At 60.0% G+C, this 113,842-nt stretch carries 105 protein-coding genes, 3 tRNA genes and 2 pseudogenes (2 of these 110 cut by a window edge); 43 read left to right on the top strand and 67 right to left on the bottom strand.

The genetic code is table 11. The features are described from left to right. The 8 genes from ABRP88_RS03435 to hemW all read right to left on the bottom strand — a co-directional run. Positions 1-143, bottom strand: the 5' end (the start) of a protein-coding gene (locus ABRP88_RS03435) for a formamidase (protein ID WP_005284191.1). It extends 877 nt beyond the left edge of the window; the window shows 143 of its 1,020 coding nt (coding positions 1-143); it begins with the start codon at positions 141-143; its stop codon lies off the left edge, out of view. 126 nt (positions 144-269) lie between these two features. Continuing rightward, complete coding sequence (pdxY, locus tag ABRP88_RS03430; RefSeq protein ID WP_349836175.1) at positions 270-1,118, bottom strand: pyridoxal kinase PdxY; 849 nt, start codon at positions 1,116-1,118, stop codon at positions 270-272. 51 nt (positions 1,119-1,169) lie between these two features. Next, a complete protein-coding gene (ybeY, locus tag ABRP88_RS03425) occupies positions 1,170-1,790 on the bottom strand; it encodes an rRNA maturation RNase YbeY (protein ID WP_349836174.1) in 621 nt (206 codons plus the stop codon). Further along, on the bottom strand, positions 1,791-2,768 hold the full coding sequence (locus ABRP88_RS03420; RefSeq protein WP_005278096.1) for a PhoH family protein: 978 nt from the start codon (positions 2,766-2,768) through the stop codon (positions 1,791-1,793). A gap of 10 nt (positions 2,769-2,778) precedes the next feature. Further along, positions 2,779-3,522 carry a 16S rRNA (uracil(1498)-N(3))-methyltransferase gene (locus ABRP88_RS03415; RefSeq protein WP_349836173.1) on the bottom strand — a complete coding sequence of 248 codons (744 nt, stop codon included), beginning with the start codon at positions 3,520-3,522 and terminating at the stop codon, positions 2,779-2,781. Continuing rightward, positions 3,522-4,679: a molecular chaperone DnaJ gene (dnaJ, locus tag ABRP88_RS03410; protein ID WP_284770269.1), complete on the bottom strand. Its 1,158-nt coding sequence runs from the start codon at positions 4,677-4,679 to the stop codon at positions 3,522-3,524. Before dnaJ ends, ABRP88_RS03415 begins: the two co-directional genes overlap by 1 nt. Before the next feature lie 80 nt (positions 4,680-4,759). Further along, positions 4,760-5,800 (bottom strand): heat-inducible transcriptional repressor HrcA, encoded by a 1,041-nt coding sequence (hrcA, locus tag ABRP88_RS03405; RefSeq protein WP_284770268.1) that lies wholly within the window; start codon positions 5,798-5,800, stop codon positions 4,760-4,762. Between the two features lie 194 nt (positions 5,801-5,994). Then, entirely contained in the window at positions 5,995-7,134 is a 1,140-nt protein-coding gene (gene hemW, locus ABRP88_RS03400) for a radical SAM family heme chaperone HemW (protein ID WP_349836172.1), read from the bottom strand. A 149-nt stretch (positions 7,135-7,283) separates the two neighbouring features. Here hemW and ABRP88_RS03395 point away from each other — a divergent pair, with 149 nt between their 5' ends. The 4 genes from ABRP88_RS03395 (at position 7,284) to ABRP88_RS03380 (ending at position 12,126) form a co-directional block, all read left to right on the top strand. Then, positions 7,284-8,672, top strand: a complete 1,389-nt coding sequence (locus ABRP88_RS03395) for a hemolysin family protein (protein ID WP_284819277.1) — start codon at positions 7,284-7,286, stop codon at positions 8,670-8,672. Next, positions 8,672-9,730, top strand: a complete 1,059-nt coding sequence (locus ABRP88_RS03390; protein ID WP_349836171.1) for a CNNM domain-containing protein — start codon at positions 8,672-8,674, stop codon at positions 9,728-9,730. Before ABRP88_RS03395 ends, ABRP88_RS03390 begins: the two co-directional genes overlap by 1 nt. A gap of 110 nt (positions 9,731-9,840) precedes the next feature. Then, positions 9,841-10,995 carry a DUF8462 domain-containing protein gene (locus tag ABRP88_RS03385; RefSeq protein ID WP_349836169.1) on the top strand — a complete coding sequence of 385 codons (1,155 nt, stop codon included), beginning with the start codon at positions 9,841-9,843 and terminating at the stop codon, positions 10,993-10,995. A 165-nt stretch (positions 10,996-11,160) separates the two neighbouring features. After that, positions 11,161-12,126 carry a hypothetical protein gene (locus ABRP88_RS03380; RefSeq protein ID WP_349836167.1) on the top strand — a complete coding sequence of 322 codons (966 nt, stop codon included), beginning with the start codon at positions 11,161-11,163 and terminating at the stop codon, positions 12,124-12,126. 128 nt (positions 12,127-12,254) lie between these two features. On the opposite strand, the gene ABRP88_RS03375 is transcribed toward ABRP88_RS03380, so the two are convergent. From ABRP88_RS03375 to ABRP88_RS03360, 4 genes are all read right to left on the bottom strand, one after another. Then, positions 12,255-12,935, bottom strand: a complete 681-nt coding sequence (locus tag ABRP88_RS03375) for a hypothetical protein (RefSeq protein ID WP_005284226.1) — start codon at positions 12,933-12,935, stop codon at positions 12,255-12,257. 225 nt (positions 12,936-13,160) lie between these two features. Next, complete coding sequence (locus ABRP88_RS03370) at positions 13,161-14,993, bottom strand: AMP-dependent synthetase/ligase (RefSeq protein ID WP_284796400.1); 1,833 nt, start codon at positions 14,991-14,993, stop codon at positions 13,161-13,163. A gap of 151 nt (positions 14,994-15,144) precedes the next feature. Beyond that, a complete protein-coding gene (locus tag ABRP88_RS03365) occupies positions 15,145-15,420 on the bottom strand; it encodes a hypothetical protein (RefSeq protein WP_284796401.1) in 276 nt (91 codons plus the stop codon). Further along, entirely contained in the window at positions 15,413-15,598 is a 186-nt protein-coding gene (locus tag ABRP88_RS03360) for a hypothetical protein (protein WP_284853564.1), read from the bottom strand. The genes ABRP88_RS03365 and ABRP88_RS03360 overlap by 8 nt, the downstream gene beginning before the upstream one ends. A 56-nt stretch (positions 15,599-15,654) precedes the next feature. Here ABRP88_RS03360 and ABRP88_RS03355 point away from each other — a divergent pair, with 56 nt between their 5' ends. Next, complete coding sequence (locus ABRP88_RS03355) at positions 15,655-16,917, top strand: carboxylesterase family protein (RefSeq protein ID WP_349836164.1); 1,263 nt, start codon at positions 15,655-15,657, stop codon at positions 16,915-16,917. A 12-nt stretch (positions 16,918-16,929) separates the two neighbouring features. Here ABRP88_RS03355 and idi read toward each other — a convergent pair whose 3' ends face one another. Both idi and ABRP88_RS03345 read right to left on the bottom strand, forming a co-directional pair. Further along, complete coding sequence (gene idi / locus ABRP88_RS03350) at positions 16,930-17,472, bottom strand: isopentenyl-diphosphate Delta-isomerase (protein ID WP_284796404.1); 543 nt, start codon at positions 17,470-17,472, stop codon at positions 16,930-16,932. Next, on the bottom strand, positions 17,469-18,017 hold the full coding sequence (locus tag ABRP88_RS03345; RefSeq protein WP_284796405.1) for a hypothetical protein: 549 nt from the start codon (positions 18,015-18,017) through the stop codon (positions 17,469-17,471). Before ABRP88_RS03345 ends, idi begins: the two co-directional genes overlap by 4 nt. A 166-nt stretch (positions 18,018-18,183) precedes the next feature. Between ABRP88_RS03345 and ABRP88_RS03340 the strand changes: the two genes are divergently transcribed. The 11 genes from ABRP88_RS03340 to ABRP88_RS03290 all read left to right on the top strand — a co-directional run bounded on the left by ABRP88_RS03340 (position 18,184) and on the right by ABRP88_RS03290 (position 33,104). Next, positions 18,184-20,070: an ABC transporter ATP-binding protein gene (locus ABRP88_RS03340; RefSeq protein ID WP_349836162.1), complete on the top strand. Its 1,887-nt coding sequence runs from the start codon at positions 18,184-18,186 to the stop codon at positions 20,068-20,070. 42 nt (positions 20,071-20,112) lie between these two features. Next, complete coding sequence (locus tag ABRP88_RS03335; RefSeq protein WP_349836160.1) at positions 20,113-21,243, top strand: MalY/PatB family protein; 1,131 nt, start codon at positions 20,113-20,115, stop codon at positions 21,241-21,243. A gap of 213 nt (positions 21,244-21,456) precedes the next feature. Next, on the top strand, positions 21,457-22,884 hold the full coding sequence (brnQ, locus tag ABRP88_RS03330; protein WP_284770255.1) for a branched-chain amino acid transport system II carrier protein: 1,428 nt from the start codon (positions 21,457-21,459) through the stop codon (positions 22,882-22,884). Between the two features lie 187 nt (positions 22,885-23,071). Continuing rightward, positions 23,072-24,091 (top strand): LLM class flavin-dependent oxidoreductase, encoded by a 1,020-nt coding sequence (locus ABRP88_RS03325; protein ID WP_284770254.1) that lies wholly within the window; start codon positions 23,072-23,074, stop codon positions 24,089-24,091. 188 nt (positions 24,092-24,279) lie between these two features. Next, on the top strand, positions 24,280-25,800 hold the full coding sequence (locus ABRP88_RS03320) for an ABC transporter substrate-binding protein (RefSeq protein WP_349836158.1): 1,521 nt from the start codon (positions 24,280-24,282) through the stop codon (positions 25,798-25,800). Next, the gene (locus ABRP88_RS03315; RefSeq protein WP_349836157.1) at positions 25,797-26,762 is read left to right on the top strand and encodes an ABC transporter permease; all 966 of its coding nucleotides are present in this window, start codon (positions 25,797-25,799) and stop codon (positions 26,760-26,762) included. Before ABRP88_RS03320 ends, ABRP88_RS03315 begins: the two co-directional genes overlap by 4 nt. After that, positions 26,759-27,580 (top strand): ABC transporter permease, encoded by an 822-nt coding sequence (locus tag ABRP88_RS03310; protein ID WP_349836155.1) that lies wholly within the window; start codon positions 26,759-26,761, stop codon positions 27,578-27,580. The genes ABRP88_RS03315 and ABRP88_RS03310 overlap by 4 nt, the downstream gene beginning before the upstream one ends. Continuing rightward, entirely contained in the window at positions 27,577-29,025 is a 1,449-nt protein-coding gene (locus tag ABRP88_RS03305) for an ATP-binding cassette domain-containing protein (protein WP_349836154.1), read from the top strand. The genes ABRP88_RS03310 and ABRP88_RS03305 overlap by 4 nt, the downstream gene beginning before the upstream one ends. A gap of 60 nt (positions 29,026-29,085) precedes the next feature. Continuing rightward, positions 29,086-30,777 carry an FUSC family protein gene (locus tag ABRP88_RS03300; RefSeq protein ID WP_284770249.1) on the top strand — a complete coding sequence of 564 codons (1,692 nt, stop codon included), beginning with the start codon at positions 29,086-29,088 and terminating at the stop codon, positions 30,775-30,777. Between the two features lie 144 nt (positions 30,778-30,921). Next, a complete protein-coding gene (locus ABRP88_RS03295) occupies positions 30,922-32,724 on the top strand; it encodes a BCCT family transporter (RefSeq protein ID WP_284770302.1) in 1,803 nt (600 codons plus the stop codon). Next, entirely contained in the window at positions 32,724-33,104 is a 381-nt protein-coding gene (locus ABRP88_RS03290) for a hypothetical protein (protein ID WP_284770248.1), read from the top strand. The genes ABRP88_RS03295 and ABRP88_RS03290 overlap by 1 nt, the downstream gene beginning before the upstream one ends. A gap of 126 nt (positions 33,105-33,230) precedes the next feature. Here ABRP88_RS03290 and ABRP88_RS03285 read toward each other — a convergent pair whose 3' ends face one another. Then, complete coding sequence (locus tag ABRP88_RS03285) at positions 33,231-34,607, bottom strand: M20 metallopeptidase family protein (protein WP_284770247.1); 1,377 nt, start codon at positions 34,605-34,607, stop codon at positions 33,231-33,233. A 156-nt stretch (positions 34,608-34,763) separates the two neighbouring features. Between ABRP88_RS03285 and ABRP88_RS03280 the strand changes: the two genes are divergently transcribed. Next, positions 34,764-35,753 carry an HNH endonuclease signature motif containing protein gene (locus ABRP88_RS03280; RefSeq protein WP_349836151.1) on the top strand — a complete coding sequence of 330 codons (990 nt, stop codon included), beginning with the start codon at positions 34,764-34,766 and terminating at the stop codon, positions 35,751-35,753. Between the two features lie 222 nt (positions 35,754-35,975). Here the strand turns inward: ABRP88_RS03280 and efeB are convergent, their stop codons facing one another. The 5 genes from efeB to lepA all read right to left on the bottom strand — a co-directional run bounded on the left by efeB (position 35,976) and on the right by lepA (position 42,333). Next, on the bottom strand, positions 35,976-37,205 hold the full coding sequence (gene efeB, locus ABRP88_RS03275; RefSeq protein ID WP_284770245.1) for an iron uptake transporter deferrochelatase/peroxidase subunit: 1,230 nt from the start codon (positions 37,203-37,205) through the stop codon (positions 35,976-35,978). Continuing rightward, positions 37,205-38,326, bottom strand: a complete 1,122-nt coding sequence (locus ABRP88_RS03270) for an EfeM/EfeO family lipoprotein (protein WP_349836150.1) — start codon at positions 38,324-38,326, stop codon at positions 37,205-37,207. Before ABRP88_RS03270 ends, efeB begins: the two co-directional genes overlap by 1 nt. A gap of 3 nt (positions 38,327-38,329) precedes the next feature. After that, positions 38,330-38,725: a hypothetical protein gene (locus ABRP88_RS03265; protein ID WP_349836148.1), complete on the bottom strand. Its 396-nt coding sequence runs from the start codon at positions 38,723-38,725 to the stop codon at positions 38,330-38,332. Next, positions 38,703-40,232 carry an alkaline phosphatase family protein gene (locus tag ABRP88_RS03260; protein ID WP_349836147.1) on the bottom strand — a complete coding sequence of 510 codons (1,530 nt, stop codon included), beginning with the start codon at positions 40,230-40,232 and terminating at the stop codon, positions 38,703-38,705. Before ABRP88_RS03260 ends, ABRP88_RS03265 begins: the two co-directional genes overlap by 23 nt. Before the next feature lie 250 nt (positions 40,233-40,482). Further along, positions 40,483-42,333, bottom strand: coding sequence for a translation elongation factor 4 (gene lepA, locus ABRP88_RS03255; protein ID WP_349836145.1), 1,851 nt, complete (start codon positions 42,331-42,333; stop codon positions 40,483-40,485). Between the two features lie 18 nt (positions 42,334-42,351). Between lepA and ABRP88_RS03250 the strand changes: the two genes are divergently transcribed. Continuing rightward, the gene (locus tag ABRP88_RS03250; RefSeq protein WP_284770241.1) at positions 42,352-42,888 is read left to right on the top strand and encodes a type II toxin-antitoxin system PemK/MazF family toxin; all 537 of its coding nucleotides are present in this window, start codon (positions 42,352-42,354) and stop codon (positions 42,886-42,888) included. 222 nt (positions 42,889-43,110) lie between these two features. Continuing rightward, the gene (gene rpsT, locus ABRP88_RS03245) at positions 43,111-43,374 is read left to right on the top strand and encodes a 30S ribosomal protein S20 (protein ID WP_023023493.1); all 264 of its coding nucleotides are present in this window, start codon (positions 43,111-43,113) and stop codon (positions 43,372-43,374) included. Positions 43,375-43,473: 99 nt separating this feature from the next. Here rpsT and ABRP88_RS03240 read toward each other — a convergent pair whose 3' ends face one another. Further along, a complete protein-coding gene (locus ABRP88_RS03240) occupies positions 43,474-44,052 on the bottom strand; it encodes a TetR/AcrR family transcriptional regulator (RefSeq protein WP_284853581.1) in 579 nt (192 codons plus the stop codon). Positions 44,053-44,393: 341 nt separating this feature from the next. Between ABRP88_RS03240 and ABRP88_RS03235 the strand changes: the two genes are divergently transcribed. Then, positions 44,394-45,236 carry a DNA adenine methylase gene (locus ABRP88_RS03235; protein WP_284853582.1) on the top strand — a complete coding sequence of 281 codons (843 nt, stop codon included), beginning with the start codon at positions 44,394-44,396 and terminating at the stop codon, positions 45,234-45,236. Beyond that, complete coding sequence (locus ABRP88_RS03230; protein WP_349836142.1) at positions 45,229-46,590, top strand: type II restriction enzyme; 1,362 nt, start codon at positions 45,229-45,231, stop codon at positions 46,588-46,590. Before ABRP88_RS03235 ends, ABRP88_RS03230 begins: the two co-directional genes overlap by 8 nt. On the opposite strand, the gene ABRP88_RS03225 is transcribed toward ABRP88_RS03230, so the two are convergent. The 11 genes from ABRP88_RS03225 to ABRP88_RS03175 all read right to left on the bottom strand — a co-directional run bounded on the left by ABRP88_RS03225 (position 46,587) and on the right by ABRP88_RS03175 (position 55,762). Then, complete coding sequence (locus tag ABRP88_RS03225; RefSeq protein WP_284770237.1) at positions 46,587-47,234, bottom strand: LysE family translocator; 648 nt, start codon at positions 47,232-47,234, stop codon at positions 46,587-46,589. The genes ABRP88_RS03230 and ABRP88_RS03225 overlap by 4 nt on opposite strands. After that, positions 47,231-47,620, bottom strand: coding sequence for an ankyrin repeat domain-containing protein (locus tag ABRP88_RS03220; RefSeq protein WP_284770236.1), 390 nt, complete (start codon positions 47,618-47,620; stop codon positions 47,231-47,233). Before ABRP88_RS03220 ends, ABRP88_RS03225 begins: the two co-directional genes overlap by 4 nt. Positions 47,621-47,630: 10 nt before the next feature. After that, positions 47,631-48,599, bottom strand: coding sequence for a DNA polymerase III subunit delta (gene holA / locus ABRP88_RS03215; RefSeq protein ID WP_349836140.1), 969 nt, complete (start codon positions 48,597-48,599; stop codon positions 47,631-47,633). 7 nt (positions 48,600-48,606) lie between these two features. Continuing rightward, positions 48,607-50,010, bottom strand: a complete 1,404-nt coding sequence (locus ABRP88_RS03210; protein ID WP_349836138.1) for a ComEC/Rec2 family competence protein — start codon at positions 50,008-50,010, stop codon at positions 48,607-48,609. A gap of 20 nt (positions 50,011-50,030) precedes the next feature. Beyond that, a complete protein-coding gene (locus tag ABRP88_RS03205; RefSeq protein WP_284864521.1) occupies positions 50,031-50,708 on the bottom strand; it encodes a ComEA family DNA-binding protein in 678 nt (225 codons plus the stop codon). A 158-nt stretch (positions 50,709-50,866) separates the two neighbouring features. Then, complete coding sequence (locus tag ABRP88_RS03200; protein WP_284864522.1) at positions 50,867-51,664, bottom strand: DegV family protein; 798 nt, start codon at positions 51,662-51,664, stop codon at positions 50,867-50,869. Further along, entirely contained in the window at positions 51,664-52,362 is a 699-nt protein-coding gene (locus ABRP88_RS03195; RefSeq protein ID WP_284852270.1) for a histidine phosphatase family protein, read from the bottom strand. The genes ABRP88_RS03200 and ABRP88_RS03195 overlap by 1 nt, the downstream gene beginning before the upstream one ends. A gap of 7 nt (positions 52,363-52,369) precedes the next feature. Further along, positions 52,370-52,813 (bottom strand): ribosome silencing factor, encoded by a 444-nt coding sequence (gene rsfS / locus ABRP88_RS03190; RefSeq protein WP_502879846.1) that lies wholly within the window; start codon positions 52,811-52,813, stop codon positions 52,370-52,372. A 117-nt stretch (positions 52,814-52,930) separates the two neighbouring features. Continuing rightward, a complete protein-coding gene (nadD, locus tag ABRP88_RS03185; RefSeq protein ID WP_349836133.1) occupies positions 52,931-53,548 on the bottom strand; it encodes a nicotinate-nucleotide adenylyltransferase in 618 nt (205 codons plus the stop codon). Beyond that, entirely contained in the window at positions 53,545-54,489 is a 945-nt protein-coding gene (locus tag ABRP88_RS03180) for a cutinase family protein (protein ID WP_349836131.1), read from the bottom strand. Before ABRP88_RS03180 ends, nadD begins: the two co-directional genes overlap by 4 nt. A gap of 4 nt (positions 54,490-54,493) precedes the next feature. Beyond that, entirely contained in the window at positions 54,494-55,762 is a 1,269-nt protein-coding gene (locus ABRP88_RS03175) for a glutamate-5-semialdehyde dehydrogenase (protein WP_239268691.1), read from the bottom strand. 224 nt (positions 55,763-55,986) lie between these two features. On the opposite strand from ABRP88_RS03175, the gene ABRP88_RS03170 reads away from it, so the two are divergent. From ABRP88_RS03170 to ABRP88_RS03155, 4 genes are read left to right on the top strand one after another with little or no spacing between them, the layout of a single operon-like run. Continuing rightward, on the top strand, positions 55,987-57,066 hold the full coding sequence (locus ABRP88_RS03170; protein ID WP_349836129.1) for a metal ABC transporter substrate-binding protein: 1,080 nt from the start codon (positions 55,987-55,989) through the stop codon (positions 57,064-57,066). After that, positions 57,063-57,761 carry a metal ABC transporter ATP-binding protein gene (locus tag ABRP88_RS03165; RefSeq protein ID WP_349836127.1) on the top strand — a complete coding sequence of 233 codons (699 nt, stop codon included), beginning with the start codon at positions 57,063-57,065 and terminating at the stop codon, positions 57,759-57,761. The genes ABRP88_RS03170 and ABRP88_RS03165 overlap by 4 nt, the downstream gene beginning before the upstream one ends. Beyond that, positions 57,758-58,582 carry a metal ABC transporter permease gene (locus ABRP88_RS03160; protein WP_349836125.1) on the top strand — a complete coding sequence of 275 codons (825 nt, stop codon included), beginning with the start codon at positions 57,758-57,760 and terminating at the stop codon, positions 58,580-58,582. Before ABRP88_RS03165 ends, ABRP88_RS03160 begins: the two co-directional genes overlap by 4 nt. Continuing rightward, entirely contained in the window at positions 58,570-59,367 is a 798-nt protein-coding gene (locus tag ABRP88_RS03155; RefSeq protein ID WP_284796425.1) for a metal ABC transporter permease, read from the top strand. The genes ABRP88_RS03160 and ABRP88_RS03155 overlap by 13 nt, the downstream gene beginning before the upstream one ends. A gap of 69 nt (positions 59,368-59,436) precedes the next feature. Here ABRP88_RS03155 and ABRP88_RS03150 read toward each other — a convergent pair whose 3' ends face one another. The 7 genes and pseudogenes from ABRP88_RS03150 to ABRP88_RS03120 form a co-directional block, all read right to left on the bottom strand. Then, positions 59,437-60,111, bottom strand: coding sequence for a metal-dependent transcriptional regulator (locus ABRP88_RS03150; protein WP_349836123.1), 675 nt, complete (start codon positions 60,109-60,111; stop codon positions 59,437-59,439). A 171-nt stretch (positions 60,112-60,282) separates the two neighbouring features. After that, positions 60,283-61,213: pseudogene (locus ABRP88_RS03145) on the bottom strand (D-isomer specific 2-hydroxyacid dehydrogenase family protein). Between the two features lie 22 nt (positions 61,214-61,235). Further along, positions 61,236-62,468, bottom strand: coding sequence for a glutamate 5-kinase (gene proB, locus ABRP88_RS03140; protein ID WP_284770221.1), 1,233 nt, complete (start codon positions 62,466-62,468; stop codon positions 61,236-61,238). 140 nt (positions 62,469-62,608) lie between these two features. Then, complete coding sequence (obgE, locus tag ABRP88_RS03135) at positions 62,609-64,141, bottom strand: GTPase ObgE (RefSeq protein WP_349836121.1); 1,533 nt, start codon at positions 64,139-64,141, stop codon at positions 62,609-62,611. Between the two features lie 172 nt (positions 64,142-64,313). After that, entirely contained in the window at positions 64,314-64,592 is a 279-nt protein-coding gene (gene rpmA / locus ABRP88_RS03130) for a 50S ribosomal protein L27 (protein ID WP_005277951.1), read from the bottom strand. 43 nt (positions 64,593-64,635) lie between these two features. Then, positions 64,636-64,941, bottom strand: a complete 306-nt coding sequence (rplU, locus tag ABRP88_RS03125) for a 50S ribosomal protein L21 (RefSeq protein ID WP_023023542.1) — start codon at positions 64,939-64,941, stop codon at positions 64,636-64,638. Between the two features lie 224 nt (positions 64,942-65,165). Further along, positions 65,166-69,059, bottom strand: coding sequence for a translation initiation factor IF-2 N-terminal domain-containing protein (locus ABRP88_RS03120; protein ID WP_349836119.1), 3,894 nt, complete (start codon positions 69,057-69,059; stop codon positions 65,166-65,168). 224 nt (positions 69,060-69,283) lie between these two features. Here ABRP88_RS03120 and ABRP88_RS03115 point away from each other — a divergent pair, with 224 nt between their 5' ends. Beyond that, on the top strand, positions 69,284-70,051 hold the full coding sequence (locus tag ABRP88_RS03115) for a hypothetical protein (RefSeq protein ID WP_349836117.1): 768 nt from the start codon (positions 69,284-69,286) through the stop codon (positions 70,049-70,051). Here the strand turns inward: ABRP88_RS03115 and arsB are convergent. Beyond that, positions 70,048-71,112 (bottom strand): ACR3 family arsenite efflux transporter, encoded by a 1,065-nt coding sequence (gene arsB / locus ABRP88_RS03110; protein WP_349836116.1) that lies wholly within the window; start codon positions 71,110-71,112, stop codon positions 70,048-70,050. The genes ABRP88_RS03115 and arsB overlap by 4 nt on opposite strands. Positions 71,113-71,222: 110 nt before the next feature. Here arsB and ABRP88_RS03105 point away from each other — a divergent pair, with 110 nt between their 5' ends. Further along, positions 71,223-71,573 carry an ArsR/SmtB family transcription factor gene (locus tag ABRP88_RS03105; protein WP_349836115.1) on the top strand — a complete coding sequence of 117 codons (351 nt, stop codon included), beginning with the start codon at positions 71,223-71,225 and terminating at the stop codon, positions 71,571-71,573. A gap of 147 nt (positions 71,574-71,720) precedes the next feature. On the opposite strand, the gene ndk is transcribed toward ABRP88_RS03105, so the two are convergent. The 5 genes from ndk to ABRP88_RS03080 form a co-directional block, all read right to left on the bottom strand. After that, positions 71,721-72,131: a nucleoside-diphosphate kinase gene (gene ndk, locus ABRP88_RS03100; RefSeq protein WP_005277934.1), complete on the bottom strand. Its 411-nt coding sequence runs from the start codon at positions 72,129-72,131 to the stop codon at positions 71,721-71,723. A gap of 75 nt (positions 72,132-72,206) precedes the next feature. Beyond that, complete coding sequence (locus ABRP88_RS03095; protein ID WP_023023552.1) at positions 72,207-72,518, bottom strand: hypothetical protein; 312 nt, start codon at positions 72,516-72,518, stop codon at positions 72,207-72,209. Between the two features lie 5 nt (positions 72,519-72,523). Continuing rightward, entirely contained in the window at positions 72,524-73,018 is a 495-nt protein-coding gene (locus tag ABRP88_RS03090) for a DUF4233 domain-containing protein (RefSeq protein ID WP_349836112.1), read from the bottom strand. Beyond that, positions 73,015-74,586, bottom strand: coding sequence for a bifunctional tetrahydrofolate synthase/dihydrofolate synthase (gene folC / locus ABRP88_RS03085; protein ID WP_502879844.1), 1,572 nt, complete (start codon positions 74,584-74,586; stop codon positions 73,015-73,017). The genes ABRP88_RS03090 and folC overlap by 4 nt, the downstream gene beginning before the upstream one ends. Further along, on the bottom strand, positions 74,586-77,318 hold the full coding sequence (locus tag ABRP88_RS03080; RefSeq protein WP_349836110.1) for a valine--tRNA ligase: 2,733 nt from the start codon (positions 77,316-77,318) through the stop codon (positions 74,586-74,588). The genes folC and ABRP88_RS03080 overlap by 1 nt, the downstream gene beginning before the upstream one ends. Before the next feature lie 57 nt (positions 77,319-77,375). Between ABRP88_RS03080 and panB the strand changes: the two genes are divergently transcribed. Further along, positions 77,376-78,197, top strand: coding sequence for a 3-methyl-2-oxobutanoate hydroxymethyltransferase (panB, locus tag ABRP88_RS03075; protein WP_005277923.1), 822 nt, complete (start codon positions 77,376-77,378; stop codon positions 78,195-78,197). Positions 78,198-78,208: 11 nt separating this feature from the next. Further along, positions 78,209-79,030, top strand: coding sequence for a pantoate--beta-alanine ligase (panC, locus tag ABRP88_RS03070; protein WP_005284412.1), 822 nt, complete (start codon positions 78,209-78,211; stop codon positions 79,028-79,030). Here the strand turns inward: panC and ABRP88_RS03065 are convergent. Beyond that, on the bottom strand, positions 79,027-79,989 hold the full coding sequence (locus tag ABRP88_RS03065; protein ID WP_349836108.1) for a malate dehydrogenase: 963 nt from the start codon (positions 79,987-79,989) through the stop codon (positions 79,027-79,029). The genes panC and ABRP88_RS03065 overlap by 4 nt on opposite strands. Before the next feature lie 409 nt (positions 79,990-80,398). Here ABRP88_RS03065 and ABRP88_RS03060 point away from each other — a divergent pair, with 409 nt between their 5' ends. Further along, positions 80,399-81,157 (top strand): TetR/AcrR family transcriptional regulator, encoded by a 759-nt coding sequence (locus ABRP88_RS03060; protein ID WP_349836107.1) that lies wholly within the window; start codon positions 80,399-80,401, stop codon positions 81,155-81,157. A gap of 57 nt (positions 81,158-81,214) precedes the next feature. Here the strand turns inward: ABRP88_RS03060 and clpX are convergent, their stop codons facing one another. Continuing rightward, positions 81,215-82,510 (bottom strand): ATP-dependent Clp protease ATP-binding subunit ClpX, encoded by a 1,296-nt coding sequence (clpX, locus tag ABRP88_RS03055; RefSeq protein ID WP_284782284.1) that lies wholly within the window; start codon positions 82,508-82,510, stop codon positions 81,215-81,217. 230 nt (positions 82,511-82,740) lie between these two features. On the opposite strand from clpX, the gene fabG reads away from it, so the two are divergent. Beyond that, positions 82,741-83,505 (top strand): 3-oxoacyl-ACP reductase FabG, encoded by a 765-nt coding sequence (fabG, locus tag ABRP88_RS03050; protein ID WP_349836104.1) that lies wholly within the window; start codon positions 82,741-82,743, stop codon positions 83,503-83,505. An 85-nt stretch (positions 83,506-83,590) separates the two neighbouring features. On the opposite strand, the gene ABRP88_RS03045 is transcribed toward fabG, so the two are convergent. From ABRP88_RS03045 to ABRP88_RS03005, 9 genes are all read right to left on the bottom strand, one after another. Further along, a complete protein-coding gene (locus ABRP88_RS03045; protein ID WP_349836102.1) occupies positions 83,591-83,845 on the bottom strand; it encodes a hypothetical protein in 255 nt (84 codons plus the stop codon). 162 nt (positions 83,846-84,007) lie between these two features. Further along, positions 84,008-84,298, bottom strand: coding sequence for a hypothetical protein (locus tag ABRP88_RS03040; RefSeq protein ID WP_349836100.1), 291 nt, complete (start codon positions 84,296-84,298; stop codon positions 84,008-84,010). A 3-nt stretch (positions 84,299-84,301) separates the two neighbouring features. After that, on the bottom strand, positions 84,302-85,606 hold the full coding sequence (locus tag ABRP88_RS03035; protein ID WP_349836099.1) for an inorganic phosphate transporter: 1,305 nt from the start codon (positions 85,604-85,606) through the stop codon (positions 84,302-84,304). Between the two features lie 322 nt (positions 85,607-85,928). After that, positions 85,929-87,431: a peptide MFS transporter gene (locus ABRP88_RS03030; RefSeq protein ID WP_349836098.1), complete on the bottom strand. Its 1,503-nt coding sequence runs from the start codon at positions 87,429-87,431 to the stop codon at positions 85,929-85,931. 273 nt (positions 87,432-87,704) lie between these two features. Continuing rightward, on the bottom strand, positions 87,705-88,331 hold the full coding sequence (locus ABRP88_RS03025; protein WP_284770299.1) for an ATP-dependent Clp protease proteolytic subunit: 627 nt from the start codon (positions 88,329-88,331) through the stop codon (positions 87,705-87,707). Between the two features lie 17 nt (positions 88,332-88,348). Beyond that, on the bottom strand, positions 88,349-88,960 hold the full coding sequence (locus tag ABRP88_RS03020) for an ATP-dependent Clp protease proteolytic subunit (RefSeq protein WP_349836097.1): 612 nt from the start codon (positions 88,958-88,960) through the stop codon (positions 88,349-88,351). Between the two features lie 190 nt (positions 88,961-89,150). Continuing rightward, complete coding sequence (tig, locus tag ABRP88_RS03015) at positions 89,151-90,506, bottom strand: trigger factor (protein ID WP_349836096.1); 1,356 nt, start codon at positions 90,504-90,506, stop codon at positions 89,151-89,153. A gap of 94 nt (positions 90,507-90,600) precedes the next feature. Next, positions 90,601-90,674, bottom strand: a tRNA-Pro gene (locus ABRP88_RS03010). Between the two features lie 133 nt (positions 90,675-90,807). After that, a complete protein-coding gene (locus tag ABRP88_RS03005) occupies positions 90,808-91,656 on the bottom strand; it encodes a DUF1542 domain-containing protein (RefSeq protein ID WP_284796440.1) in 849 nt (282 codons plus the stop codon). Positions 91,657-91,777: 121 nt separating this feature from the next. Here ABRP88_RS03005 and ABRP88_RS03000 point away from each other — a divergent pair. Both ABRP88_RS03000 and ABRP88_RS02995 read left to right on the top strand, forming a co-directional pair. Beyond that, positions 91,778-91,849 (top strand) — tRNA-Gly (locus tag ABRP88_RS03000). 152 nt (positions 91,850-92,001) lie between these two features. Further along, positions 92,002-92,835, top strand: coding sequence for an aldo/keto reductase (locus ABRP88_RS02995; protein WP_284796441.1), 834 nt, complete (start codon positions 92,002-92,004; stop codon positions 92,833-92,835). An 88-nt stretch (positions 92,836-92,923) separates the two neighbouring features. Here ABRP88_RS02995 and ABRP88_RS02990 read toward each other — a convergent pair whose 3' ends face one another. Then, the gene (locus tag ABRP88_RS02990) at positions 92,924-93,403 is read right to left on the bottom strand and encodes a ribose-5-phosphate isomerase (RefSeq protein WP_005277878.1); all 480 of its coding nucleotides are present in this window, start codon (positions 93,401-93,403) and stop codon (positions 92,924-92,926) included. 120 nt (positions 93,404-93,523) lie between these two features. Here ABRP88_RS02990 and ABRP88_RS02985 point away from each other — a divergent pair, with 120 nt between their 5' ends. Beyond that, the gene (locus tag ABRP88_RS02985; protein WP_284796444.1) at positions 93,524-93,925 is read left to right on the top strand and encodes a hypothetical protein; all 402 of its coding nucleotides are present in this window, start codon (positions 93,524-93,526) and stop codon (positions 93,923-93,925) included. Here ABRP88_RS02985 and ABRP88_RS02980 read toward each other — a convergent pair whose 3' ends face one another. Next, positions 93,926-94,549, bottom strand: a complete 624-nt coding sequence (locus ABRP88_RS02980; protein ID WP_284796446.1) for a mycothiol-dependent nitroreductase Rv2466c family protein — start codon at positions 94,547-94,549, stop codon at positions 93,926-93,928. It abuts the gene before it with no gap. A 98-nt stretch (positions 94,550-94,647) separates the two neighbouring features. Between ABRP88_RS02980 and pepN the strand changes: the two are divergent. After that, positions 94,648-97,164, top strand: a pseudogene (pepN, locus tag ABRP88_RS02975) (aminopeptidase N). Between the two features lie 4 nt (positions 97,165-97,168). On the opposite strand, the gene ABRP88_RS02970 reads toward pepN, so the two are convergent. Continuing rightward, entirely contained in the window at positions 97,169-97,858 is a 690-nt protein-coding gene (locus tag ABRP88_RS02970) for an SDR family oxidoreductase (RefSeq protein ID WP_284796448.1), read from the bottom strand. Positions 97,859-97,937: 79 nt separating this feature from the next. Here ABRP88_RS02970 and ABRP88_RS02965 point away from each other — a divergent pair, with 79 nt between their 5' ends. After that, positions 97,938-99,809, top strand: coding sequence for an FAD/NAD(P)-binding protein (locus ABRP88_RS02965; RefSeq protein ID WP_349836095.1), 1,872 nt, complete (start codon positions 97,938-97,940; stop codon positions 99,807-99,809). 20 nt (positions 99,810-99,829) lie between these two features. Here ABRP88_RS02965 and ABRP88_RS02960 read toward each other — a convergent pair whose 3' ends face one another. Continuing rightward, the gene (locus ABRP88_RS02960) at positions 99,830-100,987 is read right to left on the bottom strand and encodes a cystathionine gamma-synthase (RefSeq protein WP_284796450.1); all 1,158 of its coding nucleotides are present in this window, start codon (positions 100,985-100,987) and stop codon (positions 99,830-99,832) included. Between the two features lie 154 nt (positions 100,988-101,141). Between ABRP88_RS02960 and ABRP88_RS02955 the strand changes: the two genes are divergently transcribed. Continuing rightward, on the top strand, positions 101,142-102,146 hold the full coding sequence (locus ABRP88_RS02955; protein ID WP_284770199.1) for a mechanosensitive ion channel family protein: 1,005 nt from the start codon (positions 101,142-101,144) through the stop codon (positions 102,144-102,146). Beyond that, positions 102,147-102,530 (top strand): globin, encoded by a 384-nt coding sequence (locus ABRP88_RS02950; protein ID WP_349836092.1) that lies wholly within the window; start codon positions 102,147-102,149, stop codon positions 102,528-102,530. It abuts the gene before it with no gap. 135 nt (positions 102,531-102,665) lie between these two features. On the opposite strand, the gene ald is transcribed toward ABRP88_RS02950, so the two are convergent. The 6 genes from ald to ABRP88_RS02920 form a co-directional block, all read right to left on the bottom strand. Next, positions 102,666-103,757 (bottom strand): alanine dehydrogenase, encoded by a 1,092-nt coding sequence (gene ald / locus ABRP88_RS02945; protein ID WP_284771296.1) that lies wholly within the window; start codon positions 103,755-103,757, stop codon positions 102,666-102,668. 258 nt (positions 103,758-104,015) lie between these two features. Beyond that, the gene (locus tag ABRP88_RS02940) at positions 104,016-104,654 is read right to left on the bottom strand and encodes a DUF8185 domain-containing protein (protein ID WP_284771297.1); all 639 of its coding nucleotides are present in this window, start codon (positions 104,652-104,654) and stop codon (positions 104,016-104,018) included. A 42-nt stretch (positions 104,655-104,696) separates the two neighbouring features. Further along, a complete protein-coding gene (locus ABRP88_RS02935; RefSeq protein WP_284785836.1) occupies positions 104,697-105,110 on the bottom strand; it encodes an acyl-CoA thioesterase in 414 nt (137 codons plus the stop codon). Between the two features lie 12 nt (positions 105,111-105,122). Beyond that, on the bottom strand, positions 105,123-106,793 hold the full coding sequence (ettA, locus tag ABRP88_RS02930; RefSeq protein ID WP_284853615.1) for an energy-dependent translational throttle protein EttA: 1,671 nt from the start codon (positions 106,791-106,793) through the stop codon (positions 105,123-105,125). Between the two features lie 109 nt (positions 106,794-106,902). Next, a complete protein-coding gene (locus ABRP88_RS02925) occupies positions 106,903-107,499 on the bottom strand; it encodes a single-stranded DNA-binding protein (RefSeq protein WP_284852644.1) in 597 nt (198 codons plus the stop codon). 192 nt (positions 107,500-107,691) lie between these two features. After that, on the bottom strand, positions 107,692-109,743 hold the full coding sequence (locus ABRP88_RS02920; RefSeq protein ID WP_502879843.1) for a bifunctional copper resistance protein CopD/cytochrome c oxidase assembly protein: 2,052 nt from the start codon (positions 109,741-109,743) through the stop codon (positions 107,692-107,694). A 66-nt stretch (positions 109,744-109,809) separates the two neighbouring features. On the opposite strand from ABRP88_RS02920, the gene ABRP88_RS02915 reads away from it, so the two are divergent. The 5 genes from ABRP88_RS02915 to cmrA all read left to right on the top strand — a co-directional run bounded on the left by ABRP88_RS02915 (position 109,810) and on the right by cmrA (position 113,368). After that, complete coding sequence (locus ABRP88_RS02915) at positions 109,810-110,733, top strand: LysR family transcriptional regulator (RefSeq protein WP_349836088.1); 924 nt, start codon at positions 109,810-109,812, stop codon at positions 110,731-110,733. 40 nt (positions 110,734-110,773) lie between these two features. Further along, positions 110,774-110,847: transfer RNA gene (locus ABRP88_RS02910), tRNA-Arg, on the top strand. A gap of 531 nt (positions 110,848-111,378) precedes the next feature. Further along, complete coding sequence (locus ABRP88_RS02905; RefSeq protein WP_349836086.1) at positions 111,379-111,978, top strand: Panacea domain-containing protein; 600 nt, start codon at positions 111,379-111,381, stop codon at positions 111,976-111,978. Continuing rightward, on the top strand, positions 111,975-112,361 hold the full coding sequence (locus ABRP88_RS02900) for a type II toxin-antitoxin system PemK/MazF family toxin (protein ID WP_349836084.1): 387 nt from the start codon (positions 111,975-111,977) through the stop codon (positions 112,359-112,361). Before ABRP88_RS02905 ends, ABRP88_RS02900 begins: the two co-directional genes overlap by 4 nt. A gap of 206 nt (positions 112,362-112,567) precedes the next feature. Beyond that, positions 112,568-113,368 (top strand): mycolate reductase, encoded by an 801-nt coding sequence (gene cmrA, locus ABRP88_RS02895; protein WP_349836082.1) that lies wholly within the window; start codon positions 112,568-112,570, stop codon positions 113,366-113,368. On the opposite strand, the gene ABRP88_RS02890 is transcribed toward cmrA, so the two are convergent. Beyond that, positions 113,365-113,842: the final stretch of an alanine/glycine:cation symporter family protein gene (locus tag ABRP88_RS02890; protein WP_349836080.1), read on the bottom strand. The gene runs 1,067 nt beyond the window's last position; the window shows 478 of its 1,545 coding nt (coding positions 1,068-1,545); its start codon lies off the right edge, out of view; it ends in the stop codon at positions 113,365-113,367. The two genes, cmrA and ABRP88_RS02890, sit on opposite strands and share 4 nt — an antisense overlap.

Genomic DNA, 113,842 nt, shown 5'->3' with positions numbered 1-113,842 from the left:
GCCTTGGTCGAGGCCACCATGCGGCAGATTTCATCGACGTTTGCTTGAACGTCTTCTGGGGTATTGACTACGGGAACGGGGTATTGGATAAGGGCCATCAACAGGCCGTCGGGGGATGCGCTGATGCTTCCGGTGCTGGACAAGACGGGACTCCAATCGCGTCGTTGATTAAGTTACACCTATCACTCTATATGACGAACCTCACGTATTCACCAGAAAAGCGACGTGCTTGTCTCAAATTACAGACCGCATCCCTTCTTGGGGCAGCCTTAGAGCTCCTCCGCCTGGAATTGCAGGCTTGGGTGAGCAAAAGCATCCTGGGCCTGAATGAGCTGCAGCTCGGTGGATTCCGCTTCATACGTCGTACGCAGAAGCTCGTAGACAGAAGATGCGGTGCGGCGCAGCGCCTCTTTCACGTCATGGGTTTCAACGTAGTGGCCAGTAAACAGCGCCGCGGTCACGTCACCAGAGCCGTTGCGCTTAACCGGCAACAGCGGGGTCGAGAGCAAGAAAGCGCGCTCACCATCAACGGCCAGCATCTCGATCTGATCCGCAGGGGTTTCCGGGCGCTTTACGGAGGTAACCAATACCGTCTTCGGACCCATTTCCTGCGCCTTCTTCACCGCCGCCAAGGTCTCGTCCAAGGTGCTGACCTCGGTATCGGTCAGATAGCCCAGCTCAAATTGGTTCGGGGTGATGATATCGGCCACGGGCACCACGCGGTCACGCAGCAGTGGCGGAATGTCATCGGAAACGAAGCAGCCCGACTTCGCATTACCCATCACGGGGTCGCAAGCATAGAGCGCCTTGGGGTTGACGGCCTTGATGCGGCGGACGGTATCCACGATGGCATCGGCAATATCGGAGCCGCCTTGGTAGCCGGAAAGGATGGCGTCGATATTTTCAAAAGCACCGCGCTTTTCGATGCCATCGATGATCGACGTGACATCACTGGCCGGAATCATCGGTCCGCCCCAGTCACCGTATCCGGTGTGGTTGGAGAAGTTCACCGTGTGCACGGGCCACACCTCGTGGCCGGCGCGCTGGAGGGGAAATACGGCCGCGGAATTTCCCACGTGGCCGTAGGTGACGTGAGACTGAATGGAAAGGATAGTCATAGCTATCCATTGTGCTACTGACTGTGCACAGAGACAAAGGAAGGGGCGAAATTATTCTTGGGGTTCCTCGTCCCGTGGCTCTCCGATGGCCGGAATTCCGCCGCCGGGTACCTGTTCATCGAGGCGGGCTCGCTCGGCGGCATCCGGAAAGGCCTTCGGGCCCGAGGGCTTTGGCTGGTAGCTTTTCCCGCGAGCGGCGAGGTCATCGTACCAATCCGCCAGCAGCTCATTCTGCCGGGCAAACATTTCCTTTTCTTCCGCTGCGGTGGCGTGATCGTAGCCCAGCAAGTGCAGGCAGCCGTGCACCGTCAATAGCGCGAGCTCGTGTCCGAGCGAATGCCCGGCGGCATCGGCCTGGCGGAGGGCAAACTCGGGGCACAATACGATATCGCCAAGCATGTCAGGTCCCGGATCGGCGGCATCGGGGCGCCCGCCACCAGAAGTGGCGCCGGGGGTGAGCTCATCCATGGGAAAACTCATCACATCGGTAGGGCCTTCCAAGTCCATCCAACGGATGTGCAGATCCTCGATGGATTTCAGGTCCACGCAGGTAATGGTGCATTCCGCATCGGGGTTGATATCCATGGCGCCGAAGGTATAGGAGGCGACATCGATCAGCATCTCCTCGTTGACGCCATCAAAACCCGACTCATTGAGAAATTCGATACTCACTTATTCCCCCTCGTTTTCCGCGGCGTTTTTATTATCAAAGGAATCATAGGCATCCACGATGCGGCCCACCAGCTGGTGGCGCACCACGTCTTGGGCGCTGAGATCCGCAAAGTGGATATCGTCCACGTTATTGAGGATCCGCCGCACGATGCGCAGGCCGGAAACCTGACCGCGCGGGAGATCCACCTGAGAGATATCGCCGGTGACCACGATGGTGGAACCAAAGCCCAGGCGGGTCAAAAACATCTTCATTTGCGCCGGCGTGGTGTTTTGCGCCTCATCAAGGATGACAAATGCATCATTGAGCGTGCGCCCGCGCATATACGCCAGCGGGGCGACCTCGATGATGCCGGCATCCATAAGCTTGGGGATCATCTCTGGATCGAGCATGTCTCGCAGCGCGTCATAAAGCGGGCGTAGATACGGGTCAATCTTGTCATTGAGCGTACCCGGCAAAAAGCCCAGGTTTTCGCCCGCCTCAACCGCCGGACGGGTAAGAATAATGCGCGAGACCTGCTTATTTTGCAGGGCCTGCACGGCCTTCGCCACCGCCAGATAGGTCTTTCCTGAACCGGCCGGGCCAATGCCAAAGACCACCGTATTATTGTCGATGGCCTGCACATATTCGGATTGCCCCACCGTCTTGGGACGGATCGACTTGCCGCGGCGCTTGACGATGTCCGCCGCCATCGCCGCCGCTACCGACTGCGGCGCCTCCACGGCCACCATGTCCATGGTGTGCTTGACCGTATCGGTGGATACGGCATGGCCGCGCCTGGCGATGGCCTCGAGCTCGTCGAGGATCTTCGCCGCACGGGCTACCTCGTAATCGGGGCCGGTAACGGTGACAATATTGCCGCGGGCAAAAAGGTCCGCATCGAGGCGGTCATTGAGCACGCGGAGGTTATCGTCCGCGCTGCCCAATACGCTGCTGACATACGCGGAATCGATCTCACATTTCTTGGTGATGATAGGCACGTCTAATAGGCTACCAGCGCTCAGTCCGCATGCCGATAGCCGCCAAAGCCACCATCGCCGCACTGGCGGTGCGCAAAACCTCTGGGCCCAATTTAATGGGCACGGCCCCGGCCTCGCGCAGTGTTGTCAGCTCTTCTTCCCCTATGCCGCCCTCGGGGCCGACCAAGAGGAAGACTTCGCCGCGCAGGTCCACCTCGCGGATGGATTCGGTGGCTTCCTCGTGCAGGACTAGCACGCTCGCGGATTCTGCGCGCTCTGCCAGTTCCGCAACCAGTTGGCGGGTGGTCAGCGGACCGCGAACCTGCGGGATGCGGTCTCGCCGGGATTGCTTTGCGGCTGCTTCAGCGGCGGCCTGCCATTTGGCGACGGCCTTCGGAGCCTTCTTCCCATCCCACTTAGCCACGCAGCGATCCGCCTGCCAGGCGATGATCTCATCCGCCCCAGCTTGGGTAGCCAGGTCAACGGCCAGCTCAGCGCGCTCGGATTTGGGGATCGCCTGCACCACGGTTACCCGCGGATTCGGTTCCGGAAGCTGGGTAACGGACTCGACGGTGCCGGTCAAGTGGTCCTTGCCCGAGGTCTCGGTGACGGAGAGGGTGAGGCGGATGCCGGTGCCATCGATAAGCGCCAGCTTCTCCCCCTGCTGCATCCGCTTGACCGTCACGGCGTGGCGCGCCTCGGGCCCGGACAGCGTGATGGCGTCTCCGGCCTGGGTGGCGGAGAGATCCGGGTGGATGAAGACGGGCAGCGACATTAGCGGCGGAACTTATCGCGCAGGCGGGTAAAGAAGGAGTCTTCCTGCCCGTCGCTGGCGGTGCGCACACGGGCGCCCTCATCGCGGGTATTGCGGATCTTTTCCAGCGCCTCGCGGCTCTTGCGGTCCAAGTCCTTGGGAACGACCACGTCCACGTGGGCAAACAGGCTGCCGTAACCATCGGTGCGCAGGCGCGGCATGCCCGCGCCCTCGACCTTGATGGACTCGCCCGGCTGGGTGCCCGGCTCGATATCGATGGTGAGCTCTTCGCCATTGAGCTGATCGATGGTGAAGTTGGTGCCCAGCGCAGCATCGATCATCGGCACGTGCACGGTGACGTTCAAGTCATCCGCATTGCGCTGGAAGACCTCGTGTTCTTGGGTGTGTACCTCCACGTAAAGGTCACCCGCGGGTCCACCACCGTGGCCGACCTCGCCCTGGGAGGCCATGCGGATGCGCATGCCATCGTTGATGCCGGCCGGGATAGAGACCGTAAGATCGCGACGCTTTTTCACGCGGCCATCGCCGGCGCACTGGTTGCAGGGATCCTCAATGATTTCGCCAAAGCCCTGGCACTTCGGGCACGGGCGGCTGGTCATCACGTTGCCCAAGAAGCTGCGCTGCATCTCCTGGATTTCACCCATGCCATTGCAGTTATCGCAGGTAACGGGCTTAGACTTAGAATTCGAGCCCGTACCGCCACAGGAATCACACAGCACCGCGGTATCAACGGTAACCTTCTTCTTTAGGCCGGTATAGGCCTCTTCCAGGCTAATGCGGGTGCGCAGGAGGGCGTCGTTGCCAGGCTGCACGCGCGACTTAGGTCCCCGGGATCCGCCGCCGGCGCCACCGCCGAAGAACTCGGCGAAGATATCGCCTAAGCCTCCGCCGCCGAAGCCGCTAAATCCGCCGGCACCGGCGCCGCCACCGCCGCCTTGCTCCATGGGATCGCCGCCCATATCGACGATCTGGCGCTTTTGCGGATCCAGCAAAACTTCTTGGGCTACCGAGGCCTCACGAAATTTCTCCGCTGCTGCCTCATCATCCGGGTTCACATCCGGGTGATACTTGCGGGCCAGCTTGCGGTACGCCTTCTTAATTTCCTGGTCCGTTGCGTCCTTATCAACACCGAGGATGCCGTAATAGTCACGAGCCACTGTTAGAGATATTCCTTCTCGATCGTCTTGTTGGTATTACCTTGAAAAAATTTATGTAGCGACCGGCTAGTCTACCCGCACTACTCGCCGGCCAAAATTTCGCTTACGTATTGTGCAACAGCAGAGACCTTAGAGATTGTTCCCGAATAGTCCATAAACGTCGGGCCCACCACGCCGAGGCCGCCCAGCGTCGCCACCTGTCCCCCGGTTCCAAAGCCATAGCCGGCGGCCACGACGGAGGCATCACGCAGTTGATCCTCTTCGTTTTCGTCTCCAATCACCACGGAAACATTGCCCAGATCCGGCACCCGCGCCAACAATTTCAGCACGACGACCTGTTCTTCTAAAGCCTCGATAATTTTGGGCAGGCCTTCTGGGAATTCGCGGGCGACGCGGGTGAGGTTGGAGGTCCCCGCCATAATCAGGCGATCAGAAGGCTGTTCCACCAAGGTTTCAATGAGCGTGGTCGCCACCTTGAGCACGTGGTGGCGGATATCTAGAGGGGCGTCATCGACGAGGTGGGCGAGCTCCACGGAGGCATCAGTAAGCGTCTTGCCCACTAGCGCATTATTGACGATGTCCCGCAGGCGATACGTCTGGTCTTGGTCAATGACCTCATCCAGTTCCACGTTGCGTTGATCCACGCGGCCATTATCCGTAATCAGCACGAGCAGCACCCGCACCGGAGATAGCGTGACCACCTCGCAGTGCTTAACGCGCGAGACCTTCAAATTAGGCAGCTGCACCACGGCCGCCTGCTCGGTGACCTGGGCCAACAGCTGCACGGAGCGGCGCAGGACATCTTCGAGGTCTACCCCGCCTTCCAAGAAGTTCAGCATCGCTTTGCGCTCAGGGGTAGAAAGCGGCTTAACCTCGTGGAGAGAATCAACGAACTGCCGGTAGCCCTGCTGCGTGGGAACGCGCCCTGAGCTGGCATGCTGCTGCGAAATCAGACCCTGAGATTCCAGCACAGCCATGTCATTGCGGATGGTCGCGGAAGAAACGCCCAGCCGGTAGCGCTCTACCAGCGTTTTGGAACCGACGGGTTCTTGGGAAGCAATGTAATCCGCAACGATGGCCCGCAGGACCTCCTTGCGGCGGGCATCAGTTGAGGTGGACACTTCTCAACGCTCCTATTCTCTGCGGGTTAGTTTAAGTCGATGTACCGGCGTCTCTCTATAAATACAGCGTAAATCCAGTGCCAATCTTAAAAGTCTAACAAGAATAAGCCCGAATAAGGGGTTTTGGTGGTCCAGAGGGGAATATAAGAGGTTTTGGTGGTTCAGGGGAAAATATAAGAACTTTCTGACGGCGGCTAGGACTCTTCGGCGATGAGGAGGTCGGAGACGATGCCATCGGCAAGCAAGCGCCCGCGCTTGGTCACGCGCACGCGCTGGCCGGCGCGCTCGAGCAGGCCGCGGTCGATGAAGCCCTCCAACGCAGGGGCTGCGTGGGCATCGAGCCAGGATTCTGGGATGCCCTCGCGCAGGCGCAGGCCGAGCATCACCTTTTCCATGTGGCGATCGGCCCCCGTCAAGGTTTCACTGTCTTTGATGGGCAGCTCACCGTTTCCTATCGTTTGGATATAGCGGTTGGGGTGCTTGACGTTGTAAAAGCGCTCGTCGCCTAGGTGGGAGTGGGCACCGGGACCTGCGCCCCACCAGTTGCCGTCCACCCAATAAATGCGGTTGTGCTCGCATTCTCCGCCGGGCAGCGACCAATTGGAGACCTCGTACCACTCGAATCCGGCGTTTTCCAGAGTGGAGGAAATCATTTCGTAGCGCCGGGCCAGCACGTCTTCATCCGGAGCGGGCAACAGTCCCTTATTCACCTTGCGGGCCATACGGGTGCCGTCTTCTACGATGAGCGAGTACGCGCTGACGTGGTCGACGCCGGTCTCGAGCACGCGGTCCAAGGTCTCACGGACGTTATCGTCGGTTTCAGTCGGCGTGCCATAGATCATGTCGAGGTTGACGTGCTGGAAGCCTGCCTCCCGGGCCTCGCGCGCGGCGTCGAAGGCGCGCCCGGGGGTGTGGGCTCGCTCAAGCACCTGGAGCACGTTGTGCGAGGCGGACTGCATGCCGAGGCTGATGCGGTTAAAGCCGGCATCGGCAAGCGCGGCAAAGTACTCCGGCGAGGTGGACTCCGGGTTGGACTCGGTGGTGACCTCGGCGCCTGGGCTAAGCCCAAAGGTAGAGCGCACCGTATCCAGGATGCGGCTCAGGCCCTGCCCGCCCAGGAGCGAGGGCGTGCCGCCACCGATGAAGACGGTATCCGCGGTGCGCCCCACGCGGCCAGCCGCCATCTCCAGCTCCTTGTCTAGGGCGTCGAGGTACGGTCCGGTGAGATCGCGCGGGCTGCCCAACTCGCCGGGGGTATAGGTATTGAAATCGCAATAGCCGCAGCGGGTGGCGCAAAAGGGAACGTGGATATACAGCCCGAATGGTTCAGTCATGAATCAAACCCTAATAGGCGGGGAACAAAATGGCCGAAATAGGTGTTAAACATGTAGTATATTGCCAACTTCCCGCGTATAGAAAGGTACCTTCAGTGGAGCCTCCCAGTCGATGTCCCCGCCACCTTATAGGCGGTGGGGAGTAACTCATGTTATCGGCTATTTTGATGATCCTGGCTGGCTTTGTCGTCATCGGAATCATCATCGTCGCGAACGCTTATTTCGTGGCGCAAGAGTTTTCATTCATGTCTGTGGACCGCACCCAATTGCGGTCCATGGCCGCTGAAGGTGATAAATCCGCCCAGCGCGCGCTCGACATCACCAAGCGCACCTCTTTCATGCTTTCCGGTGCGCAGCTCGGCATTACCATTACCGGCCTGCTCATTGGTTATGTGGCAGAGCCCCTAGTGGGCCAGGGCCTTGGCGTGCTGCTCGGCGGCGTAGGCATTCCCACCGGCGTATCCGTGGCTATCGGCACCATCGCGGCGCTGTTTATTTCCACCATCGCCACGATGCTTTTCGCGGAGCTTTTCCCTAAGAACTACACCATCGCCGCGCCCATGAAAACGGCGCTGCGCTTGGCCGCGTCCACGCAGTGGTATCTGCGCATTTTCGGCTGGCTCATCCGCTTTTTCGAGTACTCTTCCAACGCGATTTTGAAGCTATTTCGCATCGAGCCGGTAGAAGACGTCGATTCTTCCGCAACAGCCGATGACCTCGAATCCATCGTCGATTCCTCGCACGAAACCGGCGTTTTGGATGAGGATACTTATATGGTCTTGGACCGTTTGCTCGACTTTCCAGAGCACGACGTCGAGCACGCCATGATCCCCCGCTCCCGCGTGGACGTGATCGACCCAGGCACCACCTTGGGTGAGGTGCGCGAATTGATGTCTGAAAACCACACGCGCTACCCCGTCATCGATGATGAGCACAATCCCATCGGCGTGGTGCATCTTTTCGATGTCTTGGGCTCCGATCTCCCCGCCGCCACTAGCGCTACTGCCATCATGCGCGAGCCCTTGGTAGTTCCGGAGCTTATGCCGCTTCCCGATGTCGTCGATGAACTGCGCGGCGAGGAACAAAAGCTGGCCTGCGTCATCGATGAGTACGGCGGATTTGTCGGCATCGTCACCATGGAGGACTTGGCCGAAGAGATCTTGGGCGATGTCACCGATGAGCACGATATCGAGGAAACCGAAGAAATCACCGAGCAGGACGAATCCCACTGGCTGGTGGATGGCGATACGCCGCTGGATGAAATCGAGCGCGCCATTGGCCACGATCTTCCGGAGGGCGATTTTGAAACCATCGCCGGCCTGCTCATCGCGCATGCCGGCGCCCTGCCAGAGGTAGGCGAGGTCCACACCATCGACCTAGAGGCCGAGCCGGACGACTGGGTGGATCAGGACGAAGCACCGACTCGCTCCATTCGCATGCGCGTGGATGACGTAGACCGCCACGTGCCATCCTCCCTGGCCATCGAACTTATTGAGGAATACGTTCATGACAGCGAAGAAGAAGAGGAGGAGGCATAATGACCGATACGTGGTGGTTCAACCTCATCGTCACGCTGCTCATTATTGCGGCTTCCGGCTTCTTCGTGGTCATCGAGTTTTCCCTCATGGGCTCGCGCCGCAACCGGCTTGAAGAAAACGCGGAATCCTCGCGCACCGCCCGCGCCGGCCTGCGCTCGCTCAATGAGCTGACCATCATGCTGGCGGGCGCGCAATTGGGCATTACCGCCGCCACCTTTGTGCTCGGTGCCGTGACCAAGCCCTGGGTTCATCACCTTTTGATGACCCCGCTGGAGGCCCTTGGCCTGCCGCTGGGCATTGCCGATGTCGCAAGCTTCATCCTCGCCCTGTTCATCGTCACCTTCCTGCACTTGGTGCTGGGTGAAATGGCGCCCAAGTCCTGGGCCATCGCGCACCCAGAATCCGCCCTGCAGGTCATTGCCATCCCCGCCCGCGGATTCGTGTGGGTCTTCCGCCCGCTGTTGAAGTGGATTAACACGATGGCCAATAAATTGGTAGCCATGACGGGTGAGGAACCGGTCGATCGCGCCGGTGCCGCCGGCTACGACGCCGAGACTCTGCGCACCTTGGTCGAGCACTCCCGCGAGACCGGCGCGCTCGACGATAATTCCGCCAATCAGATTTCCGATGTCATCGAGCTGGAGAACTCCACGGTAGGCGCCATGGCGCGCGCCCACGGCTCCGAGGTAGTGCCGCTGCCTTCCGATGCCACGGTGGAACAGCTCCAAGAGCTCGTCCTGCGCAAAAACATTATGCGCGTGCTCGTCTTCCCCAAGGATTCCCGCGTGCCCCGCGTGGTGCACGTGCGCGATACCCTCTTGGCCGATCCCGATACCCCAGTCCTCGAGTTTTCCCGCGACCCGATTTCCGTCTCTTCTGCCACCACCGTGCAAAAGACGCTCGATCACATGCGCTCCCGCAATGAGCAGCTCGTTGTCGTGGGCAAGGCGGATAAAGACAAGGCCGTGTGGATCCTTACCTGGGATGACATCATGGGCCAGCTATGGCCGCAGATTACCGAGCAGCTGGACAAGGTCACTCCTCCCCCTGCGGTATAGCGTCCTCACCGAAACCAACCAGTCCCGTTGGTTTCGGTGCCTAATAGTTTTATAAACAAAATTCAAAAGATAAACAAGCGTACACAAGCGCGGTGTTTTACACTTGGGCTATGACCCACCGGAAGAATCCGTTTACCGCCACGCTTGGAGCCACGCCTCCCTACCTAGCTGGCCGTAAAGACTCCATTGAGGAGTTCGCTTATGCCTTGGACGATGGCCCCGGATCCCATGAACGTATTTCTCTCGTCGTGGGTCCACGCGGTATCGGCAAGACGGTGTTGCTCAATGCTTTCGAAGACACCGCGTCAGATCGCGGTTGGCGCATCCTTAATGACACGGCATCTGCCGGTTTTGCAGAGCGGCTCCGAGCTGAAATTATTAATACCCTTCAACTCAACCGCACAGCGCTAAAAGGTTTCAACCTGCACCTTTTTCAATTAGGCATCGGGATGGAATGGGATCCAAGGACATTATCCGCGGAATCTTATCCCTTAAGAAGGGCTTTGAAAGACCTTCTCCATGCGCAGCGCGAACTCGACCGGATTTCCCACGGCGAGCCCACCGGGGTGCTCATTACGTTGGATGAAATGCACCACCAGCGCAGTGATGAGGTCATCGATTTTGGCGCTACCATCCAGCACCTCGTGCGAGAAGGGGAAAATATTGCTGTAGTCATGGCAGGGATCCCTTCCTCGATTAAACCGCTTTTAGCCAGCCAGGATGACTCTAATCCTGTCACTTTTCTCCGCCGTGCGAACCGTATTGAATTGGACCGAGTGGCGGATACGGACGTCCGGAAGGCACTCAAGGCTCCCGTAGAAGAAACAGAGGTTAATTGGGACAAGGACGCGCTGAATTCTGCCGTATCCGCTTGCCAGGGATACCCCTTTATGATTCAGCTCGTCGGCCTATGGGCTTTCCGCCACCGAACAGACAATACGATTTCGGTGGAAGCTGCGCAGGAAGGCATTTCCAAAGCACGACGAAAGCTAGGGCAGCTAGTCCATGAGCCCGCCCTAGCGGAGCTTTCCCCCATCGATCGGACATTCCTGCTCCATATGGCGCAAGACAATGGCCCCTCATCCATGAGTGATATCACGGCCCGCCTAGGAAAAAGCTCGCAATATGCATCCAATTACCGCCGCCGCTTGCTTGACTCGGAATTAATCGAGATACCAGCCAGTGGCCAAGTAGACTTTGCCCTGCCCTACCTTCGAGATTATTTGCGCGAGCATGCCGCTAGCTTGGTAATCGATTCGTACTAATCGAGCTCAGTCGCGCAACCCACCCATAGCGCGGGTGTGGATAACTTAAGCTCGTGGCGCCACTCGAGCACCACGGTTCACACTTAGTGAAGATTCAACGAGAACTCCACAGCCTCGCGCGCATTCGGGTAGCAGGCATCGTGCGCCTCATATGTGCTCGGGGTCATGAGCAAAGCACTAACTAATATTCCTTCCATCCGGCACAACCATCCCACCTTCGGCCGCGACCTCGATAACGGCACCTACCTCAAGCTCGCACCCCGCATCGCGGTACACCGCGACCATTACCACGGTTTGAGCCTATCCTCCCAGCTGCGCCTGCGCGCCATCGCCGCCGCCCGCAGCGCTTATACCGCGGTGCTCATCTCTAAGTCCGCCGCCCGCGTCCACGGGCTATGGGTGCTTGCCTCCGCGGAAGAAAAGGTGGAAATGGCCCTTCCCCATAACTCTTTGCCAAATAAGGACCGGCGCCATCCAGAACGCTTTTACCGCAAAACGAAATTACCCGAACCGATGCTGGTGCATGGCGCCCGCACCGTTTCGCCAGCCCGGGCCGTGATCGATATCGCCCGATTCCACGGTTTTCGCGAAGGCCTCATTGCCGCCGACTCTGCCTTGCGGGCAGGGATAACGAAGAAGAAACTCAGGCAGGAGTTCGCGCGGATGGGCAGGGTGCGCAATAGCGCGGTCGTCCGGGACGTGATCCACCACAGCTGCGCCACCTCCCCGTCTCCTTTTGCCTCCTATGCCCGGGCCCTGCTCATCCAGGCGGATTTTCCGTGGCCCATGTTTTTCGAGGTCCAGTACACCGCCCTTCCCGGCATCACCGCGGAGCTATGCATCAATAAGACCTACATCATCGACTTCACCGATCCGGATGATGACCATACGGCCGGGGCCTCTTCCACAGCCGTTGGGCGACCAGACGACGCCGCGGCCACCACGATGCCAACGAAGCCGCGGGACCAAACCAGCCAATCCCGCGAAAAGCGCCTGCACGATGCGGGTTTTACCGTCATACGGATTTCCCCGCGCCAGTTAGTACAGCACCCGGGACGCTTCATCTCTGAGGTCACGGCCACTATCTCTGCGCGCCAGAACGCGGTACGCGCCCAGCGGTCCCGACGCTGAGCTTTCACAGGCGGCGAAGCTGTCGGCAAAATCGCGGGGTGGTCATATACAAATGCGACGGCCACCGAGAGAGGGAATCTCGGTGGCCGCTAAAATCCCCTTGCTTTAAGCAAGGAAGTCTAATAAATCTATGCAGTTGTGGCCCTGCGGGCTGCCTCGCGCTTGGCGCGGACCTTTTCCACGACCGCGGCAATGCGGGCGCGTTCTTCCAGAAATTGCGGCGGGTTATGCCCGCGCATGGAGCGCACGTACGCCGGGTGTGTATCGAGCACGGTATGCTTCCATGCCTGCACAGCGATGAGCGCGGATTCCCCTGTGCACTTATAAAGGTGCGGCAGGGACACCATGTCGAGGTTGCGGGCGACGGCATCAGTTTGCGCCAGCACGTATTCCACGACCTCGCGGAGGTAATCTGCTACCGCCTGCGTGCGCTGGCGCAGCGCTTCTGCCAGTTCGTGCACGACGATAGGCTTGGCAATGGGATAGCGCTCATCCAATAGGCGCGGGGTGAGCTGCTCCGGCTCCTCCGCATCATTCGCGCCGGAGGGAGCGGCAGAAATGGTTCCCGAACGCACGCCGGACACTAGCGCTTGGCGAAGCCCAATTAGCTCACCCACGCAGCGCCCCGAGTCCACGCGGGCATCGTCGACGATATCGCCGAGTTCTGCCAGGCAATCCATGGACAGTTCCTCATCCCAATCCTCGATTGCTTCAATAAGGTGCTCGAGGTATTCCGCGACTTCGTCGCCGATATTATAAATCTCCTGGGTGAGCTCGCGGTGACGCAGCTCGGCGGCGATCTTCTGCATAGGCTTCGAGCCACTCCTTCCGCGGTTTTCTTTTTCTAACCTCTAGTAGAGGTTGAGGTTTTCGGCGACGACTCATGACTCTATGCCAGATCGCCCACCGCGAGAGCGCGACACTCCGAAGCGTTTCACAGGTTTATGGCAGGTTCGCGCTTGCGTCCTTTTTGACCTGCAAGAAGGAAAACACCCGAGGAATAAAATCCCCGGGTGTACCCGTTTGGGCTCTTTCTAGCGCTTGTAAATGTGCTCAATAGCGCTGGCGTAGCGTTGGGCCACCACGTTGCGCTTAACCTTCATCGTTGGGGTGAGCTCATTTTCATCCTCAGTAAGGTCGCTTTCTAGGATGTAGAACTTCTTGATGCCCTCCGCGTGGGAGACCGTGGAGTTCACCTTGTTGACGGCGTCTTGCACCTCGGCGCGCAGGGTGGCATCGGTAGCGATATCGCTCATGGAGCGGTTTTCTGGGATATTGTGGTCCAATTTCCACCGCTTGAGAATATCCGGGTCCAAGGTGATTAGTGCTCCCACGAACGGCTTGCCATCGCCTACGACCATGGCCTGCGAAATCAGGGGGTGGCCGCGCAGAATATCCTCCATCGGGCCAGGCGATACATTCTTGCCGCCCGCGGTGACAATCAAGTCCTTCTTGCGGCCGGTGATGGTGAGCTTGCCATCATCGTCGATTTCCCCCAAGTCACCGGTGTTGTACCAGCCATCCTCGAAGGCTTCCTCCGTGGCCTCGGGGTTATTCCAATACCCTTGGAAGACCATGCCACCCTTGATACAGACTTCGCCGTCATCGTTAATACGCATGGTCACCCCGCCCAGCGGCGGTCCGACGGTACCAATGGATTGGTCCAAGTAGTCCACGGCCGCGGCCGCAGCGGTCTCGGTCAAGCCATAGCCTTCATAAACGGGAACTCCGATGCCGCGGAACCAGTGCAATAAATCGTGGCCCATCGCGGAGCCACCGGTAATGCAGTACCGAACATTGCCGCCCACGCCCTGGCGGATGGTGGAATAGACCAGCTTGTCAAAGAGCTTGTGCTTAATTTTCAGCAGGCGGTCTGGGCCTTCCGGCGTATCGAGCGCCTTGGAGTACTCGATGGCAATCTTTTCGGACTGCTCAAAAAGGAAGCTCTTGATGCCAGAATCCGCTGCCTTAGAGGCCGCAGAGTTGCGGACCTTTTCAAATACGCGCGGCACGCCCAAAATCACGTTGGGGCGAGAGCGGGCAAACTCGATGGAAATGGTGGAAAAATCGGACCAGTGATTCTGCGAAGCACCGCGAATAGCCACGGCAATCGATACGGCACGGGAAAAAACGTGGGCCAAGGGCAAAAATGTCAGGGTATGGCTACCCGGCACGGCGAATACGCCGATGGGATTGGTGGTCAGAGCCCTAGCTTCCGAGAGCCAATTCCGGTGCGTCAGGATGCAACCCTTCGGCCGACCGGTGGTGCCGGAGGTATAAACCAAGGAGGCAAGATCATCGGTATTGGTGGCGGCAATGCGAGCAGACACCTCGTCGGTGCCAACGCTGCGGCCTTCAAATTTCAAGGTATCGATGGCGGAGGAGTTAATCTCCAATACGCGCCGCAGCTGCGATGGCGAGCCCTTCAGGTTTGGTTCCCCGTCGTCTTGTAGGACTAGGTTTTCTACCAATTCGGAGTGCTCGCGGGTTTCGGTAATTGCAAGTACCGCCCCGGAATCCTCGATAATCCAACGCACCTGGGAGGCAGAGGAGGAAGGATAGACCGGAACCGATGCCGCGCCGGCTGCCCAAATGGCGTAGTCCAGCAGGGACCATTCGTAGCGGGTAGCAGAAATGAGGGCAATGCGATCGCCCTGCTTCACGCCTAGCGCGATTAAGCCTTGAGCTACTTCAAAGACCTCATCGATAAATTCTTTACCGGTGACATTGACCCACTCATAATTAGCTGGGCGGGTAAACATGACGCCGTGCGGGCGCTTCTCCGCGGTATCCATCAGGGCGGTGAGGCAGGTTTCCCCCGGCTCAATGGTAAATTCCGCCGGAGTGTGCACTTGTTGCAGGGTCACGCGATGTCCTTTCGCACAGCTAATAATAATCTGTGCCTACTGTACCAACCGGATGGCGAATCAACGCGTTTCACCCACGATCGAAGTGGTAATTATTCAGGGCTTATAGCACCAGAGAAGTCCATTTATTGGAGTAATCCACCAATTTGCCCTAGGGCCACAGGCTGCCGATTAGCGCAACGATGAGAACCAACGCAATCATGGACCACAGCGTGAGCGAGACCCGGGATTTAGGCAGAGAGCGTTTGCGGCGAACGGGCTGTGAGGTGCCGACAACCGGCGTAGTTGCGGCGCGCTCATCTTTTTTGCGCTCTGGGTCCCACAGGCCTTCGCGGGGATCTACCGGCTGGATCCTATCCGAGCTGGCGCCGGGTACGTCGCCGCTCGCTGCGTTATCGCCCGCGCCCTCCGAATGTTGATCAGCCATGGTCTTTTACTGTAGTGCCGCGATTGCGAAACTGGGAAATTAGGGCGGCGCTGCGGTCTACGGCCCACATCAGGCACCAGGCCAGCCCAATCATGATGGGAACCACGATGATTACCACGATGATCATCTGTACCCACACGGGCGCCTGCACCAAGAACTGCGAAAATGCGCTGCTCACGTCAGTCAACCACTCCATGAGTTCTTATAGTACTGCCCCACGGTAATCTGGCAGGTATGTCGAGCGCACAGATACCCGTCACCATTGCCACCCCATCTGGACGTATCACCGGCTTTAGCCGCGATGGCCTCTCCTATTTTCATTCGCTGCGCTTTTGCGAAATACCTAGCCGCTTTGCCCCAGCGCGGCCGCTGGAAGAACCCCTCGACCAGGATGCACGCACACCGCAACCGGATGAGGTAGCACTCAGCATCACCGCCCCCGACAACGCTGCGGATTGCCCCGTGGTGGTCTATATCCACGGGGGAAGCTTTGAAGGCGGCTCGCATGAGGACGAGCGGGTGCCAGGCACGGTGACGGCCCGCAAGGGCATCATCCAAGTCCGGGTGGGCTACCGCGTGGGCCTGGCCGGTTTTGCTCGCTTTGCTGACGATGAAGCGGACCGCTACCGCGGCATCGATGACTGCGTGCTGGCTTTGGAGTGGTTACAGGCCAATATCGAATCCTTTGGCGGGGATAAAACGAATATCACCCTGGTAGGCCAGTCCGCCGGTGCGGCGATTAGCCTGTGGCTTGCCCGGCGCGATCACTACCGCGGTGCTTTTCGGCGCGTCCTCGCCCTATCGCCTGCCTACCCCCGCGATACCTTTGAGCACCGCGTGGCGGGATTGCACAGGTGCCTGTCGGTACCCATCGAGCCCAATGCCCTGGAATCGCTGTCGCCCGAGGCACTAGAAAAGGGCTATAAAAAGTTTCGCAAGAAGCACCGCTATGACTTGGCCCTCGGCCCGGCACCAATGCAGGCATCTGAATTGGCGGATATCCCCATCGTGGTGAGCTCCACCCGGGATGAGTTTTACGATCTTCCAGCCGGCAAGCGCATCGATAATATGGCCCTGGGCAAGTTTATTTGTAACTACCTTTCCCAGCGCTTCGGCTTCCCACACGGGCGCTACACGCAATGGCGCCAGCTCGCGCAGTACGTGGAACCGGACCGCCTCATGGGCCGGATGATAGGCGATTCCCTCGTTCGCCGCTGGACGGCGCATGTAGCCTCCGGCGCTCCGGGGCCTACCTGGATGATGGAGTTTACGAGGAAGCTTAAGCCGGCGCTGCACTGCGATGAGCTCTACCCGCTCTTCGGCACCGACTGCGAGCTAAATGAGTGGCTCTGCCACTTCGCCACCACAGGGGAGGCGGGTTTCCCCCGCTATGGCAGCGACCACCGCGTGCTCGAATTTGATTTGGATACCGGGGACCGGCGCATTGCCTATGCCACCCTGGATTACGTGGCCGCGGCGTTTTATGAGGAAGACTAACTGCTGCTGTGCCTACGCCTGAAGCGCCGTGCGCAAGTCAGCTTCCGCCAGTTCCTCGCACATCCACGGGCTAAATACCGCTGGCACGGCATCGGCCGCGGCGATGAGGCGGGTTGGCTCGACCCATTCCCAGGAGTCGACCTCGTCCGGGTTCGGCTGCCACTGCGACTGGGAATCGAGCTCTATGCAGTAGACGGGGCAGATTTCATTTTCCACCAGGCCGGAGGAGTCTACCGCGCGGTAGGAAAAGGTGGGCAGCACCTCGCGCAGGTTGGACAGCGCGTCTGCCGGAATCCCTAACTCGAATTCGGCGCGGCGAATGACGGCATCGGCAGTCGGCTCCCCTGGGCCAGGATGCCCGCAGAAGGAATTGGTCCACACGCCGGGCCAGGTTTGTTTGCTCAGCGCCCGACGGGTGATGAGTACTTTTCCTTGGCAGGTAACCCACGCGGAAAAGGCAAAGTGCAAGGCAGTGTCGGTGGTATGCACCTCGGATTTAAGGGCAGTACCAATGGCTTTTCCATCAGCACCCGCCAGGACTACCCGTTCCGTCATAGGTTCAGATCCCCCACCCACGTGACGTTTCCAATGTGTAGGCGGGCATTCCAGAGGTTGCCCGGTGCGACATCGTAACGATATTGCAGGTTAACCGCGGCACCCGCGCCCAGCGGGTGATCGAGGCCCGGGGGTTCCACGCCAGGCGCGGAGTTCTCGTCATACGGCAGGGCTTTTACCTTAGACCAGCCGCCATTTCCGTCGGCGCGCTCGAGGACGGGGTCGTCGAAAGCATCGGTGGGCAGGGCCATTTCGTTTTCATTCTTGAGCAAAATGGTCACCACGGAACCGCCGGAATTACTATCCGTATAAACCCCCTGCAGCTCCCAGCTGACGCCGAGGCCGGCATCTTTCACCGGGCTCGCCAGGTTGGAAGTAACTTCCTTATCGTCGGTGTCTTCCGCTTGATAAGGCGCTTCTTCCGAGCTGGAGACGGTGATATTGTCCCCCAACCCGGTCTCTTCCGGCTGGAGAATGCTGCATCCGGCCAGGGTCACGGCGAGAAGGCTGACCACGCCTGCGCCTAAAGTGTGAGAAATTTTCACCGTGGATGGATCCTTTGCACGCGAAGATAACTTTATTTCTGCACAGATACTTTAGCCGAAAGCCCGCCCAAGGTATGCATCTGGGCTGCGCGCCGTGGCTTGTGGCATACTGAACTGTCTCTTGAAGGTACTCTCCCTCCACGCGTCTTTGAATTGAGCATCCCCCATGAAATCCCTCGTACGCATTACCCGCAGCGCTTCTGCCCTGTGGCCTTATTATCTCGGCGTCTTGCTCGCAGCGACGGTCACTGCCGTCCTTGCGTTGATTTCACCCTTCCTTACCAGGGAAGCCACCGACATTATCGTTGAGGCGCTACAAACAAACGAGCCGCTTGGCGATGCCCTCCGTGCCGTCCTTTTCCTAGCCCTCGCCCTTTTCCTGGCCGATGCCGCCAATGCTTTATTCCGGAATGTCGGCAGCTATATCGGCGATGTCATGGTCTCGCGCTTGCGACAAATTTTATCCAATCGCTACTTTGCCAAGCTCTTGGCGCTGCCGCAGGATTATTACGATAATCAGGTCACCGGCACGATCATTGCCCGGCTGGATCGCTCCATCGCGAATATCACGCAGTTTATCCAGTCCTTTGCCAATAACTTTTTCACGATGATCATCCAGACCATCGCGGTATTAGCCATTACCGCTTGGTATTACTGGCCGCTGACCATATTGTTGGCGCTGCTTTTCCCCATTTATATGTGGCTAACCGCGCTGACTTCGAAGCGCTGGCAAAAATTTGAGGCCATTAAAAACGAAAACATCGACCAAGCCAATGGTCGCTTTGCTGAGGTCATAGGCCAGGTCAAGGTCACCAAATCCTTCGTCGCCGAATCCCGCGAGCTGGACCATTTTGCCCAGCGCTATGGCACCGTTGTTGACACCACGCGGCCGCAGTCCCGCTGGTGGCACATGATGGATACCTTCCGCGGCATCGCCATGGCCATAATCTTTTTGGGCATCTATGCGGTCATTTTCTGGCGCACCCTCGAAGGCCACTTTTCCATCGGCGATATGGTCATGCTCTTGCAAATGGTCACCATGGCCAAACAGCCCGTATTCATGATGAGCTGGATGATCGATACGGCCCAGCGCGCTATCGCCGGCTCACGCGACTACTTCAAGGTCATGGAAGAAGACTTGGAGCCCACCGCCCCACGCGAGCTGGTCGCCGCCATCACGGATTCCGGCACCCCCGAGCTCAACCTCACCCCCATCACCCCATTAGAGCCAACGCCCGGCGCGCCGGTCTTTGCCTTTGATGACGTCTCCTTTGCTTATGAAGAAGGAAAGCCCGTCGTCAACAACATCTCCTTTACCGCCCACGAGGGCCAGAAGGTCGCGCTCGTGGGTGAATCGGGCGGCGGTAAATCCACCCTGGTCAACCTGCTGCTGGGCCTGTATCACCCCTCGGCTGGTCACCTCGATGTATTGGGCCACCGCGTCGATGACCTCACCGCGTCTCGCTTGCGCGCGTCCGTCGGCGTGGTCTTCCAGGACTCCTACCTCTTTTCGGGCACCATCCGCGACAATATTGCCTATGGCAAGCCGGGGGCTACTGAGGAAGAAATCGTGGATGTGGCCAAGCGCGCCAATGCCCATGACTTCATTGAGGCCTTCCCGGATGGTTATGACACGGTCATCGGTGAGCGCGGGCTAAAACTTTCCGGCGGGCAGAAACAGCGCGTATCCGTCGCGCGCGCCATGCTGAAAGATGCCCCTATCTTAGTGCTCGATGAAGCCACCTCCGCGCTTGATACCAAGGCCGAGCGCGCCGTCCAAGCCGGCCTGGATGAGCTGATGAAGGATCGGACCACGCTGATTATCGCGCACCGCCTATCCACCATCGCGGATGTCGATACCATCATCACCCTAGAGGCAGGAAGGATTGATGAAATGGGCTCGCCCGCTGAGCTCGCGCAATCCGGTGGTATCTATGCCGAGCTGCTCAAGCTCACCCAATCCAGCTCCGCCGCGGACCGCCGCCGGCTGAAAAAGTACGGCTTTGTCACCGGAGCCAATTCCCGCAGCGAGCACGGCGAAGAAAATGAATAAATCCACTGGGACTGCTGCGCTTAAAGCGTTAAGCTTGTGTGCATGCAGTTTCCTAGCCTAGAAGAGTTGCAAGCCCGCGGAACCCGCAAGTGGACCGTCTTTGATGAGGACATCCTCCCGCTGTGGATCGCGGAGTCCGATTTCCCCACCGCCCCCGCCGTCAAAAAGGCGCTGCAGGAGATGGTGGATAATGAAACCTTCGGCTATACCCCCTCCCCCAAGGCCTCGGGGCTGCGCGAGGCAGTCGCCGATTTCTATGCGGAGCGCTACGACTGGCGCCCCAATGCCGATCACATCTTCTGGATAGGCGATGTCGTCCGCGGCCTCTTGCTCGGCGTGCAGTACTTTACCCGCGATGATTCCCCCGTCATCGTGCCCGTACCCTCCTACCCACCGCTGCTCGAACTCCCCCGCACGGCGGGGCGCGAGAAGATCGAAATCAGCCTCGAGCTAGATGAAATCGAGCAAGCCTTCAAAGACGGCGCCGGTTCGATTCTCTTGGCCAACCCCTATAACCCGCACGGCCACGTCTTGTCGGAGGACTACCTCCGCGGGTTGGTGGAGTTGGCGGAGAAATACGATGGCCGCATCTTGGCCGATGAGATCCATGCCCCGCTGGTTTATGAAGGAAAGCATATTCCGGTGGCATCGCTAAGCGAGGAAGCAGCGCAGCGCACCATTACGGTCACCGCCACCTCCAAGGCCTTTAATACCGCGGGCCTCAAGTGCGCGCAGATTATCTTTTCCAATGCCGCCGATGCCCAGAAGTGGAACGGGCTTACCGGCGTGGCCAAAGACGGCACCGGCACCTTGGGTGTGCTTGCCGCCGAGGCCGCCTACCGCCACGGCGGGGGCTTCTTGGACGAGGAAATCGAGTACCTGCGCGAGACCCGCGACTGGCTGGTAGAAGAATTGCCACAGCGCATCCCTGGACTGAAGACTACGCAGCCCCAAGCCACTTACCTGTTGTGGCTGGACTTTTCCGATACCGCCATCGCCGGCAATCCGCAACCTGCCAAGTGGCTGCGCGAAAACGCCCGCGTGGCGCTCAACGAGGGCGATACCTTCGGCACCGGTGGCCCAGGTCATGCGCGGTTGAACTTCGCCACTTCCCGCGAAATCTTGAGCGAGGCACTCGACCGCATGGAAAAGGCCTTCGCCGAGCTCGACTAGTTCCCAGCCACCCTTTCTCCTCGCCCCATCGCACACGCGATGGGGCATTTATTGTATTTTCACCATGCTTTGATTTCTCAACAGGTGGGCAGTAATATCTCATTACATGAATAGCCCCTATAGGGCTACAGAATTCACATTCCTGGTCGCGCCCTCGCCACCTCGGCTCTCGGCGCGGCTGATGGTTTTAGTACGCAATGTTAAGGAGCCAGGATGGCTACCACCACTGCCTCAGGCACCCCCAAGAGCAAGGCCACCGTTGTCATTGCCTCGCTCATGCTCTTTTCGATGTTCTTCGGCGCCGGCAACCTCATTTTCCCACCGATGGTGGGCGTTTCCGCCGGCACCAACTTCTGGCCCGCCGTGCTGGGCTTCCTCGCCGCCGGCGTGCTCTTGCCCGTCCTGGCCATTATCGCGGTCGCGATTTCCGGCCGTTCCGTCCGTGACTTAGGCGCAAATGGCGGCGCGATCTTCGGCGTCGTCTTTTCCGCCCTGTCCTATCTTTCTATCGGTGCTTTCTACGCGCTCCCGCGTACCGGCGCGGTATCCATGGAAACGGCGATTACTCCCCTGTTGGGCTGGGAAGGCACCATGGCCAGCGGTGCATTCAATACCGTCTTCTTCCTTATCGCGCTGGGCCTGGCGTGGAAACCCAATTCCATCATCGATACCCTGGGCAAATTCCTCACCCCGGCCCTGGTTGCGCTGCTGGTCGTCCTCATTACTTTGGCGGCGCTGAATCACCCGCGCGATCCCCAGATGCCCACCGAAGATTACGTCTCTTCCCCCATGGTCACCGGCCTTTTCGAGGGCTATAACACCATGGACGCCATCGCTGGCTTGGCCTTTTCCATCGTCATCGTGGGTTCCCTGCGCTCTAAGGGCTTTAAAACCCAAAAATCCCTGGTGAAGGGCACCATTACCGCAGCGCTGGTCGCCGGTATCCTGCTTGCCGCCATCTACCTGGGCCTTGCCTGGGTGGGCCAGACCTTGCCCGATGGCCAGTCTTATGAATCCGGTGCGCCGCTGCTTGCCGAGGCCGCCAATCTCACCATGGGCACCTTCGGCCAGGCCCTCTTCTCCGCCATCGTCGTCCTCGCCTGCCTGACCACCGCGGTGGGCCTTATCACCGCCACCTCCGCGTTCTTCGAGATGCTGGTGCCGAAGACGAATTACCACTTGTGGGCCTGCATCTTTACCGCGATGTCCATCCTCTTCGCCTTCCAAGGCCTCGACACTGTGCTGTCCATCGCGGTGCCGTTTATCACCTTCCTGTACCCACCGGCTATCTCCCTTATCCTGCTCACGCTTATCCAGCCGGCGGTAAAGAGGTCCGTCGTGTTCTACTGGACCTACCGCCTTGCCCTGTGGGTATCGGTCATCTGGTCCGCCCTGACCGTCATTTCCGCGCAGGGTTGGGGCACCGCCGCCCTGGATCCCATCTTGTCGCTGGCGCCGGGCCAAGCGGTGGATCTCGGCTGGATTGCACCTACCGTCATCGCGGCAATCATTGGCCTGATTGTGGATATCTCCACCAAGGCTGGCGAGAAGCACTCCAACTCCGTGACCGCGGCGGCCGATGCTGACGGCGATGCCGTCGTTGACTCGCCGCTCGATGCAGCGGCATCGCCAAAGAGCTAAGCTCTCTCCTTCCACTCCCCGCCGCGGGCCCGCATTCCTCGGGTTCCGCGGCGGGTTTCTGTCTGCGGTTCAACTCAGCTTGGGTCGCCGGGATGCGCATGGTCGCGTGAAAAAGGACGGAATAGCCCCGCCCCGCGTACCGTTGCACTATAGGTACTATCCCCGCGAGAAAAAGGATTATTTTCCCATGACTGATCACGCGCCACTTTCCGTATTGGACTTTTGCACCATCTATGACGGTGAAACCCCTGCCCAATCCATTAACCGGTCGGTGGAATTAGCCCAAGAAGCCGAAAAACTGGGGTATTCCCGCATGTGGTACACCGAGCACCACAATATGAAGTCCATTATGTCCTCCGCGCCCGCCGTCCTCATCGCACACATCGGCGCTAAGACGGAACGCATCCGGTTGGGCTCTGGCGGCGTGATGCTGCCCAACCACTCGCCGTACGTCATCGCCGAACAGTTCGGCACCTTGGAGGAGATGTACCCGGACCGCATTGACCTAGGCGTCGGCCGTGCCCCCGGCACGGACTTGAATACCTTAGGCCGTGCGCTGCGCCGCGATGGGCAATCCGCCGAGCGCTTCCCAGAAGACGTCAAAGAGCTCAATGCGTACCTCGAGGGCAAGGCCTATATCCCCGGGGTCAGCGCGATTCCCGGTGCTAATACGAACGTTCCTATCTATATTCTAGGCTCGTCCATGTTCGGCGCTTCGCTCGCGGCAAAACTCGGCCTGCCCTATGCCTTTGCCTCCCACTTCGCCCCGCAGCACCTCGAGGAAGCAACCACCTACTACCGGGAGAACTTCCAGCCTTCCGAGCGGTTTAGCGAGCCCTACGTCATCGCCGGAGTAAACGTCACCGCCGCCGATACTATGCAAGTGGCGGAAGCCGAGTACGAGCGCGTGTGCTTTAACCGCGTGAAGTCTTTCGCCGGCCGCGGCAAGTACTTGACCGACCAGCAGGTAGAGCAGATCATCGAGTCCTACCAAGGCCAACAAATCCTGGACATGCTGCGCTACTCCGCGGTCGGTACCACCAAGGAAGTCACCGAATACTTGGAGAAGTTCCAAGAGCATGCCAAGGCCGATGAGCTTATGATTTCCCTGCAGTCCAGCTCGCACGAAAACGTCATCAAGAACATGCACGTGCTTGCTGAGGGCTGGCAGCTCGATCCAGCCAACGTGGCGGGCACCCCGCGCTAAACCCCGCCTCGCTGCGCTACACAGCGCCGCGTTGGGCCGCCCTCGGCCTCAACGCTGGCCGCGCAGCGCCACCGAACCCGCCGCAAAACAACCCGCTGAAATTGCCCTAATTAATGGCAATATATGCCTCCCCCCGAATGGTTTTAGGGCGTTTATGTGTTGAGTAACACACAAGTTATTCTTCATCTATGAAAATTTTGCGTGCGCGCTCAGCGCTGGGCTGTCTCGCGATGGTGACAGCGCTGGGCACGATAACAGCTTGTTCAGCGGGCCATACGGCGGTGGTCGATACCTCCGGCGACAACGCCGCCCTAACGGTGGCATCTAGTTCGGGGGCCACCTCGCTCGACTTCACCACTACCGGTGGGGCCGCCGCGCCGTCGGTGCTCATGGATAACGTCTATGAGACCTTGGTGCGCATCGATGAAGATGGATCCATCACCCCAGGCTTGGCCAAGGACTGGGACATCAGTGAAGATGCGAAGACCTATACCTTTCACTTGCGCGATGACGTGGCCTTCTCCAACGGCGATCCCTTCACCGCGCAGACCGCCGCCTTTTCCATTAATTACGTAAAAAATGACTGGACCAACGGCATTTCCGCCGCAATGGACCCAGTCGAAAGCGCCACCGCGGTCGATGATCACACCCTCAAGGTGCGCCTGGAAAAGCCCTCTAACCGCTGGCTGTGGTCCATGGGCACCACCATCGGCGCGATGATGTCACCTAAGGGCATGGATGACCTTGCAGCGAAGCCTATCGGCACCGGCCCCTACGAGGTGGCTGGATTTTCCCCCTCAGAATTCGTCTCCTTGCACAAGCGCGATGATTACTGGGGCACACCGTCTGAGCACGATGTCACGGTGCGCTACTTCCCCGATGCCATTTCCTCGGTCACCGCGCTGCGCTCGGGCGGCGTGGACGTCGTCTGGGGCGTGGGTAATCCCGAAATCCTCGATTCCCTGGATGATTCCATCGATACCAACGTAGGCACCACCAATGGTGAGGTCCTGCTATCGATGAATAATGACCGCGCCCCCTTCGACGATCCGCGCGTGCGGCAGGCCGTGGCCTACGCTGTCGATCGCGAGGCGGCCAATGACATCGTGTGGTCCGGCATGGCCACCGATACCGGCGGCGCGCCCATGCCGCCTACCGATCCTTGGTTCGAGGGCAAGAACTATTACGACTTCAACCTGGATAAGGCCCGCTCGCTGCTTGCCGATGCCGGCGCCGAAGGCACCCCACTCACCATCACCGTGCCCACGCTCTACTATGCCCAGGCCATCTCCGAGCTGCTGTATTCGCAGCTTTCCGATGTCGGCTTCGATGTCACCCTCGAAACCGCCGAGTTTCCCGCCGTGTGGCTGGGCCAGGTCCACGGTGCCAAGGACTACCAGATGTCGATTATCTCCCACGTGGAGGCCCGCGATATCCCGGCGCTTTTTGGCAACCCGGATTACTACCTGAATTACGATTCCGCCCGCACGCGCGAGCTGCTCGATAAGGCCGATACCGCAGCGCCTGAAGACTATCCCCACCGCATGACGCAGGTCGTGGACCAGATCATGGCCGATGCCGGCGCGCTGACCGTAATGAATATGCCGAATGTCGTTCTAACGCGCCACGGCATCAGCGGCTTGCACACCGATCAAGTCACCGACGCGATCGTATTGCGCGATCTCACCGACAAAAAGGAGGACCAATGAGTAGTTCTCGGGCACAGGCCATAATCCGGCCGCTGCTGCGCTTCGTGCTCACGCTTTTTCTCGCCTCCCTCATCATCTTCGCGCTCATGCGCGCCGTGCCCGGCAACCCGGCGCGCGTCGCGTTGGGGGTCAATGCCACTGATGACGCCATCGCCGAGCTCAGCGCGGAACTCGGCCTCGATCGTCCGCTGTTCACGCAGTACGGCGAGTGGGTAAAGGGCCTTGCCACCGGCGATTTCGGCAAGTCACTGTCCTCGCAGCAGGACATCACCCCGCTCGTCCTTGACCGCCTGCAGGTCACGCTCATCCTCATCGGCCTGGCCATGGCCTTGGCGCTGGCCTGCGCGATTCCCATTGGCATGTGGCTGGCGCATAACCGCAATTCGCGGGTTGCCGGCTTGGTCTCTGCGGGAACGCAGCTGGGCATCGCCGTGCCGAGCTTCTTAGTCGGCATCATCTTGGTGGCCATTTTTGCAGTCCACCTGGGCTGGCTGCCGGCCAATGGTTGGGTGCCGCCCAACCGCGGGGTGGGCGATTTCCTGCGCCACCTCATCCTGCCGGTCATCGCCTTGGCCCTGGTCCAGGGCGCTATGCTCACACGCTATATGCGCTCCTCGGTGCTCGACGTTATGAACCAAGACTATATCCGTACCGCGCGCGCTCTGGGCGATTCCCCGCGGGAGGCCCTGCACCGCCACGGGCTGCGCAATGCCGCGCTGCCGGTACTGACGGTGTCTGGCCTGCAATTGACCTCGATGGTGGTAGGCGCCGTGGTCATTGAATCCGTCTTCGTCATCCCCGGCGTAGGTTCCATGCTGCTCGATGCAGTCTCCGTGCGCGATCTGACCACGGTGCAGACCCTCGTCATGCTGCTGGTCACCTTCGCGCTGGCAGTAAACATGCTTACCGATGTCGCCTACCGCCTCATCGATCCCCGAATCAAGGCAGGTGACGCACGATGAAAATGCGTTTTTCTGGTTGGCTAGGCGCCGTGCTCGTCGGCGCGGTCGTAGTAATCGCCCTCGTATCGCTGGTGTGGACGCCGTACGATCCCACCCTCGCGCAACCGGGCAGCCGACTGTCCGGCCCCACCGCGGATCACCTCCTGGGCACGGACCGCTTCGGGCGCGATACCGCCTCGCGCATCATGGCGGGCGCGAAAATCACGGTCTTCGTGGGGCTTATCGCCGTCGGCATCGCAGGGCTTATCGGCATCCCGCTGGGGATCCTCGCGGGCATGCGCCGCGGCACCTGGGTAGAAGCGCTGGTCATGCGCGGCGCCGACGTCGTAATCGCCTTCCCAGCGCTCTTGCTCGCCATTATCGCCGGCGCGGTCTGGGGCCCATCGACGCTCACGGCCATGATTGCCATCGGTATTTCCGGCATCCCGTCCTTTGCCCGCGTGGCGCGTTCAGGCACGCTGCAGGTGGTCACGCAGGACTATATCGCCTCCGCCCGCATCTCCGCCGTGCCGGGATGGAAGGTGGCGGTGCGCCATGTCCTCCCGAATATCGCGGGCCTTATCATCGTCCAGGCCTCGGTGTATTTTGCCCTCGCCATCCTCGCGGAGGCGGGCCTGTCCTACCTCGGTTTGGGCACTCCTCCCCCGGCCGCCTCGTGGGGCCGCATGCTGCAGGACTCCCAGTCGCTGCTGAGCACCGATCCTCTCCAGGCCCTCTGGCCAGGCCTTGCCATCGCCGCCACGGTCTTGGGCTTTAACCTGCTTGGCGATGCCCTCCGTGACGCCCTCGACCCCCGCATGAAAGGAGCCACGCGATGAGCCTTTTAAGCGTGCGCGATCTCAGCCTCAGCGCCTCCGAATCCTCCCTCGTCGGCCCTATTAGCTTCCAGCTCGAGGCGGGCGAAAAGCTCGGCATCATCGGCGAATCCGGCTCCGGTAAATCACTGACCGCGCTGTCCATCATGGGGCTGCTGCCCACGAGCATTTCCGCCACCGGTGAGGTCACCGTGGCCGATCACCAGATAATCGGCGCGCGGGATTCCGCCATCCGCCCGCTGCGCGGCAAGACCATGGCCATGGTTTTCCAAGAACCCATGAGCGCGCTGGATCCCCTGATGCGCATTAGCGCCCAGCTCACCCACGCCGGCGCGCACGATACCGCCGCGGCCCTAGAAGAAGTCGACCTCGACGCCGACTTCGCCTCGCGCTTTCCCCACCAACTCTCCGGCGGGCAGCGCCAACGCGTGCTCTTAGCCATGGCGATGGCAGGCAGCCCCGACCTGCTCATCTGCGATGAGCCCACTACCGCCCTCGATGCCACCACGCAGGACGGGGTCCTCCGCGTCATCGAACGCGTTACCGAACAACGCGGCACCGCCCTGCTCTTTATCACCCACGACCTCAACGTCATCCAGCGCATGTGTCCGAGGGTGCTGGTCATGCGCGATGGCGACATCGTGGAGGAAGGCCGCACCGAGCGGGTGCTCACTCAGCCGCGCCACGCCTATACCCAAGAGCTGGTCTCGGCCTCGCAGCCGCCGGACTTCGCCCTCACCCCGGCGGGTGAGGGGAAGGATGTGGTGATGATGGAGGGCATCGGCAAGCAGCATGGCTCCCAAGCCGCACTGGCGGGGATCGATCTCCGCGTGCGCCGCGGCGAGCGGCTCGGCATCGTCGGCGGCTCCGGTTCCGGCAAAACCAGCCTGCTAAAAATCGTGGCAGGGCTGGATGCCCCGACCTCTGGAACCAGCACCGTGGATGGGCGCGTGCAGATGGTCTTCCAAGACCCGCAAGGTTCTCTGAACCCGCGGCTGAAGATCTGGAAATCCATCGCCGAAGCCATTCCCGGGCGCCTGTCCAAGGCCGAGCAGCGCGAGCGCGCCGCCGCCGCGCTGGAAGAGGTAGGCATTTCCGGCGAGGCGCTCGACCGCTATCCCCACGAGTTTTCCGGCGGGCAACGCCAACGCATCTCCATCGCCCGCGCGCTGTGCGGCGAACCGGATATCCTGCTTGCCGATGAAGCCGTCTCCGCCCTCGACATGTCCGTGCAGGCCCAGGTGCTGGAATTGCTCGCTCGCCTCATCGAGGACCGCGGGCTGACCCTGCTATTTGTCACCCATGACCTCTCCGTGGTGCGCGGGCTCTGCGATAGGGTCGCCGTGCTCAACCGCGGCGAACTGATCGAGCACGGCCCCACCGAGCGCGTGTGGTCGAAGCCCAAGAGCGACTACACCCGCCGGCTCATCGCCGCCGCTGGGCAATAAGCTCGCGCGGCGTAGGGTGGTTGCGGTAAACATTTCTAGCGAAAGGAGTCCCGCAGGCTCGTGAGCACCGACCACCCTATCCCGCAACGCCCCAGCACCACCCAGCTGCTAACCGCCTTTAATACCGCTTCCGTGCGCTGGCCCGGTGCCCTGCGCGCGGCCTTAGCGCTGCTAATTCCCGGCGCCTTCGCCATGCTCACCGGCCACGACTACGCCATCCTGCTGCTGGCCACCGGCGCCTTCGCCGTGATTTTCGGCGAAGGCCACCCCTTTCGCACCCGGCCCCGCGTCATCCTCACCGCTGGCTTGGCCCTGACCACCGTGGCGACCGTGGGTGTGCTGGTCGGCCACCTCATTTTCGTCCCCGGACACGGGCACTGGTGGCTGTTGCTCGCCGGTCTTTATTCCCTCCTGCTCGCCGCGCTCTGCGGCTTTACCCAGAACGCGCTGCGCCTGCCGCCGCCGGGCGCCTTCTTCCTCGTCTTGGTCGGCGGCGGTTCGGTGATGTTGGCGCGGACGGATACGAGCGTTAGCCAGCTGTTCCTGTGGTCCCTGACCGGTGTGCTGGCCAGCCTGCTTTTGGGCATGGCGCCCGCGCTCATTGATGTGCACGGCCCCGAACGCCGCGCCGTCGCCGCCTTGGAAAAGGCCACCGCTGCGTTTGTCTCCGGCGAGGATGATTCCCTCGCCCGCCACCACCAGGCCCAAACGGCGCTGTCGACGGCGTGGCAAGCGCTTGCCGATGCCGGCATCATCCGCGGCGGCCGCATCATCAATACCGCCGCCGCAGGCTTAGTGGATCGCACCTTGCAGGCCCAAGGGCGCATCGTCGCGCATAACCGCGCGCTGGATTTGGGATCTTCTTCGGATCTGCTGACCGATCACGCCACCGATGTGGATCCGCACCGCACCGCCATCCCGCACACCCGCCCCACCGGCCGCTACCGCATCTACCGCGCCGCGGTGCGGGACTCGCATGCCATGGTGACCACGCAAAAGATCGTGGTCTCCGCCGCCATTACCACGGTGGTGAGCCTGTCATTAGGTTTTGACCGCCCGGACTGGGGCGTGGTCTCCGCCTTCCTCATGCTGCAGTGGGGACCGGACCACGTCGCCGGCACCGTCCGCGGCATCCACCGCATGCTCGGATCCATCGTCGGCGTCATGCTGTTTTCGGTCTTCCATTACTTCGGAGTGTCCGGGTGGAGCTTGCTCTTCGCCCTCGCCGCCTGCCAATTCTGCGCAGAGATTTTTGTAGCCAAGAACTATGCCATCTGCGTCATCTTTTCCACCCCGCTCGCACTGCTGATGGGCAATTCCGCCCAGCGCCCCCTCTGGCCCACCATCCAGGCGCGCATCAGCGAGGTCCTCATCTCCATCATCGTGGCCACCATCGTGCTGTGGTTCTGGCAGCGCTCCGCACCCATCCGCAACCAGCACCGCCTGCAAACCCGCGCCATGGAATCCATGTCCACCCTGCTCGGTCTGCTGTTTATCAATACCCCCGAAGAGGTCCTTGCCAGCCGCCGCGACCTGCAATACGAGCTGCTATCCGAGCGCCGCGCCATGCAATCCCTCGCCGCTGATAACCCCGCCACCGCGCGAGAATTGTGGCAGCGACACATCGCCATCCAGCACGCGGGCTATTTCTTGCTCGACTATTGCTCCACGCACCCGTTCAGGATGGCGAGCAGGGAAGAACTAGATGGCATCGTCAAGCAGATTCACGCCGCGCATGCCCAACAGCGCTAGCTTGTGGAATGCGCTGCGGTGCTGAACAATTGAGGCCACGACTCCCGCCAAGCTAAGGACACCGTGACTTCTTCCTCCCGCGCCTATAAGCGCTCCCTCGAACCGCACGATAAGGGCAGCGCCGTAGGGCTCTACCCGCACAATATGCACCCCGGGCTGGTGCCCGGCATCAGCGTTGAGGACCAACGCAACCGCTTCGGCCTGGATAAATCGCTATTTTCCATCACCGCCGTCCTCATCGTAGCCTTCATCATTTGGGGCATTACCATGCCCGATAACCTGGCCGCCGCCTCCTCCACCGCCTTTAACTGGGCCATTACCAATACCGGATGGCTGCTGAACATCACCATGCTGCTGGCCACCGTGACCATGGCCTATATCGGGTTCTCCCGCCTCGGCCGCATCAAGCTCGGCACGGATACAGAAAAGCCCGAATTCAGCTACTTCAGCTGGGTAGCGATGATGTTTGGTGCCGGCATCGGCGTCGGCATCTTCTTCTACGGCCCCTCCGAGCCGCTATCGCACTACCTCAGCCCTCCCCCGCACACCGTGGATAACGGCAGCTCCGTCGAGGCATTGCACCAAGCCATGGCCCAATCGCACTTCCACTGGGGCATTTCCCCGTGGGCGGCCTATGCTTTGGTCGGCGCCGCGATTGCATATTCCTCCTACCGGCGCGGCCGCGTTCCCCTCATCTCTTCCATCTTCCAGCCGCTCTTCGGCTCCCGCGCCACGGACGGCCCGCTGGGCAAGCTTATCGATGTCATGGCGCTTATCGCCACCCTCTTCGGCACCGCCGCTACCCTGGGGCTTTCTGCTATTCAAATCGGCCAAGGCGTCAGCATCATTCGCGGCGCAGGCCCCATGACCAATTCCGCGCTCATCATCGTCATCGCCGTCTTAGGCTGCGCGTTTATCATCTCCGCGGTCTCTGGCGTCGCGCGCGGCGTGCGCTACCTGTCCAATTTCAATATCACCTTGACCTTGGGGCTTATTGTCTTCGTCTTCTTGGTCGGACCCACCCTATTGCTGCTGAACCTGATTCCTTCGGGCATCGTGACCTATATCGATCAATTCCTGCCCATGATGGCCAAGGGACTGTCCTGGGGCGATGAGACAATTGAATTCCAGTCCTACTGGACAGCGTTCTACTGGGCCTGGTGGATTGCATGGACGCCGTTTGTGGGCATGTTCGTCGCCCGCATCTCCCGCGGCCGCACCATTCGCGAATTCGCCGCCGTGACTATCTTCGCGCCCACCGCCATTTTGGCGCTGGCCTTTACCATCTTTGGTGGCACCGCCATTTCCTTCAACCAAGACGGCGTAGAGGGCTTCGACGGGGGATCCTCCAATGAACAGGTGCTCTTTTCGATGTTCCAGGATCTTCCCCTTGGCACCATCACCCCGTTTATCCTTTTGGTCATCCTAGCGGTCTTCTTTGTCACCTCGGCTGACTCTGCCTCCGTAGTCATGGGCACCATGTCCTCCAAGGGCGACCCAACCCCGAATAAGCTCATCGTCATCTTTTGGGGCCTGTGCATGATGGGCATCGCCATCGTCATGCTGCTGACCGGCGGCGAAGACGTGCTCACCGGCCTGCAAAACCTCACCATTCTGGCCGCCCTGCCCTTCTGCCTCGTGCTGCTGACCATGATGGTGGCGTTTATCAAGGACCTGCGCTCTGATCCGATGTTCATCCGCCGCACCTATGCCCGTTCGGCGATGGATAATGCGGTCATGCGCGGCATCGCAGAGCATGGCGATGAATTCGAGTTCTCCGTCCAGCATGCCGAAGACGGCCGCGGGGCCGGCCATGACTTCGATTCCACCGCGGACCGTTATACAGAGTGGTACCAGCGCACGGATGAAGAAGGCGAAAACGTCGATTATGACTTCGAAACCGGCGAATGGTCCGATGGCTACGCCCCAGAGGATGAGGAGAAGTAATGGGTCTTCCCAGCGAAGTTGTCCTCGATGGCTACACCCTCATCGAGCAGCACGAGATTGACCACGAATTCTTATTACACGGTTCGCCGCTGAGCACGAACACTCCCCTGCTCTTCGCACTCACCATCGCCGGCATCGTACTCGTGGCCGCCAGTTTATTTCTACGCGGGCGCGGGCGGGTCATCGCCGGTGTATTGGGCGCGGTGCTCGCAGTAAGCAAGCTGTGGTGGATGCCTTTCGCCTTGGCACGACACTTCGATGACGGTCAGGTATTTGGCTATACGCTCAAGTACTTCCCGCAATACTGGCCGGTGGCCTCCATCATTGTCGGCGCCATCGCGCTCATCGGCCCGGTCTCCGCCGTTATCCGCCGGCATTAACCTCCGAGCACCGCAATCGCGATGTGAAATGCGCGTATTCACGTCGGCAGGCGAAAGGAACGCTGCTCAGCCCTCGGGCCGTCAACTGGCTTGTGCCTGCCACCACCCAGGCGCTCGCACACATCATTATTTCTGCACGCCGGCGGCCTCGCGCATGGCCTTGGTCTGCGCGGAAGGGTGCTCGTTTTCGGTGGCCAGTCGCTCGAAAGCCACGGCGGCGAGCGCTGCCGCCTGCATACCGAGCACGGAGTCATCAAAACGCATCATCGGCGAGTGGTTCCACTCGCGCTGGTTTTCGGGCGTAGAAGGGTTGGCCGTGCCCATCCACATAAACGTGCCCGGCACTTGGGAAAGAACATAGCCGAAGTCCTCGGAGGCCATCATCGGGGCTTCGAAGGGCTGCATGTTTTCTGCGCCAAACATCTGTCCCCACAGCGTGGCGGCGAATTGATTCTCCCGCGGGTTCGTCTTCGTCGTGGGATACAACACCTCGAAATCCACCTGCGCGGTGCAACGGTGCGAGGCGGCCACCGAGCTGGAGACCTCGGTGATCATTTGGCGGACGGCGTCGATCTTTTCATCGCGAAGCACGCGCACCGTCGCCCCCAGCGCCGCGCGATCTGGAATCGCGTTATACGCACCATTGCCTGCCCACAGGTTAGTCACGGTGATAACGATGGGCTCCAGCGCGTCGAAGCGGCGCGTCAGCGCGGTCTGCAGCGCCATCTGGATTTCCGCCAGCGCCGCGACGGGGTCAATGGCATCGTGCGGGCGGGACCCGTGCCCGCCCTTGCCCAGCACCGTAATGGTCAGGTTGGACGAGCTTGCCATCATCGGACCTGGAACATAGTGGAACGTGCCTCGGTCTTGCGGGCCGACGTGCAGGCCGTAGGCGGAGATTGGGCGTCGGCCAGCGGCATCGAGCACACCCTCCTCGATCATCGGTTGCGCACCGCCCGGGCCTTCCTCGCCGGGCTGGAACATAAAGGTGACATCGCCATGCAGCTCCTCGCGGTGCTCGCACAGCATGCGTGCAGCCCCAATCAGCCCCGCAGTATGCAGGTCATGGCCGCAGGCGTGCATGTATTCGTTGATCGACGCAAAGGGGCTGCCGGTCTGCTCATGCACCTCCAGCGCGTCCATATCCGCGCGTAGCAGCACCGATACCGGCCGCTCGCCGCGCTTGCCGCCGCGCAGCACCGCCACCACAGAGCTAAGATCCTGCCCCACATGGATCTCGAGTGGCAGTCCCTCGAGCGCTTCAAGAACCTTTTGCTGGGTGCGCGGCAGATGCAGCCCGATTTCCGGGTGGCGGTGCAAATCACGCCGGATTTCCTGCAGGTCCTTCACCATGTTTTCGCCCATGTCCTGAAAAATCTCCGTCGCCGGCTGCTTGCCGATGCGCGCCCTAGTTACCGGCAGCGGCGGCAGCTCCTGCGCTTGGCGCGGGACGGACTTACGGCCGGGGTGGTTGGGGCGGATAATTTTCGTGGGATCAGTCATATGGGCTCCTTTACTCGCTGTCATATTCGACAATACCGCAGGTTATCCACAGGGTGAATGGACGGCGAGACGCCAGGTGTGACGCGTGGGGCGAGTTATCCACAGGTGGGCCTCGAGGGCTTTCGTGCGGGTGGACGGTGGCTTAACCTCGCAGGCATGACCCGCTTGCAGGACTACGCCCGCCAATTAACCTCGCCGATGGAGCTTCTCGGCGAGGTCTTCGGCCTTGCCGAGGCGGACCTGCGGCGGCTCGGCATATCCCGGCAGGAATCGCGCGAATTGCTGCTGCTTGCCGATGCCTACTTCGGCCCCACCTCCTTCACCCGCCGCCAGCGCACGTGCCGGGCGACCAAGCACTGCTTAACCACACTCAAGCTGATTGAAAAATACGTCTCCCGCACCAAGACTATGCGGGACGCTTGGGCGCTGCGGGCGGAGTTGTGCGGGACGTCGCAGGACATCGACAAGCTGGCGCGCACTCGGCTCAAGGAGATGTATCCTCCCCGCCAGCCCCAGCGTGGGGTCCGCATGACCAGGCGCAAGGGCGGGCCCTCCACGCTGTCCATTACAGGCGATTCCGATTTCATCGCTGACCTGCACTCCACCATTGGGGAGGACTCCCCACTCGAGGCTGTCGACCGCATCTTCTTCCGCGGTGGTGCCACCCGCCCGGTGGCTAGCACCAATATCGTCATCCACCTCGATGAGCTGGATAAAATCTTAAGCGGCGGCGGCGAAGAGGTCACGCTGCAGATGACCAATGGTGCCGAAATTTCCGGGGCCAAGCTGGTGGAGAAAAAGCTTGCCGAGGTCGGCCTTATCACCCTCATTCACCCCTTCGAGGGTCCAGTCAACCTCTACAGGACCTCCCGGTTCGCTTCCGAAAAGCAGCGGCTGATGGCCGCCGCCGAAAACCCCTCCTGCCCGTGGGCAGAATGCAATTATCCTGCCGATAAATGCCAGGTCCACCATCTCCAGGCGTGGAAACACGGCGGCGAGACGAATATGGACAACCTGACCATTGCTTGCCCCTATCACAACGGCGTCAATGACGATGATCCGCACGCCCCACCGGTGCGTGGCCGCCTGCATCGCCACCGCGGCCGCATCGAATGGCTCCCGCCCTGGGCCTCGCCGCCCAGCTAGGTTCTCGCCTGGAAAGCGGCGCTCCGCCTGACGTCGCTTTCAACTTGCCACCACTTTTAGCAATCGCTGGTCCAGCGGTTGCCGGTTTGGCGTGTCGTGGGCCCTGTGTGCTGGCGGTGCGTTTTGGTGTGCCTTCTCGCAAGATCGAGGCAATGCCACGCCCTTTGCACTGCGGTGGAAGCAAATGCGTGGTTGGCCAGAGATTAGCTGGGCAGCGGGATTTTAGGCTTCGAGGAGGCTGCGGCCGAAATAATCGGAATCATCGGCAACGCCGGGAAGTGCGTAGAAATAGCCGCCGCCGTAGGGGCGGATATAGTCCGCCAGCGGTTCGCCTTCGAGGCGTTTTTGCACCGTGATGAACTGTCGCTTCAAGTCCTGCTGGAAGGAGATAAACACCAGGCCCACGTCGAGGGTGCCATTATCGCGCACGCCATTGTCATAGTTATAAGCGCGGCGCAGCATCAACTGGTCAGCGGTGTCTGGGGTGCGAGGATTGGCCAGACGGATGTGGGCATCGGTGGGAATCACATCGCCGGTGGCATCATCGAGGTAATCTGGTTCGGCGTGCTCGTCGCCGCCCGATAGCGGGCCGCCGGTTACGCGGTCGCGGCCAAAGATTTGCTCCTGCTCGGCGATGGAAATGCGATCCCAAAACTCGGTGTACATGGCAATAAGCCGCACCGCCATATAGCTACCGCCCGCAGCCCAATCGGGCTCATCCGAACCGGCCCACACGAGCGAATCGTAGTCATCAGGACCGGGATTGACGATGCCATCCTTAAACCCCAAATGATTGCGCTGCGTACCCGACGGCCGCGGGGAATTCATATAACCGTTCTGCCGCCAGCGCACCGCCACATCGCCGCGGGTATGGCGCAAAATATCGCGCAGCGCGTGGAGAACAGTATCGCGTTCATCGGCGCAAATCTGTAAAGCAAGGTCACCGTGACATTTTTCTTCTTGCAGGGTGTCATCGGCAAACGCTTCCATCGCGCGCAGGTGGGCGGGCTTGTAGGCGGCGAGGCCGAAGCGGGCATCGAAAAGCGAATCGCCCACAGCGAGCGTGATAGATAAGTGATCGGCCGGAAGCTCAGGGCCCAGCTCGCCCGAATCCATTGCCGGGTAAGCAATGCCATCGGGCGCGGGAGTGCCACCAGCGGTTAAGATGCGTGCCCTTTCACTTAGCGTGCGCAGGAGCTTGTCCAAACGGGCCTTTGTCTTGACCTGCACGTCCAACGCCACTATTTCCGAGTATTTCTGCGGGGGATTTATGATGCCTTGCTGGTGTTCGCCGTGAAAATCCAGCGCGCCCGGCTGATCCACGGAATCGGTGGTTTCGAGCGGAAGCGACGTGGACTGCGCTTCTGCTCCCGGGGCAGCTGCGCCTGCGGCCGCGGAGGCGGCAAGGCCAGACAGAAAGGAGCGGCGGGAAAAGTTAAACGGGCACGGCACTAGTTCATCCTCCGGATAACGGTCATGGTGGCAACCGGGGCGAGCAGCTCATTCGCCTTGGCGACGCCCGCCTGCAAGCGCAGGCGGTCCTCCTGCTGCCAGTCCGCAAAAGCCACGCTCGGCGCGCCACCGTATTTATCGTCGAATTCCTCAGCCAAGGAGTCCAAGTCCGCGAGCTGATCGTAGATGGGCGCGGTATCCAAGCCGCGATCCTCGACCAAGGAGCGCACGGGATCCAGCGTTTGCCGCGTCGATGTAATGATTCCGCGCAGGGCGGTAGGCAGGGCGTGGGCGCCGAAATCGCGCTCGCCGCGCAGGTCAAAACGCTCGAACTCCTCCATCACCTCATGCGCGCGCAGCCCATAATCCGGGGCGGGAATGGCAAAATGGGAGGTGTCGAGGGCGTGGGCGGTCTGGTCGGTGGCATCGGCAAGCGCGGCGGCGGGCTGGATAGCATCGCTCGGCGGGCGATTGGACCACAGGATGCGCTCGATGTCTTCGTAGCCCTCCAAATCCGGGCCGGGCCACTCCGCGCTGGAATCGTCGAAGGAGCGATAATACTCCAGGTAGTCCAGGTAGGCGGCTTGGGCGGCGGGGCGGGAGGAAGAAGCGGCATCGGCAAGCGCATGCGCGCGCTTTTGCAACTCAGGCACGCGCTTTTTCTGGTTTTCAGCCTGCTTGATGGACACCGCGGCGACCTCGTGATCCGTAATGGGGACCATCTTGGGCGCATTCGTAACGGTGGACCCCGTCACCGTGAAAACGTCGGACTCCACGGCGGAATCGTTGTGGAAGACGCAGGTCAGGTGGTAGGTTCCGTCCTCCAGCTGCGGGTTCCACTCGCGAACGGCAGGGGTGCCGATGCGCTCGAGAACCTGATAGGCATTGCCCTTGTCATCGGAAACGTAGACCGTGAGGGCAAGCCCGGTGGTGTTATTAATCTTCCATTTCGCCTCACCCTGCACATCCTCAGGCGCCGGGCAGGAATACACATCGCGCACGGCGAGCTCGCGTGTGGGCTGCTCGCTGCCCTGCCCACTGAGCGTGGCCTGGGTACCCGTTTGCGGGATGGAGAGCCCAACGGCGAGCGCGAATGCAACGGCGAAACGGGAAATCTTCATAAATTAGAAAGGCAGGTTCTTCAAATCCAGGCCGGGGTGACCACTCATGAGCCAGCCGATGATGCCGGCGGCTACGCCCAGTGCGGCGAGGATGCCGATGATGCCTACCTTGGAGGAACCGGAAGCGGCGTGGTTAGTATCCGGCTGCTGGGCCTTATCCAGCGTGGTCACGGCAGGAACGCCCTGCTCGGTGACCTTGGTGTCATTCATGCCATCGACAACCGGCTTCAGGTTGGTGCCAGCGCGCGAGGTGTCATCCACGCGCTCTACGGAGTCATAATCCTGCGCCACAGTGCCATCGGTTTCATTGAGGAAGAGCTTCGGGGCCTTCTCCGCAACCGCGAAGTCGAACATGCCGGTGATCTCACCCGCGCGGTCATCGAAGGAATCGCCGCCCAAGCGGCCGAGGCCCCCAGTTGTCCTGGATGAACTTGGTCACCGAGGTCTGCTCGGTATAGGTGGAATCGATGTGGTTGGTCTTGGCATAGGGAGATACCACCAACAGCGGCTGGCGAGTACCGGGGCCGCACTGGCCGTTCTTATCACCCTTGATGCCTACCTTCGCGGCAGCGGCGGTGCAGATTTCCTTGTCCTGGTGCGGATCAGTGGAGCCGTTGAGGATTTCCGGCGCCTTGTGGTCGTACCAGCCATCGGAATCGTCGTAGGCGATGACGACTGCGGTGGAATCCCACTCCGGGGAGTTTTGCAGCTCGTTGATGTAGTGGGTGATAAACGCTTGCTCATCCAGCGGATTGGAGTAGCCAGCGTGGCCATCCTGGTAGTTGGCGGCCTTGAGGAAGGACACGGAAGGCAGGTTGCCCTGCTCGATGGCGGTATCGAAGTCCGCGAGGTCGTACTGGTGGTTTGCCTGGTCGGTCTTGCCAATCATGTCATCGCTGGACGGGGCCAGGTGGTGTGGGTTGGCGGTAGAGGCGTAGTACTGGAACGGCTCGTGGTGCGGGTTGTAGTCCGTCTGGTTCTGGCCGGTCAGCGTGGTGTGCGAAGAACCGCAGCGGGCGCGGGAGTCCTTCGTTGCCTCATCGGTGGGGCGGAATCCGCCTTGGAACCAGCCCCAAGTGACGTCCTTATCGTTGAGCTGGTCACCAATGTTCTTGGAGTGCATAGCGGTGACCTGGTTGGTACCGGCGGAGGACTTATTGGAGCAGTCATCGAAAAGCGGGTCTGGGTCGCCCACCACGGTGGCGGTAGCCCCGTCCTCGGATACGCCGGCCAGGGCGTGGTTCTTGCCATCCTCGATTTTCTGCTGGTCGCCCGTGGCTGGGTCGTGCATGGTGGCATCCGCAACGGTGCCGGAAATCAGGTTCAGCGCGCCCGGGGTGGAGGGGCCGAAGATGGTGGAAAAGCTATTGTCATTCAGCGCGAAATTCTGCGCGTAGTTCCACATGCCGGTCACGGTATTTCCGTCGTAGTATCCCATGGTCATGCCGGGAGTGGCGTAGGAGCCTTCGCCATACTTATCGATGTCCGTGGACACCGTCTCCGGGAATTTGTCCATCTTTCCGCCGTTGTAGGCTTCCTGCTCATCGGCGTAGTGGTGGTTCTGGTCCGTTGTTACGGCGTGTTCGGGAGCGATGCGGAAGGGCTTGATGGAGTTGGGGTTCTTCTCCCCCAGCAGGTCAGCATTTTCGAGGTTTTCTGCCCGTGGAGTGTCGGCCTTGGCGGTGAACTTAGGGGCGGGTTTCTCGCTGCCCTGCAGCTTCTCGTCGTCGTTATTTGCGGCGTTCGGGTAGGTGCCGAAGTAGTGGTCGAAGGAAATGTTTTCGGAGTAAATGACCACGACGTGATCGATGGGGGTCTTGGTTTCTGCCTGTGCGATACCGGGGACCAAGGAGGTCGTAGCAGCGGCTGCGGCGCACACTGCCACAGCGCGAAAGCGAAGCTTCATCTTATTTTCCGCCTTAAGTTAAACGAGTGAAACAAAGAGGGAGAAAGTGGCTGTGGCTCGCCGAAGAGTCATCGGTCGCTTTCGAATCGAAATTAAACGCCGTGAAACCATAAACCGCAAACACTCAAAAAGGGCATTCCCAGTCTCAGGAATGCCCTATGGGTGCTGCTCAGCCTCGCTTTTAGGCGGCAGCCACCGCGGAGATTGTTAACTGAAAGTTAAAGTACTATTACGCTGCGCTTTCCAGTGCTTAGTCGTCCGCGTCCGTCGACAGCGCCGCCACGAAGGCCTCCTGCGGTACCGACACGGAACCCAAGGTCTTCATACGCTTTTTACCCGCCTTCTGCTTTTCCAGCAGCTTGCGCTTACGCGAGATATCGCCGCCGTAACACTTGGCCAGCACATCCTTGCGCATAGCACGGATGTTTTCGCGGGCGATGACCTTAGTACCAATAGCCGCCTGGACGGGGACCTCGAATTGCTGGCGTGGAATCAATTCCTTTAGCTTCTTGGTCATCTTATTGCCGTACCACTGGGCGGAATCGCGGTGGATGATGGCGGAGAAAGCATCCACCGGGTCGCCGTTGAGGAGGATATCGACCTTAACGAGGTCAGACTGCTGCTCGCCGGCCTCCTCGTAGTTGAGCGAGGCGTAGCCCTTGGTGCGGGATTTCAACATGTCGAAGAAGTCGAAGATGATTTCACCCAATGGCATGGTGTAGCGCAGCTCCACGCGGTCTTCGGACAGGTAATCCATCCCGCCCATCTGGCCACGCTTGGATTGGCAGAGCTCCATGGTCGGGCCGACGAACTGCTCGGGCACGATGACGGTCATGGAGACAATGGGCTCGTAGACCTCGTTGAGCTTTCCTTCCGGCCAGTCCGAGGGGTTGTGAACCCAGCTTTCCTCGCCGTCTTCTGCCACCACGCGGTAGGTCACGGACGGGGCGGTAGAAATCAGGTCGAGGCCGAACTCGCGCTCCAGGCGGTCGCGGGTGATTTCCATGTGCAGCAGGCCCAAGAAGCCGCAGCGGAAGCCAAAGCCAAGGGCGACGGAGGTCTCGGGCTCGAAGGTCAAGGAGGCATCGTTAAGCTGCAGCTTTTCTAGCGCATCGCGCAGGTCGGGGAAATCGGCCTGGGAGATGGGGAAAAGCCCGGAATAAACCATTGGATCGGGATCCTTGTAGCCCTTCAGCGGGGTCTCGGCGCCGCCGTGGGACCAGGTAACGGTATCGCCCACCTTAGTCTCGCGCACGTCCTTCACGCCGGTAATAAGGTAGCCCACCTCGCCGGAGCCCAATCCCTCGCACTTTCGCATCGTGGGCGAGACGATGCCGATTTCCAGCAGCTCGTGGTTGGCGTTGGTGGACATCATCGTCACCTTCTGGCGCGGGGTGAGCTTGCCGTCCACCATGCGGATATAGGTCACCACGCCGCGGTACGTGTCATAGACGGAGTCAAAAATCATCGCGCGCGCGGGCGCATCGGGCGCATGCTCCGAGGAAGGCGGCGGAACCAGCTCGCAGACCTTATCGAGCAGCTCAACCACGCCTTCGCCGGTCTTGCCCGATACCTTCAGCACTTCCTCGGGCTCGCAGCCGATGATATTCGCGATTTCCAGCGCGTACTTATCCGGATCCGCCGCGGGCAGGTCGATCTTATTGAGCACTGGGATGATTTCCAGGTCATTTTCCATCGCCAGGTACAGGTTGGCGAGGGTTTGGGCTTCGATGCCCTGGGCGGCATCGACAAGCAGGATGGCTCCCTCACACGCCTCGAGCGCGCGGGAGACCTCGTAGGTAAAGTCCACGTGGCCGGGCGTATCGATCATCTGCATGACGATCTGCTCGCCTGCCGATGCCCCAGATTGCGGCACCCACGGCAGGCGCACGTTCTGCGCCTTAATCGTAATGCCGCGTTCGCGCTCGATATCCATATTATCGAGGAACTGGTCACGCATATCGCGCTCCGCAACCACCTTAGATAGCTGCAGGATGCGGTCTGCCAGCGTCGACTTTCCGTGGTCGATGTGAGCAATAATGCAGAAGTTACGGATCCGGGAGGGATCCGTAAACGTCGTGGCCGCAAAGTTTTCAGACATATGTCTACAATAGTCGACATGAATTCCGGCATGCTCACCCGTCTGCGCGAGGCGCTCGGAATCAGCGAGCGCGAGCCCGTGGACTCTGGCCTCAACCGCATCAACTCCCAGTTAGGGCTGGACAGATCCCCCCAAAGCCACGAGCCGCGCAAGGCCGCCTCCATCCAGGTCGAGGCCACTGCGGCGCATCCCCGTTCCATCTTCTTCTCCCCCGATATGGACGGCCAGGCCGATTCTGGCGAGGTCGTGTGGGTGTGGACGCCTTCGGAAGGCAAGCAGTCCCCTCCCCGCGAGCGCGCTATCTTGGTGGTCGGGCGCACCCGCACCACCGTGACCGGCCTGCTCATTTCCGCCAACCCAGAGCATGCGCTTGACGATGCCTGGCTGGAAATCGGCTGCGGCGAATGGGACGCCTCCGGGCGCAATTGTTGGGTGCGCTTGGACCGTTTATTGGAGGTTTCCGAGGAGCAGGTGCGCCGGCAGGGCATCCTTTTTCCAGAACGCAGGTTCGAAAGGATTGCCAACCGCTTGCGCTCGCGCTATCACTGGGCGTAGTTCTGCGGCGCGGCGCCCGCAGACTTGGCTCGTGCGCGGTTGCGCTGCTATTATTTGCAAGTTACTTACTTTCCGGGCGCGTTGGTCGGGGCGGGCAGGACCTTGGGTTCGCTCTTCGAATACCAACGCCGAGCGGTTTCCCGCCCTTGGCGGGGATCGCGGGACACGTCCGGCGGGTTTGTTTCTGAATTAATCATCTTCGATTATCAAGAGGTATTTTTCATGGCTAATATCAAGTCCAAGCAGAAGCGCGTTCTGACCAACGAGAAGTCTCGTCAGCGCAACAAGAGCGTGCGTTCCGCGGTTCGCACCGAGATCCGCAAGTTCCACGCAGCCGTAGAGACTGGTGACAAGGCTGCAGCTGAAAAGCAGCTGCGCGTTGCTTCCCGTGCGCTGGATAAGTCCGTTTCCAAGGGCGTCTTCCACCGCAATGCTGCTGCTAACAAGAAGTCCGGTTTGGCTACCGCCTTCAACAAGATGGACTAGTAACTAGCCTTCTTGTCTCCCCCGAACAAAGCGCTGCCTGCGTGCAGCGGCTTGTTCGGGGGATTTTTTATTGCGCCGTTTTCATTGCTCGTGATGGGCCTAGGCTAGATCATCGGCAAAGTAGGCCTCGAAGATCTTGCCTGCATCTGCATAGGCCACCGACAATGATGTCCGGCCATGGGTTTCCACAAAAGTCTGGATGGCGGTTTGAAACTGCGTGTGGATGATATTGACCGCCGGGATGAGCCGAGAATCCGAGGCCTTCCACCCCTCGCGGGCTTGCAATGCTCGGCGAATGTGCATCATGACGCGCTCGTTTCGGCGCCAGTACATGGATAATAATTTCCCATCCTGGGAGAGTGCTCGGGCGGTCAATTGGGAGATTTCTGGGAAATGATTGTTGCCCACAGCGTGCTCGAATTCCGCGTTTGCCATGATTGCAGAATCCTCCCGCAGGCTGCCGGTGGGCAGGCCAGCGGCGAAGTTTTGCAATTGCTGGTCGAATTTTTCCGAAACTTCCGGTCCGAGTACCGCTGACTCCTTGTCCTTGACGTAGTTAAAGAGGGTGCGCCGAGATATCCCGACGTCGTGCGCAAGCTCTTCCATGGTGAACCCGTCATACCCGCGGTCAATGACGAGCCGCAGCGCTGCGACGCGGATCTCTGAAATGCGCGGCATACTCTCTCCCCTCTTCCTCACGATATTCAACCCGTGGAAACCCAACAATTCAACCCCATAAATATGGTATTTTTCTTCACTTTATAGTCTTTCTGCCCACCAAGAAAACCGACCCTTGGTAGGCTTCCCTAACCTCCTTAAATCGCCGAAGTTACAGCATGTCAACGCGGCGTTCCCAACCCACGACGGCGAACCAGACGCCGAATCAAGCACTAAAGCAGGCGCTGGAGCAGGTGCTTGATCGCCGTGATATTTTGCACTGCAACACTTAGTTTATGGGCCTGTATGTTCGAAAGGGTGATGGTGTTCGTGTCTGCGGGGGCGGCTAAGATAGGTGACCAATGAACAACGTCAAGCCTCTGGTGAAATGGGCCGGCGGGAAACGCCAGCTCTTGCCGCATATTCACGCCGCCCTGCCCGCTGGGACACCGCGGCGTTATTATGAACCCTTCATCGGCGGTGGCGCGGTTTTATTTTCGCTCACTCCGGCCGCAGCGCGGGTCAATGACCTCAACTCGGAGCTCATCAATTTATATAAGGTAGTGCGCGAAGGCGTCGAAGAACTCATTAGCCTGGTATCGACCTACCCGAACGACGCGGATTTTTTCTATCAGCTGCGCGCGGTAGACCGCGATGCAGAACGGTTCGCGGCGCTATCTGCTACAGAGCGCGCCGCGCGGACGCTGTATCTGAATAAGACCTGCTATAACGGCCTGTACCGGGTAAATTCCGCGGGGCAATTCAACGCGCCTTTTGGCCGTTATAAGAACCCCACCATCTGTGATGCGGATACGCTGCGCGGGGTCCACCAGTATTTTCGGGACAATGACATCGCCTTCACGCAGGGCGATTTCACTGCGGCGGTAGCAGATGCCGGTGAAGGAGACTTTGTCTATTTCGATCCGCCTTATGACCCGGTCAACGTCACCAGCTCCTTTACCGGTTATCAAAAGGGCGGTTTTGACCGCGCGGAGCAAGAGCGCTTGAAGGCGGTGTGCGATGACCTCAATGCCCGCGGCGTGAAATTCCTCCTGTCCAATTCCGCCACGGAGTTCATCCGCGACCTCTACGCGGATTATTCCATCGACACTGTTGCGGCCACCCGCGCCATCAATTCCGTGGGATCACGCCGCGGCAAGGTAGATGAAGTGCTCGTGCGCAATTACGAGGTGGGCCATGAGTAAAGCACCGAGCACCCAGGAGCAGCGGGAGCTTCGCGCGCTTTTCGGAGTCCCAGAGGGCGAAAAGCTTGGCCTCGATGATTGGGGATGGCTGCGCATCATGGCCGCAAGGTGTGGCGAGGAGCTGGAAGAAAACGGATACTTCTACCTCACGGCCAAGGAGCTAAAAGAGCTTTCCGGCCGGGAACCGCGGCTGATGGCCAAGCACGATTTTTCTACCTCGCGCCCGTGGATTTTCAAAGAACTGGGTTTGGGTATTCTCCCGGTGAGCCGCAGCGAATACTTCGTCGGGCCGTTGGACCTGTACGAACGGTTCCCGGACCCGACCCACGCCGGGCCGAGTTCTGTGCGCACGTTGGACATGCCAGCCGGCCTTGACACCCTTGACATCGAGAGCGTGAACTCGGAATCGATGGCGTTAAATGTGGCATCGGCAAGCGGCATGCTTGAGCACTTCTTGGGGTGCGAGCCATTGCAGGCCACCGTCGCCGGGCGCATGTCGTCGCTGGAAATGACGATTCCAGTGCCGGATCTGGGGCTGGAAGTCAAGGTCGACCGCGCGCAGATGGAAATCGACGGCGGCTTCGAATCGCTCGAGCATTTGGTGCTGGTGGAGGCGAAAAATCACATCTCCGAAGATTTCAATATCCGGCAATTGTATTTTCCGTACCGACGCTTCCAACAATGGCTATCTAAAGCCGTGGTGCCCGTCTTTTTGGTCTACTCGAATGGGATTTTCCACCTGTATCGGTACGATTTCACCGATCCCGCGGATTTTCGCAGCATCGCGCTGGTGGACCACGCCCGCTACGCGCTTAGCGCTTCGCACCTCAGCGTGGATGATGCGCTGGGCATTATTGGCTCCGTCGAGGCTGAGCCGGAGCCGGCGGGGATTCCCTTCCCGCAGGCCAATAGCTTCGAGCGCGTGGTCAACCTGGTGGAGCTCATTGCGCAGCAGCCGATGAGCAAGGAGGAAATTGCGGAGCAGTACGACTTCCATCTGCGCCAGGCAGACTATTACGCCAATGCGGCCTGCTATCTCGGGCTGCTGGCGCTTGCTGATGGCCACTATCAGCTCACCCCTCGCGGCGAAAAGGCCATCACACAGCCGCGGCGCGATGGGCGCAATGCTGCCCTGCTGCGCGCGTTGGCGGCGCGGCGGGTATTCCGCCAGGCGCTGGAGATGAGCCTGCGGCGCGGGAAGGTGGCCGAGACGCACGAGATTGCGGCGTCGATAGAAGGACTCGGCCTGGGCGCTGGCACGGCGAGGCGGAGGGCCTCGACGGTGGCGCGGTGGATCCAGTGGGCGCTGGATGTGGTGGCAGAGGGCGAACCTGAGACTCTGCCGGGGCTTTAAGCCACGAGCTGCTGTACACCAGCGACCACGAGCGCGACGCCGGCGATAATGAAGAACAGGCCCGATCCGATATCGATCCACGGGCCGGCGGCGATGAGCTTGCGGCGCACCGCATTCGTGGAAATCACCGTGGCCACCACGAGGAAGAAGGCGAAGGCCGATAGTGCCAGCGCCAGGGTTAAGGCGATGGCCAACCACAACGGTGGGGATGCCGGCAGCTGCGGGGCGATCATGGCGGCGAGGAACAACACGATCTTCGGGTTAGACAGGTTCGTTGCCAGCCCCATCTTGAAGGAATGGCGCAGCCGGCCCAGCTTGGCCTCGGCGTCCTCCAAATCAACGGGCGGGTTGGTGCGCTGTTCGAGGCCGCTGCGCAGCGCCCGCCATCCCATGAAAACGAGGAAGCTGCCGCCGATTGCCTGGACCGCCCCTAAGATTCCGGGGAAGGCGGTCAGAAGGGCGGCCGCACCAAAGACCGTGGCACCACACCAGAACAACACGCCGATTTGAATGCCCGCGGCCGCAGCGATGGCGTGGCGGCGCGACTTGGTGGCATAGCGGGTGACCAGGATGATATCTGGGCCTGGCGAGGCCACGCCCACTAGGTTCATCAGGAGGATGGTGAAAAAGGAAGTCCAGCTCACTGCGCGGACTCGCCTTCCAGGCGACCGAGCAGATCCTCGCGGCCAAACATGCGGGCCGAATCGATGGCGGTTGGCTGGCCGGCGGTAGCGGAGGCGCCGGCGTTTAGGAGGGCATCGATAACCGCGTCTTCTTTTTTGAAGATCGCACCTGCCAGGGGCGATTGGCCGCGATCATTGAGCAAGTTCACGTCGGCACCGGCGCCCGCCAGCGCGGTAACGAGATCCGCGTGGCCGTGGTAGGCGGCAAGCATGAGAAAAGACTGGCCGTCTTGGTTGACCAGATTGATATTGACGCCCTGGTCAATATAGTTCAGGAGATCCGGGTTTCCCTCCCGCGCCATGTCAAAGAGCCGACCGGCGAATTCTTGCACTTGTTCCTCAGACATGGGCTCTAGCTTAACGTGCCAATTCCGCGACTCGTTTTACGGCCGCCTCAACGGCGAATTCGGGCTCACCACCTTGGCCTTTAACGGCGGCATCCAGTTCGGAGACGAGGATGACGGCGGCGGTGATGTCATCGGCGGTCCAGCGCCTGGCTACGGGCTGGGTCATTTTTACAACGTACGGGGCAAGCCCGGTTTGGCTGGCAAGGGTGTACTGGTCCCCGCGGGCGGAATACAGGCGCGCGATGGCGCCGACCTTATTGGCCAAGGCCGCAGCGATGGCCACGGGGCTGGCGCCGAGCTGGAGGGCGCGCCGGCAGGTGGAGACGGCGGCCTCGACGCGGCCGGCGACGGCGACATCGGCAATGTCCCAGTTGGCAACCTCGGCCACGCCGACGTAATAATTGCGCACCGCTTCCTGCGTCACGTTGCCACCGGTATCGGCCACGAGCTGGGAGATGGCGGAGGCAAGCTCGCGGAGGTCGGAGCCGACGCCGTCGAGTACCGCGTGCACGACGTCCGGGGTGGGGCGAACGCCATGGGAGGCAAACTCGCGGGTGGCCCACTGCCCCAGCTCATTGGGATAGAGCGAAAAGACCTCGTGCACCTCCGCAATCTTGCGCAGCTTCGCCACTAGTTCGGGCGCCTTCTTCTTTTTCTTCAGCGTTTTCGCGGCCACGGAATAGACCACCACCATGGTCATGCCCGGCGCAGGATTAACGCAGGCGCGCAGGATGATATCGACTACCTCTTTCCCGGCGCGTTCGCAGTCCGTGATGACGATGACGCGGTTATCGCCAAACAGCGACGGGCTGGTGGCCTCCAGGATTTCGCCCTCGGAAACCTCGGAGGCCTTGAGCATCATCAATTCGGGGCGATTGGCCTCGCCTTCGGCCGCGGCCTTGTGAATGGTGTGGCGGGCGCGTTCGGTGAGGAATTCATCGTCGCCGAGAATGAGGTGTACGGGAGGCATGTCCATCATTTTAGCGCTAGGCGGCAAACAGACCCAGACAAGCGATAACCCCCGCCAAGGTCAGCCATGGCCGGTAATACAGCAGCCCTGCGATGACCCATCCGTACGCGAGGAGCGTAAATAGCGGGTGGGCGGTGATGGTGACCACGGGCAGGCTAGCCACGCCGTGGGCGATGGTATTGATCCACCACGCTGCGGGTTCGATGAGTTTTAATAATCCCGCGGCGACGATGCTCAAGGGGCCTAGCTGCGCGGCGATGGCCGCGAGCAGCCCTACCACGGTAATGGGTGCGGTGGCGGGTGCTACCAAGACATTGGCGAGGACCGAGACGACGGATACCTCGCCGGACATGAGGGCGATAAGCGGCAGGGTGAGGATATCGGCGGCAATCGCCACGGCAATAGCGCGCAGGAAGATGGCGGGCCAGCCGGTGACCGCGAGCTGCGAATAGATAAGCGGGCTTAGCATGACGATGCCGAAGGTCGCCGCGCACGATAGCGCGAAGCCAAAATGCACCGCGAGGTCCGAATCCACGAAAAGGAGGGTGAGGATGCCGAGGCTGAGCGCGTGGATGGGTTCCATGGTGGAAGAGTGCAGCACCGCGAGCAGGCCTACTACCCCGGCGACAGCCGCGCGCTGCACCGAAGGTTCAAGTCCCACCAAGACGACATATGTGGCTAACGCGGCCAAGGACACCGCCACCCTGGTGCGCGGTCCGGCGGCGCACGCGGCGCAAATGATGGCGGCGAAGGAACAGACGATGGCCACATTGGCACCGGATACAGCGCTGAGGTGCGATAGCCCGGTATCGATGTAGAGTTCGCGCTCGGCGGGACTTTGCAGGGAGGTATCGCCAAGCACCATGCCTGGGATGAGCCCCTGGCTGCTCGGGCCTACCGCCTCTAGTACGACCGCCCGGAAGTTATCGGCCACCCGTGCGGCCCAGCCGGCCAGGCCCGAAGATGGCGCGGAGATACTCAGGTGGGAGGCGTTGGCTATCACGTTCCCGACTCCGGGTTGGTCGGACTCGGAAAGCTGTACCGCTGCCGTGACCTGCGTTCCGGCGGGTGCGCTCAGTGGTTCGGGGCTAAAGACCGGAAGCTGCGCGGGATAGCCCGGAACATCGAGCCGGATGAGCCAGCCGCCGGTGCTCGTTTGGGTCGGCGCGGTGACCACGCGGCCGGTAATCTCGCGGCCGAAGTCGAAGGCGGCCGCTCGCGCCTGCCGCACGGCGGCTACGAAGGCGGCGGCGCTGGCGAGCACGCCGCAAAAGATGGCTTGGCCCCAGTGCCGGGCGAGCAGGCATATTCCTACGACACTGCCGATGCACGCCACGGTCCACCCCTGCCCGAAAACCAGCACCGCGATGACCGCCACCCATGCGGTCAAGGCGCCGGGCAGCAGGCGGAGTTCTTTCATCGCGGCGTGGCCTCTTCTGCTTACAGCTGCACGTTATATTTGAGCTTGGCAAACTTGGCGGGACCAATCCCGCTGACCTCGAGGAGTTCCTCGACGTCCTTAAATCCCCCGCGCTCTTCACGGAAGGAGACGATGGCTTCCGCGGTGACCTCCCCTACCCCGTTGAGATCCATGAGATCGGCGGCGGTCGCGGAATTAAGGCTGACTTTATCGCCGCCGGCGGGTGCTGCGATGGGGGCATCGGCAAGCGCGGGGTCGGGCGGAGCACCTTGGGGCAGGATGTGGAGCTGCTGGCCATCGGCAAGCCGCTGCGCTTGGTTGAGCGTCATGGTCTCCGCCTCCGGCAAAGGCGTGGCGGCCGCGAGGGCATCAGCGACGCGAGCACCGGGCTCGAGGGTCTTCAGGCCAGGTGCTGCAACCTCGCCGACGACGGATACGACGATTTCGCTAGCCTCCGCGCTGAACTCGGCGGTGGTACTGCCCATCGCCGCGGGTTCGGGCATGCCGGACTCATCCGAATTGCGGGAGCTCAGGCCCAGCCAGATAATGACGCCCACCACCACGATGACGGCTATCGCGCAGGCTTGCCAACGGCTGATGCGCACGCGCGGGCGCGGGTAATCGACCTGGAGGAGTTCTTCCTCGCCGGTGGGTTGGGTAAATTCGCGGAGTCGTTCGCTGATCTTGGGTGCCGCCATAGCCCACAGGCTAGGAAGCCGCCGCGTGCGGTGCGAGAACGTGGGCAGAGGCGCTGTGGATAAGTCGTTGTAGGAGGCAACCAAACGGGTCCTGGCGGGATAGTTATCCACAATCAGGGGCGCACAGGCCGTAGGGCTTCGCCCGTGCGTGCGAGGGCCTAGGAGCTAAATACCGCAGATACCCCAATGGCGGAGGGCCCAGCGTGCACGGCGAGCACCTCGGTTAAGGGCGTGGTGATAAAGGACGTGCCTTCTGGCAGAGCATCGCGCAAGAGGCCCTGCAGCTTGTCCGCCGCTTCGCCGGCCTGGTTGTGCTGAATGGCGATGAAGGCGGGCTCGCCGGCGGCGCGGGCGGCGATGATCTCTACCACCTTGGTAAAGGCCTTGGTTTGCGTGCGGGTTTTTCCCACCAGTTCCAGTTTGCCGTCCACGATGGACATAATCGGCTTGGTGGCTAGAAGCGCGGTGGACAACATGGCGGTGGCGGCAGACATGCGGCCTGAGCGGCGCATATCCTCCGTGGAATGCAGGTACACCCAGGTAGCCGCGCGCTCGATGCTGTCTAGTGCCGCCGCGTGGCATTCTTCCAGCGCTTTGCCCTGTGCTGCCTTGGTGGCCGCCGCCATCGCCGCCGCGCCCATGACCATGCCGGCAGAGCCGGAATCGATAACGCGAACCGTATCGGGGAAAACCCCAGCCGCGGCCACCGCGGCCGACCACGTGGACGAAAGCTCCTTGGATAGGTGAATGGCGATGACGCCATCATCCTGTGCTTTTTCCATCTCTCGGCCGTAGGCAGCGGCCAATTCGAGGGAGGAAAGGCCCGAAGTGGTGCGCAGTTTTCCGCCCTTATCCTCGCTATCCATCACGTGCAGGTCAATGACGGTGATATCGAGTTCTGCAGCAATCTCTGGGGGCAGGCTGGCCGCGGAGTCAGTAATGACGCGAACGGTCACTAGGTATCTGCCCCTCCATCACCGGTGACCTCGCCACCCATATTCCAGCCATCGAAGTACCACTGCGCGCTCGTCACCGTCTGCGGCGTAAATTCCAGCGAGGTCACGGGGGTTTCCGGATTGAAATCCGGGCGGGCGGTCAGTTGCGACCAGTGGGTATTTTTCAGACCGGATAAAATGCCGTACTGGCCGTGATCCAGACCCAACAGGTGGCACGTCAGCGCGGAGATGGCGCCACCGTGGGCGACGATGAGCACGGCGCCGTCATCCCAGCCGGAAAATTCCTGCATGAGCTCGTCGACTACCGGGCGTGCGCGCCGCGCCACATCTACGCGGGACTCGCCTTCTGGCGGCGCCCAAGTGGGATCGTGGCGCCAGATTGCGCGGGCGCCAGGGAATTCTGCATCCACTTCGGCAGAGCTCTTGCCTTGCCACTGCCCCAGATTGGTCTCGCGCAGGCGGGGATCCGTAGAAAAGTCCAGGCCGAGCGATTCTGCCACCACCCGCGCGGTTTCTCGCGCGCGCTGCAAATCGGAGGCGACGATTTTTACCACGCCCTGATCCCGGAGCAGGCGCGCGGCGGCGCGGGCCTGTTCATATCCGACATCGGAAAGCTCAGTGTCCAAGTGGCCCTGCATGCGGCCGGAGGCATTGTAGGTGGTTTGTCCGTGGCGGATCAGAATCAGGCGGCGGCTCATGGTGGGGTTAAAGCTCCTCGTCCTCGCCAGGGGCCTTTTGCGCCAATGGCAGCTCATCAATGGAATCCACGGTGCGCGGGTTAACGCCATTAGTCCAATCGCCAGGGCGCTCGGGTGGCTCAATGCCCTCAATGTCCACCAACGGGCAATCGTGGTAGAGGCGGTCAAGCCCGTAGTGCTCGCGCTGATCGGTGCGCTGCACGTGGATGACGATATTGCCATAGTCCAACAGCACCCATCGGTTTTCGCGGTTGCCCTCGCGGCGCTGTGGCTCAAAGCCCTGGGCCGTCATTTGGTCCTCCACCTCATCCACGATGGAGCCGACCTGGCGCTCATTATCGGCAGAAGTCAGCACGAAAACCTCGGTGATGGCAAGGACATCGGAGACATCGATTGCTGCGATATTGCTAGCTAACTTGTCCTGTGCGGCATGTGCCGCGGTTGCCGCCATGCGGCGGGCGAGATCAGAAATAGACAATGTATAAAAATTCCCTTTTCGCGTCTGGTGAGGAAGTGTCTTTTAGCTGTCTATTCTTGCACGTTCGGCGCGATTGTGCCCAAACTTGAACTATAAAGGTTTATCCGGCTGCGCCGAGTAGAGATTATTTTTGGTGATGTATTGCACCACTCCATCCGGAACCAGGTACCACACCGGCTGGTTTTGCGCGGCCCGCTCGCGGCAATCCGTGGAAGAAATGGCCATGGCGGGGATATCGATGAGGTTGATATCTTCCCGCGAGTCGGCCGGCAGCATGTCTGTACTCAGCTCGTAGCCTGGGCGCGTAACACCCACGAAGTGCGCCATTTCCAGCATCTCTTCCCAGTTATGCCAGCTCATGATGGACTGCAGGGAATCCGCACCGGTGATGAAGTAAAATTCGGCACCCGGAAAAAGGTCACGCAGATCGCGCAGGGTATCGATGGTATAGGTAGGGCCCTTGCGGTCAATATCCACGCGGGAGACGGTAAAACGCGGGTTGGAGGCCGTTGCCACCATGGTCATCAAATACCGGTGCTCCGCGGCGGTGACCTCGCGGGAGGCCTTCTGCCACGGTTGACCGGTGGGTACAAAGACTACGGTATCGAGGGCAAAGCGGTGCGCCGCCTCGCTGGCGGCGACCAAGTGGCCATTGTGGATTGGATCAAAGGTGCCGCCCATGATCCCAATGCGCTGGGAATTAGTCATGGCTGGAGAGTATAGCCGCTACCCTGCTGGGGAGTTAAGCCAGCCACGGTATCGGCCACGCGGGCATTGTCCTGTTCCACCGCCGCATCGCCCTCACTTTCGCGGAAATACGACGCGTGGTGGGCGGCCTTAGTGGCTAGGGCGTCTTTGGCATTGCGCAGGTTGAGATCACAAACGAAGTCGCCGGCAAGGCAGTAGTCGATACGGCGATCGGCCGGCAGTGCGGCACTGTGAGGAATGAGATATCGCGGAATCGGCCCGGCCATGCCGCCGGGACGCCGCAAGGGATTGCCCAGGTAGATCGCCCCGGCGAGCTTGTCCTTGGACGCGAGGTAGCGCTCCGCGCTTGTGGCGATAATGGCTCCTTGCGAATACCCAGCGGTGATATAGCGCGGGCTGCAACCCGTTTCCTCTTCGTACTGCTCCACCACGCGCGGCGCGTTGTTCATGCCGCTGCGCAGGCTCTGCACAAAGCCAACGGTGACCTGATAGATCAACTCGTGCAAGGGGTGCTCCAACAGCACTCCGCCCAGGCGTCGCATCAGCTGCAGCGGGCGCAGGTTTTCGCCCTCTTGGGCCAGCGGTGGCAGGTTCATCGAGGCTGGATATGCATCTGCATCCAGCGCCAGCACGTAGGCATTACCCATGGTGCCGGGGTGACGTTGTTCTACCAGGTGGAAGAGCGCTGCGAGGTTGGGACCTTCATAACCATTGGATTCCGCGCCCTGTTCCGAGTAGCGCTGTGGGCCGAAATACTCACCGTGTTCCTCGTTTTGGTCCGAGCCGCGTGCGGCAAGGAAAACGTAATCGGGACAGGTCTCGGCCTGCGTGTGGGGCTGACCCGCCGCCGCGGCAGGGGCGAGCATAGACATGCCAAGCGCCGCCGTGGCGGCGATAGTTACGAAACCAGCGGCGGCGCGAGAGCGAGGAAAAAGACGCATATTCTTATGGGCGTACGTGACCGGTGCCTTGGAGGACCCACTTGGAAGAGGTCAGCTCCGGCAGGGCCATTGGGCCACGAGCGTGCAGCTTCTGGGTGGAAATACCGATTTCTGCACCCATGCCGTAGACCTCGCCATCGGTGAAGGCAGTGGAGGCGTTGAGCATAACGGCTGCGGCATCGACCTCGTTGCCGAACTTAACCAAGACGTCCGCATCCTGGGCCGCGATGCCCTCGGTGTGGCCGGTGGTAAATTCCGCGATGTGCGCGATGGCAGCGTCAACGCCGTCAACCACCTTGGCGCAGATGTCCATGGACAGCGACTCTTCGCGCCAATCCTCCTCGGTGGCCTGGACAACGTCCGTGGCACCGAAGCCCTCGAGCTCGTCAACGTCACCGTGGACGGTGACGTCTGCATCTTGGAGGGCGCGGACGATGCGCAGCTTGGTGGCATCATCAAGCGCAGCATCAATAAGCACGCACTCGGTGGAGTTGCAGACCGAGGTGCGGCGGGTCTTGCCGTTGATTACCATGTCGATGGCCTTGTCCATATCGGCCGAGGCATCGATGTAGAAGTGGCAGTTGCCGGTACCGGTCTCGATGGCTGGAACAGTAGCGCCGGTAACCACGGCCTCGATGAGCTTGGCGCCGCCGCGGGGGATAACCAAATCCACCAGGCCGCGGGCGGTAATCAAGTCTTGGACGGAGTCGTGGGTCTCACACGGCAGTAGCTGGACTACCTCGCGTGGCAGATCAAACTCTGCAAGGGTGTCCTGCAGAAGCTCCACCAGCTTGGTATTGGAGTTGCGCGCGGACTTGGAACCGCGCAGCAGCGGCACATTACCGGACTTCAGGGCGAGGCCGAAAGCATCCACGGTGACGTTCGGGCGAGCCTCGTAGACCATGCCCATCACGCCGAGCGGGACGCGCACCTGCTTCATCTGGATGCCGTTATCCATGGTGCGGCCCTGCAGGATCTCGCCTACTGGGTCTTGCAGGCCAGCGACCTGACGCAGGCCATCTGCAATACCCTCGACGCGGGCAGCGTCCAGGGTCAGGCGGTCAATGAGGGAATCGGACATGCCGCGTTCGCGACCTGCCTCAATATCCTGCTGGTTAGCAGCAAGGATGTCATCGGTGTGGGCAATAAGATTTTCAGCTGCGCGCTGCAAGATTTCATTCTTGCGCGGCGTGGACAGCTGCGCCACGACGGGCGCAACGTCCTTAGCAGCACGGGCTTTGGACAGAACTTCTTCGCGTTCAGTGTTGCTCATGTCATACCAGAGTAACGTACCTGCCCGAGTTTTTCAGCCGCCCGTCTTTTACCTCGCACTTTTCCTCAATTGTGCGGGCTACGCAGTGAAATCTCCTCCCCTTCCCTCGCCCGAAACTGCAGTAAAACTCACAGGTTCAAACCCTAATGTTCATTACCTTGAAAATGATACTTGGGTATGTTTATTCTTTGCTTAATAGGTTTCACTGCAAAAAAGGAGCATTTATGAAAAAGAACGTGGCCAAGCTGGGCCTGATGCTGACTCTGAGCGGGCTCGCCCTCACCGCCTGCAGCACGAATGACGGCGGAAACGATTCAGACGCGGGCTCCGGTTCGGGCGTTGATCAGACCATCAAGGCTGTTGCCACCACCACGCAGATCTGCGATTACCTCACTCAAATTGCTCAGGGTGGCATGACGCTGCACAAGGTGGATTCCAGCGGCAAGGAAACCACCGAGGGCGATGGTGGTACCACCCTCGATCTCACCTGCCTGTTGGCGCCGAATGCCAGCGCTCACGAACACGAAATGACCCCGCAGCAGATGAGTGCCATGGCGGATGCGGATTTCCTCTTTAAAAACGGCGTCGACCTCGAGCACTTTCTCGATAATGCCGTGGAGTCCTCCGGCTTCGATGGCGAGACTATCGTCACCGCAGGCGATGACGATTCCAACCACAAGATAGACCTTCGCCCGTGGCCCTTCCCCGGCGAGGACGGCGAGGAACCAGAATTCACCCACGACCCACACGTATGGACCTCCCCCAAGAACGCCAAAATCCAGGTACAAAACATCGTGGATGCCTTGGCCGATAAGGAACCATCCGTGAAGAAAGTCGGTGAAAAATACACCAAGCAGCTCGACGAGCTGGATAAATGGGTCACCGAGTCCCTGGAGACCGTCCCTGAGCAGGAACGCGTGCTCTTTTCATCGCACGATGCCTTCGGCTACTTCTCCAACGACTATGACGTGGAATTCATCGGATCCGCGCTCACGGACTTCAATAACCAGCAGGACGCTACTTCCTCGCACATCGAGGACGCAGCCAAGGAGGTCCGCGATTCCGGCGCCAAGGCTATTTTCGCGGAAAACTCCAATAACTCTAAGTCCATCGAGGCCATCGCCCGCGCCGCAGGTGTCAAGGCCATTACGGATGAAGACGCCCTGTACGGCGATTCCTTGGGCGTGCCAAATAGCGACGGTGCAACCTACATCGGCTCCATCATCCACAACGTCACCACCTTGGTAGATGCCTGGGACGGTGAAGTGGCCGATCTGCCAGAAAGCCTGGACGCCGCGCAATGAGTGCACCGCTTTTAAAGCTTTCCCATGCCTCTTGCGGCTATGGCACCACCACCATCGTGGACGATGTCTCCTTAACCATCCACGAAGGTGAGGCCATCGCGCTGCTGGGGGCTAATGGTGCTGGTAAGTCCACGCTCTTAAAGGCCATCGCTGGCCTTGCCACCCTGCGCGGCGAGCACGAGCGCACGGCGACGCTGGGATATGTTCCCCAGCACCACACCTGCGATCCCACCTTCCCCATCACCGCCTGCCGGGTCGTGGAAATGGGCTTGCTCAACAAGGCCTCGTGGTGGGAGCGTATGGGCAGCATGCGCCGCCTGCGCCCGCAGATCACCCAAGCGCTAGAGCTCGTCGGCATGGCGGAAAAGGCGAAGACGCGCTGGGACAAGCTCTCGGGCGGGCAGCGCCAACGCATATTTATCGCCCGCGCGCTCGCCGCACACCCAGACCTCGTACTCATGGACGAGCCCTTCAATGGCCTGGACCAAGACAGCAGGCAGGTGCTTTTAGGGATCATCGCCAAGCTTAAGGAAAGCGGGGTTGCCCTGCTCATTTCCACCCACGATCCCATTTTGGCGCAGCGCGCCTGCGATGCCGGAATGCTCATCGTGGACGGTCACAGCGAGGTCCTTGATACCGAGGATGCAGTCGAGCGCTACCTGGAGGCCACGTCGGTATTTCAGGGGGACATGTGACGCTTCTGCTTACTGCTCCCTTTATGCAGCGCGCGGCCCTGTTTTTGCTGTGCGTAGCCCTGACCGGCGCGGTGATCAGCGTGGTGGTCAACCTGCGCCGCATGGAATTTAGCGTCGAGGCGCTGGTCCACTCGGTATTCCCGGGCATCGTCATTGGCCTGGCCGTGGCGGGCTTTCCCGGCATCTTGCCCGGCGCCGCCATAGCTGCTGGCGTCGCAGTGCTCATTTTGGCGCGCCTTAATTCCGGCAGCGACGGCCACGATCATGAATCCGGCACTGCGGTGGTGCTGACCTTGATGTACGGCATCGGCGTGGTCATCAGCCTCGCCGTAGGGGATCGTTCCGGCCAGCTAGAGGCCCTTATGTTTGGCCGCTTGCTCGATATCACCACTGACCGCATGATCCCCTCGGTCATCTTGTGCCTGGTTGCCGCCCTGCTCATCCTGGCCACCTGGCGCTCGCAAGTAGCCGTCGCCTTTGACCGCGAATCCGCGCGCGCCACCGGCATCCGCGTGGGGCTAATCGATGTCACTGCCAACGTAGCGGTGGGCCTAATCGTAGTCGCCGCGAGCTCCGCCATTGGTGTGTTGCTCGTCTTGGGTTTCGTCGTGGTACCAGGCCTGGTCGGGCGCGTCTTAGCCAGCACCCCGGTGCAGATGCTCCTGTGGGCATTGGTCGGCGCGGTGCTAGCCGTATGCGTGGGCCTGTGGCTCATGCTTTCGGTAACCTCCCACCAGATTTCCCCGCAGGCCATCGTCGCGCTGTCGCTGTCCCTAACCGTTCCGCTCGCACTTTTAGGCAGGCGCATATGGGGGTCTTAACATTGCCATTCCTCGAAGCCATCGCGGTGGGCTGCCTTTCCGGGTTGGTAGGCACGCTCATGGTGCTGGGCAACCGCGTCTTTTTTGCAGAGAGCCTTTCTCACGGCACCTTTCCCGGCGCGGTTATCGGCGTCGTCGTAGCCAATGCGCTGGGCGCCAACTTGAGCGATGGGCTCATGCTCGGCTCCGTGGCGGTCTGCATCCCATTGGCGATTTTCATGCATTACCTGGGCAAGGTGCGTGGCGTATCCTCTACCGCTGCGGCGGGCACCACGCTCACTCTGGGCTTTGCTCTGGGCATTTTGCTGCTGCGTTGGTTTCAGCCGTTGCCGCTGCACGTCGATAGCTTCCTGGTGGGCTCGCTAACTACAGTTAACCACCGCGATGTCGCCGTCGCGGCCGGACTGGTCGTTATCTGTTTGCTGGCGGTATTGGCCTGCCGGCGCCGCCTTTTCCAGGCCTATTTCGACCCCAGCACGTCCCCGCATAGCGGGCTTTACGATGCCCTGACGCTCGGCCTTATCTGCTTGACGATGGCTGCGGTCATCCCCGCCGTCGGCACCATCTTGTCCATTGCCCTACTCGTGGCCCCGGCCGCGGGTCTGCGCCCGTGGGTATCGCGGCCGGAGGTGCTGCTTATCGGGGCTGGCATCATTGGCATCACCATCGCGGTCGCCGGGCTTTTTATCGCCGCGCACTTAAGCCTTTCGGCCGGCGGCACCATCGCCATTGTGGCGGGCGTCTTTTACCTCACCAGCATGGCGGCCTATAAGGCGGTTTCCTAGCGTGCGGCGCTGCAGGGCGCCGCACCGCGCCGCAACAGCGCGGCGAGTAGCACAGTGCTGCGTCGCAGGTTAATTGGTTGAGGCGAGGCGGACGGTGATCTCACGGGCGGCTACCTCCGCCAGCGACATCTCTCCGCTTTCGGTCTGCACCGTCAACAGGCCAGCCACGCTATCGCTGACGCGCAGCTCGTTGCCCAGCTCCACACCAAAGCGGTCGAGGTAGCGCAACAGGCCTGGATCCTCATCACAAACGCGCTCCACGGTCACGGGCGCATCGAGCGGGGCGCTGGCGAGCGTGAGTGTGCCGAGATCCTCGATGCCACCGCCGACATCGGGAATGGGATCGCCGTGTGGATCGCGGTCGGGAGACCCCAACAGCGCATCGATGCCGCCAATAAAACGATCGGAGCAGGCGTGCTCGAGGCGGTCAGCGTCCTCGTGCACCTCGTCCCAGGAATAATCCAGGGTCTCTACCAAGAAGGTTTCTAAAAGCCGGTGGCGGCGCACCATCTGCATCGCCAGCTCGCGGCCCGCAGGGCTCAATGAGACGCCCTGATAGCGCTCATGCTCCACCAGACCTTGGGAGGCGAGCTTTTTAATCGCCTCGGAGGCAGTGGGCACCTTTTGTTCCAGGCGGCCCGCCACATCCTTCAGCGCCACTGGGGCACCCCCGGAGTGCTCCGATAAGTCCCACAGAACCTTGAGGTAGTCCTGGCTACGGGTAGGGAGTTCTTCTAGGTGCATGTCCACCATCTTAGTAATCGTGCTTGTGTCGTCCTGGGATAAGTGTTAGGTTAATAGTAGTTCAACACGTTGAACTTTTAATTTCACTTGCCACGGACAGTGGGCGGTACGTCCTTTCTTCGGTACACACACGACGCACTCAGCCTTCGCTGTCCGTGGCTTTTGATTTTTCTAGTATCCCGCCTCCGGATCTACCTGGGTGGGCATGGACTCTCCCTTCTCCCACGCGGCGGCATTCGCATTGAAAATATCGCCCATGTGGTACTGCGCCACGTGCTTTGTCGCCCCGATGTGCGGGGTCATGGTGCAATTGGGCAGGGAGAGCAACGGGTGGCCATCGGGAAGCGGCTCTGGGTCCACGACTTCCAAGCCAGCGCCTGCAATTTCGCCCTCGCGCAGGGCATCCACGAGGTCATCGGTAACCACGGTGCTGCCGCGCCCGACGTTGATAAACAGCGCGGACGGTTTCATGGCGCGGAACTTCGCAGCATCGATTAGCCCCTCCGTTTCCTGCGTGGCGGGCAGGATGCAGAAAATAACATCGGCCTCGCCCCACACGTGCGCGGCATCAGCCATGGCCACCACCTCGTCGGCGCCCCCCCACGGGGCGGCCGGAGCGATTCACGGCGGTGATGTGGACCCCAAAGGGCTTGAGCAGGGCAATGAGCTGCTTGCCGATGCCCCCAGCACCCAAAATCGCCACCTTCTTCGGCCCCTGCTGGTCATAGATCCACTCCTGCGCTTCATCCAGCTCCTTAGCCACCGACCAGGTGCCGGCCTGTGTAAAGGCCTTGTGCTGGTGGGCCTGGGAGAGCAGGAGGCCCAAGGCGCATTCGGCCACCGGCTTGGCAAAGGCACCGGCGGAATTGCACCACGGCAATCCGTCAGGGGTAATCAATCCAGCATCAATGAGTTGGTTTACACCGGTAAAACAATGCTGCACCCAGCGAATATTGTCCGGCATCTCTGGAATGCGGCGCGGGCTGGGTGTGTTATTGACATAGACCTCTGCGTCTTCGAGGTTTTCTACGCGTTCGTGGCCGGCAGCGCTTAAGTCATCGACCATAGGCTGCCAGGTTTCTGGTCCCATAAAATACTTCATGGGACCAGCGTACGGCACGCGGCTAGATGCGCGAGGCGAAGTTGGAAAGGTAATCCGCGTGCACGACGGAGCGGCGCTTATCTTCTGGCAGCTCGCTCATCTGCATGCCCTTGATCGCGTTCAATTCCTCGGAATCGAAGCGGACCTCACCGCGGCCGATAACCTCGCCCTTCGGGCCCAAGATATCGATGATCTCGCCCTTGTTGAATTCACCGCGGACATCGGTAATACCCACGGCAAGCAAGGAGGTACCGCCCTTGGTCACGGCTTCCTTCGCACCCTCATCCAGGCGCACGGCTCCGCCGGTATCGGCGCAGTAGAGTGCCCAGAACTTCCAGGCCGAAAGCTGGCGTTCCTCGCGGGTGTGGAATACGGTGCCCACGGAGGCATCGGAAAGCGCGGGGCCAATGTTATCGGTGGAGGTCAACAGCACTGGAATGCCGCCGCGGGTGGCCAGGCGGGCGGCCGAGACCTTCGTGGCCATACCGCCGGTGCCGACCTTGCCGCCATCGCCTGCAACAACACCCTTGAGGTCCTTACCGGTGCGCACCTCGTCGATGAACTTCGCATCCGGCTCGGCCGGGTTCTTGTCATAGAGGCCATCAACGTCAGAGAACAGGAAGAGCGCGTCTGCGCCCACCAAATTGGCGACCAAGGCCGACAGGCGGTCGTTATCGCCAAAGTGCATCTCCGAGGTAGCAACGGCGTCGTTTTCGTTCACGATGGGAATGGTGCGCAGCTGGCGCAGGCGGTCAATGGTGCGCTGCGCGTTGCGGGCGCGATCGCGGTGCCCGGCATCGGACGCCGTAAGCAGCACCTGACCGATGGTGCGCTGGTAACGCGCAAAGGAACGGCCCCACTCATAAGCTAGGTGAACCTGGCCCACAGACGCCGAGGCCTGCTTCGTAGCCAGGTCGGTGGGGCGCTGGTGCAGGCCGAGCGGGCCCATACCGGCAGCAACCGCACCGGAGGAAACGATGATGACATCGGAGCGTCCCATGCGTGCGTGGACAGCATCAACGATGTGATCGATCTTTTCCTGCGCCACGCGGAAATTCTCATCCGTCAGCGACGAGGAACCAATCTTTACAACGACGCGCTTGGCCTCAGCGATAGAGTTGCGCAATTCGGATTCAAACCCGGAGGCTATCGGATTTTCATCAAGGGCTTCGGGGAACGGAGTATCAGCGGTAGGGCCATCAAACGGCTCTACGGGGAGCGGAAGAATGGGCTCTTTCTGTTGATCAGCAGACATAACTCAATAGTGTACAAAGCTTAGGCCGCCCGCCCCCTTCATTGGGGCACATTTCCCCCATGTGCGCAGCATAATGCGTCTGAACTGGGGGCAATCATCCGGTGGAATTGCCCCCACTTCCCTTCACTGGAAGTTAACGACTAACCCTGCCACCGGTCACGGTTAGCGCCTTCGCGGGTGATCTCTTCCTCGTCTCCGTAGTCGAGCTCATCAACCAAGCCACGCCGGGCTTGGGAAGCACGCTTGCGCTCCGCCGCAGACACGCGCTTAGTGCCCTTGAGGCGGGCATCCTCACCGCGACTGGCCATAGTGGGATCGCCGCCGGTCATCGGCTCCCATTCGAAGGTAATGCCGCCGATGGTAACGGGACAGCCTTCCACCGCGCCCTGCTTGTGCAGCTCGTCTTCCACGCCGGCCTTGGCCAGGCGGTCCGCCAAGTAGCCCACGGCCTCATCGTTTTCAAAGTCGGTCTGGGTGATCCAGCGCTCGATCTTTTCACCTTCCACGATGAATCCGCCCTGCACTTCTGGATCCGGTCGCACGCTAAAGTCTGCGAAGCTGCCGGTGTTTTTCTTATGCGCTTGGGCCTTGGGGTGAATAACCGTATGGGAAGGATCCCGCTTCGGCTTAGGCTGTGCCTTGTGGTGCTCGGTGACCATTTCCATGAGCTTGAACTTCAGCGGATCCAAACCCTTACGCGCTGCCGCAGAAATGATGAACACCGGCCAACCAAACTTTTCCTCCAGGTCATCCTTGACGAACTCCGCAAGCTCTTCTGCTTCCGGCACATCGGCCTTATTCAAAATGATAACGCGCGGGCGCTCGCGCAGTTCACCCAAGCCGGTATCGCTTTCTAGCGCCTCCTGGTACTTAGCCAGCTCATTTTCCAGCGCCTCAATATCGGATTCCGGATCGCGGCCCGGCTCGATGGATGCGGTATCAACGACGTGGGCCAGCACGGCCGTGCGCTCGATGTGGCGCAAGAAGTCTAGCCCCAAGCCTTTGCCATCGGCGGCGCCAGGGATAAGGCCAGGGACATCTGCAATGGTAAAGGAGCTATCACCCATATCCACCACACCCAAGTTGGGCTGCAGGGTGGTAAACGGGTAGTCACCAATCTTCGGCTTGGCTGCAGACAGCACAGAGATCAACGAGGACTTGCCCGCCGAAGGAAATCCCACAAGCCCCACATCCGCCATGGATTTCAGCTCGAGCACCAAATCATGAGCTTGGCCGGGCTCTCCCTGCAGCGCAAAGCCCGGTGCCTTGCGGTTCTTAGACGCAAGCGCCGCGTTGCCCAAGCCACCGAAACCGCCCTCGGCCGCGACGAAACGCGTGCCCGGCACGGTGAGATCCGCGAGGGTCTCACCCTTTTCCGTGCGCACAACCGTACCTGCGGGAACCTCCAGAATCAGGTCCTCACCGCGCGCGCCATTGCGCATATCGCCGGCACCGTTACCACCGCGCTCGGCCTTAATATGCGGGCGGTAGTGGAAGTCCATCAAGGTATGGATCTGCTCTGAGACCTCCAAAACAATGTCGCCACCGTGGCCGCCATTGCCGCCATCCGGTCCGCCCAATGGCTTGAATTTCTCGCGGTGGACAGACACACAGCCATGCCCACCGTCGCCAGCCTGCAAGTGCAAGACGACGCGGTCAATAAATCGTGCCATGATGTGCCACACCCTTCTTATTTAAATCTATTGTCTTAGCCAGTGTAATGCGTAGCCAAGCTCGGACTCCAACCCATGCCCTGCCAGCACAGTGGGAGGTAAAACGAGAAAATCCTCGAGCTGCCCTCACCCGTAGTGAAAGCTGCCCGAGGATTGACTGCTGCGGTCGTGCTTAAGCAGTAGCTTCTGCAGCAACCTCTTCAGCCGGGATGATGTTGACCATCCGACGGCCGCGCTTGATGCCGAACTTCACGGAGCCAGCAGCAAGTGCGAACAAGGTGTCATCGCCGCCGCGACCAACGTTCTCACCTGGGTGGAACTTGGTGCCGCGCTGACGCACGATGATCTCGCCGGCGTTAACCTGCTGACCACCGAAGCGCTTGACGCCGAGGCGCTTGGACTCGGAATCGCGACCGTTGCTGGAGCTGGAAGCACCCTTCTTGTGTGCCATGTCGTTTCCCTCCTTCGGGGATGATTTGCAGCCCGGTTAAGGCTTACTTGATACCGGTGATCTTCAAGGTGGTCTGAGGCTGGCGGTGACCCAAACGCCTCTTGTAACCAGTCTTGTTCTTGTACTTCAGGATATCAATCTTTGGACCTTTACCCTGTTCAACGATTTCCGCAGCAACGGAAACCTTCTCCAAGTCGGAAGCCTTGGACTTCACAGCGGCGCCATCGACGAGCAGAACCGGGGTGAGAGCCACGGCAGAGCCTGGCTCACCCTCGATCTTCTCGACCTTGACGAGGTCACCTTCAGCAACCTTGTACTGCTTGCCGCCGGTCTTGACGATCGCGTACATAGAGGGTTACCCCTTATCTAAACTCGCTCGGACACGGCATCCAGGCCGTTATCCGAATGGACACTTACATATTGCGTTCAGACCCCGCGCGAACATGTCCGCAATCACCGGGCGGCAATTGTGGGCTGATCCAGCGCCGAGAGTTCTAAACAGCGACTGTCAAAGATTACCCCGCCGCGGGTACAAAATACAAACCACGCACTTCGCACCCGCGTGGCGATGCCCTAGGACGTAGCTCGCCGTGCTACGCGGCGCCGCCGCCGGCCCGCGTCCTTAGCACCAGTCTGCGGGGTCTCCGGCGCGTTAGTGGACGCCTTTTCCCCAGCACGTTCCTGCCGCGCGGCCGCAGCCGGCGCCCCGGTCTTTTTCACCGCGCGCTTCTTCCCACGGCGAATGACCTTGGTTTCGGTCTGCGGAGCACTAGCCTTCTGGGAATCCTTCTCCCCTTGAACAGGTGTAGCCGTTGGGCTACCCGCATTGTGCGAGGTGGCCTTATCCCTCGGGTTCGTACGCACCACGCGGCGCTTGCCGCGACGGCCTCCCTGAACCGAGGAATTCTTCTTCCCGCCACTGATATTCTCGTGGCGCTGCTCCGCAGTTCGCGGGGTGTCCCCGCGCTTGTCGTCCTGCTTTACATCCTGCGCGTTTGCCCTGTGTGAGGCCTGCACATTTGCCCGGCGGGAGTTCGGCTGGGTGCGAACGCTGCGACGCCGACCGCGCCCGCGTGACTTGCTGCGGGGCTTTTGCTGCTCGGCGGCCTGCTGTGCCGCATCGTCACCGCGTTCCTTATCGGAGGAACCCGTGGATTCCTCTTTTTGTGGCTGGGCATAATCCTCTGGGCGCGGGCGATTATCGGAACGCGAATTCCCGCGCGTGCGCCGCTTCCGGCGCGGAGAAGCCTCAAACTCGGCTACTGCCTCCTCGTAGGTCTTCTCCGGGGCATCGGTAGCTACCGCCTTCTTCTCTTCAGCCTTCGCTTCAGCGACCTGCTGGCGCTGGTTCGGCTGCTCCTGCACGCGACGGGAAGCCGGCGAGGTCCGCGTTGCCCGGCGCGGCTTCTTGCCCCGCTGGGTGCGCTTCTTCTCCTTCGCCGGTGATTCTTGACCATCGGGCACATAGGAATTAAATTCCTGTACCTCATCGCTTTCGGCAGCGTTTTCTGCCGCAGCATAGGCGATGGCCTCGATTTCAGAGACCTCAGACTTCTTCTGCGCCCGGCGGCGCTTGTTCTGCTTGTCTTCGCTGCGGCCACGGCTGCGCTCGTCACGGTGTCCGCGGGCGTTGTCGGCTCGCTTCTGTGGGGCCTTCTGTGTGGAGTCGGCGGTCTCATCGTCTACGACGACATTGGCCACGAGCTCCTCCAGCGACGGTGACTGCTCGTCCTCGCTGCTGTAGAGGGGAGCATTGGTCTTCTGGTACTTCTGCGGCTGGTGAGCGGCCCTATGCCCCTTGTGGTGCTTCTGCCCCTTCTTCTCCGCGCGCTCGTCTTCATCGTCGTGCTCGTGCATGGCCACGGCAGCCGGGTGCTGCTGGGGATCGTGGTCTGGCTTCTTGTGCGACTTAGAGGAACCGTGCGAATGGTGGCCGGAGTAGTTGTCTTCGGCTTCATCGACCGGGTACTCGTGAATAATGATGCCGCGGCCATGGCAGTGCTCGCATTCGGTAGAAAAGGTTTCTACCAGGCCGGTGCCCAAGCGCTTGCGCGTCATTTGCACCAAGCCTAAGGAGGTGACCTCGGATACCTGGTGGCGCGTGCGGTCGCGGCCCAAGGCCTCCTTCAAGCGGCGCAAAACCAGGTCCTGGTTTTCCGGCAGGACCATGTCAATAAAGTCCACTACGATCATCCCGCCCAGATCGCGCAGGCGCATCTGGCGCACGATTTCTTCGGCCGCCTCCAGGTTATTGCGGGTCACGGTCTCTTCCAGGTTGCCGCCGGAGCCGGTGAACTTGCCGGTGTTGACATCGATGACGGTCATGGCCTCGGTACGGTCGATGACCAAGGTACCGCCAGATGGTAGCCATACCTTGCGCGAGAGCGCCTTATGCAGCTGCTCATCAATGCGGTAGGCGGCAAAGGCGTCCTGGCCGCCGTGGTCCTTCGGCTTATAGCGCACCACGCGGTCCGCAAGGTCCGGGGCCATGGATTCCACGTAGGCATTGACCGTATTAAAGGACCGCTTCCCATCCACGATCAGGCGATGGAAGTCTTCGTTGAAGAGATCCCGGACGACCTTGATGAGCATATTCGGCTCTTCATAGAGCGTGACCGGCTTAGCACCCTTGGAGGATTTTTCCTTCTTAGCTTGGGCGGAAATATCTTCCCACCGGTTATGCAGGCGCTGCACATCTGCTGCAATGGCCTCCTCGGGAACGTTTTCGGCAGCGGTGCGGATGATGGCGCCGCCATCGCCTGGCACGACGCGGCCCAAGATGTCCTTTAAGCGCTTGCGCTCCGGCGCCGGCAGCTTGCGCGAAATTCCAGCACTGCGGCCGCCCGGTACGTAGACAAGGTAGCGGCCGGCCAAGGAAATTCGGGTGGTTAGACGCGCACCCTTGTGGCCAATCGGGTCCTTTGCCACCTGCACCAAGATTTGGTCGCCGGATTTCAGGGTATTTTCAACCTTGCGGGACCGCCCGTGCAATTTGGTCTTGCGCCAGTCAATCTCGCCAGCATAAAGCACACCATTGCGGCCCTGGCCGATGTCCACGAATGCCGCCTCCATGGATGGCAAGACGTTTTGCACGCGGCCTAAGTAAATATTGCCAATGAGGGAGGCTTGGGCCTCGGTGGTAACGAAATGCTCGACCAAGAGGTCATCTTCAAGCACGCCCACCTGCGTGACGATGCCCGCACCGTCCTCGCGCTGCTTATCGCGCACCACCATGGTGCGCTCCACGGCCTCGCGCCGTGCCAAAAATTCCGCCTGGGACACGATGTGCTGACGCTCGCGGCCCTTTTCGCGCAATTCTGCGCGACGGCGCTTCTGCGCCTCGATGCGGGTGGAGCCACGGATGGCCTTGGGCTCATCGATAAGCTCCGGCTCCTTATCCGCCGCATCCTTCTTGGAGTTCTCGTTTCCGCCGCGCCCGCGGGACGTCCCGCGGCGGCCGCGACGCCGCTTGTCAGAGCCCCCGCGCGTTGCCTTATTGCCTGCCTCGGCCTCGTCGGCCTCAGCGAGCTCGGCGTCTCCGGCAGGATCCGCCGCATCTGCGGCTTCAGCGATAGCTGCCATGTCCGCAGCCTCGTCCTCGCCAAGCTCCTCGGTTTCCTGCTGCTGCGGCGGCATAAACAGCGGCGCGAAGTCATACGCGGCGGAATCGTCGTCGGTCTCCGCGCGCGGGACGATGCGCGGTGCATAGTAATCATCGTCGAAATCCTCGCCGGCCTCTGCCAGCACCTCATGCAGCTTGGCTGGATCCACGGTCCCCGTCGTGTCACCCTCACCGGCATCCGCAGCGCCAGCATCGGCAGCATCGGCATCTTCAGCGTCTGTAACGTCTTCAGCGCGCGCGGGTGCTTTCGCCGGCTCAGGATCCGGCAGACGGTCCGGTGCCTGCTTTACATCCGGCAATGCGCTTTTTACCAGCGAAGCATCGACTTTTTCCTCAATCTGGGAGATTTCATTGTCCACGTTCTTGCGCACGCGGTAGCGCAGGTTCTTTTCCTCTTCCGCATCGGCTGCGGTGTTGTCAGCCGGGGCAGCGTCTGCTTCCGCGACATCGGCCTGTGCCGGTTCTTTCTTTGCCGTAGGCGCGGACTTCTTCGTGGCCTTGCGGGTGCGGCGAGCACGCTTGGTGGTCTTGGCCTTGTTCTCGGGCTTTGCATCCTCTGGGTTCTCGTCCGCGGCTGCCGGCTGCCCCGCCTCCGCAGCCCCGGCGTGGCGCGCCAAAGCCGCAAAGAGGTCGCCGGCTTCCGCGCGGGTAATAGAGCTCTGTGCGGTCTTATTCAGGCCCATGTCCTTCAGCTGAGCCACCAGCTGGCGTGATGATAGGCCGAGCTTTTTGGCCATGGCATATACGCGAGTTTTATCTTTGAGCTCGCTCGGATCTATCCGCTGGGCCAAAGTCGCAGCTGCCTGTAGGTTTTCAGTTGTTTCTTGAGAGTTCTGTGCCGCCATTAGTTGGGCTTACTCCTGTACTTCGATTGTATGGTGCGCCAGCTACTCGGGCGCAGGCACAGCCCCTAGGGAAACTGTGCCGCTGCCGCACGAATAGCCACGATTAAACGCATTGCATTAAAGCTTGTGGGTTATGAAATTATGCGCGCTTTGCGCGTGAGTTCCATTGTGTCACACAATCCTGGCGCGGCGAGCAGGCTGTGGGCGATGCTACGTTTGAAATTATGGCAGAACTGGCACCGCGTCCCGCACGGACATTATCGCAGTACCGGCAGCGCAATGAGATTACGCCGAAAGAGGCGTGCTTATGCGGCGTTCCGGCCGGCTTTGCTCTCGGTTTTGCCCAAACGGGGGCCAGCTACATGCTGATGGGCGCCGCCGTTTTTGCGGTCTTTGCGGTCATCGGATTAGTGCCACTCATCCGCCACTATCCCCGCTCCATTGGGGCTAGCCAGGATGTCTACCTCGAGGGCGATTACCCCGCCATTGCTTATTGGGCACCAGTAATTCCAATTGCCCTACCGCTGGCCATGGCCCCGCTATCCGCGGCTGGCTGGTTGCCGGACATTTCCCTGGCCCCACCCGTAGAAGGTATCTTAACCGGCGCGGTGTCGGCGTTCGCATTTCCACTGGGCTTGTGGGCCATGTTTTCCCAGTCCTTCCGCATTGGCCGCCGCCGCATGCAGCGCATCGTGGCTGAAGATCCACTAGAAGGGGTCACGGATAGTGCCATGGAGCTTGCCGATGCCCACCTCGATACCCTCACCGCCCTCGTCACCGCCGGGGCAGTCCAGGGCAATACGACCACCACCAAGGCCTTGTCCCGCCTGATGCAGGTGGAGCTAGATCCTCTGTCCGATGCGATCCAGGAATTAAAAAAGCATGGGCTAGTGGAGGTAGAAAATATTGGGCTGCGCTCCAAAGTAGAAAGCTGGCGCATCACCCTCTCCCCTACTGGCGTGCGGTGCTTATATCAACTTGGCAGGCGCTAATTCGGCAGAGTCCGGTCTCCAGGAAATAACTTGGGACCAATCCAGAGCATTACGTATACCAGGCCAACCAAAACCGGAATTTCGACAAGGGGTCCGATAGTACCGGCCAATGCTTGAGCAGAGGTAGCTCCAAAGGTACCAATGGACACCGCGATGGCTAACTCAAAATTATTTCCCGCTGCGGTAAAGGCCACTGAGGCAGATTGTGCATAGTTCATTCCGACAGCCTTAGCTACGCCCAAAGCCAAAAAGAACATCCCGACAAAGTACAGCATCAGAGGCACCGCTACCCTAACTACCGCTATCGGCTGCTCCACGAGCTGTTCTCCCTGCAGGGAGAACAGTAAGACAATTGTGTACAGCAAACCGATCATTGCCAAAGGAGACACGGCGGGAAGGTAACGGTTTTCAAACCACTCACGCCCTTTAGTTTTCTCTGCCCATACTCGGGAGATGATCCCAAGCAAAAGCGGAATTCCTAAGAATACGAGCACTGAAGTAACAATGGACCAGAAAGAAAATTCGACAGAGGTGGTATCAAGGCCCAGCCACCCCGGTAGTATCTGCAAATAGAACCAACCCAGGACTCCGAACATCGCAACTTGGAAAACGGAGTTGATTGCTACTAGTACTGCCGTGGCTTCCCGGTCACCGCAGGATAGGTCTGACCATACCAAGACCATTGCGATGCAGCGGGCAAGGCCGACAATAATAAGACCCGTGCGCAACTCGGGTTGATCCGCCAAGAATAGCCAAGCCAGTACGAACATGAATGCTGGCCCTACAAGCCAATTTAAAACGATCGACACGGTCATCAGCCGTCTGTCAGTGGCAATCTCCCGAGTCTTTTCATAGCGCACTTTAGCAAGCGGTGGATACATCATCACCAGCAGTCCTAAAGCGATTGGGAGGGAAATACCTCCAATTTCCAAAGCTGAGAGCGCGTTCCCTATTCCTGGAAGGAAATGACCTATGAGCAGGCCAAGGACCATAGCTAGGATGATCCACAGGGGTAGAAAGCGATCGAGAAAAGCTAAACGCGGCTGCTGTGAGGTAGCCATACTTGTCTCCTTCATTGACCCAAGTCGCACCGTACCGTGTAGCACTGTAGCCATTCATATCGATACCTGTCAATATGAAAGGGTGTGTCAAACGCCCATATACTAAAGGCATGGTTTCTTCGCACGGCATGACCAAAGATCCCCACATCAACGAATGTTGTTCACTCAGCAACGGCCCCCTAGACCCGGCCGATTCCGTGCATCTTGCCCAGCAATTCAAGGTACTTGCAGATCCCGCCCGACTTCGTCTTTTATCCATCTTGTGCGATAAAGGCTGCGGCCCGATGAGCGTTTCCGAACTGACCACATTATCCGGTCTCAGCCAGCCAACGGTATCTCACCATCTTGCAAAATTGCGGGATGCTGGCCTCTTAGCCAAACGACAGACTGGCCGCACCGTCACCCACGAAGTACAAAAGCAAGCTTTCACCGCACTGTGCAAGCTACTCTCCTTCGACTAAAAAGCCGCCAACCTTAAAATCTTGGCCTAATATGTCTGCAACACTGTGGACCAAGCAAAGTTTTTAGCCCCTCAATAAATCCCCTTATAAATGAAAAGGCCCGAGCTTAATGCTCGGGCCTCCTTGAAATCTAGGTAACGTCAGTACTTAGAGGTTGGGGAACCAAATTCCGATCTCGCGCTCTGCGGACTCTGGGGAGTCGGAGCCGTGCACGATGTTCTCGCCCACGCTGAGTGCGAAGTCACCGCGGATGGAACCCGGTGCAGCCTTGGAGACTGGGTCGGTGCCACCGGCCAGCTGGCGCCATGCCTCGATGGCGCGCTCGCCTTCAACGACGCCGGCAATCAATGGTGCGGAGGTGATGAAGTCCACCAGCTCGCCGAAGAATGGCTTATCCTTGTGCTCTTCGTAGTGCTTTTCTGCGGTCTCGCGGTCAGCTACTCGCAGGTCCAGCTCGGCCAGCTTGAGGCCCTTGCGCTCGATACGGGCAATAATCTCGCCCACGTGGCCGTTCTTTACGCCGTCCGGCTTAATGAGGATCAATGTACGTTCAGTCATGCCCCATACTGTACCGAATACCCACAATTCTTCCACGACCGAGGGCTATATGCGGGGGCAGCGCAGTGGGCGGCACTAAGTAAGCTGCTGGACTATCTCCGTCGCGCGCTCGTGGGAGGTCCCCCTAAACCAGAGGCGCACTTGGTTAACCGCCGTGCCGAACTGGCCGTTGCCCAGCAAGCGCTTAATCTCTGCGCGCTGCTTTTCATCCAAATCATCAAGGGTGGCTTCTTCCGCCCGTTGAAAATTAGCGCGCAGGGCAAGGACTAAAAACACGGCGGCAATGATGAGTGCTACCAGCGGCAGCCACGGTGTACCCGTGGCTGCGCGGGCAGCGACCGCGGCAATGCAAGCCAGGGCCGCGAGGACGAGATAGACGGTGCGCATGGCCACTACTTCTGGTTGAGGTGCTGGGTAGTTAAGTAACCGCGCTTCATGCGGGCGATTAAGTTACTGCGCAAATACGCCGCAAGGAGCCACTCCATGCCAAAGATGATGAAGATCGCGGCGATTGACCAGTGCGCCATGAAGCCAAGGATAAGGCCCAATAGCTGCGCCCACACGATGACGGTCAGCGCCCACTTCTTATTCATAAACGCGATCATGCCCAAGTGGAATATCAGGGCACCTATGACTACGCCGTAGTTAAACGGCGTCCACAACGTGCCGTCATACAGCTTGTACAACAGCGGCAGCGCCAAAACGAGCGTGATTGACTCCATGATGAGCGAGCTGGCGATGACCATGCCATTAAAGCTCTTGAGCGGATCCTTGACGGGATCCTGCCCTAGGCCCAATGGGCCGATTTCATTGTCCGCGATTTCGTCGCCGCGGCGCGGCGGCCGAGACGGACGATGCGGACGGGACTGGGGATCAGGGCTGGTCATGCGGGCTCCTTTCCAAACATCGCGCGGGCTTCGCCGGCGGTGACCACCGAACCGGTAATGACAATACCGGAGCCGGATTGCACCTCGGACTCCTCGGCCAGCTCCACGGCTTGCGCGTAGGCGCCAGGCAGATCATCGGCCACATAGACGCGCTCTTCGCCATAAATATCGCGGGCGGTTTCCGCCAGTTCATAGGCATCAATCGCACGCGGCGAGGAGTTCTGGGAGATGACTACCTCGCTCAAATACGGCTCCAGCGCGGCAAGAATGCCCTGGGCGTCCTTATCGCCAAAGATGGAGACCACGCCGATAAGCCGGGCGAAATCGAAGTCGCGGTCGAGCGCCGCGCCGAGTGCCTTGGCGCCGTGGGGATTGTGGGCGGCATCGATAAACGTCGTGGGCGAGGTGCGCACGCGCTCGAGGCGGCCGGGCGAAATCGTCTTGGCAAAACCGTTGCGCACAGAGGCAATATCCAACGGATGCCCGGAAGAGGCACCGAAGAAGGCTTCCACCGCTGCAAGGGCAACGGCCGCATTCTTGGCCTGGTGCTCGCCGTGCAGCGGCAAGAAAATATCCTCATACATTCCGCCAAGGCCCTGGATATTGACCTGCTGGCCACCGACCGCGATGCGGGATTCTAAGGCCGCGAATTCCGCTCCGGAGCGGGCCACGCCGGCATCCATATCCACCGCGCGCTGCAGGATGACCTGCATGGCCTCGGGGTCTTGCTCAGCAATGATGGCGATATTTTCATTCGGAGTCAGCGGATCTTCGGCATCGGCGCGGCGCTTGATGATGCCCGCCTTCTCCCCCGCAATCTCCCGAATATCGCTGCCCAGGTAATCCGTGTGGTCGAGGCCCACCGAGGTAATCACGGAGACGTCCGCATTGACCACGTTCGTGGCATCCCACAACCCGCCGAGGCCGACCTCGACGACGGCGACGTCAACGGGGGCATCGGCAAACGCTGCATAGGACAGGCCTACCAAGACCTCGAACTTGGACATGGGAACGTCTGAGCGCGCATCCACCATCTCCACGTATGGCTTGATTTCGTGCCACAGGCGTACGTAGTAGCGCGGGTGGATGGGCCGGCCATCGATGCCGATGCGCTCGGTAACCCGCTGCAGGTGCGGGCTGGTAACCAAGCCCACGCGGCGGTGGAAGGAACGCAGCAGCGAATCGACCATGCGCGCGGTAGAAGACTTGCCATTGGTGCCCGCGATGTGGATGACATCAAAGGACTGTTCGGGGTGACCGAGCAAATCCATGAGCATCTCGATGCGCTCCAGGGTGGGCTCGATCTTGGTCTCCGGCCAGCGCTGGTTGAGCTCGTCTTCCACCTCACCGAGCGCCTGCAACTCCTCCGGGGATACCTCTTGGGGCGCGGCGTCGTTATATTCTTCGTCCTCGCCCATGCCAAGGTTCAGGGTCAGGCCCGATTCCGTGATCTCCACCGGGGTGCCATCGGTGCCCTCTTTGAGGGCGTCGACGATCTCAAAATCGTCCTCTCCCCCGGCGGCCTCGCCGTTCCCGTTGGCGTCGTGATTGAAGCGCTGATCTGACACTACTTAAGGCCCTCCAAACGGCTGGTAATGCGCTCGACTTCCTCGCGCGCGATGTCTTGGCGCGCCCGAATCTTATTGACCACGTCTTCCGGCGCCTTGGCCAGGAAGTTCTCATTGCCCAGCTTCTTGCCGGTCTGTTCCAGTTCCTTATTGGCCTTGGCCAGATCCTTTTCCAGGCGCTTGCGCTCTGCTTCGACGTCGACCGCGCCGTGGGTATCCAGCGTGACCTCCACGGTGGCCTGGGACAGGCGCACCTCAATGGAGGCCGAGGGGTTAAAGTCCTCGCCCGGCGCGGTGGTATTGGCCAGGTTGCGGACCAATTCCTCTTGGCCCTGCAGATCTGCCGCGGCGAAGTCGAGGCGGCCCGGCACCTTTTGTGAGGGCTTAACTCCCTGATCGGAGCGGAACCGGCGCAGCTCGGTAATGAGCTTATCGGCATCATCGATGCGGCGGGCGGCCACCGCGTCCTTGGTGGCGCCGCCGTTGGTATCAGCCACCGTGGGCCACGGGGCGATGACGATGGATTCCCCGCCGGTCAATGCCTTCCACAGCACCTCGGTCACATACGGCATGGTGGGGTGCAATAGGCGCAGCACCACGTCGATGACGCGGCCCAAGACGATCTGGGTATTGCGGCCTTCTACCGTTTCGCCATCGCGCGGGATCTGAGTCTTGGCAATCTCCAGGTACCAGTCACAGAGCTCATCCCAGGTGAAGTGGTAAAGCAGCTCGTTGGCTTTGGCAAATTGATAATCATCCAAGTAGGCATCGACCTGGGTGCGCACCTCTTCGGCGCGGTCGAGGATCCAGCGGTCGGCATCCGAAAGCTCCGTGCGGCTAGGCAAAGGTGCCACGCCGGCGCCATTCATCAGCGCAAACTTGGTGGCATTAAAGAGCTTCGTAGCGAAGTTGCGCGATGCCGCGGCGGCGTCAGAGCCCAGCGGCAAGTCCACGCCCGGGTTGGCGCCGCGAGCCAGGGTAAAGCGCAGCGCATCGGCGCCGTAATCGCGCACCCAGTCCATCGGGTCAATGCCATTGCCCAGGGACTTGGACATCTTGCGGCCCTGCTCATCGCGCACAAGGCCGTGCAGGTAGAGGTCCTTGAAAGGAATCTGCGGGCGGCCATCGGTGCCCGTACCCAAAAGCTCTGGGGTCTTGGTGCCGGCGAAGGTGCCGAACATCATCATGCGCGCGACCCAGAAGAACAAAATGTCATAGGCCGTAACGAGCACATTGGTGGGATAGAACTTCTCCAGATCCGGGGTCTTATCGGGCCAGCCCAGGGTGGAAAATGGCCACAGCGCCGAAGAGAACCAGGTATCGAGGACATCCGGATCCTGCTCGTAGCCTGCCGGCGGCTCCTCATCGGGACCGACGCACACGATGTCGCGCTCGACCTCGCCGGACTCGTTCGTGCGCTCCGGGCCATACCAAATGGGGATGCGGTGGCCCCACCACAGCTGGCGGGAAATGCACCAATCGTGCATGTCATCGACCCACTCAAAATAGCGCGGCTCCAGCGACTGCGGGTGCAAAACGGTATCGCCCTCACGCACGGCATCGCCAGAGGCCTTCGCCATCTGCGCGACATCGACGAACCACTGCAGCGACAGGCGCGGCTCGATGGGCTCGCCGGAGCGCTCCGAGTGGCCCACGGAGTGAACATAGGGGCGGATTTCTTTGACGATGCGCCCCTGCTCCCGCAGCGCCTCCCTAATTTCCACGCGCGCATCTTCGCGCGTCATGCCATCGAACCGGGTGCCGGTATGCGCGATGTGGCCGGTGGTATCCATCACCGTCCGCATATCCAAGTTATGACGGGTGCCCATGGCGTAGTCATTGGGATCGTGGGCCGGGGTGATCTTTACTGCACCGGTACCAAACTCCATGTCCACGTAATCATCGGCGATGATCTTCAGCTTCAAGTCATCGCGGAAGGGGTGATCCAATTCCTGGCCCACGAGGTGGGCGTAGCGCTCATCGTCGGGGTGGACGGCAATGGCGACATCGCCAAGCATGGTTTCCACACGCGTGGTGGCAACAATGAGGTGCGGCTCATCGTCATTGAGCGAACCATAACGGATGGAGACCAGCTCGCCCTCGACGTCCTTGTAGACGACCTCGATATCAGAAACGGCGGTCTCTAACACCGGTGACCAGTTGACCAGGCGGTTGGCCCGGTAAATCATGCCCTCCTCGTAGAGGTTCTTAAAGATGGTCTGCACCGCGCGCGACAGGCCCTCATCCAGGGTAAAGCGCTCGCGGGTCCAGTCCACGGAGTCACCGATGGCGCGCATCTGGTTCTGGATGGTGCCGCCGTATTGCTCCTTCCATTCCCAGACCTTGTCGATGAACTCCTCGCGCTCATAATCCCAGCGCTTTTTGCCCTCCTGCTCACGCAGACGGGCCTCCACCTTGGTCTGGGTGGCGATGCCTGCGTGGTCAGCGCCCGGCAGCCACAGGGTGGCATAGCCCTGCATGCGCTTGCGGCGAATGATGGAGTCGATCAGAGTGTGGTCCAAGGCGTGGCCCATGTGCAGCTGGCCGGTGACGTTCGGCGGCGGCAGCACGATGGAATAGGGCTCCGCCTCCGAGGATGCATCCGGGGTGAAGTAACCGGCGCTTACCCAGCCTTCGTAGAGGTCTTTTTCTACTGCCTGCGGCTCCCAGGACTTGGGAAGCTGGTCCGCGCGGTTGGTGCCAACGAGTTGCTCTTTATTCTGATCAGTCACCTGGCCAACTCTACCCTGTGCGTCAACTGGCACCACCGGCCTGTCTAGAGTAAGGGCATGTCTCACAACCCTGGCCACCGCGCCCGCCTCCGCACCCGTTACTTCACCCAAGCCAAAGACAACTCTCAGGCCTTCGCGTGCCTGACGAGCTACGACTGCTTGACCGCCGAAATCTTCGATGAAGCCGGGGTCGATCTCCTGCTCGTCGGCGATTCCCTGGCCAACGTGGTGCTGGGCCGCGAAACCACGCTCTCGCTCACCCTCGATGAGATGATCCCGCTGGCCCGCGCGGTGGTTGCTTCGACCTCCCGCGCCTTCGTGGTGGTGGACCTTCCCTTCGGCTCCTATGAGGACGGCCCCTCCCAGGCGCTGGAGACCGCGGTGCGCGTCATGAAGGAAACCGGCGCGCAGGCCGTGAAGCTGGAGGGCGGTGCGGAGCGCGCTCCCATTGTTGCCGCGCTTGTCGCCGCCGGCATCCCGGTCTGCGCCCACATTGGCTTTACACCCCAGCAGGTCCACGCCTTGGGCGGCTTCGTGGTCCAAGGCCGGGGTGCCGGTGCGGAGAAGCTTCACGACGACGCCCGCGCCCTCGCCGAGGCCGGCGCCTTCGCCGTGGTGCTGGAGATGGTCCCGGCAGCCCTTGCTGAGCAGGTGACCAAGGAGCTGCCCATCCCCACCATCGGCATCGGCGCCGGCGCGCAGACCGACGGTCAGATTCTGGTGTGGACCGATGCCTTCGGCCTGGGAGGTCCCAAGGCGCCGCGTTTTGTGCGCCGCTACGCGAATCTGCGCGGCGCGCTGCTGGAAGGAGCGAAGGACTATGTCGCAGATGTGGGTGAACGTTCCTTCCCCAACGCCGAGGAGTCTTTCGAGGACTAAGGTCTTAAGCCATGCAGATCCTCACAACTAAATCCGAGCTCCGTGCCTTCCGCGCGGCAGCGTCCGGTTCCGTGGGTTTGGTGCCCACGATGGGCGCGCTTCACGACGGCCACGCTTCCCTCATTCGCCGCGCCCGCGAAGACAACGACACCGTGGTGTGCTCGGTCTTTGTCAATCCCCTCCAGTTCACGGACCTGGGCGACTGCGAAGACTACCGCGCCTACCCGCGCACCCTCGACGCGGATGCCGCACTGCTGGACTCGTTGGGAGTCGATGCGGTCTTCGCCCCCAGCGTGGAGGAAATGTACCCGGGTGGCACCCCGCGGGTGTGGGTGCGCACGGGTGAGATGGGCTCGGTCTTGGAAGGTGCCTCGCGCCCCGGCCACTTTGACGGCGTGGCCACCGTGGTGAGCAAGCTGTTTCACCTTGTCACACCAGACCGCGCTTATTTTGGGCAAAAGGATGCGCAGCAAGTAGCGATCATCCGCCGCCTGGTGGCGGACCTCGACCTGCCGCTGGACATCATCAGCGTGCCCATCGTGCGCGCAACGGACGGCGTGGCCGAGTCCAGCCGCAATGCGCGCCTCAGTGCCGCCGAGCGTGAGCAGGCGGTCGCCTTATCCCAGGCACTCTTCGCGCTGCAGGATGGCGCCTCACGTGAAGAAGCTGAGGCCCAGCTCGCTTCCTCCCCCGGCGTGACGGTGGATTACCTCACCGTGGTGGACCCGGCCACGCTCGAGCCCGTAGATGCACAACACCGGCCCGCCTTGGCGCTGGTAGCAGCGCATGTGGGGCCGGTGCGGCTCATCGATAACTTGGTGCTGGAGGCTTAACCTTTCAGCAGGTGGGCTACGGCCTCGCGCTCCTCACGCAGCTCCTGCACGGAGGCCTCGATGCGCTCCTTCTGGAAATCGCTGAGCTCCAGGCCTTGGACGATTTCCCACTTGCCGTCGCGGCAAATGGTGGGAAAGCCGCAGATGAGGCCCTCGTCTACACCGTAGGAACCATCCGAAGACACGGCGGCGGTGCGCCAATCCTCGGTGCCGTGGACCCAATCGTGCATGTGATCCACGGCGGCAGATGCTGCCGACGCAGCCGACGAGCTGCCGCGCACCTCAATGATCTCCGCGCCGCGCTTGGCCACCTTGGGGATCATCTCCTCGCGGTACCACTGCTCATCTACCTCCGCGTTAGAAAAAGCGATATCCGGGAACTGGGTCGCGGAGTGATTACCCCAGACCGCAATCTTGGAAAAGTCCTTGGTGGCCTTGCCCGTCTTAGCCGCCAGCTGCCCCAAGGTGCGGTTGTGGTCCAAGCGCATCAGCGCGTTGAACTGGGAGTTATCCAGATCCGGCGCGCTATGTGCGGCGATCAGCGCGTTGGTATTGGCCGGGTTGCCCACCACCAGCACGCGGACATCGCGCGCCGCGTAGTCATTGATGGCCTTGCCTTGCTCAGTAAAGATGGCGCCATTGGCCTCGAGTAGGTCTGCGCGCTCCATGCCCTTGCTGCGCGGGCGGGAGCCCACAAGGAATGCGGCGGAGACATCCTCGAAGGCGACCTTGAGGTCATCTGTCACCGTAATCGAGTTAACCAGTGGCAGGGCGGAATCGCGCAGCTCCATGGCCACGCCCTCGGCCTTTTCTACTACCGCGGGGATTTCCAATAGTGCAAGGTCTACCGGGGTGTCCTTGCCAAATACGTCGCCTGCGGCAATCCGCCACAGCAGCGAGTAGGCGATATTTCCGGCGGCGCCGGTGACGGTTACTTTTACTGGCTGGGTCATGCTCATTCCTCCTCGTATGTCGTGGAGTTGTAAGCGCCCCTCATGCACGCCACCCTCCACGGGATGTATCCACCCCCGAGCTTAGCGCTATCCGGAGGTAGCGTGTTGTGAAATTTATCCCCCTCTTTCGGAGGGAAAACGCCGCTAAATTTCCGGATATTACCCCCGTTTACCTCCAAATTAACGCCCCCAATGTGCACATTCCTCCCGCGACGTGGGAATAATCGGGCATGATAGAAGCGGCACAGCCCCACCGGGGAGTGCGCGTGCAGGGATACGTTCCCTGCTTTTGGGCGGCTACATATTGGTCACCTCGCTACCGCACCGGACCAGCATTAGGCCTGCCGCGCACTGCCTAAGACCACTACCCACTATCGCCACATCGGCGCCGCGAAGCAGAGATAGGACACATGCTATGAGCACTGAGCACATCGAACCGCTGCACGCTGCGGAGCAGGCGGAGGACTCCGACGCTCACGCTGCGGATTCCATCAGCACCGATGCCGTGGTGGATATCGCCATTTCCCAGTTTTCCGCGTTGGGTTTTTCTGAAACTAAGCTAGATACCATCGCCGCGGAATCTGGCATGTCCAAGCGCATGATTCACTACCATTTTGGCGATAAGCAGGGCCTGTACTTGAGCGCTTTAAGCACCGCCGCCGAGCGCCTCCGCCCCGACGAAGAGGATCTGGAGCTCGATTCCGCCGTCCCAGTCGAAGGTGTGCGCAAGCTGGTGGACTGGATCTTCTGGCAGTACGTCAATCACCCTGAAGCCATTCGCATGATGACCTGGGAAACTGCGCAGTCCATCGTGGGTTCTTCTACCAATCCCGTCGCAGATTTCAGCGGCGTCGCCCTTCATCTAGACCGCCTGCTCATGCTGGGCCAGGACGCCGGCGCCTTCCGCCCGGGTATTTCCACCAACGATATTTTCACCATCATCGCCTCGCTCACCTCGTACCGCGTGACCAACCGAGCAATGATGGACAACCTTTTAGGCGTAGATATGTCCAGCCAGGCAAATATCGACGGCCTGCACAGGCTTACCGTCGATACCGTGCTGGCATTCCTCACCGCCAATATCCCCGATTCCGGCCACGAGTCGTACTTGGTGCCTTCTGATGCCGACGAGGGCGACGAGGCCTCCCCGCAAGACATCTACGGCGAGGCATAAAAAGAAAGCACCGGCTGCTTGCCGATGCCCCTTTTTCCTACCGCAGCGTTTCTCTCGCTAGGCCGATTCCTTTGCCTCATCCTTGTAGGTAAATTCGGGCTCTGCGCCCTGGGTGACGCACTCCGCGGTGATGTGCACAGCGGAAATATCTTCCCTGTCTGGCAGCTCAAACATCACCGGCACAAGCAGTTCTTCCAGAATTGCGCGCAAACCGCGCGCGCCGGTTTTACGCTCGAGGGCAAGCTCTGCGATAGCATCCAGCGCCCCGGCATCCATGTCCAGCTCGCAGTCATCCATCTCAAATAGGCGGCTGTATTGCTTGAGCAGGGAGTTCTTGGGCTCGGTCAACACCTTGACCAGGGCCTCGCGGTCCAAGTTATCCACCGTCGCCACCACGGGCAGGCGGCCGATAAATTCTGGGATCAAGCCGAACTTCACGAGGTCTTCCGGGCGCACCTGGGAAAATAGGTCCACCTTTTCCCGCTCGTCTTCGGTGCCCAGCTTCGCGCCAAACCCAACGCCCTTCTTGCCCACGCGATCCGCGATCACCTGGTCGAGGCCCGCAAACGCGCCGGCGACAATGAAGAGGATATTGGAGGTATCCAGCTGGATAAATTCCTGGTTCGGGTGCTTGCGCCCGCCCTGCGGCGGGATAGCAGCCACGGTTCCCTCCAGGATCTTCAGCAGCGCCTGCTGCACGCCTTCGCCGGAGACATCGCGGGTAATGGAGGGGTTTTCGGATTTGCGGGAAATCTTATCCACTTCGTCGACGTAGATGATTCCGCGCTGGGCGCGCTCCACATCGAAATCTGCTGCCTGCAGCAGCTTCAAGAGGATGTTTTCTACGTCCTCACCCACATAGCCGGCCTCGGTCAAGCTGGTGGCATCCGCGATGGCGAACGGCACATCCAGCAGGCGCGCCAAGGTTTGCGCCAGGTAGGTCTTACCGGAACCGGTGGGCCCCAACATCAAAATATTGGACTTGGAGATCTCTACCTCTTCGCCCTCGGCCTTCTTCCGTCGCGCATCTAACGCAGCGGATTCTTCTGCCTTAATGCGCTTGTAGTGGTTATACACCGCAACCGACAGCACGCGCTTGGCCTTGTCCTGGCCAATGACGTACTTATCCAAAAAGGAAGAAATCTGCGAAGGCTTAGGCAGGCGCACCTCCGCCTCAGAAGACTCCTCGGCCTGCTCGTGGCCGAGCTCTTCTTCAATAATCTCATTGCAGAGCTCGATGCACTCATCGCAGATGTAGACCCCGCCGCCGGCGATGAGCTTTTTCACCTGCTTTTGGCTCTTTCCGCAGAAGGAACACTTCAGGAGATCAGCGCTTTCTTGCATACGTGCCATTCAGTACTTTCACACTCGCTCTTGTTTACCGCTTTTAAAGGTGGGGCGGAAGGCTCGCTCACTTCCATCCCCGCGGTTGGTTGTTCAAAAATCTACCTTAGTAAATCAACCCGACACGGCTCCTATTCATTCCCTCCGCGTGGCGAAATTCGCAGATCTTTATCCGCCCACACCACTAAACTTGGGATTGGATCCTCCACTACCTCCACCACCGCCGAAGGAGCCATTTCATGTTTGACCTCACCAACCATACCGCGATTGTCACGGGCGGGGCTGCGGGCATCGGCAAAGGCATCGTTGCCTCCCTGCGCGAAGCCGGCGCCAACGTCATTATCGCCGATATTGACACCGACAAGGCTGAAGCCACCGCCGCGGAGCTCGGTGCTACCGCCTATTCTATCGATGTCACCGATAGGGACTCCATTAAAGAACTGTTTGCCAAAGCCCACACCGCGCACGGCGCAATCGATATCGTCTGTTCCAATGCCGGGGTCTTTCCCAACTGCCCGTTGGAAGAGATGACGGATAAGCAGTGGGAAACCATGTTTGATATCAATACCCACGGCACGTTCAAGGTCGTGCAGGAGGCCCTCCCGTATATGAAGGAACGAGGCTACGGGCGCATTGTCATTACCACCTCCATTACCGGCTCGCACACCGGCTTTCCCGGCTGGGCGCACTACGGCGCCTCCAAGGCGGCCCAACAAGGTTTCATCCGCTCCGCTGCCCTAGAAATCGCCCGCGATGGCATCACCATCAATGGCGTTTTGCCCGGAAATATCCTCACCGAAGGCCTCGAGGCACAGGGCCAGGAGTACCTCGATGAGATGACGCGCTCCATTCCGCTGCACCGGCTTGGCAGCCCCCGCGATATTGGCAATGCCGCGGCCTTCCTCGCCTCCACCGAGGCCGGATATATCACCGGCCAAACGCTCATTATTGATGGCGGCCAGCTCCTGCCCGAAACCCCGGAGGCCATCCTGCCGCCGCGCTAGCCTGCACGTGCCTAGCCAGCCACTAAGACACAGATAACCCCGCCGGCACCAAGGTGGTGCGCGGCGGGGTTATTTAGTGCGGTTTTTATTGCAACCAGCCAAAGTCGAGCAAGAATGCCTCGACATCGAGCATTTCTAGCTCATCTGGCGCGTGGCCGACAACGAATGCGAAGGACTCAGCGACGTCCTTAGTCGTCGCGGGGGTAAGCCCCGCGACAACGAGATTTTCCGCTACGCGGGCAGAAACCGGTGCCTGAGCCACGGTATCCAAACCCGTACCCGTGGTGGAGTCCTTGAACATATCGCTAATGCCACCAAAGAAGGTCCGCATTGTGTTCATCTCTCTCACCTCTCAATGTTGCGTTGTTGATAGGCATCAATATACTTGGTACTTACCCACTAAGCAACCCCTAAGCCACTTAAAGTTAACCTTTTATTAACTTTAAGTGGCTGTGAGGCATATTACATGATCACGGGCCTGCCCCTGGCCCGCGGGTTATTGTTAAAGTTCTCCAAATGGGGTGAAGCCAAAGTAGTGGTCTAGGGTATCGCGCGCAATCCACGCGATTGCTACTACGATGACGGCACCCAATACGGCGTAAACGGTCCATCCCAGCATCTTCATCTGCCGGCTAGCGGGAGTATCTCCCACCACCACGCCGTTATCATCCCGAATGGGATCTCCCGTCATGGAACGCATGCCCAGAGCGAACAGCAGGGGAATGCCGGCGCCGAAGACAAGGGCCAAGCCAGCGACGCGGAGTATAGATTCAAAGATTTCTGCAACAGTCATGTTCTAGCGCTCCTCGTGTGGAGTAGATGAGGTGGAGTTAGTGTCCCCGTCGAGCGCCGCTACCGAGGTCATGCCCCCTGCGGCTGCGACGGACTCTTTCGCACCAACGCGCGGCTCCAAGGACGAATCCACGGACTCAGCATTTTCCTCCCAGTCATTATTGACGTTGGAAGCATCGACCGGGTTCATGCGGGAGCGGATGACGATAAGTGCGGCCACGGCCAAGAGCAGGACGAAGTCCACGATGGCGCCGGTAGCCACCGTCGTGGCAGAGGAAACGCCGTGCGCCAGCCACCAAGATGCGAAGCCAACGAAGGCGGCGCAGGGCAGCGTAATAAGCCAGGCGGCCACCATGCGCATCGCCACGCCCCAACGCACTTCCGCGCCGCGGCGTCCCAAACCAGTACCAAGGATGGAACCGGTAGACACGTGGGTCGTAGACAGCGCCATGCCGCCGGATGCGGAGGTCAAGATGATGGCCGCAGATGTAGCCTCGGCCGCCATACCTTGTGGGGATTCGATCTCCACTAGGCCCTTACCCAGGGTGCGGATAACGCGCCAGCCGCCGGACAAAGTACCGGCCGCAATGGCAATCGCACAAGCGACAATGACCCAGGTAGGAATGCGGGCATCAGCAACCGCATGGCCCGAAGCCACAAGGGCAAGGAAGATAACGCCCATGGTCTTCTGGGCATCACCGGCACCGTGTGCCAGCGATACCAAGCAGGCGGTAACAATCTGGCCGTGACGGAAGTGCCCGTTCTTTTCCTTATTAGGGATGGTGTTAGTCACCCAATAAACGAGGAAGGTGGCGCACGCCGATACCAAAGCGGCGATAATCGGGGACGCCACCGCTGGAATGATGATCTTTCCCATAATGGAGGTCCACTCCACTCCCCCAGTGCCCATAGCGGCGAAACCTGCGCCGATAAGGCCACCGAAAAGCGCGTGGGAAGAGCTGGACGGCAGTCCGAGCAACCAGGTGAAAAGGTTCCACAGAATACCGCCGATAAGGCCGGTAAAGACCACCATCAGCAGGGCCTGACCGTCCGTGTCAGCGGCAGCACCCGAAAGATCATAGGAATCGAGGTTGACGATGCCTTTAGCCACCGTTGCCGCGACATTCACGGACAGGAATGCGCCGACGAGGTTGAGTGCGGCAGAAATCGCTACCGCAGTAAATGGCTTCAGTGCGCCAGTGGCAATAGAGGTTGCCATCGCATTGGCAGTATCGTGAAAACCATTGGTGAAGTCGAAGGCTAGGGCGGTAACCACCACGATGCCCAAGATAATCAGAGTCGCTGTCACAGCATTAGCCCCTTGTAAGCAAACAACAATTGAGGAGAAGGTGCAATTACGACGCCTTCATGCGTCGCGTCCCTTGAGCAGGGTACCCCGCAATAATAAGGCAGGCCAATAGCATTTCTAAGAAGTAAACTGTACTTTGCCTAGTGTTAACCTGCCGCACAGGCCTTGGCTTCGACCACACGCCGAAAATCCGCGCTTTAGCAGCGTTTTTAAGAAATCTAATCTATTTCCAGCCTTTAATACCGTGGCGTAAAACACTAAAAGAGGTGCGCCGGCTTAGCGCCAACGCACCCCTCAAAATAAAGGGTTTTACCTTCCCTTTTTAACGGAAGGTAGCGAACTTCTTGACCACCCAGCGGCTCAGTACGAGCAGGACGATGCCCAGCGCGATGGAGCCGGCGCCCAAGGAAATAAAGAAGGTGTTTTCCGCAGCCGCGTCCTCTGGGTTGTAGAAGCTAGCCAGCGAACCGGCAAGCGCGGTACCCATGGCCACGGCCATCATCCACACAGCCATCATGCGCGATGGGAACGCCTCAGGTGCCACCTTGGTGGCCAGGGAGTTGCCCACCGGGGACAGCATCAGCTCACCCATAGTAAACAGGAAGAGGATCCAGATAATGACATACATTGGCGTGGAGTTTGCGCCCGAGCCGGAGAACGGCAGGAAGAAGAAGAGCGAGATGCCGATGATGATATTAGCCACGCCGAACTTCACCGGCGTGGACCACTGACGGTCACCGAGCTTCGTCCACATAGCGGCGAAGATTGCGGAGAAGACAACAATGAAGATCGGGTTAATGGACTGCACCAGTGACGGCGGAATCTCGTAGCCAAAGATATGGCGGTCCAAGCGCACATCGGCATAAATGGTCATCACGGTAAATTGCTGCTGGAAGATACCGAAGAACAGCACACCGGAGATGAACATCGGGATAAAGCCCAAGAGGCGGTTCTTTTCTTTCCGGCTCACCAAATCAGAGGTGTACATCTGAATCCAGAAGTACACGGCGGCGATAAGTGCGACGGCGGTGACGATATTGGACAGCCACTCCACCTTGATAATTCCAGTACCCAGGCCGACGACCATCACGAGGATGACGACGACAATCGCACCCAAGCCCATCATGCGCTGCTTGGAGTCCGCCGGGTTTGGAATTCCGTGGCCGGCATCCTTAATGGTTGTCTTACGCATCAAGGTGTACTGGATAAGGCCTAGGGCCATACCTACGGCCGCGATGCCGAAGCCCCAGTGGAAGCCCTTCCAGCCCCACATTGCAGTGGTAAGCAGCGGGCCGAAGAGGGCGCCGATATTAACGCCCATGTAGAAGATGGAAAAGCCGCCGTCACGGCGGGGATCGTCACGGCTATACAGGGAGCCCAGCACCACCGAAGCGGTGGTCTTGACACCACCGGAACCAACGGCGATGAGGATCAGGCCAATCGCCAGACCGGTCACTGCAGGGATAAAGGCCAAGACGAGGTGTCCGGCCATTACCATGATGGCGGAATAGAACAGGGTACGTTCCGCGCCGAGGATGCGGTCTGCTACCAACGAGGCCAACAGGCAAGCCATATACACCAAGCCGCCGTACGCGCCGACGATTGACGTTGCATCGCCGCGGTCGAGGCCTAGGCCCCCACCTGTCGTGGCGTAGTACATGTACAGCAGCACGATGGACTGCATGCCATAGAAGCTGAATCGCTCCCACATTTCCACGCCGAAGAGGTTTGCCAGCCCCCACGGGTGGCCGAAGAAAGTGCGCTCCCCGCTCGAAGCAGCGGGTGCGGAGGACCGATCCTCCGCCTCTGGATCGTTATTTGCCATAACATAATACGACCACTCAGAGGTCTGATTCACAAATCCGGCATTATACGTGAAACATCGCACTGAAAAATCTGCCTAACGACCTGCAGATATTCTTCCGGGGGGATTCACCCCGTTTGGGGTAAGTACTCGCGGACTGGTGCTACCCCGACACGTCCCTCTCAAAGACTCCTGCCGATCCACTCATATACAAATAATAAAAGCCCTGCGAGGGCTTCTCTCGAAGCGGCCTCGCAGGGCTTCCTCTGATGGATTTAGTCCATCAGGACCGAATTAAGAATTGAGCTTGCGGTACTCAAAGACGGTATCGATGATACCGTATTCCACGGCATCTTCCGCGGTCAAGATCTTATCGCGGTCGGTGTCGATGCGGATTTGCTCAGGCGTACGGCCGGTGTGCTCCGCCAAGGTGTTTTCCATCAAGGTGCGCATACGCTCGATCTCTGCGGCCTGGATCTCCAAGTCCGATACCTGCCCCTGGGTTCCCTGGGTTGCAGGCTGGTGGATCAATACGCGGGAGTTCGGCAGCGCCGCACGCTTGCCCGGAGCACCAGCGGCCAACAGCACTGCGGCAGCGGAAGCTGCCTGGCCTAAGCACACGGTCTGCACATCAGGGCGCACGTAGCGCATGGTGTCATAAATGGCCATCAAGGCAGTAAAGGAACCACCCGGCGAATTGATGTACATGGTGATGTCACGGTCCGGGTCCTGGCTCTCAAGAACCAGCAGCTGGGCCATGATGTCATTGGCAGAGGTGTCATCGACCTGGGTGCCCAAGAAGATGATGCGCTCCTCAAAGAGCTTGGAGTACGGGTTGGTTTCCTTCGTCCCCTGAGCGGACTGCTCAATAAAGGAGGGCAGTACGTAACGGGAACTTGGCATCTGCGACTTATTCATAATGATTTTCTCCTTATTCCCTAGTTGCTCAGTGGGCCGTTCACGGACTCGATGACGTGGTCAACAATGCCGTAGTCCTTGGCTTGCTGCGCAGTCATCCAGCGGTCGCGGTCAGAGTCCTTGGTGATCTGCTCGAAGGTTTGGCCGGTGTGCTCTGCAATGAGCTCAGCCATCTCGCGCTTGGTCTGGGCGAATTGCTCCGCCTGGATGGCGATATCGGCAGCAGTACCGCCCACACCAGCGGAAGGCTGGTGCATCATGATGCGAGTGTGCGGCAGCGCATAGCGCTTGCCCTTCGTACCACCGGAGAGCAGGAACTGGCCCATGGAAGCAGCCAAGCCCATGCCATAGGTGGAAATATCGCAGGGCGAGTACTTCATCGTGTCATAAATTGCCATGCCCGCGGTCACGGAGCCACCCGGGGAGTTGATGTAGAGCGAAATATCGCGCGTGGGATCCTCTGCGGAAAGCAGCAGGATCTGTGCGCACAACTTATTGGCAATTTCATCGTCTACCTGGGTGCCCAAAAAGATAATGCGCTCGTGCAACAGGCGCTCGTAGACGCTGTCACCCAAGTTCAGGCCGGAGCCTGCTGGGGTGGTCATCTGAAGCTGGTCAGATTTCTTAGACATTCGAAAAGTCTCCTTGAGGACGGTTAATCTCTAATGCCACCACATTACTTAATGTGGCGATAATTGTGGGGTCTGTTCGCTATCAGCGTTTGCACCGAACTTTGTCTGCGCTTTCGACCCGGCGATGAGAAAAGCCCAGCCAGACTTCCTCGTGTATGCGAGGAGTCAAGCTGGGCTTTAAGAAGAGGATTTACTCCGCGTCGGTAGCTTCGTTTTCGTCTTCATCTGCGTCACCGAAGTACTGCTCAACGTCAACGTCGTTGCCCTCTTCGTCCTTGACGGTGGTACGGCAAATGGCGGCAGCCAGTGCCTTGCCACGGCGAACGTCAGAGAACAGGTTGGCAATCTGGCCGTTGGACTGCAGCTGCTGGATGAACTGGTTCGGGTCCATGCCATAGGACTGAGCGGTGAACAGAATGTGATCCGAGAGTTCCTGCTGGGAAACTTCCGGCTCTTCCTTTTCTGCCACGGCATCCAAGAAGATCTGCGTGCGCACGGACTCTTCAGCCTGCTCGCGGTTCTGCTTATCAAACTCTTCGCGGGAGGTGCCTTGCGCCTCGAGCAGCTGTGCCAGTGCCTTCTCATCGTGTGCCAGCTGGCCCAAGATCTGGTGCAGCTGGGCGTGAGCCTGCTCGTCGACGACGGACTGAGGCAGTTCAAAGTCGACATCGGCAAGCGCAGCCTTCAGAACCTCATCGCGGATCTGGCCGGCCTGCTCAGCTTTCTTGGACTCCTCGACCTCGGTCTTGGTAGCTTCGCGCAGCTCCTCGATCGTGTCGTACTCGGAGGCCATCTGGGCGAACTCATCGTCCATGTCCGGCAGCTTGCGCTCCTTGGTCTGCTGCACGTGGACCTTGAAGGTAGCTTCTTCGTCCTTGTGCTCACCGGACTGAATGGTGGAGGTGAACTCGTTATCCTCACCGGTCTTCATGCCGCGCAGTGCTGTGTCCAGACCCTTGATGAGGTTGTCGTCACCGATGGAGTAGGACAGGCCTTCGGTGGAAGCATCCTCGATCTTCTCACCGTCTACCTCGGCGGTGATGTCGATGATGGCGTAGTCACCAGTCTTCATCTTGCGCTTGGTGTCCTTCAGCTCACCGAAGCGCTCTGCAAGATCCTCGAGGGCCTTGTCCACGTCTTCTTCGCCGGCCTTGATGGCTGGGACGGTGATGGAGATTTCGGAGAAGTCCGGAACCTCGAACTCAGGGCGAACATCAACCTCGGCGGTAAACTCGACGAAGTCCTTGTCTTCAATCTTGGAAATGTCCACGTCCGGCTGGCCGATGACCTTCAGGTCTTCCGACTGAACAGCCTGCTCGTAGCGGGAAGGCAGCATGTCGTTGACGACCTGCTCCAGAATCGGGCCGCGGCCGAAGCGAGCGTCGATCAGCTGGCGCGGAGCCTTGCCCTTACGGAAACCTGGAATAGAAACCTGCTGCGCGATTGCCGCGTAAGCTTGATCGATTTCCTGGTCCAGCTCCGCAAACGGAACGTTGACGGTGAGCTTAACGCGGGTATCGCTCAGCTTGTCTACGGTGGTCTTCACGAGTGAATCTCCCTGGCTTCATTGTTTTTCTACGTACATAAAAATTAAAGGGGGTCTGAAAAACCTTATTAGGGCATTTTCAGACCCCCATACGTCGGGGCGACAGGATTTGAACCTGCGACCCCCTGCTCCCAAAGCAGGTGCGCTACCAAACTGCGCCACGCCCCGTATGTAGGCCACCAAGTTGCCTTGGCTGCGTTGCATACCTGAGCCAGTTTAGCGTGTTGGTTTTAAATCTCCTAAATCAGCCCCCTGTTAAGGGCGTAGCCGCAGGTTAGCGGCATAATTCCCGGAAGCTGGATTAGAAATCGAAATCAAACATGCCGTCAAAGAATCCGCCGCCATCACCGTCAGATAATCCGTCGAAGAAGCCGCCACCGTCACCTGCGTCTCCCCCTCCGGCACCGCCGCCCATATCGCCGGCATCCCCGGCGTCTCCGGCATCTCCGCCGCCGTCGGCTCCGTCCATTCCTTCGCCACCCTCGGCGCCGCCCCAGTCGCCGTTTTCTGCGGCGGCTGCGGAATAGCCCACGCCGGACATGCCAGCAAACATGGCGTTAAACATCATGGAATAACCCATCATCCACACGCCCGTTTGCAGGGCATCCGCCCACCAAGAGCGGGAGTACCAACCGGCCGGAACGGGGCGGCCGGCTACGGTTCCGCCTGGGTAATAGTTCGGAGTTTCCTCGGAGGCGTATGGGGACGCAGTCAGCTGCTCGCCATTCGCATCCACCGTGCGCTTCTCGGTGACCTTACCGGCGGCGCGCTGTCCCTCCAGCGGCGGCAATTCCGGGCCCGGGTTCATGTCCATAATCTCGCGAGCGGCATTGACGTAATGCATACCCTCAAGCGCCGATTCGCGGGCCAAATTGGCTTGCTTGACCGTGGTGGCCTGCGAAATAGCGGAATTAGCCGCGGTAAAGCGCTCTGATGCGTCCGCCATTGCCTGCTGCGAGGCGGTATCCGTGCCGGAGATTTGCATGACCTGACCGCCCAGACGCTCAATCCAGCGACGCGCATCCGCTTGGGCATCCGCTAACTGCTGCGCCTCTCGCTCCTCCCGGTTCTTTTTTGAGCTGCGCGAGGATAGATACCACGCGCCACCACCGAGTACGACTACAAGAAGTAGGAGTTCCACAACAATCATCGCTTTCTTTGCCGGAATTGGTTCTATCTATTTTAACGGCCTATCCACTGCGTGTGTTCCCTATTTTCGTTTTGGGGCGCACATGCGCTAAAGTAGCCGACAGCGTTCGAGGTAACGCTGTGGGAATGTCGTATAGTGGCTAATACCTCAGCCTTCCAAGCTGAAGACGCGGGTTCGATTCCCGTCATTCCCTCGCTTTAACCCACCGTATGGTGGGTTTTTCCATATCTGCAGCTAGGCCCCTCCTTGCCGATGCCCCCTCCATCCCGCTGCCCATCTCCCGTTAAGCGCGGCCGTGAATACATCACATTGGGGCGGTGGCCAGAAAAGCGTAATCTGGTGTGCATGACCGTACCTAATATTACTTTGAATGATGGAAATACAATCCCCCAGCTGGGCTTTGGTGTATTCCAGATGGACCCGGAAAAGACCGAGGAATACGTAGCCGAGGCGCTACGCGTGGGCTACCGCCACATCGATACCGCAGCTATTTACGGCAATGAAGAAGGCGTGGGCAAGGCCATTGCTAACTCCGGCATCCCGCGTGAGGAGCTCTTCATCACCACCAAGCTGTGGAATGACCGCCACACCGATGCCGCTGCAGCGCTGGATGAATCCCTGCAGAAGCTGGGCTTTGACTACGTAGACCTATACCTCATCCACTGGCCTACCCCGGCCAAGGGCACCTACGTGGAGGCTTGGAAGCAGCTCATTGAATTGCGCAAAGAGGGCAAGGCGAAGTCCATCGGCGTGTCCAACTTTGAGCCGGAGCACCTAGATCAACTGGAGGTGCACACAGACGTCGTTCCTGCGATTAACCAGGTGGAGCTGCACCCTTACCTGCAGCGCTGGCGCGAACTGGATGCGGGACGCGCACACGGCATCGCCATCGAGGCTTGGGGCCCGCTGGGTCAGGGCAAGAGCGATATCTTGGAGGCACCAGAGGTGACTGAAGCAGCCGAGGCACACGGTGTTTCCCCAGCCCAAGCCATTATTCGCTGGCACCTGCAAAATGGGGTCATCCTCTTCCCCAAGTCCTCGACGCCATCGCGCATTGCAGAAAACTTCGATGTCTTCGGCTTCGAGCTCACGGATGCGGAAATGGCTGCCATTACCTCGTTGGAGGAAGGCGAAGACGGCCGCGGTGGGCACCACCCCAATGACATGAACGACGCATAATGTGCTCGGTATAATCACCACATAAAACGCCGCGTGGCCCAAATGGCCCGCGGCGTTCATTTATGTCTGTGCAAGGAACTTGGCGGCTTTAGCGCGGGTCCTTAGGCAGCTCAGGTGGGATATTGGTGCGCTCGTATTCTGCGAGGATATCGATGCGGCGCTGGTGGCGCTCGGCGCGGGACCATTCTTGATCCAAGAAGGCATCCACGATTTCTAGGGCCTCTTCTTGCGAGTGCATGCGCCCGCCGATGCCGATGAGCTGCGCATTATTGTGCTCGCGGGCCAGGCGCGCGGTTTCTGGCGACCATGCCAGCGCGCAGCGCGCGCCCTTGACCTTATTGGCGGCAATCTGCTCGCCATTTCCGGATCCGCCCAGCACGATTCCCAGAGAACCTGGATCGTTGACGGTGCATAGGGCCGCTTCAATGCAGAATGCGGGGTAGTCATCCTCGGCGTCATAGGTATGAGCGCCGCAGTCGATAACGTCATGGCCTTGTTTGGTGAGGTGTTCAGAAATCAGGTTTTTAGTCTCAAAACCTGCGTGGTCAGCTCCAAGATATACGCGCATAACCCCTACAGTACCGGCACCGCCGCCTTCTAGGCACCACTTTGCACAACCTATTTCGCCCATAGCCCAGCACTGTTAAGCTAAAGCGCAGATTACGTGCTGCACAGAAAGGCGATAAAAATGAACCCTCGCGTCCTCGCACTCTACGGCAGCATCCTTGCTATCGCGGTGCTGTTATTTGCGGCGAATATTTTCTTAACCAATAAGAACTACCTAGTGCCGCTTATTCATACCGCACTTTTCACAGTCGCCCACCTAGTACTGGGGCTGTGGTGGCTGAACCAGAGGGCGATAAAGAAAAATCGCCCCGGCGGTTTGGCCGCGGTGATTGGGATTTTATCCCTGCTCACCGCGGCCTCGTGGGCCACGTGGGTGGCCGCCGCTTGGTCAGAATTCCAGGCTCAGGCGGCCCTGCCCATCATCAATATCGCCGGGGTACCGGCGTTTTTACTCACGCCGGTAATCGCGGTGTGCTGCCTTGCCGCCGCGGTAGGCCGCAGGCAAGACCAGCAGCGCTTATAACTAGTCCTCTTCTACCTGTGGCATCTCCGTGCGGGAGCGCTTGATTTCGAAGAAGTAAGGGAACTGAGCCAGGCGCACGGAGGCATCGAAAAGCTCACCGGCTTCCTCACCCTTGGGAACGCGGGTGATAACCGGGCCGAAGAAGGCGGTATCGCCCAGCTTAATAACCGGGGTTCCTACCTCATCGCCCACGGAAGAAATTCCGTTGTGGTGGTACTCGCGCAGCTTCTCGTCGTACTCCTCGGTGTGGGCCACCTCTGCAAAGTCTGCGGGGAGGCCAACCTGCTCTAATGCCTGGGCGATGATCTCGTCATAGCCACCATCGCCCTTCTTGCCGCCGTTGCCCTTGGCGTGAATCAGGGTGCCCATGGCGGTATAAAGCTCATCAACCTTTTCTGGCTGCTCGGTCTTAACCTTGGCGAATACGCGGGCAGGGCCCCAGTTGGCCTCCATCATTTCCATGTATTCGGGATCAAGATCGCGGCCATCATTAAGCACCGACAGGGACATCGGCTCGAATTCCACCGCAATATCGCGGACCTTTTCTACCTCTTTTATCCAGCGGGACGTTGCCCATGCGAACGGGCAGGAAGCATCGAACCAAAACTTAACTGGGGTAGTCATTATTCCTCCTTGAAATAAGTGCAGTTTGCCCCACCACTGTAAACCCGCTGCTAACCTTGATGCATCACTATTTTCGTTAGCAAAGGAGAATCTAGGCAATGACCTCTGTAAACCTCACGTGGGAGGAAGCAAAAAATCGCTCCCAGATGCTCAAGGTTGACCATTACGATGTCACTTTAGACCTTAAGCATTCCGATACCCACTTCGTGTCCACCACCACGGTGCGCTTTAGCACCCAGGAGGCCGGTTCTACCTTCATCGATCTGCGCGCGGACAAGCTGCACGAGGTACGCCTGAATGGAAACCCGCTGCCCACGCAGTCCTATGACCCCACCTACGGCATTCCCCTTTCCGGGCTGCAGGTAGCGGACTACACGCTCGAGGTCACCGCTGAGATCCCCTTCTCCCGAACCGGTGAGGGCCTACACCGCTTCGTGGACCCTGCCGATGACGAGGTCTACCTCTACACCCAGTTTGAAACCGCCGATGCCAAGCGCGTTTTTGCCTGCTTCGATCAACCGGATCTGAAGGCCACCTATTCCCTGCACTTTAAGGCTCCGGAGGAGTGGACCATTATCACCAATGGCCCGGTCACCCGCGAGGGCGATACCACCCACTCCGAAATCGACTACCCGCTGTCGACCTACCTGGTTGCCTTGTGCGCAGGCCCGTACCACGAGGTCACCGATACTTGGCGCGGCGAGCTGACCGAGCACCCCGAAGGCAAGCCGGCCCAGCAGCTCGAGGTCCCGCTCGGTATTTACTGCCGCGCCTCTCTGGCTGATTCCCTCGATGCCGAGCGCCTATTTACTGAGACCAAGCAGGGCTTCGACTTCTACCACCGCAACTTCGGCTTCCCCTACCCCTTTGGCAAGTACGACCAGATTTTCGTCCCCGAGTTCAACGCCGGCGCGATGGAAAACGCCGGTTGCGTAACCCTTCGCGATGAATACGTCTTTACCTCGCAGGCCACGCACTACAAGTACGAGCGCCGCGCCGATACGGTCCTCCACGAGCTCGCCCACATGTGGTTCGGTGACCTCGTGACCATGCAGTGGTGGAATGACCTGTGGCTCAACGAGTCCTTCGCCACCTGGTCTGCTGCCATTTCGCAGGCGGAAGAAACCGAATACGATACCGCCTGGGTCACCTTCGCCAACGTGGAAAAGTCCTGGGCCTACCAGCAGGATCAACTGCCTACCACCCACCCCATTTCCACCGATGCCAGCGATATCGAAACCGTGGAGCAAAACTTCGACGGCATCACCTACGCCAAGGGCGCCTCGGTGCTCAAGCAGCTGCAGGCTTATGTCGGCCGCGAGAACTTCCTCGCTGGCGTGCGCCGCCACTTCGCCGCCCACGCGTGGAGCAATGCCACCTTCGATGATCTTCTCCGCCACCTCGAAGAGGCATCCGGGCGCGATCTCTCCTTCTGGGCGCAGCAATGGCTGAAGACCACTGGTATTAATACCCTGGCGGTTGCCACGGCGGCCGACGATGACGGCACCATCACCCAGGCGCACCTTACCCAGCGCGGCGATACCCTGCGCACCCACCGCGTGGCGGTGGGCCTGTACGGCACGCAGGGCGGCAAGGTCGTGCGCACCGAGCGCCTTGAGATGGACGTGGAGGGCAAATCCACCGAGATCCCAGAGCTGGTCGGTCGCAACCTCAATGACATCGACTTCATCCTGCCCAACGATGACGATCTGACCTACTGCCTCATCGCTTTGGACGCAGGCTCCCTGCAATTCCTGCTGGATAATATCGAGAAATTCGATGACCCCATGGCGCGCACCCTCTGCTGGTCCACCGCCTGGGAGATGACCCGCGCCGGCACCATGCGCGCCCGCGACTTCATCCGCTTGGTGGCCCGCGGCATGAAGGCGGAGACCGAGCTCGCCGTCCTCGAGCGCATCGTCTCGTAGGCTTCTACCGCGCTGAAGAACTACGCGGATCCGACGTGGGCGAAAGACAGCACGGTTCTGGCGCAGGCGCTTGTCGATGGCGCCCGGAGCACCGATACGCAGCGTTCCATCATCTGCACGCAGGCGCTGTCCAGGATTCCGCTGCACCAGCCGGCCCGCGACTACCTGCACGATCTCCTCGCGGATTCCGATGATGCCGGGCTGCGCTGGTCCGCCGTCGCAGCGCTTGCTGCCGCGGGCGCGCTTGCCGATGCCGAGGCCGCCATCGCCGCCCAGCTCAAGCGCGATAACTCCGCTACCGGCCACTACTCTTCCCTGCGCGCCCGCGCCGCGATTGCCACCGCGGATAATAAGCGCGCGGTATGGGAAGAGATCGTCGCCGGGGATCTCACCAACCGCGAGCTCACCTCCAAGCTGGAAGGGCTGAACTACCCGCACTCCGATGACCTCCTGCCCACCGCGGAATTCTTTGAGGTGGCCGAAAAGATCTGGGATTCCCAGTCCTCCGAGGTGGGCCTGACCACCGTCACCGGGCTATTCCCGTCCTGGGATATCACCCAAGACGGCCTCGATCGCGCCGATGCCTTCCTGCAGAAGGATCTGGCAGGCGGCCTGCGCCGCGCGATCACCGAGCAGCGCGACCGCGTGGCCCGCGCCCTGCGCAACCGCGAGGTCGACGCCAACTAGGTGACTATTTCTTGCGGAGGTTCAGCTCGATGCGCGGGCGCACCTGGATCTCCGTGAGCTGGGTGGTGGGCCCAGCCTCCACGACGGTGCGGATGGCGCGCGCCACCTCCACGGGCGCAATAACCTCGCTCGGGTTATAGTCCTGCAGGCCCTCCAGCATCGGGGTGTCGGTGGGGCCTGGCGCCACGGTGGAGACGCGGATACCGGGTTCGGAGATACGCAGGGCATCGGCAAGCGCATACAGCGCGTGCTTCGTCGCGGCATAAACCACGTTATCGCCGTAGCTCTTGCGCCCCGCCCCCGAGTTAATGAAGACGACGGTGCCCTCTGCCTTGCGCAGCTGCGGCAAGAGCGCGCGGGTGACCTCCGCCGGCGCGTGGACGTTTAAGTCCATGTGGGCGCGCCAATCGTGCGGGGTGGCCTCTTCCACCGAGAACTTCGTGGCGCGCGCCGCGCCGTGCACGAGCACATCGACCCGCTCTAGCTCGGGCAGCTGCATGCCCTCGTCCAAGCCGGCGACCAAGTCGCTGGCAACCGGCGTGATATTCGCGGCCTCCGGCAGCTCTTCGGCGCTGCGGCCCAGCGCATACACGTGGTGATCGCGGGCGAGATCCTTGATGATCTCGCGCCCCATGCCACCGGTGGCACCGGTAACGACGGCGATTTTCTCTGGCACATTCATGGTATCAGTCATGCCACCCCATCATAGGGAAAATGGATGCTAGCGGTGCGCGGCGTCCGTCCCCGTTCCGCGATGTGGAACGATAGGGGCTATGGCTACTCCTGCAATCGCGATCGTCGGCATGGGCCCGCGCGGCATTTCCATCTTGGAACGCCTCGCCGCCCGCATGGATGATTCCAGTTCCCCCGTTACCGTCCACCTCATCGACGAGGCCCAGCACGGCGCCGGCCGCGTCTGGGACACCGCCCAAACCAAGACCCTGTGCATGAATACGCGCGCGGGCGCCGTCACGCTTTTTACCGAGCCCGGCGCGACGGTGAATGCCCCAGTGCTCGAGGGGCCGACGCAATACGAGTGGATCCAACTGCTGCGCGGCGAGGGCGATAAGGTAGCTCCTGCCAAGCGCGAGCTTTTTACCCAGCACCCTCCGGCCGCGCATATTGCCACCGAGTACCGCGCGGAGCTGGCCGCTACCCGCCCGGAGTCCAACCCCACCCGCGCGTTATATGGCGAGTACCTGCGCTGGGTCTATGATGTGGTGCTGGCGCGCCTGCCGGAGAGCATTTCTACGGTCAGCCACCACCACCGCGTGGAGACCATCTCCGCAGACGGCGCGGCCGATATCCTGCACTTGGACGATGGCTCGCAGGTGCGCGCCGATGCCACGGTCCTAGCCTATGGCTGGATGGCGCCGCGCTTTAATGATGAGGAGCAGCGCTTGGCGGAGTCTGGGTTGCGGTGGATCGCACCGGGCAACCCCGTGGAACAAGACTATGGCGCCATTCCCGCCGGTGAAGACGTGTTGGTGCGCGGTCTGGGCATGGGCTTTTATGACATCATGGCGCTAACCACCATCGAGCGCGGGGGCAAATTCGTCGAGGATGCCACCACCCGCTCCGGCCTGCGCTACGAGGCGAGCGGGAAGGAACCACATTTCATCGTCTCGTCCGGGCGCGGTTATCCCTTTCATCCCAAATCCGAGTACAACGAGCTGCCGCCCACGATGCCGCGGCGGCGGTTGCATGAGGTCATCGACAAGCTCCAGGGCACTGAGGACATCGACTTTGACGCCCAGGTTTGGCCTGCCATCGCCCGCGATAGCTACGAGACGTATATCACCACGCTGGAACGGGTGAATCCGGAAGCGCTGCTCCGCCCGCGCGAAGAGATCCTCGCGGTCATCGATTCCACCGCGCCAGATGATCTCGGCACCGCCCTTGCTCCCCTGGTCACCCTGCCGTGGGATATGACAGATCTTATGTACCAGGTCGCTGGTTTTACCGGCGATATTTCGGCGCTCACCGCCCACATTGCGGATAGCCTGGCGAGCGATATTCAGGAGGCTGCCGCCGGCCACGATTCGCCCATGAAGGCAGCACTGTGGTCGCTGTCCCAGTCGCGCAAGCCCGCCTCCATCCTCGGCGCGGAGGGCCGCTATACCCGCGAGTCCCGCACGGGCCGCTACGCGCAGTTCATGTCCTTTGGGCAGATGGTGGGCTCGGGACCTCCGCTTTTCCGCGTGCGCCAATTGCTCGCGCTTGTCGATGCCCACCTAGTCCGCTTCCTCGGCGATCACCCCACCCTCGCCATCGAGTCAGACCATTTCACCCTGACCTCTGGCCCGCGCTCGGCATCCGCGCCCACGCTTGTCGATGCCTTTATGCACAAGCCCGATATCCGCGTCGCCGACGATCCGCTCACCCGCGGATTAGCCGAGAATGAGCGGGTGCGTCCGTTTGCTGATCACGGGCAGGACACCGGTTCCCCCGAAACCGATGGTGCCACGCGGCGCACCGTCCATCCGGACGGCAGCCTGGATGAACGCCTGCATATCGTGGGCATCCCCACCTATGCGCAGTGGCCGGATACAACGATTTCCCCCATGCCGGGCACGGATCCGCTCATGCTGCAGGAAACAGATAAGACCGCCGGTTCCCTCTTAAAGGTTGCCGGCGGCCACTAAGTACGCGTTTTAGAGCGCTTTTAAAGGGCGTCGAGGGCCTGCTGCAGATCCGCTAGCAGGTCATCGATGTCCTCGATGCCGATGGAGATGCGCACCATGTCCTCCGGCGGCACCAATTCGGAGCCTTCAGCCGATACGTGGGTCATATTCTGCGGGTGCTCGATGAGCGATTCCACCCCACCCAGCGATTCCGCTAGGCAGATAAGCCGCGTATTCAAACAAATCTGCTTGGCGTGCTCTGGGTTGTGGAAGCGCACGGACATCATGCCGCCGAACCCGCGCATCTGCTGCGCCGCCAGCTCGTGGCCCGGGTGCTCCGCCAATCCCGGGTACCGCACCTGTTTGACCTCTGGGCGGGCCTGTAAGAATTCCGCCACCTTTTGCGCATTGGCGCAGTGGCGGTCCATGCGCACGCCGAGGGTCTTAATACCGCGGGCGGTCAGGTAAGCATCGAAAGGCGAGGCGACCGCGCCCACATTGCCCTGGAAATACAGCAGCTGCTCATCCACCTCGGGGTCATTGGTAACTACGGCGCCACCGAGGACATCGGAATGCCCACCCAAGTACTTCGTGGTGGAGTGCAGGACGTGGTCTGCGCCGAGTGCGAGCGGGTTCTGGAGGTACGGTGTGGCGAAAGTATTATCCACCAGCACCTGAGCATTGCCCTTAACCTTGGCCACTGCCGCAATATCGGTGATATTCAGCGCCGGGTTGGTCGGGGTTTCTAGCCAGATGAGCTTGGTATTGTCCTTGACCGCAGCGGCGACGGCATCGACATCGCAGGTATTGATAATGGACATCTCCACGCCCCACTCCGTGAAATCATTAAGCAGGCGGTAGGAACCGCCGTAGGAGTCATTGCCCAAGATGACGTGGTCGCCGGGGCGCACCAGAATGCGCACCATCGTATCGGCGGCTGCCATACCAGTGGCAAAGACGCGGGCGTAGTCCGCGCCCTCCAGCGCAGCCAAGGTCTTTTCAAGGGATCGAACCGTCGGGTTGGCCACGCGCCCGTATTCGAAGCCGCCGCGCAGCTGCGCGAGGCCATCTTGGGCGAACGTGGTCGAGGCGTAGATCGGCACGTTAATGGATCCCATGTGCGGATCCGGGTGATATCCAGCGTGAATGGATCGGGATGAAAATCCTTTTGCCAAGTTATGCGCGCTGTGTTCAGTCATGCCTCCCAATCGTAGACTAAGCGGTTCATCCACACCGGCCATTCGGCAATTTATATTCGGTTCCGCCCGCGCTGCAATTTCTGCGCTGTCAGTGAGATTTCAGGATTCTTCTCTACAATGGGTGCGGTTAGCTTGTGTCTACGATCAAGAAAGAATGATGAGTACGAACTTATTTATCACGGCTCAGGGCGCTGCAGAGAAAAAAGACGATGCAGTCGAGTCCGTATCGAGCTTCTGGAACGACGAAAACGTTCAGCTTTGGCTTATCGAGCGGCCCATTCGCATCGGCCTCATTATCATCTTGGCCTTCATTGCGCACTGGGCGCTGCGCCACCTCATCAACCGGCTGGCGAAAAACAGCATTAAGGCCTCCACCCTCAAAAAGCCCAGCCGCAGCCGCAGCAGGTCTGGAGAGGACGGACAACCGGATGACACCCTGCGAGAAACAAGGGAGGCCCGCCGGGCCTCGAGGATTAAGACCCTCGCCGGCGTGGGGCGATCGGCGGTTGCCATCGTGGTCTGGGTTTCGGCCGGCATCGCCATCCTGGATGAATTGGAAGTCAACGTTGCCCCGCTGATCGCGTCTGCCGGTGTAATCGGTGTCGCCCTCGGCTTCGGTGCACAGGAACTGGTCCGAGACTTTCTCTCCGGTATTTTCATGCTCATTGAGGATCAATACGGCATTGGCGATGTCATTGACTTAGGCAACGGCGTCTTCGGTGACGTCGAGTCCATTTCCCTGCGCATTACCACCGTCCGCGATATCGACGGTGCCCTGTGGTACGTCCGCAATGGCGAAATCTTGCAGGTGGCTAACCACTCCGATGAGTACTCCGTTGCCCGCATCCAAATCCCTGTCGGGCTATCCAATGACCCTGAGGTTGCTGGCGATGTCATCGACAAGGCCGTCAAGGATGCCGTCAAGGACGAAAAGATCCGCAAGATGGTGCTCAGCACCCCGCGCATCGACGGCATGTCCAAGTTCGAGCCGGACTACGTCTCCTTCCGCGTTTCCACCAAGACGCTGCCGGGCCGCCAGTGGGACGTCCAGCGCTTTGTCCAGTCCCGCGTCCTCAACGTCATGCACGCAGAGGGCATCAGCACCCCCTACCCACACGGCATCGGCATTGCCAATCCGCACAAGGGAGACGATGCCTAAATGAATTCCGTCTATGAAGCCATCGGTGGGACCCCTACCTTTGAACGCCTAGTGCATGGCTTTTATGACCAGGTCAAAGAAGACGACGTGATTGGCCCCATGTATCCAGATCAAGATTGGGAAGGCGCGGAACAGCGCCTTACCTGGTTCCTGATTCAGTACTGGGGCGGTCCCCAACACTTCTCCGAAAACCGCGGCCACCCGCGCCTGCGTATGCGGCATGCGACCTTCCCCATCGACATGGAAGCTCACGACCGCTGGCTCGAGCTGATGGGAAAATCCCTCGATAGCATCGAGGAAGACACCATCCCGCCGGCGTATCGCACCATGGTTTGGGACCACATGCAGCGCGTCGCCGCCATGCTCATCAATAGAGCGCCTTAATTTTTCACCTGCTTGTAACGCTGCTTTTGCAAGCGTTTCAAGCCACAAACAGGGGCCCGCGCACTTCCATATTAGGTAGTGCACGGGCCCCTTTACTGTGCATCAGCGCTAGCACCGGCTTGCGCTAGCACCTATCTAGTCCTGCCAGTCGAATGCCTGGCGTACCGGCTCGGATACCAGCTTGCCGCCGCGGGTCATGACGCCGGAGCGCAAGCCTGGAAAGCGCTCGATTGCGGCATCGAGGTTGTCGTTGGCTACCGCGCGGATATACGGCAGCGTCGCCGAAGCCAAAGCGCGGGCCGAGGTATTAGCCACCGCACCAGGCATATTGGCCACACAGTAGAAGAGGGTGTCGTGGACCTTGAAGGTCGGCTCGTCGTGGGAGGTCTTGCGCGAGTTCTCGAAGCAGCCGCCTTGGTCGATGGCGACATCGACAAGCACTGCGCCCTCCTTCATCTTCTTCACGGTCTCCTCGCGGACCAGCTTTGGTGCCGCCGCACCTGGAATCAGTACGGCGCCAATGACGAGATCGGCCTCCTCCAACTCCTTATCCAGCGTGGACGGATCAGAGATCAGGGTGCGCACGCCGCCGGCGTACTGGTCATCAAAGCGCTGCAGGACGTGCGGATCCACGTCCAAGACCGTGACCTCTGCGCGCAGACCGTGTGCCATCGCAACGGCGGACGCGCCTACCTGGCCACCGCCGATGACCACCACGCGCGCAGGCTGGGTGCCCGGGATACCGGAGACCAAGAGGCCGCGGCCGCCCTGGGTGGACAAAAGGTGGTGTGAACCCTCAATGACGGCCAAGCGCCCAGCGACCTGGGACATAGGGGTCAAAAGCGGCAGGGTGCCGCGGCGATCAGTAACGGTTTCATAAGCAATCGAGGTCGTCTTCGATTCCGTCAGCGCCTCCGTCAGCGGGCGATCCGCTGCCAAGTGCAGGTAGGTAAAGACGGTGAGATCCGAACGCAGGTACTGATACTCGGACTCGAGCGGTTCCTTTACCTTCAGCAGGAGCTCGGCCTTGGCCCACGTCTCGTCCGCAGAATCAACGATGGTAGCGCCAGCCTCTACGTACTCCTCATCGGGGAAGGACGCGCCTACGCCTGCGCCCGTTTCGATGAAAAGCTCGTGCCCATCAGCAACCAAGGTCCGCACCTCAGTTGGGGTGAGGGCAACGCGGCTTTCATTATTCATGATTTCTTTAGGTACAGAAATGCGCACGGAGGTTCTCCTTCATGTGTTGGTTACAGTGGCGAAAATTTACTTCTCGCTGTCAGGTTAACGCAGAATGCAAAGGAGAATATAAGTTTGTGTATATTTCACGAACGGGGGTGACAGCAATAATCGCACTTTCCCCGATACCGCAGTGTATAGGGTTAAAAATCCACACCCGGAAAATAACTACCACCCCCGACTATTGGGTTATAGATATTACTTACTGTCTGTTTTGGGCGGTAAGATCCCAGATTCGGGGAGTGATTACAGGACCGATAGCCGCGTGGAACGGTAGATGCTGCCAAACGGTGCATCAAGGCGCACCCACCGGCCAAGACTCGACACTCGCAGGTGCCGCGGAATATCCATGGAGGCAGAGAACCCCGGAATTAGCCCCAAGTTGGTGCAGGCAAAGATCATCCGCATCGGGATTTCCACCGTCTGTCCATTGCCTTCAACCGTGACCACGGTCTGATTAAGCAAACTGGGTGGCGGGCCCATAGGACCGGAAAACTCCCGGGTCAGCTTTTGACCTTGGTCCGAAAGGTCGCGAACCACCGCCACCGGCAGGGTATCCACCACGCTAAAGCCGGTGGCCGGGGGCAATGCGCCCGGCCACGACGCATCGCGAGCTGGGCCGAGTTCCATAATGCCGGTGCCATCGTGTTCCGCGAGCTGTTGCTCCAGCGTCTCCGCGGACACCACTGCCCCATCGCGGGAGACAACCCCCTGCACCCGCCGGGAGGCGACGACCTCGAAGGGGGTGGTCACGAAGGCATCGACAACGTCATCGGCAAGCTGGCGCAGGCGCACCGACGCATTCGCGTCTACCCCAACTGCGCGCGCAAGAAGGGCCCGTAAGCCAGGTCCTCCGCTGCGAACTTCAAACGACTCGGTGACCATGGCTAACGGGCCCTACCTTTCTTCATGTGCCTAGTGCGCCAGTTAGGAAGCGCTCATCTGCAGAATATCCTTTTCCTCATCCGTAAGCGGGCGCGGGGTGTGCTTCTTCTTGTCAATGACAACCTGCACACAGTTCACCGTGGCCGCTACCTCCCCAGCAGCGGTCTTGACCTGCTGGGTCGTGGTAAAGGATGACGAACCGATCTGGGAAACGGAGGTTTCCACGATGACGTGGGCATTGCCCTCAAAGGGAATGGGCCGCATATAGTCCACGTCGAGATGACGCACCAAGGCCATGAAATCGATACCCTTGGCATAGATATTCTCCTTGGCAAAAGCCAAGCGCGCCTCCTGGGCAACCTCGATATAGTTGGCGTTCATCATGTGGCCGTACATATCGAAATCGCCCCAACGGGTGGACACTTGGTGGGTATGCGCGTTATCGGTCGCCATCATTCTCCTCAGGAATTATCGGGTGAGCTTGCGGTGAGTTACGCGAGAAGGACGGGCGGCGTCTTCTCCCAGACGCTCCACCTTGTTCTTCTCATAGTCACCAAAGTTACCCTCAAACCAGAACCATTGCCCCTCGGCAACGTTGCCTTCCCACGCCAAAATGTGGGTACAGGTGCGGTCCAAGAACCAGCGGTCGTGGGAAATAACAACGGCACAGCCAGGGAATTTCTCCAAGGCGTTTTCTAGCGAACCCAGGGTTTCGACGTCCAAGTCGTTGGTTGGCTCGTCAAGAAGGATAAGGTTGCCTCCCTCTTTCAGGGTCAGCGCCAAGTTCAAGCGGTTGCGCTCACCACCGGAGAGCACCTTCGACGGCTTTTGCTGATCCGGGCCCTTGAAACCGAAGGCGGAAAGGTATGCGCGCGATGGCATCTCATTTTGGCCAACGTGAATATAATCCAGCCCGCCGGAAACGACCTCCCACACGGTAGCCTCTGGGTCGATATTCTCGCGGTTCTGGTCCACGTAGGACAGCTTGACGGTCTCACCGACCTCAACGGAGCCATCATCCGGTTCTTCCAAACCGACGATGGTCTTAAACAGCGTGGTCTTACCCACACCGTTCGGGCCGATAACACCGACGATGCCGTTGCGCGGCAGGGTGAAGGAAAGGTCCTTAATCAGGGTTCGATCATCGAAGCCCTTGACCAGGTTCTTCGCCTCGACAACCTTATTGCCCAAGCGCGGCGGCGTAGGAATCTGGATTTCCTCGAAGTCCAGCTTCTTGTACTTCTCCGCCTCGGCAGCCATCTCTTCGTAGCGCTCCAAACGCGCCTTGTTCTTGGCCTGGCGAGCCTTGGCACCGGAGCGTACCCATTCCAGCTCGTCCTTCAAGCGCTTGCGCAGCTTGGCGTCCTTCTTACCGGCAACCTGGAGGCGCTCTTGCTTCTTATCCAGGTAGGTGGAGTAGTTGCCCTCGTACGGGTACAGCTTGCCGCGGTCCACCTCACAGATCCAGCCTGCCACGTGGTCCAAGAAGTAACGGTCGTGGGTGACGGCCAAGACGGCACCTGGGTAATCCGCCAAGTGCTTTTCCAGCCACTCCACGGACTCGGCGTCCAAGTGGTTGGTGGGCTCGTCCAAAAGCAGCAGGTCCGGCTCCGTCAACAGGAGCTTGGCCAAGGCCACGCGACGGCGCTCACCACCGGAGAGGTTGGTCACCGGGGCATCGGAAGGCGGGCAGCGCAATGCTTCCATTGCCTGCTCGATCTTGGAATCAACCTCCCATGCATCGGCAGCATCCAGGTCCTCTTGCAGCTTGCCCATTTCTACCATGAGCTCGTCGCTGTAATTGGTCGCCATTTCTTCGGCGATTTCCTCGAAGCGCTGCTTCTTTTCAAAGATATCGCCGAGGCCCTCCTCGACGTTGCCGCGCACGGTCTTTTCTTCATTCAGCGGCGGCTCCTGCTGCAGGATGCCCACGGTAGCGCCCGGGTCGAGGAATGCCTCACCATTGGAGGGCTGATCCAAGCCGGCCATGATCTTCAGAATGGAGGATTTACCGGCACCATTGGGGCCGACCACACCAATCTTGGCGCCCGGGTAGAACGCCATCGTGACATCATCAAGGATGACCTTATCGCCAATTGCCTTGCGCACGTTTTTCATCGTGTAGATGAATTCGCCCACTTTTACCCCTTTGCAAAAATTTGGGAGACGTATTTATCTACACAAACACTACATCAGAATGCGCGCCTAGGTGCCTCGGGTCGGGCGAACCCGAGGCGGATGGCTGGCGCTATGCATGCACGGTTTCGGCGGTCTCCTCCTCTTGCGTTGCTACTTCCTCACTGTCCTGGGCTGCCACGCTATTTCCCGCTTGGATGCGGTCTGCAGCGGTATCGGCGGCGGTATCTCCCGGCGCGGAGTTATCCACGTCGGGCTCAACTTCGTTATCACCAAGCTCCGGAATAGCGATGTTTTCCTGGTTATATTGCGGCGCCAAGCGTTTTGCACCAATGACGTGGCGGTTTAGGTCCAAGCCCACATACTGTGCCTTGATAAAGGTGCGGTAGTGGTCCTTGCCCTCATCATCGCGCCACTGATCGGAGACGATCGAGCCGCAGACGAGCAATGGCATCCCTTTAGCCAGGGATTTCTTGACGTTGATGGCAAATTGGTTCCACATTTCCACGTCAATAAAGAGGTGGTCTACATCGCGCCACTGCTGCTGGCCGCGCTGGTTCTCCGCCTCGGTGCCGGTATCGGCGGGGCGGTCAGGAACGCGCCGTGAGGATGCGATGCGCAGTTTGGTTTTATATGCGCCGGTCGAGGTCTTGGTCAAGATCGGGTCTTGGGTAAGGCGGCCGGTGAGCATCACTGGGTATTGAGACATGGTGCTGAAATTCCTTTACTAGGTTGTGAGTTCGCGAGTGGTATGTCCCTCGCTCGCCTTCACATCCTGCTGCCGCAGCGCAACCCGCACCATGCTATGACCATCAGCGCTGTGGATAACTTGTTGTTCTCTTCAACAAAGTGGCGCCAGGATGGTCACTTTCGGGTGAGTTTTCCACAAGTGGCCGGCTATTTAGTGCCCGCGGAACCCGCTTTCATCGCCGTGGCTCATATTCTCCAGCATCGCGTTATAGCGGGCGAGCTCAGCGTCATCGTCCGCCTCCGCCTGCACGTCGTGGCGCCGTGCGGTCGCGCGGTCATCGCGCAGCCAATCCAAGAAGAGCTTGCCAAAGACAATGACCAAGGGGAATTGGCCAAAGCCCCAGGCGATGCCCCCACCCACGCGCTGATCCTGCAACAGGTCCTGATCCCAGGGCAGCTCGAGGTACTGATAAAAGTCGAGGCCAAGCACCGTTTGCAGCTGCATCAGGTACACGCCGGCGAAGAGGTGGAAGGGCATCGACAAGAAAAGCATGCCAAGGCGGAAGGGCGTGGAATGGCGCTTGGGCAGGGGATCTGGGCCGATGACTTCCCAGAAATAGAAGTAGCCGGAAATGAGGAACACGTAGTTCATGATGAGGTGGCCGGCGTGCTCCGAAATGGCGAATTCGTACAGGCTCGGGAAAAGATAGAGCACGTAGAGGAAAAACAGGTACTGCGCCAAATTCACGAAGGGATTGGTAATGATCCGCACGAACGTGGATTGGGTCAGCGCCAAGGCATAATCGTGCAGGCTGGGCTGGCCCTTCGGACCCGGCTCGTAGGCCTCCATGACCAACGTGACGGGCGCGCCTAACACCATGAGCAGCGGAATGGTCATAGACAAAATCATGTGCACCAGCATGTGAATGGAATACATGGCCGGCATGTACAGACCGAGGCCCGTGGACATGACGAGCGTAAGTCCCAGCGAGCCCACCATAAACCACGCGGTGCGCCCCTTGTCCCAGCTCAACCCGCGCTTGTGCACGCGGTAGACCAAGTAGCCGTATGCCGCGGCCAAGAGTAGGCCAATCGTGCCAAACATGATGTCAAAGCGGAACATCGTCCAGATATTGAATACCGTGGGCGCCTCATGCAGGTTATAGCCCATAAGGATCTGCATGGAGCTCAAATTTGGGTCCCGCGGCGGTGGTGGCACGGTGCGCCCCAGGGTGATGGCTACGCCAATCGTTCCCGCCATGACTGCGAGCTCCACGATGGCGATACGGATAAAGAGCCGCGGGTTTCGATCTAACTGCGGAATGGTGAGCTCACGGTGGATAAGCCCCATAATGCCCAGCAGAATGGTGAGCACGAATTTGGTAATCAGGATAATGCCGTAGGGTGATTGCGGCAGGTCCGAAATATCCATCCGGATGAGCGTATTGACCAGGCCGGATACCGCCAGCACGACGATGGCCATGAACGCGATGGTGGAATAGCGCTTGACCGCAAAGGCGAGATTCGGGCCCAAGCGCCGGCCGTGCGCGATAAGCGCCATGAGGCCGCCTACCCAGAGCATCACAAATACCAGGTGCCACAGCAGCGAGTTCGTGCCGTAATCGTGGTCGCCGCCGGTCGCCGAGTGGCCCTCAAGTCCGATGGGAACTACTTGCAGGATGGACAGCAACAGCAGAACCGGCTGCATGGCCCAGGTGCGACTGAGTCTGCCAATAATTCCCACGGTAAGGGCGATGAGCACCGCAATCCCCCACACGATGGTGGAGGAAATTTCCGTAAAGGCCATTTTCAGAATGGTCAGGTTGAAGACCTTAAAAAACGGCGTGCCGGTAAGGTCCGACATGATCATCGGGATTTCTACCAGCCCCACGGCCGCAACGCCGAAGGCCGACCACGTACCGGTGCGGGCGGCGATATGGCCGTCAACCGATAATGGTGCCCCGATGAGGGAATCGTTCTCGCCACGCGGGGCGATGAGAAACGACGAGGCCAAAAAGGAGCCCACAGAAAGCGCCATCAAGAGCCACGCCAGTCCACGAAACAGTGGCAGGCCAAAGGTGGTAATCCGCCCAGGGTCCGGAATGCCCAAGGCTGCCAAGGAATCCGCCAATAAAAATAAGGAAACGAACCCGGCAACCAAGCCAGCAAAAAGCATTGCTGCAATAAAAATTCCCCAGGAAGGACGGGGTTTTTGCGTTCCAGACTGCGTGCTTTTGACCAGCTTATTGACCATAGCTCGCATTCTATAGGGCCACCCTAATGCAAAGCGAACGCATATTTTTCCCCTGGATATGCCATGATAGAGCCTATGGACACCCGTCAACTTCTTTATTTCCGTGCCGTTGTAGACAATGGGTCCTTTACCCATGCCGCCGCAGCCCTCGAAATGACACAACCCTCCCTGAGCCTTTCCATCCGCAAATTGGAAAAGGAGCTCAATACCCAGTTGCTGTCCCGGGGTCGTTCGGGCGTAACTACCACGGAGGCGGGTGATTATGTCTATGACACCGCCCTTAAGGTTGATGCCCTGCTTGCCGATGCCCAGCGCCACATCAGCGAAATCACCGGCGATAACGCCAATACCGTCTCCCTGACGTCGTGTCCCATTTTGAACTGGGAATTTACCCCTTCCATCCTCTCCGAGCTCACCGAAATCCACCCCTCGGCTCGCATTAGCTTGGATGATTCCACCGCGACCACCGCCATTAAGCGACTATTGGAGGGCCAGGTGGACCTCGCGCTCTTGCCGACGTCCGACCCCAAAGCCTTCATTCGCCGCTACTCGCCCGAGCTGACCATCCACGACGTCGCCGAGTTCGACTACACCCTCGCGGTGCCAGAAAGCCTGTCGCACCTCCCCTCTCCGATCTCCTTGCGGGACTTGCGCGAGGAAACCTGGCTGGTGCCTCCCCACTGCCGCGAGCTTCCCGGCATGGCAGAGCTCTACGATGAACTGTGGGAGAACCACCCCTCCTACAAGCCGAATCACATTCAAGACGTGTCATCGCTGCACGCTGCCATTCCGATGATTTCCAGTGGCTTTGGCATCAGCTTCATGCCACGGTGCGCCCCCGCGCTGCATCCGCAGGGCATCGCTTCGCTAACGGTCAAAGAGGAACTTCCGCGGTTCCACGCCATCGTGGCGTACCGCTCCGACCGCGAACTGACCCCAGCCGCCCAAGAATTGGTCGGTATTTTGCGCACACACAATTCCGCCCGCCCCCTGGCTTAGAAATCACCGTGGCTGTGGGCTAATATGAGTGTGCTGTCCAGCCCCCATAGCTCAGCGGATTAGAGCAGTGGGTTTCTACCCCATGTGTCGCGGGTTCGAGTCCTGCTGGGGGCACCGTGTGAAGTCTCGAGACATGCTTGACAGGTCAGTCGCGACATCGTTGACAAGCCGGCATCTCAGTTGTTTTTGTTCTGGGGTGCCGGTTTTTCGTGTTTTGGGCCTAGGGGTGGGTCGCCTTTTTCCAGTAGGCTTTTGGTAGTCGCGGGCTGTGCCGATGTAGTGCTCGGTGATGATTTCTCCGGTCGCAGCTAGTGATGTGGTGTGGGGGTATGTAGTCCTAGTGCGCGGTGTGGGCGTGTCGTGTTGTAGTAATCGCGGAATTCGACGGGGAGTTGTTGACTCTGACCACACAAACAACTTGACACTCCCCCGACCTGCAAACACGGAGCGCGACGTCTTTACGCGTTTCAACAGGAGCATTAATACAGAGGTTAACCCCAAAGGCTTACGAATATACATTCTATTAATTTGACAGCAACGTCAACCTCGGCCGTATAACAGATGTAAGTAACACTTGTCACCCTTATACGAAGGAACGAACCGTTTTAGTGTTAGACTCGAATAGAGGTTGAGGAGGTGAAGTCGATGGAACCCTTATTGCAGTTTCTTTCTTGGGCTACCCGGCGTGAGTCTGATGAGGGCCTGACCCCTTCGATTACGAATATGAAGGCGCAGAAGTTGGCCTACCTTGCAGAGAGCCTCTATGGTCATTTGGAAAACCGTGATTTATCTGCCGGAGTTTTCCAAGCGTGGGACCACGGACCGGCGCAACCAGATTTATACCGGTTTATCAAGTCTCGGGTTGGCGATAGCCCCGCCGCCCCATTGGAGCCCTTCTCGGCGGGTACCGCCATACTGCACGATTTCGAGGAAATCTTCGATGGCATTTGGGAAAACTTTGGCGAAATGACTGCCACGCAACTGCGAAACTTTACACACACTTACGGCCCCTACGACCACCACTATCGAGTCGGCGTTCGAGATATCACCATTCCGAAAAATGAGATTCACAATGCGTGGCCGGACTTTATTAACGGTCTCCATATTTCTGAGCGTTCGCCCGAAATGCGACGCCGAGTTGACGCTCTCAAAACGCTACCTCCGCATATTGAACCGCATTCAACGGACAGTTTAAACAGGGAATTAATCCACAACATTTTTGCTGGACACGCAACTGAACCATGAGTTCACCCTTTCCGATAGTTGTCCGGCGGGGTCGCCTCTACTATGTGAGCGACGATAAAATAGCATTCGTCTCCAACAGTAAGCGAACGTGGCATGACACCCGTCGCCCGGTCCTCGTGGTCTCCCACGATAGTGTGAACAGCGATGGGTCTAACGAGGCCATCTTCGCGTGTCCCCTCTCAAGTGGAGGCAACTCATCCGGTTTCGACGTTAAAATCGCAGCTTACGAAGGAGGACTAAGCAAAAAGAGTTGGGTGAGGGTCGACCACTGCCAACGCCTTCTCAAGAGTGACTTGCAATACTGTCTGTCGCAGGACGGGATTACACCCGCCGCTATGGAAAACGTTCTTGCTAACCTCACGAAAATCTTTCTTGCCCTATAAGCGGTAAACAGGAATCGGCGAGTATCACGTGGGGGAATCAAATTCCAACGGGACAAGCGTACCGGCAAGGAGATTGAATATCCGAATCTCCCAAAGTCTCGAGACATCGTTCCTTTAAGCTACGATGTCTCGAGACTTTTTCGCAGCATGCCGGCTTTTTGTCTACGCTGGGTCTTTAGTACCTGGCTCCTTCGAAAGGCTCGACAATGTCACTTCCGGCACCATCTCGTACCTCCTACGCCCTGGTTACGGGCGCTAGTCAGGGCATCGGCAAGGCAATGGCCCACGATTTCGCAGCGATGGGCTATAACGTCATTCTCGTTGCCCGGCGCGGCGAAATCCTGGAAGGCATCGCCGCAGAATTTGAGCGCCGCCACCACATTGAGGCCATTGCCTTGCCCGCAGATTTGGCCACCTCTGAGGGAGTCGAGGCAGTAATTGATGCCATCTCCTCCAAAGAAGTCTCCATCCTAGTCAATTCCGCTGGCATCGCCAGCTTCGGCCCCTTCATGGACCAAGACTGGGGCTACGAGTCCTCCCAATTCGCCCTGAACGGCACCGCCGTGCACCGCCTGACCCGCGCCGCATTAAAACACATGCTCCCGCGGCGCACGGGCGCTATTTGCAATGTGGGTTCCACGGCCGGCAATATCCCCATTCCCAATAACGCGACCTACGTTTTTACCAAGGCCGGGGTGAATGCGTTTACGGAGGCGCTGCACTATGAGCTGAAGGGCTCTGGCATCAGCTGCACCTTGCTTGCTCCTGGTCCGGTGCGCGAGGCCACCATCGCCGAGGAAGACCAGACCATTGTGGATAAGGTCGTTCCCGATGCGCTGTGGACCACCTATGAGTCCTGTTCCAAAGAGACCATCGCGGCCATGCAAAAGGGCCAGCGACGCGTGGTCCCTGGCCCCTTATCAAAGGCGATGAACGTGGTCAGCAAGGTGCTACCGACCCCCGCCATCGCGCCGCTTATCGGGCGTTTTTATTCCCAGATGGGTTAGCTTTCAGTATTCTTGCCGGCTGCTTGACTACCGGCCACTTGTGCCGCCGCGCGAGCATTTTTGCGGTCCACCCAGAAGTCCGCATTCTTGATGCCCACCGCTTCTGGGTCGAATTCCGGTTCCTTGCCCGCCTTCTTTTGCTTCTCGTAGTCCTTCAGGACCTTAAGCGCGGGAACCTGCAGGAAGAGGATGGCGATGATATTTAGCCATGCGGTGGTGCCGACGCCGATATCGCCCAGCGCCCAAGCAGAGCCCGGAGTCGTGGTAGCGCCCACGATGACCGAAACGATGATGAGGATGCGCAGCGCCCACACCAGGCCGCGGCGGATCGGGCGAGACTTAACCCAACGGTTGAAGTAGGTCAAGTTGACCTCGGACATGTAGTAGTACGCCAGCACGGTGGTAAAGGCGAAGAAGGCAATGGACACGGCGATAAACGTCGGGCCCCAGCCGGAAAAGACGCTATCGAGGCCG

This window comes from Corynebacterium sp. KPL2734 (assembly GCF_040225595.1).
Lineage (GTDB): Bacteria > Actinomycetota > Actinomycetes > Mycobacteriales > Mycobacteriaceae > Corynebacterium > Corynebacterium rhinophilum.
The sequence above is the reverse complement of the archived record's forward strand: the minus strand, read 5'-3'. Positions and strand labels throughout refer to the sequence as shown.

What these genes read in the sequence shown, in the direction of transcription:
- ABRP88_RS03065 (WP_349836108.1), bottom strand. Translation starts at nt 79,989, where the DNA reads ATGAGCATGACCCAGCCAGTAAAAGTAACCGTCACCGGCGCCGCCGGA.
- ABRP88_RS03155 (WP_284796425.1), top strand. Translation starts at nt 58,570, where the DNA reads ATGGGGGTCTTAACATTGCCATTCCTCGAAGCCATCGCGGTGGGCTGC.
- ABRP88_RS03030 (WP_349836098.1), bottom strand. Translation starts at nt 87,431, where the DNA reads ATGGCAAATAACGATCCAGAGGCGGAGGATCGGTCCTCCGCACCCGCT.
- ABRP88_RS02905 (WP_349836086.1), top strand. Translation starts at nt 111,379, where the DNA reads ATGGAACCCTTATTGCAGTTTCTTTCTTGGGCTACCCGGCGTGAGTCT.
- ABRP88_RS03020 (WP_349836097.1), bottom strand. Translation starts at nt 88,960, where the DNA reads ATGTCTAAGAAATCTGACCAGCTTCAGATGACCACCCCAGCAGGCTCC.
- nadD (WP_349836133.1), bottom strand. Translation starts at nt 53,548, where the DNA reads ATGACTAATTCCCAGCGCATTGGGATCATGGGCGGCACCTTTGATCCA.
- ABRP88_RS02940 (WP_284771297.1), bottom strand. Translation starts at nt 104,654, where the DNA reads ATGGTCACCGAGTCGTTTGAAGTTCGCAGCGGAGGACCTGGCTTACGG.
- cmrA (WP_349836082.1), top strand. Translation starts at nt 112,568, where the DNA reads ATGTCACTTCCGGCACCATCTCGTACCTCCTACGCCCTGGTTACGGGC.
- ABRP88_RS03260 (WP_349836147.1), bottom strand. Translation starts at nt 40,232, where the DNA reads ATGAAGCTTCGCTTTCGCGCTGTGGCAGTGTGCGCCGCAGCCGCTGCT.
- ABRP88_RS03165 (WP_349836127.1), top strand. Translation starts at nt 57,063, where the DNA reads ATGAGTGCACCGCTTTTAAAGCTTTCCCATGCCTCTTGCGGCTATGGC.
- panC (WP_005284412.1), top strand. Translation starts at nt 78,209, where the DNA reads ATGCAGATCCTCACAACTAAATCCGAGCTCCGTGCCTTCCGCGCGGCA.
- ABRP88_RS03375 (WP_005284226.1), bottom strand. Translation starts at nt 12,935, where the DNA reads ATGCAGAAGATCGCCGCCGAGCTGCGTCACCGCGAGCTCACCCAGGAG.
- ABRP88_RS03315 (WP_349836157.1), top strand. Translation starts at nt 25,797, where the DNA reads ATGAGTAGTTCTCGGGCACAGGCCATAATCCGGCCGCTGCTGCGCTTC.
- ABRP88_RS03340 (WP_349836162.1), top strand. Translation starts at nt 18,184, where the DNA reads ATGAAATCCCTCGTACGCATTACCCGCAGCGCTTCTGCCCTGTGGCCT.
- ABRP88_RS03385 (WP_349836169.1), top strand. Translation starts at nt 9,841, where the DNA reads ATGACCCACCGGAAGAATCCGTTTACCGCCACGCTTGGAGCCACGCCT.
- ABRP88_RS02915 (WP_349836088.1), top strand. Translation starts at nt 109,810, where the DNA reads ATGGACACCCGTCAACTTCTTTATTTCCGTGCCGTTGTAGACAATGGG.
- ABRP88_RS03390 (WP_349836171.1), top strand. Translation starts at nt 8,672, where the DNA reads ATGACCGATACGTGGTGGTTCAACCTCATCGTCACGCTGCTCATTATT.
- ABRP88_RS03195 (WP_284852270.1), bottom strand. Translation starts at nt 52,362, where the DNA reads ATGAGCCGCCGCCTGATTCTGATCCGCCACGGACAAACCACCTACAAT.
- ndk (WP_005277934.1), bottom strand. Translation starts at nt 72,131, where the DNA reads ATGACTGAACGTACATTGATCCTCATTAAGCCGGACGGCGTAAAGAAC.
- ABRP88_RS03045 (WP_349836102.1), bottom strand. Translation starts at nt 83,845, where the DNA reads ATGAACACAATGCGGACCTTCTTTGGTGGCATTAGCGATATGTTCAAG.
- ABRP88_RS02995 (WP_284796441.1), top strand. Translation starts at nt 92,002, where the DNA reads ATGACCGTACCTAATATTACTTTGAATGATGGAAATACAATCCCCCAG.
- ABRP88_RS03115 (WP_349836117.1), top strand. Translation starts at nt 69,284, where the DNA reads ATGGCAGAACTGGCACCGCGTCCCGCACGGACATTATCGCAGTACCGG.
- ABRP88_RS03095 (WP_023023552.1), bottom strand. Translation starts at nt 72,518, where the DNA reads ATGCGCACCGTCTATCTCGTCCTCGCGGCCCTGGCTTGCATTGCCGCG.
- ABRP88_RS03295 (WP_284770302.1), top strand. Translation starts at nt 30,922, where the DNA reads ATGCACCCCGGGCTGGTGCCCGGCATCAGCGTTGAGGACCAACGCAAC.
- ABRP88_RS03365 (WP_284796401.1), bottom strand. Translation starts at nt 15,420, where the DNA reads ATGGCTGATCAACATTCGGAGGGCGCGGGCGATAACGCAGCGAGCGGC.
- rpmA (WP_005277951.1), bottom strand. Translation starts at nt 64,592, where the DNA reads ATGGCACACAAGAAGGGTGCTTCCAGCTCCAGCAACGGTCGCGATTCC.
- ABRP88_RS02980 (WP_284796446.1), bottom strand. Translation starts at nt 94,549, where the DNA reads ATGACTACCCCAGTTAAGTTTTGGTTCGATGCTTCCTGCCCGTTCGCA.
- ABRP88_RS03250 (WP_284770241.1), top strand. Translation starts at nt 42,352, where the DNA reads ATGAATTCCGGCATGCTCACCCGTCTGCGCGAGGCGCTCGGAATCAGC.
- ABRP88_RS03355 (WP_349836164.1), top strand. Translation starts at nt 15,655, where the DNA reads ATGTCGAGCGCACAGATACCCGTCACCATTGCCACCCCATCTGGACGT.
- ABRP88_RS03180 (WP_349836131.1), bottom strand. Translation starts at nt 54,489, where the DNA reads ATGCGTCTTTTTCCTCGCTCTCGCGCCGCCGCTGGTTTCGTAACTATC.
- ABRP88_RS02935 (WP_284785836.1), bottom strand. Translation starts at nt 105,110, where the DNA reads ATGATGGCGACCGATAACGCGCATACCCACCAAGTGTCCACCCGTTGG.
- ABRP88_RS03120 (WP_349836119.1), bottom strand. Translation starts at nt 69,059, where the DNA reads ATGGCGGCACAGAACTCTCAAGAAACAACTGAAAACCTACAGGCAGCT.
- ABRP88_RS03395 (WP_284819277.1), top strand. Translation starts at nt 7,284, where the DNA reads ATGTTATCGGCTATTTTGATGATCCTGGCTGGCTTTGTCGTCATCGGA.
- ABRP88_RS03235 (WP_284853582.1), top strand. Translation starts at nt 44,394, where the DNA reads ATGAACAACGTCAAGCCTCTGGTGAAATGGGCCGGCGGGAAACGCCAG.
- ABRP88_RS03205 (WP_284864521.1), bottom strand. Translation starts at nt 50,708, where the DNA reads ATGGCGGCACCCAAGATCAGCGAACGACTCCGCGAATTTACCCAACCC.
- ABRP88_RS02920 (WP_502879843.1), bottom strand. Translation starts at nt 109,743, where the DNA reads ATGCGAGCTATGGTCAATAAGCTGGTCAAAAGCACGCAGTCTGGAACG.
- lepA (WP_349836145.1), bottom strand. Translation starts at nt 42,333, where the DNA reads ATGTCTGAAAACTTTGCGGCCACGACGTTTACGGATCCCTCCCGGATC.
- ABRP88_RS03060 (WP_349836107.1), top strand. Translation starts at nt 80,399, where the DNA reads ATGAGCACTGAGCACATCGAACCGCTGCACGCTGCGGAGCAGGCGGAG.
- ABRP88_RS02950 (WP_349836092.1), top strand. Translation starts at nt 102,147, where the DNA reads ATGAATTCCGTCTATGAAGCCATCGGTGGGACCCCTACCTTTGAACGC.
- ABRP88_RS03305 (WP_349836154.1), top strand. Translation starts at nt 27,577, where the DNA reads ATGAGCCTTTTAAGCGTGCGCGATCTCAGCCTCAGCGCCTCCGAATCC.
- ABRP88_RS02965 (WP_349836095.1), top strand. Translation starts at nt 97,938, where the DNA reads ATGGCTACTCCTGCAATCGCGATCGTCGGCATGGGCCCGCGCGGCATT.
- ABRP88_RS02970 (WP_284796448.1), bottom strand. Translation starts at nt 97,858, where the DNA reads ATGACTGATACCATGAATGTGCCAGAGAAAATCGCCGTCGTTACCGGT.
- ABRP88_RS03280 (WP_349836151.1), top strand. Translation starts at nt 34,764, where the DNA reads ATGACCCGCTTGCAGGACTACGCCCGCCAATTAACCTCGCCGATGGAG.
- ABRP88_RS02900 (WP_349836084.1), top strand. Translation starts at nt 111,975, where the DNA reads ATGAGTTCACCCTTTCCGATAGTTGTCCGGCGGGGTCGCCTCTACTAT.
- ABRP88_RS02985 (WP_284796444.1), top strand. Translation starts at nt 93,524, where the DNA reads ATGAACCCTCGCGTCCTCGCACTCTACGGCAGCATCCTTGCTATCGCG.
- panB (WP_005277923.1), top strand. Translation starts at nt 77,376, where the DNA reads ATGTCTCACAACCCTGGCCACCGCGCCCGCCTCCGCACCCGTTACTTC.
- obgE (WP_349836121.1), bottom strand. Translation starts at nt 64,141, where the DNA reads ATGGCACGATTTATTGACCGCGTCGTCTTGCACTTGCAGGCTGGCGAC.
- ABRP88_RS02955 (WP_284770199.1), top strand. Translation starts at nt 101,142, where the DNA reads ATGATGAGTACGAACTTATTTATCACGGCTCAGGGCGCTGCAGAGAAA.
- ABRP88_RS02990 (WP_005277878.1), bottom strand. Translation starts at nt 93,403, where the DNA reads ATGCGCGTATATCTTGGAGCTGACCACGCAGGTTTTGAGACTAAAAAC.
- ABRP88_RS03240 (WP_284853581.1), bottom strand. Translation starts at nt 44,052, where the DNA reads ATGCCGCGCATTTCAGAGATCCGCGTCGCAGCGCTGCGGCTCGTCATT.
- ABRP88_RS02925 (WP_284852644.1), bottom strand. Translation starts at nt 107,499, where the DNA reads ATGTCTCAATACCCAGTGATGCTCACCGGCCGCCTTACCCAAGACCCG.
- ABRP88_RS03090 (WP_349836112.1), bottom strand. Translation starts at nt 73,018, where the DNA reads ATGACCAGCCCTGATCCCCAGTCCCGTCCGCATCGTCCGTCTCGGCCG.
- ABRP88_RS03270 (WP_349836150.1), bottom strand. Translation starts at nt 38,326, where the DNA reads ATGAAGATTTCCCGTTTCGCCGTTGCATTCGCGCTCGCCGTTGGGCTC.
- ABRP88_RS03175 (WP_239268691.1), bottom strand. Translation starts at nt 55,762, where the DNA reads ATGAGCAACACTGAACGCGAAGAAGTTCTGTCCAAAGCCCGTGCTGCT.
- ABRP88_RS03230 (WP_349836142.1), top strand. Translation starts at nt 45,229, where the DNA reads ATGAGTAAAGCACCGAGCACCCAGGAGCAGCGGGAGCTTCGCGCGCTT.
- ABRP88_RS03005 (WP_284796440.1), bottom strand. Translation starts at nt 91,656, where the DNA reads ATGATTGTTGTGGAACTCCTACTTCTTGTAGTCGTACTCGGTGGTGGC.
- arsB (WP_349836116.1), bottom strand. Translation starts at nt 71,112, where the DNA reads ATGGCTACCTCACAGCAGCCGCGTTTAGCTTTTCTCGATCGCTTTCTA.
- rplU (WP_023023542.1), bottom strand. Translation starts at nt 64,941, where the DNA reads ATGTACGCGATCGTCAAGACCGGCGGCAAGCAGTACAAGGTTGCTGAA.
- ABRP88_RS03290 (WP_284770248.1), top strand. Translation starts at nt 32,724, where the DNA reads ATGGGTCTTCCCAGCGAAGTTGTCCTCGATGGCTACACCCTCATCGAG.
- ABRP88_RS03415 (WP_349836173.1), bottom strand. Translation starts at nt 3,522, where the DNA reads ATGTCGCTGCCCGTCTTCATCCACCCGGATCTCTCCGCCACCCAGGCC.
- hemW (WP_349836172.1), bottom strand. Translation starts at nt 7,134, where the DNA reads ATGACTGAACCATTCGGGCTGTATATCCACGTTCCCTTTTGCGCCACC.
- proB (WP_284770221.1), bottom strand. Translation starts at nt 62,468, where the DNA reads ATGTCTGCTGATCAACAGAAAGAGCCCATTCTTCCGCTCCCCGTAGAG.
- rsfS (WP_502879846.1), bottom strand. Translation starts at nt 52,813, where the DNA reads ATGGCGGCAACCGCGGCACATGCCGCACAGGACAAGTTAGCTAGCAAT.
- ABRP88_RS03320 (WP_349836158.1), top strand. Translation starts at nt 24,280, where the DNA reads ATGAAAATTTTGCGTGCGCGCTCAGCGCTGGGCTGTCTCGCGATGGTG.
- ABRP88_RS03310 (WP_349836155.1), top strand. Translation starts at nt 26,759, where the DNA reads ATGAAAATGCGTTTTTCTGGTTGGCTAGGCGCCGTGCTCGTCGGCGCG.
- idi (WP_284796404.1), bottom strand. Translation starts at nt 17,472, where the DNA reads ATGACGGAACGGGTAGTCCTGGCGGGTGCTGATGGAAAAGCCATTGGT.
- holA (WP_349836140.1), bottom strand. Translation starts at nt 48,599, where the DNA reads ATGATGGACATGCCTCCCGTACACCTCATTCTCGGCGACGATGAATTC.
- brnQ (WP_284770255.1), top strand. Translation starts at nt 21,457, where the DNA reads ATGGCTACCACCACTGCCTCAGGCACCCCCAAGAGCAAGGCCACCGTT.
- ABRP88_RS03380 (WP_349836167.1), top strand. Translation starts at nt 11,161, where the DNA reads ATGAGCAAAGCACTAACTAATATTCCTTCCATCCGGCACAACCATCCC.
- ABRP88_RS03150 (WP_349836123.1), bottom strand. Translation starts at nt 60,111, where the DNA reads ATGCACCTAGAAGAACTCCCTACCCGTAGCCAGGACTACCTCAAGGTT.
- pdxY (WP_349836175.1), bottom strand. Translation starts at nt 1,118, where the DNA reads ATGACTATCCTTTCCATTCAGTCTCACGTCACCTACGGCCACGTGGGA.
- fabG (WP_349836104.1), top strand. Translation starts at nt 82,741, where the DNA reads ATGTTTGACCTCACCAACCATACCGCGATTGTCACGGGCGGGGCTGCG.
- ABRP88_RS03335 (WP_349836160.1), top strand. Translation starts at nt 20,113, where the DNA reads ATGCAGTTTCCTAGCCTAGAAGAGTTGCAAGCCCGCGGAACCCGCAAG.
- ABRP88_RS03325 (WP_284770254.1), top strand. Translation starts at nt 23,072, where the DNA reads ATGACTGATCACGCGCCACTTTCCGTATTGGACTTTTGCACCATCTAT.
- ABRP88_RS03210 (WP_349836138.1), bottom strand. Translation starts at nt 50,010, where the DNA reads ATGAAAGAACTCCGCCTGCTGCCCGGCGCCTTGACCGCATGGGTGGCG.
- ABRP88_RS02960 (WP_284796450.1), bottom strand. Translation starts at nt 100,987, where the DNA reads ATGACTGAACACAGCGCGCATAACTTGGCAAAAGGATTTTCATCCCGA.
- ABRP88_RS03105 (WP_349836115.1), top strand. Translation starts at nt 71,223, where the DNA reads ATGGTTTCTTCGCACGGCATGACCAAAGATCCCCACATCAACGAATGT.
- ABRP88_RS03285 (WP_284770247.1), bottom strand. Translation starts at nt 34,607, where the DNA reads ATGACTGATCCCACGAAAATTATCCGCCCCAACCACCCCGGCCGTAAG.
- rpsT (WP_023023493.1), top strand. Translation starts at nt 43,111, where the DNA reads ATGGCTAATATCAAGTCCAAGCAGAAGCGCGTTCTGACCAACGAGAAG.
- ABRP88_RS03170 (WP_349836129.1), top strand. Translation starts at nt 55,987, where the DNA reads ATGAAAAAGAACGTGGCCAAGCTGGGCCTGATGCTGACTCTGAGCGGG.
- ABRP88_RS03220 (WP_284770236.1), bottom strand. Translation starts at nt 47,620, where the DNA reads ATGTCTGAGGAACAAGTGCAAGAATTCGCCGGTCGGCTCTTTGACATG.
- ABRP88_RS03040 (WP_349836100.1), bottom strand. Translation starts at nt 84,298, where the DNA reads ATGACTGTTGCAGAAATCTTTGAATCTATACTCCGCGTCGCTGGCTTG.
- clpX (WP_284782284.1), bottom strand. Translation starts at nt 82,510, where the DNA reads ATGGCACGTATGCAAGAAAGCGCTGATCTCCTGAAGTGTTCCTTCTGC.